The sequence below is a fragment of the Saccharothrix sp. NPDC042600 genome (assembly GCF_040647305.1).
Lineage (GTDB): Bacteria > Actinomycetota > Actinomycetes > Mycobacteriales > Pseudonocardiaceae > Actinosynnema > Actinosynnema mutabilis.
In genome coordinates, this window is record NZ_JBEZBW010000005.1 from 56,507 (window position 1) to 165,676 (window position 109,170).

At 72.2% G+C, this 109,170-nt stretch carries 107 protein-coding genes, 5 tRNA genes and 1 other RNA gene (1 of these 113 running past the window's edge); 72 read left to right on the plus strand and 41 right to left on the minus strand.

Features of this window, described 5'->3' with window-relative positions:
- The 5 genes in view from AB0A74_RS05810 to AB0A74_RS05830 are tightly spaced (each overlapping or abutting the next) and all read left to right on the plus strand, a layout consistent with a single transcriptional unit that may run on beyond the window.
- Nucleotides 1-73, plus strand: partial view of an acyl carrier protein gene (locus AB0A74_RS05810; RefSeq protein ID WP_309110159.1) — the final stretch only. 167 nt of this gene lie to the left of the window's left edge; the window shows 73 of its 240 coding nt (coding positions 168-240); its start codon lies beyond the left edge, outside the window; the stop codon is at nt 71-73.
- Nucleotides 66-800: an SDR family oxidoreductase gene (locus tag AB0A74_RS05815; RefSeq protein WP_358247738.1), complete on the plus strand. Its 735-nt coding sequence runs from the start codon at nt 66-68 to the stop codon at nt 798-800. The genes AB0A74_RS05810 and AB0A74_RS05815 overlap by 8 nt, the downstream gene beginning before the upstream one ends.
- Nucleotides 797-2,170, plus strand: a complete 1,374-nt coding sequence (locus AB0A74_RS05820) for an AMP-binding protein (RefSeq protein ID WP_358247739.1) — start codon at nt 797-799, stop codon at nt 2,168-2,170. Before AB0A74_RS05815 ends, AB0A74_RS05820 begins: the two co-directional genes overlap by 4 nt.
- Nucleotides 2,167-3,213 carry an acyl-protein synthetase gene (locus AB0A74_RS05825; RefSeq protein ID WP_358247740.1) on the plus strand — a complete coding sequence of 349 codons (1,047 nt, stop codon included), beginning with the start codon at nt 2,167-2,169 and terminating at the stop codon, nt 3,211-3,213. The genes AB0A74_RS05820 and AB0A74_RS05825 overlap by 4 nt, the downstream gene beginning before the upstream one ends.
- Nucleotides 3,210-4,430, plus strand: coding sequence for an acyl-CoA reductase (locus AB0A74_RS05830; RefSeq protein ID WP_358247741.1), 1,221 nt, complete (start codon nt 3,210-3,212; stop codon nt 4,428-4,430). Before AB0A74_RS05825 ends, AB0A74_RS05830 begins: the two co-directional genes overlap by 4 nt.
- A gap of 42 nt (nt 4,431-4,472) precedes the next feature.
- On the opposite strand, the gene AB0A74_RS05835 is transcribed toward AB0A74_RS05830, so the two are convergent.
- From AB0A74_RS05835 to AB0A74_RS05845, 3 genes are read right to left on the minus strand one after another with little or no spacing between them, the layout of a single operon-like run.
- Entirely contained in the window at nt 4,473-5,570 is a 1,098-nt protein-coding gene (locus AB0A74_RS05835) for a UDP-N-acetylglucosamine 2-epimerase (protein WP_358247742.1), read from the minus strand.
- Between the two features lie 36 nt (nt 5,571-5,606).
- Entirely contained in the window at nt 5,607-6,773 is a 1,167-nt protein-coding gene (gene lhgO / locus AB0A74_RS05840) for an L-2-hydroxyglutarate oxidase (RefSeq protein ID WP_358247743.1), read from the minus strand.
- A gap of 31 nt (nt 6,774-6,804) precedes the next feature.
- Nucleotides 6,805-7,668 (minus strand): LLM class flavin-dependent oxidoreductase, encoded by an 864-nt coding sequence (locus tag AB0A74_RS05845; protein ID WP_358247744.1) that lies wholly within the window; start codon nt 7,666-7,668, stop codon nt 6,805-6,807.
- Between the two features lie 61 nt (nt 7,669-7,729).
- Here AB0A74_RS05845 and AB0A74_RS05850 point away from each other — a divergent pair, with 61 nt between their 5' ends.
- The 11 genes from AB0A74_RS05850 (at nt 7,730) to AB0A74_RS05900 (ending at nt 21,708) form a co-directional block, all read left to right on the plus strand.
- A complete protein-coding gene (locus AB0A74_RS05850; RefSeq protein WP_358247745.1) occupies nt 7,730-8,542 on the plus strand; it encodes an HAD family hydrolase in 813 nt (270 codons plus the stop codon).
- Between the two features lie 143 nt (nt 8,543-8,685).
- A complete protein-coding gene (locus tag AB0A74_RS05855; RefSeq protein ID WP_358247746.1) occupies nt 8,686-9,783 on the plus strand; it encodes a DegT/DnrJ/EryC1/StrS family aminotransferase in 1,098 nt (365 codons plus the stop codon).
- Complete coding sequence (locus AB0A74_RS05860) at nt 9,780-10,742, plus strand: Gfo/Idh/MocA family oxidoreductase (RefSeq protein WP_358247747.1); 963 nt, start codon at nt 9,780-9,782, stop codon at nt 10,740-10,742. The genes AB0A74_RS05855 and AB0A74_RS05860 overlap by 4 nt, the downstream gene beginning before the upstream one ends.
- Nucleotides 10,743-10,769: 27 nt before the next feature.
- The gene (locus AB0A74_RS05865; protein WP_358247748.1) at nt 10,770-12,713 is read left to right on the plus strand and encodes a DUF6541 family protein; all 1,944 of its coding nucleotides are present in this window, start codon (nt 10,770-10,772) and stop codon (nt 12,711-12,713) included.
- Between the two features lie 140 nt (nt 12,714-12,853).
- Nucleotides 12,854-14,968, plus strand: a complete 2,115-nt coding sequence (locus AB0A74_RS05870; protein ID WP_358247749.1) for a DUF6541 family protein — start codon at nt 12,854-12,856, stop codon at nt 14,966-14,968.
- A gap of 26 nt (nt 14,969-14,994) precedes the next feature.
- Entirely contained in the window at nt 14,995-15,999 is a 1,005-nt protein-coding gene (locus AB0A74_RS05875; protein ID WP_358247750.1) for a glycosyltransferase, read from the plus strand.
- Complete coding sequence (locus AB0A74_RS05880; RefSeq protein WP_358247751.1) at nt 15,996-17,258, plus strand: hypothetical protein; 1,263 nt, start codon at nt 15,996-15,998, stop codon at nt 17,256-17,258. The genes AB0A74_RS05875 and AB0A74_RS05880 overlap by 4 nt, the downstream gene beginning before the upstream one ends.
- 9 nt (nt 17,259-17,267) lie before the next feature.
- Nucleotides 17,268-18,008 carry a glycosyltransferase family 2 protein gene (locus AB0A74_RS05885; protein ID WP_358247752.1) on the plus strand — a complete coding sequence of 247 codons (741 nt, stop codon included), beginning with the start codon at nt 17,268-17,270 and terminating at the stop codon, nt 18,006-18,008.
- A 13-nt stretch (nt 18,009-18,021) separates the two neighbouring features.
- Nucleotides 18,022-18,402, plus strand: coding sequence for a DUF2304 family protein (locus tag AB0A74_RS05890; RefSeq protein WP_358247753.1), 381 nt, complete (start codon nt 18,022-18,024; stop codon nt 18,400-18,402).
- A gap of 80 nt (nt 18,403-18,482) precedes the next feature.
- Entirely contained in the window at nt 18,483-19,667 is a 1,185-nt protein-coding gene (glf, locus tag AB0A74_RS05895) for a UDP-galactopyranose mutase (protein WP_358247754.1), read from the plus strand.
- 151 nt (nt 19,668-19,818) lie between these two features.
- The gene (locus AB0A74_RS05900) at nt 19,819-21,708 is read left to right on the plus strand and encodes a glycosyltransferase (RefSeq protein ID WP_358247755.1); all 1,890 of its coding nucleotides are present in this window, start codon (nt 19,819-19,821) and stop codon (nt 21,706-21,708) included.
- 195 nt (nt 21,709-21,903) lie between these two features.
- Here AB0A74_RS05900 and AB0A74_RS05905 read toward each other — a convergent pair whose 3' ends face one another.
- The 5 genes from AB0A74_RS05905 to AB0A74_RS05925 form a co-directional block, all read right to left on the minus strand.
- Nucleotides 21,904-22,119 (minus strand): hypothetical protein, encoded by a 216-nt coding sequence (locus AB0A74_RS05905; protein WP_358247756.1) that lies wholly within the window; start codon nt 22,117-22,119, stop codon nt 21,904-21,906.
- Nucleotides 22,120-22,195: 76 nt separating this feature from the next.
- Nucleotides 22,196-23,110: a glycosyltransferase family 2 protein gene (locus tag AB0A74_RS05910; protein WP_358247757.1), complete on the minus strand. Its 915-nt coding sequence runs from the start codon at nt 23,108-23,110 to the stop codon at nt 22,196-22,198.
- Complete coding sequence (locus AB0A74_RS05915) at nt 23,100-23,915, minus strand: ABC transporter ATP-binding protein (RefSeq protein WP_358247758.1); 816 nt, start codon at nt 23,913-23,915, stop codon at nt 23,100-23,102. The genes AB0A74_RS05910 and AB0A74_RS05915 overlap by 11 nt, the downstream gene beginning before the upstream one ends.
- 15 nt (nt 23,916-23,930) lie before the next feature.
- Nucleotides 23,931-24,842: an ABC transporter permease gene (locus AB0A74_RS05920; RefSeq protein WP_358247759.1), complete on the minus strand. Its 912-nt coding sequence runs from the start codon at nt 24,840-24,842 to the stop codon at nt 23,931-23,933.
- A 107-nt stretch (nt 24,843-24,949) separates the two neighbouring features.
- The gene (locus AB0A74_RS05925) at nt 24,950-25,477 is read right to left on the minus strand and encodes a bacterial proteasome activator family protein (protein WP_358247760.1); all 528 of its coding nucleotides are present in this window, start codon (nt 25,475-25,477) and stop codon (nt 24,950-24,952) included.
- A 116-nt stretch (nt 25,478-25,593) separates the two neighbouring features.
- On the opposite strand from AB0A74_RS05925, the gene AB0A74_RS05930 reads away from it, so the two are divergent.
- Together AB0A74_RS05930 and AB0A74_RS05935 are read left to right on the plus strand one after the other, a co-directional pair.
- Entirely contained in the window at nt 25,594-26,793 is a 1,200-nt protein-coding gene (locus tag AB0A74_RS05930) for a cysteine desulfurase-like protein (protein WP_343935711.1), read from the plus strand.
- A gap of 11 nt (nt 26,794-26,804) precedes the next feature.
- Entirely contained in the window at nt 26,805-27,446 is a 642-nt protein-coding gene (locus AB0A74_RS05935) for a class I SAM-dependent methyltransferase (RefSeq protein ID WP_358247761.1), read from the plus strand.
- A gap of 4 nt (nt 27,447-27,450) precedes the next feature.
- Here the strand turns inward: AB0A74_RS05935 and AB0A74_RS05940 are convergent, their stop codons facing one another.
- Nucleotides 27,451-28,416 carry an NAD(P)H-quinone oxidoreductase gene (locus tag AB0A74_RS05940; protein WP_358247762.1) on the minus strand — a complete coding sequence of 322 codons (966 nt, stop codon included), beginning with the start codon at nt 28,414-28,416 and terminating at the stop codon, nt 27,451-27,453.
- 56 nt (nt 28,417-28,472) lie between these two features.
- Between AB0A74_RS05940 and AB0A74_RS05945 the strand changes: the two genes are divergently transcribed.
- Entirely contained in the window at nt 28,473-29,105 is a 633-nt protein-coding gene (locus AB0A74_RS05945) for a GNAT family protein (RefSeq protein WP_358247763.1), read from the plus strand.
- 79 nt (nt 29,106-29,184) lie between these two features.
- On the plus strand, nt 29,185-30,726 hold the full coding sequence (locus AB0A74_RS05950; protein ID WP_358247764.1) for a M28 family metallopeptidase: 1,542 nt from the start codon (nt 29,185-29,187) through the stop codon (nt 30,724-30,726).
- 4 nt (nt 30,727-30,730) lie between these two features.
- On the opposite strand, the gene AB0A74_RS05955 is transcribed toward AB0A74_RS05950, so the two are convergent.
- The 3 genes from AB0A74_RS05955 to AB0A74_RS05965 form a co-directional block, all read right to left on the minus strand.
- On the minus strand, nt 30,731-31,408 hold the full coding sequence (locus AB0A74_RS05955) for a hypothetical protein (protein ID WP_358247765.1): 678 nt from the start codon (nt 31,406-31,408) through the stop codon (nt 30,731-30,733).
- A 235-nt stretch (nt 31,409-31,643) separates the two neighbouring features.
- Nucleotides 31,644-31,728 (minus strand) — tRNA-Ser (locus AB0A74_RS05960).
- Nucleotides 31,729-31,752: 24 nt separating this feature from the next.
- Nucleotides 31,753-32,223 carry a MarR family transcriptional regulator gene (locus AB0A74_RS05965; protein WP_358247766.1) on the minus strand — a complete coding sequence of 157 codons (471 nt, stop codon included), beginning with the start codon at nt 32,221-32,223 and terminating at the stop codon, nt 31,753-31,755.
- 135 nt (nt 32,224-32,358) lie between these two features.
- On the opposite strand from AB0A74_RS05965, the gene AB0A74_RS05970 reads away from it, so the two are divergent.
- Both AB0A74_RS05970 and AB0A74_RS05975 read left to right on the plus strand, forming a co-directional pair.
- Nucleotides 32,359-34,080, plus strand: a complete 1,722-nt coding sequence (locus AB0A74_RS05970) for a bifunctional metallophosphatase/5'-nucleotidase (protein ID WP_358247767.1) — start codon at nt 32,359-32,361, stop codon at nt 34,078-34,080.
- A gap of 605 nt (nt 34,081-34,685) precedes the next feature.
- Entirely contained in the window at nt 34,686-35,588 is a 903-nt protein-coding gene (locus tag AB0A74_RS05975; protein ID WP_343935704.1) for a neutral zinc metallopeptidase, read from the plus strand.
- A gap of 52 nt (nt 35,589-35,640) precedes the next feature.
- Here AB0A74_RS05975 and AB0A74_RS05980 read toward each other — a convergent pair whose 3' ends face one another.
- Entirely contained in the window at nt 35,641-36,072 is a 432-nt protein-coding gene (locus AB0A74_RS05980) for a MarR family transcriptional regulator (RefSeq protein ID WP_358247768.1), read from the minus strand.
- A gap of 83 nt (nt 36,073-36,155) precedes the next feature.
- Here AB0A74_RS05980 and AB0A74_RS05985 point away from each other — a divergent pair, with 83 nt between their 5' ends.
- Complete coding sequence (locus AB0A74_RS05985) at nt 36,156-37,100, plus strand: SMP-30/gluconolactonase/LRE family protein (protein WP_358247769.1); 945 nt, start codon at nt 36,156-36,158, stop codon at nt 37,098-37,100.
- A 113-nt stretch (nt 37,101-37,213) separates the two neighbouring features.
- Nucleotides 37,214-37,966 (plus strand): sulfite exporter TauE/SafE family protein, encoded by a 753-nt coding sequence (locus tag AB0A74_RS05990; RefSeq protein WP_358247770.1) that lies wholly within the window; start codon nt 37,214-37,216, stop codon nt 37,964-37,966.
- Here the strand turns inward: AB0A74_RS05990 and hisC are convergent.
- On the minus strand, nt 37,963-39,030 hold the full coding sequence (gene hisC / locus AB0A74_RS05995; RefSeq protein WP_358247771.1) for a histidinol-phosphate transaminase: 1,068 nt from the start codon (nt 39,028-39,030) through the stop codon (nt 37,963-37,965). The genes AB0A74_RS05990 and hisC overlap by 4 nt on opposite strands.
- A 118-nt stretch (nt 39,031-39,148) precedes the next feature.
- Here hisC and AB0A74_RS06000 point away from each other — a divergent pair, with 118 nt between their 5' ends.
- From AB0A74_RS06000 to AB0A74_RS06030, 7 genes are all read left to right on the plus strand, one after another.
- Nucleotides 39,149-39,832, plus strand: coding sequence for a dienelactone hydrolase family protein (locus AB0A74_RS06000; protein WP_358247772.1), 684 nt, complete (start codon nt 39,149-39,151; stop codon nt 39,830-39,832).
- A 149-nt stretch (nt 39,833-39,981) separates the two neighbouring features.
- The gene (locus AB0A74_RS06005) at nt 39,982-40,965 is read left to right on the plus strand and encodes a hypothetical protein (RefSeq protein ID WP_358247773.1); all 984 of its coding nucleotides are present in this window, start codon (nt 39,982-39,984) and stop codon (nt 40,963-40,965) included.
- The gene (locus tag AB0A74_RS06010; RefSeq protein WP_358247774.1) at nt 40,962-42,224 is read left to right on the plus strand and encodes a hypothetical protein; all 1,263 of its coding nucleotides are present in this window, start codon (nt 40,962-40,964) and stop codon (nt 42,222-42,224) included. Before AB0A74_RS06005 ends, AB0A74_RS06010 begins: the two co-directional genes overlap by 4 nt.
- On the plus strand, nt 42,221-42,985 hold the full coding sequence (locus AB0A74_RS06015) for an ESX secretion-associated protein EspG (RefSeq protein WP_358247775.1): 765 nt from the start codon (nt 42,221-42,223) through the stop codon (nt 42,983-42,985). The genes AB0A74_RS06010 and AB0A74_RS06015 overlap by 4 nt, the downstream gene beginning before the upstream one ends.
- 59 nt (nt 42,986-43,044) lie before the next feature.
- Entirely contained in the window at nt 43,045-45,018 is a 1,974-nt protein-coding gene (locus tag AB0A74_RS06020) for an acetoacetate--CoA ligase (protein ID WP_358247776.1), read from the plus strand.
- A gap of 152 nt (nt 45,019-45,170) precedes the next feature.
- Nucleotides 45,171-45,260 (plus strand) — tRNA-Ser (locus tag AB0A74_RS06025).
- 39 nt (nt 45,261-45,299) lie between these two features.
- Nucleotides 45,300-45,372, plus strand: a tRNA-Arg gene (locus AB0A74_RS06030).
- 412 nt (nt 45,373-45,784) lie between these two features.
- On the opposite strand, the gene AB0A74_RS06035 is transcribed toward AB0A74_RS06030, so the two are convergent.
- The 3 genes from AB0A74_RS06035 to AB0A74_RS06045 are packed head-to-tail and all read right to left on the minus strand — an operon-like array spanning nt 45,785 to nt 47,322.
- Nucleotides 45,785-46,093, minus strand: a complete 309-nt coding sequence (locus AB0A74_RS06035) for a type VII secretion target (RefSeq protein ID WP_358247777.1) — start codon at nt 46,091-46,093, stop codon at nt 45,785-45,787.
- A 6-nt stretch (nt 46,094-46,099) separates the two neighbouring features.
- Nucleotides 46,100-47,002: an amidase domain-containing protein gene (locus AB0A74_RS06040; RefSeq protein ID WP_358247778.1), complete on the minus strand. Its 903-nt coding sequence runs from the start codon at nt 47,000-47,002 to the stop codon at nt 46,100-46,102.
- A 2-nt stretch (nt 47,003-47,004) separates the two neighbouring features.
- Nucleotides 47,005-47,322, minus strand: a complete 318-nt coding sequence (locus AB0A74_RS06045) for a hypothetical protein (protein ID WP_358247779.1) — start codon at nt 47,320-47,322, stop codon at nt 47,005-47,007.
- Between the two features lie 353 nt (nt 47,323-47,675).
- Between AB0A74_RS06045 and AB0A74_RS06050 the strand changes: the two genes are divergently transcribed.
- A complete protein-coding gene (locus AB0A74_RS06050; protein WP_358247780.1) occupies nt 47,676-48,731 on the plus strand; it encodes a serine hydrolase domain-containing protein in 1,056 nt (351 codons plus the stop codon).
- 64 nt (nt 48,732-48,795) lie between these two features.
- On the opposite strand, the gene AB0A74_RS06055 is transcribed toward AB0A74_RS06050, so the two are convergent.
- A complete protein-coding gene (locus AB0A74_RS06055; RefSeq protein ID WP_358247781.1) occupies nt 48,796-49,455 on the minus strand; it encodes a hypothetical protein in 660 nt (219 codons plus the stop codon).
- Between the two features lie 197 nt (nt 49,456-49,652).
- Between AB0A74_RS06055 and AB0A74_RS06060 the strand changes: the two genes are divergently transcribed.
- From AB0A74_RS06060 to AB0A74_RS06070, 3 genes are read left to right on the plus strand one after another with little or no spacing between them, the layout of a single operon-like run.
- Complete coding sequence (locus AB0A74_RS06060) at nt 49,653-50,063, plus strand: hypothetical protein (protein ID WP_358247782.1); 411 nt, start codon at nt 49,653-49,655, stop codon at nt 50,061-50,063.
- A 60-nt stretch (nt 50,064-50,123) separates the two neighbouring features.
- Nucleotides 50,124-50,282, plus strand: coding sequence for a helix-turn-helix transcriptional regulator (locus tag AB0A74_RS06065; RefSeq protein ID WP_358247864.1), 159 nt, complete (start codon nt 50,124-50,126; stop codon nt 50,280-50,282).
- Nucleotides 50,283-50,287: 5 nt separating this feature from the next.
- Nucleotides 50,288-51,259, plus strand: coding sequence for an NAD(P)-dependent alcohol dehydrogenase (locus AB0A74_RS06070; RefSeq protein WP_358247783.1), 972 nt, complete (start codon nt 50,288-50,290; stop codon nt 51,257-51,259).
- Here AB0A74_RS06070 and AB0A74_RS06075 read toward each other — a convergent pair.
- Nucleotides 51,225-52,040 carry a serine hydrolase domain-containing protein gene (locus tag AB0A74_RS06075; RefSeq protein WP_358247784.1) on the minus strand — a complete coding sequence of 272 codons (816 nt, stop codon included), beginning with the start codon at nt 52,038-52,040 and terminating at the stop codon, nt 51,225-51,227. The genes AB0A74_RS06070 and AB0A74_RS06075 overlap by 35 nt on opposite strands.
- Nucleotides 52,041-52,057: 17 nt before the next feature.
- Here AB0A74_RS06075 and AB0A74_RS06080 point away from each other — a divergent pair, with 17 nt between their 5' ends.
- A complete protein-coding gene (locus AB0A74_RS06080) occupies nt 52,058-52,942 on the plus strand; it encodes a ribonuclease Z (RefSeq protein WP_358247785.1) in 885 nt (294 codons plus the stop codon).
- Nucleotides 52,943-53,021: 79 nt separating this feature from the next.
- Here the strand turns inward: AB0A74_RS06080 and AB0A74_RS06085 are convergent, their stop codons facing one another.
- Nucleotides 53,022-53,852 carry an NAD-dependent epimerase/dehydratase family protein gene (locus AB0A74_RS06085; RefSeq protein WP_358247786.1) on the minus strand — a complete coding sequence of 277 codons (831 nt, stop codon included), beginning with the start codon at nt 53,850-53,852 and terminating at the stop codon, nt 53,022-53,024.
- A 145-nt stretch (nt 53,853-53,997) separates the two neighbouring features.
- Here AB0A74_RS06085 and AB0A74_RS06090 point away from each other — a divergent pair, with 145 nt between their 5' ends.
- A complete protein-coding gene (locus AB0A74_RS06090; protein ID WP_343935685.1) occupies nt 53,998-54,210 on the plus strand; it encodes a hypothetical protein in 213 nt (70 codons plus the stop codon).
- A gap of 150 nt (nt 54,211-54,360) precedes the next feature.
- Nucleotides 54,361-55,794, plus strand: a complete 1,434-nt coding sequence (locus AB0A74_RS06095; RefSeq protein WP_358247787.1) for a hypothetical protein — start codon at nt 54,361-54,363, stop codon at nt 55,792-55,794.
- 28 nt (nt 55,795-55,822) lie between these two features.
- Here AB0A74_RS06095 and AB0A74_RS06100 read toward each other — a convergent pair whose 3' ends face one another.
- A complete protein-coding gene (locus tag AB0A74_RS06100; RefSeq protein WP_358247788.1) occupies nt 55,823-56,575 on the minus strand; it encodes a hypothetical protein in 753 nt (250 codons plus the stop codon).
- Between the two features lie 125 nt (nt 56,576-56,700).
- Here AB0A74_RS06100 and AB0A74_RS06105 point away from each other — a divergent pair, with 125 nt between their 5' ends.
- Entirely contained in the window at nt 56,701-57,912 is a 1,212-nt protein-coding gene (locus AB0A74_RS06105) for a DNA cytosine methyltransferase (protein ID WP_343935682.1), read from the plus strand.
- Between the two features lie 382 nt (nt 57,913-58,294).
- Nucleotides 58,295-59,521, plus strand: a complete 1,227-nt coding sequence (locus tag AB0A74_RS06110; protein ID WP_358247790.1) for a thioester domain-containing protein — start codon at nt 58,295-58,297, stop codon at nt 59,519-59,521.
- A gap of 184 nt (nt 59,522-59,705) precedes the next feature.
- Here the strand turns inward: AB0A74_RS06110 and AB0A74_RS06115 are convergent, their stop codons facing one another.
- Entirely contained in the window at nt 59,706-61,016 is a 1,311-nt protein-coding gene (locus tag AB0A74_RS06115; RefSeq protein ID WP_358247791.1) for a BNR-4 repeat-containing protein, read from the minus strand.
- Between the two features lie 141 nt (nt 61,017-61,157).
- Here AB0A74_RS06115 and AB0A74_RS06120 point away from each other — a divergent pair, with 141 nt between their 5' ends.
- Nucleotides 61,158-61,331 (plus strand): antitoxin, encoded by a 174-nt coding sequence (locus AB0A74_RS06120; RefSeq protein ID WP_358247792.1) that lies wholly within the window; start codon nt 61,158-61,160, stop codon nt 61,329-61,331.
- Entirely contained in the window at nt 61,328-61,951 is a 624-nt protein-coding gene (locus AB0A74_RS06125) for a putative glycolipid-binding domain-containing protein (RefSeq protein ID WP_358247793.1), read from the plus strand. The genes AB0A74_RS06120 and AB0A74_RS06125 overlap by 4 nt, the downstream gene beginning before the upstream one ends.
- A gap of 12 nt (nt 61,952-61,963) precedes the next feature.
- Here the strand turns inward: AB0A74_RS06125 and AB0A74_RS06130 are convergent, their stop codons facing one another.
- The 4 genes from AB0A74_RS06130 to AB0A74_RS06145 are packed head-to-tail and all read right to left on the minus strand — an operon-like array spanning nt 61,964 to nt 67,776.
- Nucleotides 61,964-63,145 carry a thiolase family protein gene (locus AB0A74_RS06130; protein WP_358247794.1) on the minus strand — a complete coding sequence of 394 codons (1,182 nt, stop codon included), beginning with the start codon at nt 63,143-63,145 and terminating at the stop codon, nt 61,964-61,966.
- Between the two features lie 48 nt (nt 63,146-63,193).
- A complete protein-coding gene (locus AB0A74_RS06135; RefSeq protein ID WP_358247795.1) occupies nt 63,194-64,993 on the minus strand; it encodes a fibronectin type III domain-containing protein in 1,800 nt (599 codons plus the stop codon).
- 56 nt (nt 64,994-65,049) lie between these two features.
- On the minus strand, nt 65,050-66,810 hold the full coding sequence (locus AB0A74_RS06140) for a fibronectin type III domain-containing protein (protein WP_358247796.1): 1,761 nt from the start codon (nt 66,808-66,810) through the stop codon (nt 65,050-65,052).
- 9 nt (nt 66,811-66,819) lie between these two features.
- Nucleotides 66,820-67,776, minus strand: coding sequence for a prephenate dehydrogenase (locus AB0A74_RS06145; RefSeq protein ID WP_358247797.1), 957 nt, complete (start codon nt 67,774-67,776; stop codon nt 66,820-66,822).
- 91 nt (nt 67,777-67,867) lie between these two features.
- Between AB0A74_RS06145 and AB0A74_RS06150 the strand changes: the two genes are divergently transcribed.
- Entirely contained in the window at nt 67,868-68,632 is a 765-nt protein-coding gene (locus tag AB0A74_RS06150) for a GrpB family protein (protein ID WP_358247798.1), read from the plus strand.
- A gap of 302 nt (nt 68,633-68,934) precedes the next feature.
- On the opposite strand, the gene AB0A74_RS06155 is transcribed toward AB0A74_RS06150, so the two are convergent.
- Nucleotides 68,935-70,170 (minus strand): M20 family metallopeptidase, encoded by a 1,236-nt coding sequence (locus AB0A74_RS06155; RefSeq protein ID WP_358247799.1) that lies wholly within the window; start codon nt 70,168-70,170, stop codon nt 68,935-68,937.
- An 89-nt stretch (nt 70,171-70,259) separates the two neighbouring features.
- Between AB0A74_RS06155 and AB0A74_RS06160 the strand changes: the two genes are divergently transcribed.
- The 5 genes from AB0A74_RS06160 (at nt 70,260) to AB0A74_RS06180 (ending at nt 74,822) form a co-directional block, all read left to right on the plus strand.
- The gene (locus AB0A74_RS06160; RefSeq protein ID WP_343935673.1) at nt 70,260-70,748 is read left to right on the plus strand and encodes a tRNA adenosine deaminase-associated protein; all 489 of its coding nucleotides are present in this window, start codon (nt 70,260-70,262) and stop codon (nt 70,746-70,748) included.
- Nucleotides 70,745-71,194 (plus strand): nucleoside deaminase, encoded by a 450-nt coding sequence (locus tag AB0A74_RS06165; protein ID WP_358247800.1) that lies wholly within the window; start codon nt 70,745-70,747, stop codon nt 71,192-71,194. Before AB0A74_RS06160 ends, AB0A74_RS06165 begins: the two co-directional genes overlap by 4 nt.
- Before the next feature lie 99 nt (nt 71,195-71,293).
- Entirely contained in the window at nt 71,294-71,854 is a 561-nt protein-coding gene (locus AB0A74_RS06170) for an RNA polymerase sigma factor (RefSeq protein WP_343935671.1), read from the plus strand.
- A gap of 78 nt (nt 71,855-71,932) precedes the next feature.
- Nucleotides 71,933-72,017 (plus strand) — tRNA-Ser (locus AB0A74_RS06175).
- A 414-nt stretch (nt 72,018-72,431) separates the two neighbouring features.
- Entirely contained in the window at nt 72,432-74,822 is a 2,391-nt protein-coding gene (locus AB0A74_RS06180; RefSeq protein WP_358247865.1) for an endonuclease/exonuclease/phosphatase family protein, read from the plus strand.
- Between the two features lie 55 nt (nt 74,823-74,877).
- Here the strand turns inward: AB0A74_RS06180 and AB0A74_RS06185 are convergent.
- Nucleotides 74,878-74,962: transfer RNA gene (locus AB0A74_RS06185), tRNA-Ser, on the minus strand.
- Nucleotides 74,963-75,169: 207 nt separating this feature from the next.
- Between AB0A74_RS06185 and ffs the strand changes: the two genes are divergently transcribed.
- From ffs to AB0A74_RS06210, 5 genes are all read left to right on the plus strand, one after another.
- Nucleotides 75,170-75,264, plus strand: an RNA gene (gene ffs, locus AB0A74_RS06190) — signal recognition particle sRNA small type.
- A gap of 31 nt (nt 75,265-75,295) precedes the next feature.
- The gene (locus AB0A74_RS06195; RefSeq protein ID WP_358247801.1) at nt 75,296-77,362 is read left to right on the plus strand and encodes a DNA polymerase III subunit gamma and tau; all 2,067 of its coding nucleotides are present in this window, start codon (nt 75,296-75,298) and stop codon (nt 77,360-77,362) included.
- A 46-nt stretch (nt 77,363-77,408) separates the two neighbouring features.
- Nucleotides 77,409-77,747 carry a YbaB/EbfC family nucleoid-associated protein gene (locus tag AB0A74_RS06200; RefSeq protein ID WP_343935664.1) on the plus strand — a complete coding sequence of 113 codons (339 nt, stop codon included), beginning with the start codon at nt 77,409-77,411 and terminating at the stop codon, nt 77,745-77,747.
- Complete coding sequence (recR, locus tag AB0A74_RS06205; protein ID WP_358247802.1) at nt 77,747-78,340, plus strand: recombination mediator RecR; 594 nt, start codon at nt 77,747-77,749, stop codon at nt 78,338-78,340. The genes AB0A74_RS06200 and recR overlap by 1 nt, the downstream gene beginning before the upstream one ends.
- Nucleotides 78,337-78,810: a hypothetical protein gene (locus AB0A74_RS06210; RefSeq protein ID WP_358247803.1), complete on the plus strand. Its 474-nt coding sequence runs from the start codon at nt 78,337-78,339 to the stop codon at nt 78,808-78,810. Before recR ends, AB0A74_RS06210 begins: the two co-directional genes overlap by 4 nt.
- Before the next feature lie 60 nt (nt 78,811-78,870).
- Here AB0A74_RS06210 and AB0A74_RS06215 read toward each other — a convergent pair whose 3' ends face one another.
- Nucleotides 78,871-82,125: a tetratricopeptide repeat protein gene (locus tag AB0A74_RS06215; RefSeq protein WP_358247804.1), complete on the minus strand. Its 3,255-nt coding sequence runs from the start codon at nt 82,123-82,125 to the stop codon at nt 78,871-78,873.
- A 230-nt stretch (nt 82,126-82,355) separates the two neighbouring features.
- Here AB0A74_RS06215 and AB0A74_RS06220 point away from each other — a divergent pair, with 230 nt between their 5' ends.
- From AB0A74_RS06220 to AB0A74_RS06240, 5 genes are all read left to right on the plus strand, one after another.
- Nucleotides 82,356-84,035: an ABC transporter substrate-binding protein gene (locus AB0A74_RS06220; RefSeq protein ID WP_358247805.1), complete on the plus strand. Its 1,680-nt coding sequence runs from the start codon at nt 82,356-82,358 to the stop codon at nt 84,033-84,035.
- A gap of 73 nt (nt 84,036-84,108) precedes the next feature.
- Nucleotides 84,109-85,113, plus strand: coding sequence for an ABC transporter permease (locus AB0A74_RS06225; RefSeq protein WP_343935659.1), 1,005 nt, complete (start codon nt 84,109-84,111; stop codon nt 85,111-85,113).
- Nucleotides 85,110-86,036 (plus strand): ABC transporter permease, encoded by a 927-nt coding sequence (locus tag AB0A74_RS06230; RefSeq protein WP_358247806.1) that lies wholly within the window; start codon nt 85,110-85,112, stop codon nt 86,034-86,036. Before AB0A74_RS06225 ends, AB0A74_RS06230 begins: the two co-directional genes overlap by 4 nt.
- 6 nt (nt 86,037-86,042) lie before the next feature.
- Nucleotides 86,043-87,041: an ABC transporter ATP-binding protein gene (locus AB0A74_RS06235; RefSeq protein ID WP_358247807.1), complete on the plus strand. Its 999-nt coding sequence runs from the start codon at nt 86,043-86,045 to the stop codon at nt 87,039-87,041.
- Nucleotides 87,038-88,180, plus strand: coding sequence for an oligopeptide/dipeptide ABC transporter ATP-binding protein (locus tag AB0A74_RS06240; RefSeq protein ID WP_358247808.1), 1,143 nt, complete (start codon nt 87,038-87,040; stop codon nt 88,178-88,180). Before AB0A74_RS06235 ends, AB0A74_RS06240 begins: the two co-directional genes overlap by 4 nt.
- A gap of 173 nt (nt 88,181-88,353) precedes the next feature.
- Here the strand turns inward: AB0A74_RS06240 and AB0A74_RS06245 are convergent, their stop codons facing one another.
- Nucleotides 88,354-88,917 carry a TIGR03086 family metal-binding protein gene (locus AB0A74_RS06245; RefSeq protein ID WP_358247809.1) on the minus strand — a complete coding sequence of 188 codons (564 nt, stop codon included), beginning with the start codon at nt 88,915-88,917 and terminating at the stop codon, nt 88,354-88,356.
- 80 nt (nt 88,918-88,997) lie between these two features.
- On the opposite strand from AB0A74_RS06245, the gene AB0A74_RS06250 reads away from it, so the two are divergent.
- Nucleotides 88,998-89,591, plus strand: coding sequence for a TetR/AcrR family transcriptional regulator (locus AB0A74_RS06250; protein ID WP_358247810.1), 594 nt, complete (start codon nt 88,998-89,000; stop codon nt 89,589-89,591).
- Here the strand turns inward: AB0A74_RS06250 and AB0A74_RS06255 are convergent, their stop codons facing one another.
- Complete coding sequence (locus tag AB0A74_RS06255) at nt 89,592-90,152, minus strand: DedA family protein (RefSeq protein ID WP_358247811.1); 561 nt, start codon at nt 90,150-90,152, stop codon at nt 89,592-89,594.
- Nucleotides 90,153-90,235: 83 nt separating this feature from the next.
- A complete protein-coding gene (gene leuA / locus AB0A74_RS06260; protein ID WP_358247812.1) occupies nt 90,236-92,029 on the minus strand; it encodes a 2-isopropylmalate synthase in 1,794 nt (597 codons plus the stop codon).
- A gap of 270 nt (nt 92,030-92,299) precedes the next feature.
- On the opposite strand from leuA, the gene AB0A74_RS06265 reads away from it, so the two are divergent.
- Together AB0A74_RS06265 and AB0A74_RS06270 are read left to right on the plus strand one after the other, a co-directional pair.
- Entirely contained in the window at nt 92,300-92,599 is a 300-nt protein-coding gene (locus AB0A74_RS06265; RefSeq protein WP_121223641.1) for a hypothetical protein, read from the plus strand.
- A 19-nt stretch (nt 92,600-92,618) separates the two neighbouring features.
- A complete protein-coding gene (locus AB0A74_RS06270) occupies nt 92,619-92,930 on the plus strand; it encodes a hypothetical protein (RefSeq protein WP_358247813.1) in 312 nt (103 codons plus the stop codon).
- Here the strand turns inward: AB0A74_RS06270 and AB0A74_RS06275 are convergent.
- Complete coding sequence (locus AB0A74_RS06275; RefSeq protein ID WP_358247814.1) at nt 92,895-93,491, minus strand: nitroreductase family protein; 597 nt, start codon at nt 93,489-93,491, stop codon at nt 92,895-92,897. The two genes, AB0A74_RS06270 and AB0A74_RS06275, sit on opposite strands and share 36 nt — an antisense overlap.
- Nucleotides 93,491-94,690, minus strand: coding sequence for a hypothetical protein (locus AB0A74_RS06280; RefSeq protein WP_358247815.1), 1,200 nt, complete (start codon nt 94,688-94,690; stop codon nt 93,491-93,493). Before AB0A74_RS06280 ends, AB0A74_RS06275 begins: the two co-directional genes overlap by 1 nt.
- A gap of 144 nt (nt 94,691-94,834) precedes the next feature.
- Here AB0A74_RS06280 and AB0A74_RS06285 point away from each other — a divergent pair, with 144 nt between their 5' ends.
- The 3 genes from AB0A74_RS06285 (at nt 94,835) to AB0A74_RS06295 (ending at nt 98,726) form a co-directional block, all read left to right on the plus strand.
- Nucleotides 94,835-96,100, plus strand: a complete 1,266-nt coding sequence (locus tag AB0A74_RS06285) for an aspartate kinase (protein WP_121223638.1) — start codon at nt 94,835-94,837, stop codon at nt 96,098-96,100.
- On the plus strand, nt 96,097-97,158 hold the full coding sequence (locus AB0A74_RS06290; protein ID WP_358247816.1) for an aspartate-semialdehyde dehydrogenase: 1,062 nt from the start codon (nt 96,097-96,099) through the stop codon (nt 97,156-97,158). The genes AB0A74_RS06285 and AB0A74_RS06290 overlap by 4 nt, the downstream gene beginning before the upstream one ends.
- Nucleotides 97,159-97,298: 140 nt before the next feature.
- Nucleotides 97,299-98,726: a gluconokinase gene (locus tag AB0A74_RS06295; protein ID WP_358247817.1), complete on the plus strand. Its 1,428-nt coding sequence runs from the start codon at nt 97,299-97,301 to the stop codon at nt 98,724-98,726.
- Here the strand turns inward: AB0A74_RS06295 and AB0A74_RS06300 are convergent.
- Complete coding sequence (locus tag AB0A74_RS06300; RefSeq protein WP_358247818.1) at nt 98,709-99,869, minus strand: MFS transporter; 1,161 nt, start codon at nt 99,867-99,869, stop codon at nt 98,709-98,711. The two genes, AB0A74_RS06295 and AB0A74_RS06300, sit on opposite strands and share 18 nt — an antisense overlap.
- An 85-nt stretch (nt 99,870-99,954) precedes the next feature.
- Between AB0A74_RS06300 and AB0A74_RS06305 the strand changes: the two genes are divergently transcribed.
- Entirely contained in the window at nt 99,955-100,389 is a 435-nt protein-coding gene (locus AB0A74_RS06305) for a Fur family transcriptional regulator (RefSeq protein ID WP_358247819.1), read from the plus strand.
- 135 nt (nt 100,390-100,524) lie between these two features.
- Here the strand turns inward: AB0A74_RS06305 and AB0A74_RS06310 are convergent, their stop codons facing one another.
- Nucleotides 100,525-100,728, minus strand: coding sequence for a hypothetical protein (locus AB0A74_RS06310; protein ID WP_358247820.1), 204 nt, complete (start codon nt 100,726-100,728; stop codon nt 100,525-100,527).
- A gap of 56 nt (nt 100,729-100,784) precedes the next feature.
- On the opposite strand from AB0A74_RS06310, the gene AB0A74_RS06315 reads away from it, so the two are divergent.
- Genes AB0A74_RS06315 through AB0A74_RS06325 form a run of 3 tightly spaced genes read left to right on the plus strand, consistent with a single transcriptional unit; the run spans nt 100,785 to nt 102,048 of the window.
- Complete coding sequence (locus AB0A74_RS06315; RefSeq protein WP_358247821.1) at nt 100,785-101,075, plus strand: YbaB/EbfC family nucleoid-associated protein; 291 nt, start codon at nt 100,785-100,787, stop codon at nt 101,073-101,075.
- Nucleotides 101,076-101,086: 11 nt separating this feature from the next.
- Nucleotides 101,087-101,395: a hypothetical protein gene (locus AB0A74_RS06320; RefSeq protein WP_358247822.1), complete on the plus strand. Its 309-nt coding sequence runs from the start codon at nt 101,087-101,089 to the stop codon at nt 101,393-101,395.
- Complete coding sequence (locus AB0A74_RS06325; RefSeq protein WP_358247823.1) at nt 101,392-102,048, plus strand: hypothetical protein; 657 nt, start codon at nt 101,392-101,394, stop codon at nt 102,046-102,048. The genes AB0A74_RS06320 and AB0A74_RS06325 overlap by 4 nt, the downstream gene beginning before the upstream one ends.
- A 47-nt stretch (nt 102,049-102,095) precedes the next feature.
- Here AB0A74_RS06325 and AB0A74_RS06330 read toward each other — a convergent pair whose 3' ends face one another.
- Entirely contained in the window at nt 102,096-103,163 is a 1,068-nt protein-coding gene (locus AB0A74_RS06330) for an alpha/beta hydrolase (protein WP_358247824.1), read from the minus strand.
- 77 nt (nt 103,164-103,240) lie between these two features.
- On the opposite strand from AB0A74_RS06330, the gene AB0A74_RS06335 reads away from it, so the two are divergent.
- The 3 genes from AB0A74_RS06335 to AB0A74_RS06345 all read left to right on the plus strand — a co-directional run bounded on the left by AB0A74_RS06335 (nt 103,241) and on the right by AB0A74_RS06345 (nt 104,839).
- A complete protein-coding gene (locus AB0A74_RS06335) occupies nt 103,241-103,801 on the plus strand; it encodes an NAD(P)H-dependent oxidoreductase (protein WP_343935639.1) in 561 nt (186 codons plus the stop codon).
- Nucleotides 103,802-103,928: 127 nt separating this feature from the next.
- Nucleotides 103,929-104,351 (plus strand): organic hydroperoxide resistance protein, encoded by a 423-nt coding sequence (locus tag AB0A74_RS06340; RefSeq protein ID WP_343935638.1) that lies wholly within the window; start codon nt 103,929-103,931, stop codon nt 104,349-104,351.
- An 11-nt stretch (nt 104,352-104,362) separates the two neighbouring features.
- The gene (locus AB0A74_RS06345) at nt 104,363-104,839 is read left to right on the plus strand and encodes a DNA starvation/stationary phase protection protein (protein ID WP_358247825.1); all 477 of its coding nucleotides are present in this window, start codon (nt 104,363-104,365) and stop codon (nt 104,837-104,839) included.
- 317 nt (nt 104,840-105,156) lie between these two features.
- On the opposite strand, the gene AB0A74_RS06350 is transcribed toward AB0A74_RS06345, so the two are convergent.
- The 3 genes from AB0A74_RS06350 to AB0A74_RS06360 are packed head-to-tail and all read right to left on the minus strand — an operon-like array spanning nt 105,157 to nt 108,003.
- Nucleotides 105,157-106,965, minus strand: coding sequence for a prolyl oligopeptidase family serine peptidase (locus AB0A74_RS06350; RefSeq protein ID WP_358247826.1), 1,809 nt, complete (start codon nt 106,963-106,965; stop codon nt 105,157-105,159).
- Complete coding sequence (locus AB0A74_RS06355) at nt 106,962-107,759, minus strand: methyltransferase domain-containing protein (RefSeq protein ID WP_358247827.1); 798 nt, start codon at nt 107,757-107,759, stop codon at nt 106,962-106,964. Before AB0A74_RS06355 ends, AB0A74_RS06350 begins: the two co-directional genes overlap by 4 nt.
- On the minus strand, nt 107,752-108,003 hold the full coding sequence (locus AB0A74_RS06360) for a hypothetical protein (RefSeq protein ID WP_358247828.1): 252 nt from the start codon (nt 108,001-108,003) through the stop codon (nt 107,752-107,754). Before AB0A74_RS06360 ends, AB0A74_RS06355 begins: the two co-directional genes overlap by 8 nt.
- Nucleotides 108,004-108,288: 285 nt before the next feature.
- Here AB0A74_RS06360 and AB0A74_RS06365 point away from each other — a divergent pair, with 285 nt between their 5' ends.
- Nucleotides 108,289-108,681 (plus strand): serine/threonine kinase, encoded by a 393-nt coding sequence (locus AB0A74_RS06365; RefSeq protein WP_358247829.1) that lies wholly within the window; start codon nt 108,289-108,291, stop codon nt 108,679-108,681.
- A 201-nt stretch (nt 108,682-108,882) separates the two neighbouring features.
- Here AB0A74_RS06365 and AB0A74_RS06370 read toward each other — a convergent pair.
- Nucleotides 108,883-109,170, minus strand: a 288-nt coding sequence (locus tag AB0A74_RS06370; protein WP_358247830.1) for a tetratricopeptide repeat protein, incomplete at its 5' end; no start/stop codon positions are given.

Here is a 109,170-nt window from a genome sequence, read left to right on the forward strand (position 1 = left end):
CGAGCAGGTCATCGACATGAGCAGCTTCAAGGTCGCGGTCGACATGCTGCGGGGCTTCGGCGTCGGTGAGTAGCCTCGACGGGAAGGTCGCGGTCGTCACCGGCGGCACGCGCGGCATCGGCCACGCCACCGCCGCCGCGCTGGCCGGGGCGGGCGCGACCGTGGTGATCACCGGCCGCGACGGCGAGACCGCCGCGAAGCGCGCCGCCGAGCTGGGCGCGAACGTGTCCGGCGTGGCGCTGGACGTCACCGACTCCGCGGCGGTGAAGGACGTCTTCAAGGCGGTCGCCAAGGAGCACGGCCGGATCGACGTGCTGGTCGCGAGCGCCGGCGTGCTCGAAGGCGGCCTCATCGGCATGCTGACCGACGACCACATCGGCCGCACCCTCACCACCAACGTCGCCGGGTCGCTGGCGTGCGTGCAGGCGGCGGCGCGGGTGATGATGCGCAAGCGGTCCGGCGCGATCGTCCTGCTCGGGTCGGTTGTCGGCGAGCGCGGCAACGCGGGCCAGACGGTGTACGCGGCGTCCAAGGCGGCGCTGTCCGCCGTGGCGAAGTCGGCGGCCAAGGAGCTCGGCCGGCACGGCATCCGGGTCAACGCGGTCGCGCCCGGCGTGATCCGCACCGATCTCATCGCCGAGCAGTCCGAGGACGTGCTGGCCAAGGTGCAGGCGGACACCGCGCTGGGCCGGCTGGGCACGCCCGAGGAGGTGGCCGCGGTGATCCGGTTCCTGGTGGGCGACGAGGCGTCGTTCGTCACCGGGCAGGTGCTGGGCATCGACGGGGGTCTGGTGCTGTGACGCTGGTGCACGCCGGGGCCCGGCTGCGTGACGCCGCGACCGGTGAGCTGGTCGGCGGCGCGGACCTGGCCGCGCGGGTGGCGGCGGAGGCCGCGGCCCTGCGCGACCTGCCCCCCGGCGTGCTGTTCCTGCGCGTCGGCGTGGACCTGCCCAGCGTGCTGCGGTACCTGGGCGCGCTGGAGGCCGGGCGCGCGGTGGCGCTGCTGGACCCGGGGCAGGACCACGCGGTGCTGGCGGAGCTGGTCGCGCGGTTCCGGCCGGCGGCCGTGCCGGGGTCGGTCGCCGAGCCGTTGGACGGCTACTCGGCGGACGGCGTGCGGCTGTCCCCGGACGGCGTCGCGCCGCACCCCGACCTCGCCGTGCTGCTGCCCACGAGCGGGTCCACGGGCAACCCCAAGTTCGTGAAGCTGTCCCGGGAGGCGCTGCGCGCCAACGCGGTCGCCATCGCCGACGTGCTGGGCATCGGGCCCGACGAGGTCGCGCCCACGAGCCTGCCGCTGCACTACAGCTACGGCATGTCCGTGCTGAACAGCCACCTGGTGCGCGGGGCGACCGTGCTGCTGGAGGGCTCCGGCGTGGTGGCGCGGCCGTTCTGGGACGCCGTCGAGCGCTACGGGGCCACGTCCCTGGCCGGCGTGCCCTACCACTACGAGATGCTGCGGCGGCTGCGGTTCGACCCGGCGAAGTACCCGTCGCTGCGCACGCTGACCCAGGCCGGCGGCAAGTTGCGCACCGAGCTGGTCGCCGAGTTCGACGCGAAGATGCGCGCCGCGGGCGGGCGGATGTTCGTCATGTACGGGCAGACCGAGGCCGCGCCGCGGATGGCCACCGTGCCCGCCGAGCGGCTGGCGGACAAGCTCGGGTCGGCCGGTCCGGCGCTGCCCGGCGGGTCGTTCGCCATCCGGCTGGACTCCGGTGCGGAGACCACCGACCCGGACGTGGTCGGCGAGGTCGTCTACCGCGGGCCGAACGTGATGATGGGGTACGCCTCCGCCGAGGACGAGCTGGCGGCGGGCGACGAGCGGGGCGGCGTGCTGGCCACCGGCGACCTGGGGTACCTCGACGCCGACGGCTACCTGTTCATCACCGGGCGGCTCAAGCGCATCGGCAAGGTGTTCGGCAACCGGGTCAACCTCGACGACCTGGAGCAGCTGGTGAAGCACCTCGGGCCGGCCGCCGCCGTGCCCGCGGGCGACAAGGTCGTGCTGTTCCTGGACGGCGGCACCCGCGAGACGTGCAAGGCCGCCGCCAAGGCGCTGGCGGAGTCGCTGCACCTGCACGTGACCGGCTTCGACGTGCGGCCGGCGGACGGGTTCCCGCTGCTGCCCAGCGGCAAGATCGACTACCGGTCGTTGGAGGAACGGGTATGAGCGTGTTCGCGCTGTCCCAGGCCGAGAAGGAGGCCGCGCTGCTGGCGCAGCTCACCGAGCTGACCGCCCACCACCGCGCGCACTCCCCGGAGTACGACCGGATCCTGTCCGCGCTGGGCGCGCCCACGACGTTCGGGTCCGTGGCGGACCTGCCGTGGCTGCCGGTCCGGATGTTCAAGACCCACGACCTCAAGAGCATCCCGGACGACGAGGTGTTCAAGGTCCTGACGTCCTCGGGCACCACCGGCGCCGGCGCGTCGCGGATCTACCTGGACAAGGAAGCCGCCGCCGTGCAGCCCCGGCAGCTCGGCGCGACGCTGCGCGAAGTCCTCGGCGGCAAACGACTGCCGATGCTGATGGTGGACACGATCAGCATCATCAAGAACCGCCGGTCGTTCTCCGCGCGCGGCGCGGGCGTGCTCGGCATGGCGAACTTCGGCCGGTCGCACGTGTACGCGCTGGACGAGCACGACCAGCCCGACGTCGAGGCCGTGAAGGGGTTCCTGGAGAGGCACGGCGGCGAGCCGTTCCTGATCTTCGGGTTCACCTTCATGGTGTGGCAGTACCTCTACGAGGTCGCGCGCGAGCACAAGCTCGACCTGTCCAACGGCATCCTCGTCCACTCCGGCGGCTGGAAGAAGCTGATCGACATCGCGGTGGACAACGCCGAGTTCCGGCGGCGGTTCGCCGAGGACACCGGGCTGACCCGGATCCACAACTACTACGGGATGATCGAGCAGATCGGCACCGTGTTCCTGGAGGGTCCGTCCGGGAACTCGTTGTACTGCCCCGATTTCGCCGACGTGATCATCCGCGACCCGGACACCTGGGAGGAGCGGCCGGTGGGCGAGCCCGGTGTGATCGAGGTGGTGTCCACGCTGCCGCGCTCCTACCCCGGGCACGTGCTGCTGACCGAGGACCTCGGCGTGGTGCACGGGATCGACGACGGCGACTGGCCCGGCAAGCGGTTCTCGGTGCTGGGGCGGCTGCCGCGGGCCGAGGCGCGCGGGTGCTCCGACACGTTCGCGGGGGCGGCGGCATGAGGCGGCGCTTCCCGGCCGGCCCGGACACGACCGTAGCCGCCTTGCTGGAGGACCTGTCGGCCCCCGTCGAGGGCGGCCCGCTGCGCGTGGGCGACGAGCGGATCGTCGACTTCCTGGTGTCGTTCGCGCGCAAGCTGCTGGCCCCGGCCACGGCCCGCCGCTTCCCGGAGCTGGCGTCCCTGGGCTTCTTCCTGCGGCGCGGCGAGATCGCCAAGGTGCTCGGGTCGCTGTCCCGGTCCGACGCGCTGCGCTTCCCGCGCGGCCTGGTCTTCCACGTGCCGCCGGCGAACGTGGACACGATCTTCGTCTACTCGTGGGCGTTGTCGGCGCTGGCGGGCAACCGCAACGTCGTCCGCATCTCGCCCCGCTCGGCCGGTGCCGCCGAGACGGTCGTGGCCGCGCTGAACGAGGCCCTGGCCGACGCCCACCCGGCGGTGGCGCGGACCCAGGTGATGGTCACCTACGACCGCGACGACGCGGTGACCGCCGCCCTGTCCGCGGCCTGCGACCTGCGCGTGATCTGGGGCGGCGACCGCGCCGTGACGGAGGTCCGCCGCCACCCCCTCGCGTCGCACGCGCGGGACCTGACCTTCCCGGACCGGGCGTCCTTCGCGGTGGCGTCGGTGGCGGGCTGGCAGGCGGCGGGCCCCGAGCGGCGGCGGGACGCGGCGGTCGGCTTCTACAACGACTCGTACTGGTTCGACCAGGCGGCGTGCGCGTCGCCGAGGGCCTTGTTCTGGGTCGGTGACGAGGCGGCCGCGGCCACCGCGTCGGCCGAGTTCCTGGCGCTGCTGAGCGAGGTCGTGACCGCCAAGGGGTTCGTGGTCGAACCGGCGATGGCGGTCCAGAAGCGGGTGTCGGCCTACGGCGTCGCGGCCGACGGGCACGCGCGGGCCATCCACTTCGAGGGCAACGCGGTGGCCACGGTCGAGCTGACCGCGCCGTCGGACGTCCCGCGCGAGTGGCTGGGCGCCGGCACCTTCCCGCTGGCCACCCTGCCCACCCTGGACGCCCTGGTCCCGATGGTGGAGCGCAAGGACCAGACCCTGTCGGTCTTCGGCTTCACCGAGCCCGAGCTGCGCGCCCTGGCCGAGCGGCTGGCGGGCCGGGGCATCGACCGGATCGTCCCGTTCGGCTCGGCGCTGACCTTCTCCGAGCTGTGGGACGGTTACGACCTGCTCGGCGAGTTCACCCGCCTGGTCACCGTCAAGCCGTGAGCAGCCCGCCCCGCCCCGGCGGCGCGGGCTGCCCGCGACGGGTCAGCAGTAGCCGAGCTGCGACAGGGTGTCCACGACGATGCGGCTCGGGTGGAACCGGTCCATCCGCGACGGCAGGCGGTAGGACTCGTAGTCGTCCAGGAACGCCTGGAGCTTGCCGCCGTCCATGCCGGTCAGCAGCAGCGTGGTGCCCGCGCCGTGGTTGTCCTCGGTGCGCTCGCGGTGGATCGCGCACGGCACGCCGAGGTAGTTGCACTCCGCCTGCAGGCCGCCCGAGTCGGTCACCACGAACTTCGCCCGCGCCATGATCGGCAGGAACGCCAGGTAGCGCAGCTTCGGCTTGATGATCAGCCGCTCGCCGTCGAACAGGTGGCCCAGGCCGTACTGCTTGATCCGGTCCTGCTCCGGCGGGCCCGCCAGGTACAGGATCGGCATCCGCTCGCTGGCCTTCTTCAGCAGCTCCAGCGCCTCGCGGTACTTGTCCGCCCGCGACACCAGCTCGAAGCGGTGCAGGGTGGCCAAGCCGAACTCCGGCGGCAGGTCGAACGTCGGCTCGGCGTCGATGGCCAGGCGCATCGCGTCGATGGCGGTGTTCGCACCCGTGTTGACGACCGCGCCACGCGCGTTGCGGAGGTTGTCGACCTCCTTGGCCGTGGGCGCGAAGTGCAGGTCCACGATCTTGGCGGCCAGCTTGCGGTTGAGCTCCTCCGGCAGCGGCGACAGCAGGCTGCCGGACCGCGCGCCCGCCTCCACGTGCGCCACGCGGGCCTTGAGGATGCGTTTGCCGATCAGCGCGCCGTACGGGGTGGTGAAGGTGTCGCCGTGCACGATGACCAGCGGTGGGCGGCCGTCGTCGGTCAGGATCGAGCGGAGTTCGGTGCGGCGGCGCCACGCTTCGCGCAGGACCGTGGCCGCCCAGCCGGGGACCTGGGCCGGGCGCTCGATGTGCACCGCCTGCTCCTTCGGCACCAGCCACACGGCGGGCTCCGGCAGCCGCAGGTCGTCCAGCGTCTCGGCGACGTGGTCGACGTGCTGCGCGGTGAACCAGATCTGCGGCTTCGTGCCCCGCTCCGCGATCGCGTGGAAGACCGGAGCGATCTTGATCAGTTCCGCGGTGGTGCCGAGGATGAAGGAGATCACGGCGGGACAGAGTACCGGTGGCCCCCGAACGAGGGACTAGCGCGTCAGGTCCGCCACGTGCTTCGCGATCTCCAGCGACCCGGTCGCGGCCGGGGACGGGGCGTTGAGGACGTGCACCTGGTCCGGCGCGGTCTCGACCAGGAAGTCGTCCACGAGGGAGCCGTCCGGCAGCATCGCCTGCGCCCGCACGCCGGCCGCCGCGGGCACCAGGTCGTCCTCCCGCACCGCGGGCACCAGGCGGGCCAGGCTCGCCGCGAACCGCTTGCGCGAGAACGACCGCAGCACCTCCTCCAACCCGGTTCGGGCGTACTTGCGGGCCAGCCTCCACGTGCCCGGGAACTTCGCCACCTCGGCCACGTCCCGGCCGGAGAAGTCGCGCCACCGGTAGCCCTCGCGGCGCAGCGCGAGCACCGCGTTCGGCCCGCAGTGCACGCTGCCGTCGAGCATCCGGGTCAGGTGGACGCCCAGGAACGGCAGCGTCGGGTCCGGCACCGGGTAGATCAGGCCACGCACCAGCGACGTCCGGCGCAGCTCGAAGTACTCGCCGCGGAACGGCACGATCCGCGCGGCCGGCGCGAGGCCCGCCATGCGGGCGATCCGGTCGCTGTGCAGGCCGGCGCAGTTGACCAGCACGTCCGCCCGCACCACCCCGGACGGCGTGGCCACCTCGACCCCGCCGCGCGCCCCGGGCCGGATCGCCAGCGCCGGGGACGAGAGCCGCAGGTCCTGGCCCTCCAACCGGCGCACCAGGGCCGCGCACACGGCCGGGAAGTCGATGATCCCGGTGCTCTCCACCCGCAGCGCCTCGACGCACGCCACCTCGGGCTCGTGGTCGCGCGCCTCGGCGGCGGAGATCAGCTTCGCGGGCACCCCGTTGGCCTCCGCGCGCTCGGCCAGGGCGTGCAGGCGGGGCAGTTCGTCGCGGGACGTGGCGACGACGAGCTTGCCGCACACCTCCACCGGCACGTCGTTGCGGCGCGCGAACTCGATCATCGACCGGTTGCCCGCCACGGACATCCGCGCCTTCAGCGACCCCGGCTTGTAGTACAGGCCGGCGTGCACGACGTTGCTGTTGTGCCCGGTCTGGTGGGCCGCCCAGCGGTCCTCCTTCTCCAGGACCGTGACCCGGTCACCCCGGGAGACCAGCTCGTTCGCCACTGCCAGACCGACGATCCCGCCGCCGATGACCACGATGTGCCGCACGGGCGGTGCATCGGCCCGGTGGGACACGGCGTTACCCCAGCGCCGGCAGCACGTCGGCGGCGAGCTCCTCCAGGACGCTCTCCCGCCCGGCGAACACGCCGTCGTGCCGCGGCCAGTGCACGACCACGTCGGTGAACCCCAGCGCCTCGGCCCGCCCGACGGCGTCCTGGAACGTCGCCACGCTGGTCAGCGAGTACACGGGGGCGGAGTCGAGGCTGAGGTACCGGTCGACGCGCCGGCCGTGCTCGTGCTGCACCTCGGTGAACCGCCGCGCCAGCTCGGCCACCCCGCGCCACCACGCGTCGAGGTCGTCCGCGGGCGTGCCCGACGTCACCCAGCCCTGCCCGAACCGGGCCGCGACGGCCATCGCCTTCGGCCCGTTGGCGGCGACCAGGAACGGCGGCCGGGGACGTTGCACCGCGCCGGGGTGGCTGCGCGCGTCCACCGCGGAGAAGTGCGCGCCCTCGTAGGTCGTCCGGTCGCGGCTGAGCAGCTTGTCCAGCAGCTCGACGAACTCGCCGAACCGCTCCGCCCGCTTCGCCGGGGCGGGCTGCCCGAGCGCGAGGTGGTCGTACCCGTCACCGCCGCCCGCGCCGATGCCGACGGTGAGCCGGCCGTCGGAGATGTCGTCCAGCGCCAGCAGCTCGCGCGCGAACGGCACCGGGTGCCGGAACGTGGGGCTCGCCACGAACGTGCCCAGGCGGATGCGCTCGGTGACCATCGCGGCGGCCGTCAACGTCGGCACCGCGCCGAACCACGGCCCGTCCACCAGCGTGCGCCACGCCAGGTGGTCGTAGGTCCAGGCGTGGTGGAAGCCGTACTCCTCGGCGGCCCTCCACTTGGGTTCGGCGAACCACCAGCGGTGCTCGGGGAGGATGACGATGCCGGTGCGCACCGTCGTACGGTAGCCAGGTGTTCGCCCACGGGTCATGGCGGGACCAGGCATCATCGGTGATGTGGAAAGACCTGGACTCGTGGCCTCGGACGTCGATGGAACCCTGCTCAGCCCCCTGCACGGGGTGACCGGGCGCACGGCGGCGGCGGTGCGCCGCGTGCTCGCGGCGGGGGTGCCGTTCGTGCTCGCCACGGGTCGCCCGCCGCGCTGGGTGCCCGAGATCGCGCAGCAGGCGGACCTGGACGGTTACGCGGTGTGCGCGAACGGCGCCGTGCTCTACCACCTCGGTCAGGACCGGGTGCTGTGGCAGCGGACGCTGGACCCGGTGCTGGTCGGCGACGTGATGGGCGAGCTGGACCGGGTGCTGCCCGGCGTGGCGTTCGCCGTCGAGCGCACCGGCCGGACGGCGTTCGACGACACCGTGCCGCAGTTCATCGCCGAGGACAGCTACACCCACCCGTGGCCGGAGGGCCCGGAACCCAACGGCGACCGGACGGGCATGCTGACCACGCCGGTGGTCAAGCTCCTGTGCCGGCACCGCGACATGACCAGCGCGGAGATGGCCGAGGCCGCCGCGCAGGTGCTCGACGGGCAGGTCGACGTGACGTTCTCCACGACGATGGGCCTGATCGAGCTGTCCGCGCCGGGCGTGACGAAGGTGACCGGCCTGGCCGACGTGGCCGAGCGGCTCGGGGTGGCGGCGGCGGACGTGGTCGCGTTCGGCGACATGCCCAACGACGTGGAGATGTTGACCTGGGCGGGCCACGGGGTCGCGATGGCGAACGCCCACCCGGACGCGCTGGCCGCCGCGGACGAGATCACCGCGCCCAACTCGGAGGACGGCGTGGCTCTGGTCCTGGAGCGCTGGTTCTAAAGATTCACGCCACGGTGACAACGCCGTCACAGCGGGGTCGGCAACCCTCGCCGAGTGGCGGGCGTCCTTAGAGGTAGCGTGATGCCCCGCGTTGCCGGCCGTAGGCACCGTAGCCAGGCGTTCGAAGGCGGAGAGACTGCTGCATGATCCCCATCACTGTCGTTGACGTGGCCGCGGCCGAAGACCTCGTGCTGCAGGTGCTGCGATCCGGGGCGATCGCCCAGGGGCCGATGGTCAAGCGGTTCGAGGACGCCTTCAGCGGCGTCGCCGGCGTGCCGCACGCGGTGGCCGTGAACAACGGCACGACCGCGCTCGTCGCCTCCCTCCAGGTGCTGGACCTCCAGCCCGGCGACGAGGTCGTGACCTCGCCGTTCACCTTCGTCGCCACCCTCAACGCGATCCTGGAGGCCGGCGCCACCGCCCGGTTCGCCGACATCTCCGACGAGGACTTCAACCTCGACCCGGCCGCGGTGGAGGCGGCGGTCACGCCGCGCACCAAGGTCCTCATGCCCGTCCACCTCTACGGGCAGATGGCCGACATGGGCCGCCTCGTGCCGATCGCGGAGGCCCGCGGCCTCGCGCTGGTCGAGGACGCCGCGCAGGCCGTCGGCGCGACCTTCGAGGGCCGCCCGGCGGGCAGCTACGGCCTGGGCTGCTTCTCCCTCTACGCCACCAAGAACATCACCACGGCCGAGGGCGGCGTGATCACCACCGCCGACGACACCCTCGCCGACCGCCTCCGCGTCCTGCGCAACCAGGGCATGCGGCAGCGCTACCAGTACGAGGTCGCGGGCCACAACTACCGCATGACCGACGTGCACGCCGCGATCGGCATCCCGCAGCTGGAGCAGCTCGCCACCATCACCGAGGCCCGCCGGCGCAACGCCGAGGCGCTCACCAAGGGCCTCGACGGCATCAAGGGCCTGCGCACCCCGCGCGTCCTGCCCGGCCGCACCCACGTGTGGCACCAGTACACCGTGCTGGTCACCGACGACGCCCCGATCAGCCGCGACGAGTTCGCCGCCAAGCTGACCGAGAAGGGCATCGGCAACGGCACGTACTACCCGAAGACCGTCTTCGACTACGACTGCTACCGGGACAACCCGAACGTCGTCGCGAGCGACGTGCCGGTCGCCGAGCGGGTCGCGCGCCAGGCGCTGTCGCTGCCGGTGCACCCGAAGCTGACCGACGCCGAGCTGGACACGATCATCGGCGCGGTGCGCGAGGTGCTGGGCGCATGACACCGAAGGTCGCCCTCGTCGGCGTGGGCTCGATGGGTTCCCTGCACGCCCGCGTCACCAGCCAGAACGAGCGCTGCGAGCTGGCCCGCGTGGTGGACCCGCGCGAGGACGTCGGCAAGCGGGTCGCCGACACCTACGGCGCCCGGTGGACGCCGGAGATCGGCGACCTGTCCGACGTGGACGCCGTGATCGTCGCGTCCGCCACGGAGACGCACTACGAGCTGGCCCTGGAGGTCCTGAACCAGGGCAAGCCGCTGCTGGTGGAGAAGCCGGTGTGCGCGGACCTCGCCGAGACCGAGGAGGTGCTGGCGCTCTCCGAGAAGCTGGGCCTGCCGGTCATGTGCGGCCTGCTGGAGCGCTACAACCCGGCGGTCATGACGGCGCTGGAGCTGATCACCGAGCCGGTGTACGTCTCCGCGGTCCGGCACTCGCCGTACGCGCCGCGCATCCGCACCGGTGTCGCCTGGGACCTCCTCGTGCACGACGTCGACCTCGCGATCCGCTGCATGGGCGGCGCGGAGCCGCACGGCTTCTCCGCGGGCGTCGGCCAGTTCCACCCCGACTCCGTGCCCGGCGCGGAGGACGTGGTGAACACCCTGCTCACCTTCCCGACCGGCGCGATCGCGTCGGTGTCGGCCAGCCGCATCGGGCAGCGCAAGATCCGCTCGCTGTCCATCACCGAGCTGGACCGGCTGATCGAGGTGGACCTGCTCACCCGCAACATCACGATCTACCACCACGTCTCGCAGGACGCGGCCACGCCCGACGGCCGCGGCTACCGCCAGCAGGCGATCATCGAGATCCCCGAACTGGTCACCGCCCGCGAACCGCTGGCGACCCAGCTCGACCGGTTCCTCGACCTGGTCGACGGCCGCCTCGACGCCGACGCCGAGCGCGCGTCCATCCTGCCCTCCCACCGCGCGGTGGCCGCCGTGCGCGCGCAGTCGACCGCCGGCTGACGGTCCCGGACCCGGGGAAAGACCCACATGAGCGCATTGGTTGTCCTGGCCTACTGGGTGCCGGGACTGGTGATCGGTCTCGCGCTGCGGCTGAGAGGGTGGACGCTGGCCGCCGCGGCGCCGGTGCTGACCTTCGGCGGCGTCGGCCTCGGCACCTACGCCCTGGGCCGCACCGGCGTCCCGTGGAACCTGCTCACGGTCGCCCTGTGGTTCCTGGTGCTGGCCGTCGTGGTCGGCGTGCCGACCTGGCTGGTGGCGCGCCGCCGGGCGAAGGCGCTCGACGCGGCGGTCGAGACCGAGCCGGGTGACGCGCCGGTGGTCGCTCCCGCCAAGCGACCGTTGCGGGACAACATCGTCGTGCTCGTGGGCGTGGTGGCCGGCATGGCGGTCGGCGCGCTGACGTTCCTCAAGGGCATCAAGAGCCTGAACACGGTCAACCAGGACTGGGACGCCCCGTTCCACGGCAACGCCATCCGGTGGATCGCCGAGCACGAGGCGTCGCTGCCCTCGGCGCTGGGCCAGATCGCGAACCTGCCCGGCAAGGCGGACTACTTCTACCCCAACACCTACCACGCGCTGCTCGCCCCGCTGCTGGACAAGGTGGTGGCGATGCCGGAGCTGCTGAACCTGGCGGCCCTGTCGATGGTGCTGGCGTGGCCGCTGGGCGTGGCCGCGATGGCGCTGGCGTGGCGGGTCCCGCCGCTGGCCGCCGCGACCGCCGCCGCCGTGTCGACGTGGTTCAGCGCGTTCCCGTACGACTCGCTGTGGCGCGGCCCGCTGTGGCCGTACGTGGCGGGTGTGGCGCTGGTGCCGGCGACGCTCGCGTTGGCGCGCAAGATCTTCACCGAGCGCGGCCTGGGCGGGCCGATCGCCGTGGCGCTGGCCATGGCGGGCCTGGTCGGCCTGCACACCAGCCTCGCGTTCGTGATGGCCGTGTACGCGCTGCTGCTGCTCGTGGCGCTGGTGGTCCGGCTGGAGCCGGTGGACTGGCAGGTCGCCCGGGTCCCGCTGCTGGTGACCGCCGTGCTCGCGGTCTTGGCGGCGCTGCCGCTGGCGTTGCCCGCGTTCGCCAACGCGGCGGGCGTGACCAGCGCCGGGTGGCCGGAGTTCGCGTCGCCGTCCGACGCGTTCGGGCAGGTGCTGCTGTGGTCGCCGACCCAGGGGTTCCCGCTGTGGTTCCTGGGCGGAGCGGCCCTGGTGGGCATCGTCCTGATGATGCTGCACAAGCGGCTGCTGTGGGTCGTGGGTGCGTGGGTCGTCCTCGGCGGCCTGTACGCGGCGTGCGCGTCCATCAACAGCAAGCTGGTGGACACCCTGACCGGCCCGTTCTACAACGACGCCTGGCGGTTCGCGGCGCTGCTGCCGCTGGCCGGCGCGCTGGCCGTGGGCGAGCTGGTGTGGACGGTCGCGACCCGGATCGGCGCGAAGTCCGAGGCCCGGCTGGGCGCGCGGGCCGGGTTCGTCGTGCCGGTGGCGGTGGGCCTGGTCGGCGTGCTCGCGCTGGCCGTGCTGACCAAGGGCGCTTACCTGGGCCGCAACACCCAGCGCCTGGGCTGGTCCAACCACGACTTCTCGACGGTCACCTCCGGCGAGCGCCAGGCGTACCAGTGGCTGAAGGAGCACGCCGACGGCAAGCCGGTGGCCAACGACATCGGCGACGGCTCGGTGTGGATGTACGCGCTGGCCGGGGTCAAGCCGGTCGAGTGGACGTTCTACGGCGCCGGCGAGGACAGCACCGCGGGCGCGATCTCGTACCACCTCCAGGAGATCGAGACCAACCCCAGGGTCCAGAAGGCGGTCAAGGACCTCGGCGTGCGGTACGTGGTCGTGGGTCGCGGGACCGTGCGGCCGGAGATGCCGCGCTCGCCGGGGCTGAAGGACCTCGACTCGTTCCCGTTGGCGCGGAAGGTGTACTCGAACCCGGACGCGGCGGTCTACGAGCTGGTGGAACCGGGGGACCAGCGGCCCTGACGCGGCCCGCGGGACGTTTTACGGGACGGTAACGTCACGGCAAGCACCGCCCGACGATCCGCCGACAACATCATCGCTGCCCTGCCCCCGAGATCCTTCGAGGACCCGATGATGGCCGAGACGACCCGCCTGCGAGTTCCATGACCGCCCGCGACGTCGGGGCGGTCCTGGTGGCGCTGCTCGTCGTGGGACTGCCCGGGACCGGGCTGCTGTCGGCCGCCGGGGTGCGCAGGCCGCTGTGGTTCGCCGCGCTGGCGGTGCCGGGGTCGGCGGCGGTCGCCACGGTGGTGGCGATCGGGAGCGCCTTGACCGGCCTGCCCCACGGCCCGCTGCCGCTCGCCGTGGTGACGGCCCTGCTGCTCGCCGTCGGCGCCGTCCGGCTGCGCGCGGCGGCTGTCGCACGGCGTCGGCAACCCGGCGCTGTCCGACTGCGCCGGTTCGGCGTCGGGTGGCGGCGTGGCCCCGGTGGCGGTCGCCTCGGCTTGGCGCGGGCGGCCGGGCCGCTGTTGGCGCTGGTGGCGGTCGGGGTCAGCGGCATCACGTGGTTGTTCGGGCTGCGCCGGCTGTCCACGGTCAACCAGGAGCACGACATGGTCGTGCACCACGTCCTCACCGCCTACATCGAGCGCACCGGACGCGGCGCGCCCTGGCAGGTGCTGCCCGCCGACGTGCTCACCGGCGCGGACGTCACCTTCTACCCGGCCGGCCTGCACCTGCTGATGGCCCCGGTCGCCACGCTGGTCGGGGACACCGTCGTCGGCGTCAACGCGGTCACCGTCGTCGTCCTCGGGTTCGCCTGGGCCGTCTCGGTCGCCGCGCTCGGGTACGTCGCCGGCCGCCGGGCCCGCCTCGGGCGCGTCCCGGCGGGGCTCGCGGCCGGGTTCGCGGCACTGGTCGCGGTCGGGCTGTACCGGCCGGTGTTCTCGCTGGTCCACGAGGGCGGCATCCTGCCCAACGCGGCGGCCCTGGTCCTGACGCCGGGGGTGCTGGCGGCGCTGCTGTCGGTGCCCCGCCGGGGGTGGGGTCCGGTGGTGGCGCTCGGCGTGGCGTGCGCGGGTCTGGTGGCGATCCACCCGAGCGCGGTCGCCACGGTCGGCGTGAGCCTGGTGGCGTGGTTGGCGGGCGAGGCGCTGACCGGTCGCCGGGTCGTGCGCGAACTGCCCCGGCTGCCGGTCGTCGGCGTGGTGGCGCTGGTGGTGGCCGCGCCGGTGCTGGCGCGGGCGCTGGGCGTCGCGGACGGACCGACCAACTTCCGCCCCGACACCCCCGCCCTGCCGTTCGCGACGGCGGTGGAGAACGCCCTGCTGCTGCCCTACGGCGGGTTCGTGCCCCACCTGTTCGGCGAACCGCAACTCGCGGCGGCGCTGGTGACGCTGCTCGGCGCGGTGGCGGTCGTGGTGTTCCGGCGCGGGTTCGGCGTGCTCGCCGCGTGGCTGGCGTGGGTGGTCGTGGAGGTGCTGTTCGCGACCAGCCCCGCCACCGGCCCGGACGCCCTGGTCACCGGCTTCTTCTACCACGCCCACCTGCGGGTCTGGTCGCACATCAGCCTGTTCGCGCCGGTCCTGGCCGGGTTGGGGACGGCGCTGGTGGCGTCGGCACTCGCACTGCGCCTCGCGCGCCGGCCCGCGGCGGCCGGCTCGGCGGCGAGTGAGGCGGTGGTCGGCTCGGCGGCGGGTGGCTCGGTGGGGCGGCGTTGGGCCGTGCGGTGGGCGGTCGTGGTGCTGATGGGTGTCGCTGCCGCCGCGTACCTCGTGTGGCCGGCCGCCGGTTACGCGCGGGTGGACGCGAACTACCTGGCCGGCCGGTTCGCCCGCCCGGACTTCGTGCGCGTCGGCCCCGACGACCGGGCCGCCGGCGAGTGGCTGGCCGCCCGCGTCCGGCCGGGGGAGCGCATCCTCAACTCCGCCAACGACGGCTCCACGTTCCTCTACGTCGAGCACGGCCTGCCGGTGGTCAACGTCAGCACGCTCGGCGCGCCCCGCACCCCGTACACCTACGGCCTGCTGCGGTCGTTCAACACCTACCCGACGGACCCCGGCGTGCGGCGGGAGCTGCGCGACCTCAACGTGCGCTGGGTGTACGTGGACTCGGCGGCTCCCCGCATCGGGGCGTCCGGCGCGCCGGAGGGGTGGGTCGGCGGCCCCTTGTTCTCGACCGCCCCGGGCCTGGAGCGGCTCGCCGGGCTGCCCGGCCTGACCCCGGTGTTCCGGTCCGGCACCGTGTCGGTCTACGAGGTGGACCCGGCGACGCCCTGAGCGCCGCCCGCTGGATACTGTGGGGCGTGACGAGCCGGAGCGAAGTCCCCAGCCTCAGCGTTGTCATCCCCGTCTTCAACGAGCCCGACTGGATCGGCCGGTCCGTCGGCGCGCTGCGGACCGCGCTGGACAACGCCGGGTGGGACGCCGAGATCATCGTCGTCGACGACGGCAGCACCGACGACACGCCCGCCAAGCTGGCCCAGCTGCCCGTCACGGTCGTCAGCCAGGCCAACGGCGGCCGGTTCGCCGCGCGGCTCGCGGGCATCCACAAGGCCTCCGGCGAGCTGGTGCTGCTGCTGGACAGCCGGGTCGTGCTCGGCGCGGACTCCCTGGTGTACCTGCGCGACCAGCTCCTCGCGCACCCCGAGCGGACGGTGTGGAACGGGCACGTCGAGTCCGACGACCCGCGCAACCCGTACGGCGCGTTCATGGCGGGCCTGGTGGCGGTGGCGTGGCGGCGGTACGTGGGCAACCCGCGCCTGACGTCGTTCACCGCCGAGGACTTCGACCTCTACCCCAAGGGCACCGGCCTGTTCCTGGCCCCGCGCCGGCTGCTGGAGCAGGCGGCGGTGTCGTTCTCCTCGCTCTACGACGACGTGCGCATGGCCAGCGACGACACCCGCATGCTGCGGTTCGTCGCCGAGCAGGGCCCGATCCACATCTCGCCCGGCTTCCACGCGCTCTACCACAGCCGCGACGCGCTGCCGAAGTTCGTCAAGCACGCCTACTTCCGGGGCAGCACGTTCGTCGACGGCTACCTCGACTCGCCCGGCCCGGTGCGCAACGCGGCGTTCGCCGCCGCGGGCGTCGGCGTCGCGGGCCTGGTGCTGGCGGCGCGCCGCCCGAAGACCGCGGTGGCGCTGACCGCCGCCGGGTCGGTCGCGGCCGGCGCCGTCGTGCGCAAGCTGGGTGGGAGCAAGGAGCAGGCCACGGCCGTGGCGAAGCTGCTCCCGCTGTTCGCCGCGTGCTTCGGCGCGGGCGCGGCGCGGGGCCTGCTGATGGCGCTGCGCAAGCGGCTCGGGCGGTGAGCGCCGCGCCCGCGGCGGGCCGGTCCCTGGGGACCGTCGGCATCGCGACGCTGGTCGCCGCGGGCCTCGGGTACCCGCTGCTGATCGTCGCCGGCCGGGTGCTGTCCGAGGCCGACGCCGAGGTGTTCCTGGTGTTCTGGGGACTGCTGTTCGGCGCGGGGTCGGCGTTGTCGCCGGTCGAGCAGGAGGTGTCCCGGCAGGCCGCCCTGGCCGACGTCGAGGGCCGGCGGACCGGGTTCGCGGCCGTCCAGGTCATGGCGGTGTGCGCGATCGGCGTGGCGGTGCTGGGGCTGGTGGTCCTGCTGCCGCCGGTCAGCTCCCGGCTGTTCGGCGACGCGGGCCTGGTGGCCGTGGTCACGGCCGCCGGCGCACTGGGGTTCGCCGCCCAGTTCGGCGTGCGCGGGTTGCTGATGGGGCACCGGCGGATCAGCCCGTACAGCCGGCTGGTCGTGGCCGAGGCGCTGGTCCGGGCGGTGCTGCTGGGCGGGTTCGTGGTGGCCGGGTGGAACGACCTGCTGCCGTTGACCGTCGCCGTGGCGGTCGGGTCGTTCGCGTGGCTGGTGTTCGCGCGCGGCGCGTGGACGTCGGTGGACGTGCGCGAGGGCCGCGAGCCGTGGGGCGTGGTCGTGCGGCGGATGGTCCTGCTGGTGGCCGGCGCGGGCCTGACCGCGAGCGTGCTCACCGGGTACCCGGCGATCGTCAAGCTGTTCAAGTCGCCGACCGACGCGGACACGCTGTCCGCCCTGTTCTTCGCGCTGACCGTGGCGCGGCTGCCGTTGCTGCTGCTCTCGCCGGTGCAGGCGATGGCGGTGCCGGCCGTGGTGCGGCTGTCCGTGGACGAGGACGGCCGCCGGCGGCTGCGCGGGCTGCTGGCCAAGGGCGCCGCGGTGGCGGTGGCGGTGGCGGCGGTCGGCGCGGTGCTCGGCGCGCTGGTCGGGCCGTGGGCGGTGCGACTGCTGTTCGGCCCGGCGTACGTGGTCGAGCCGTGGGCGGTGGCCGGGCTGGTGTGGTCGTCGCTCGTGCTGGGCGCGGTGATGCTGCTCGCGGCCGTCCTCGTGGCCCGCAAGCAGAGCGGCGCCGTGCTGGCGCTGTGGGCGGTCGTGGCCGCGTTGAGCGTGCTCGTGCTGTGGCTGTCGCCGGGCGGGATCGTGGTCCGGGCGGTGCTCGGGCTGGTCGTCGCGCCCACGGTGGGGCTCGCGGTCGGGGCGTGGCTCGTCCTACGGGAACGCGCCGACGGGCCGGTTGGACCGGGTCGTTAGGCTTCCCCCGTGTCTGACTCGGTCGACCTGCGTCGAGTGCTGGTCGTTCTCCCGGCGCTGAACGAAGAGAACAACATCGACAAGATCATCGCCGAGGTGCTGGCCGAGCTGCCCGACGTCGGCGTGCTGGTGGTGGACGACGGCTCCACCGACCGCACCGCCGCCCGGGCGCGGGAAGCCGGCGCGCAGGTCGCGCGGCTGGCGGTGAACCTCGGCGTCGGCGGCGCCATGCGCACCGGCTTCCGCTACGCCGTCCGGCACGGGTACGACGTCGTCGTCCAGGTCGACGCCGACGGCCAGCACAACCCGGCCGAGGTCCCCGAGCTGCTGCGCGTCCTGGGCGAGGCCGACCTGGTCATCGGCGCCCGGTTCGCGGGCAAGGGCGACTACAAGGCCCGCGGCCCGCGCCGCTGGGCGATGAAGGTCTTCTCGCTGGTCCTGTCCTGGATCTCCGGCCAGAAGCTGACCGACGTGACGTCCGGTTTCAAGGCCGCCGGCCCCCGCGCGGTGTCGCTGTTCGCCCGCCACTACCCGGCGGAGTACCTGGGCGACACCCTGGAGTCCCTGGTCATGGCGGTCCGGGCGGGCCTGCAGATCCGCCAGGTCCCCGTGGCGATGCGGATGCGCGCCGCCGGCACCCCGAGCACGTCCCCCGTCAAGTCCGCGGTGTACCTGCTGCGCGCCTCCCTGGCGCTGCTGTTGGCACTGATGCGCCGCAAGCCCGTCAAGGGCTCGCACGAAGCCGCCTGAGGAGGTCGCTCCCATGTCCGAGTTCCGGTTGCTCAGCATCGCGGTGGCGGTGTTCGTGCTGGTCGTGGTCATCGAGATGATGCGCCGCCGCAAGCTCCGCGAGAAGTACGCCGGCATGTGGCTGGTGGTGGGCGCCGGCGTGGTCGTGTTCGGCGCGATCCCGGGGCTGCCGTCCTGGCTCGCCGGCCTGACCGGCATCCAGCTCGCGGCGAACTTCCTGTTCGCGGTGGCCTTCGTGGTGCTGCTGTTCGTGGTGCTCCAGCTGAGCAGCGAGGTGGGCCACCTGGAGGAAGAGGTGCGCACCACGGTCGAGGAGATCGCTCTGCTCCGGTGCGAGCTGGAAGACGTGCAGCGCGGCCTGGAGAAGAAGCTCGAAGAGTCCGGTCGGGCCTGACCCGCCTCCCGGTGGGGTCCACCGGGGGTGAGCCAGGGTGGCGGCGGTCACAGTCGGTCGCTGCCGTAGCCTTGGGTGCCGTGAGCTTCGCAGGATATGACCTGATCGTGGTCGGTTCCGGCTTCTACGGCCTGACCGTCGCCGAGCGTGCCGCCAGCCAGTTGGACAAGCGCGTGCTGGTCCTGGAACGGCGTGAGCACATCGGCGGCAACGCCTACTCCGAGGCCGAACCGGAGACGGGGATCGAGGTGCACCGCTACGGCGCGCACCTGTTCCACACCTCCAACAAGCGGGTGTGGGACTACGTCAACCAGTTCACCGAGTTCACCGGCTACCAGCACCGGGTCTTCGCGATGCACAAGGGCGTCGCCTACCAGTTCCCGATGGGCCTGGGCCTGATCACCCAGTTCCTCGGCCGGTACCTGACCCCCGACGAGGCCCGCGCCTGGGTCGCCGAGCAGGCCTCCGAGATCGACTCCAAGGACGCCACGAACCTGGAGGAGAAGGCGATCTCGCTGATCGGCCGCCCCCTCTACGAGGCGTTCGTGCGCGACTACACCGCGAAGCAGTGGCAGACCGACCCGAAGGAGCTGCCGGCGGCGGTCATCAGCCGGCTCCCGGTCCGGTACACGTTCGACAACCGGTACTTCAACGACACGTACGAGGGCCTCCCCAAGGACGGCTACACGGCGTGGCTGAAGAACATGGCGGACCACCCCAACATCGAGGTCCGCCTCAACGTCGACTTCTTCGACGTGAAGGACCAGGTCCCCGAGGGCACCCCGGTCGTCTACACCGGCCCCGTGGACCGGTACTTCGACTACTCCGAGGGCCGGCTGGGCTGGCGCACCCTGGACTTCGAGCAGGAGGTGCTGCCGACCGGCGACTTCCAGGGCACCCCGGTGATGAACTACAACGACGCGGACGTGCCGTTCACCCGCATCCACGAGTTCCGGCACTTCCACCCGGAGCGCGAGTACCCGACCGACAAGACGGTCATCGTGCGCGAGTTCTCCCGGTTCGCCAAGGAGGACGACGAGCCGTACTACCCGATCAACACCGCCGAGGACCGGGGCAAGCTGGAGCGCTACCGCGAGCTGGCCAAGCGGGAGGCGGCCGAGCGCAACGTCCTGTTCGGCGGCCGGCTGGGCACGTACAAGTACCTCGACATGCACATGGCGATCGGGGCGGCGCTCACCGCGTTCGACAACAAGATCGCCCCGCACCTGACCGACGGCGCCCCGCTGGACGGCAGCCTGGACTGAGCTGCCCGGCCGGCAGTCCGGACCGGGCTGCGGACGGCAGCCTGGGCTGAGCTGTGCCTGGTGGCGCGGTATGGTCGCGATTGACCGCGCCACCCATCCTTCCGCCCCCAACATCCCGAACCGTGTCGCTGGTTCGTCGGAGGAACAGCACGTGACCGAGCACAGTACCCGTGGCGGCATCGACCCGAGCACGGTGCTCCAGCGGATCATCCTGCCCCGGGACGAAGACCCGCTGGACGTCCGCCCGCTCTACCTGGACGAGCCGGAGAACGTGCACTCGCACGTCTCCTCCCGCCGCGAGGTCACCGTGCCCGCGTCGGCCAAGGTGTCGTTCGCCTCGTACTTCAACGCGTTCCCGGCCAGCTACTGGAAGCGCTGGACGGTCGTCGAGGAAGTCGTGCTGCGCATGCGGCTGCGCGGCGAGGGCCGCATCGACGTGTACCGGTCGAAGCCCAACGGCGACCCCATCCACCTGGACGGGCGGGCCGTGCGGTCCGCGCAGGACTGGGTGGACGTCGAGTTCCGGATCGGGCTCAAGCCGTTCGAGGACGGCGGCTGGATCTGGTTCGACGTGTTCACCGACGACCACACGCTGGAGATCGGCGAGGCGGCCTGGACCACGGACCGCGCGCTGCCCCCGCAGAAGGTCGCCATCGGCATGACCACCATGCGCCCGGTGGACGCCATCATCGCGCTGCGCGCGCTGGGCGAGGACCACGCCGTCCTGGACGTCGTGCAGAAGGTCTTCGTCGCCGACCAGGGCGCGGTGAAGGTGCGCGACACCGAGGGCTACGCCGAGGCCGTGCGGCTGCTCGGCGACAAGCTGGAGGTCATCGAGCAGGACAACCTGGGCGGGTCCGGCGGGTTCACCCGCGGCCTGTACGAGGCGATCGAGCACACCGACGTCGACCAGATCATGCTCATGGACGACGACATCCGGCTGGAGCCGGACGCGGTGCTGCGCTCCAACGCGTTCGCCCGCGCGGCGGCGCAGCCGGTCATCGTCGGCAGCCACATGCTCAACCTCCAGGCCCGCGCCCGCCTGCACAGCATGGGCGAGGTCGTGGACCTGGGCACGTGCTTCTGGCGCGCCGCGCCGGGCGCGGTGACCGACCACGACTTCGGCAGCCAGTCGCTGCGCGAGACCGAAGAGCTGCACCTGCGCATCAACTCCACCTACAACGGGTGGTGGATGTGCCTGTTCCCGCGCGAGGTCGTGCAGCGCACCGGCTACCCGCTGCCGCTGTTCATCAAGTGGGACGACGCCGAGTACTCGCTGCGCGCCCTGGAGAACGGCTACCCGACGGTGTCGCTGCCGGGCTCGGCGGTCTGGCACATGCCGTGGACCGACAAGAACGACGCGACCGACTGGCAGGCGTACTTCCACACCCGCAACCGCCTGGTCATGGCCGCGCTGCACAGCCCGTACGACGTGCGGTCGACGCTGGCCAAGCAGGGCATCAAGCTGACCCTGCGGCACCTCCTGTCGATGGAGTACTCGACGGTGGCCGTGCAGCAGAAGGCGATCGAGGACTTCCTGGCCGGCCCGTCGCGCCTGTTCGACTCGCTGCGCACGGCGCTGCCGGAGATCCAGGCCCTGCGGCGCGGCTACGCGGACGCCCAGGTCCTGCCGTCGGCCCGCGAGTTCCCGCCGCCCACGTTCGACATGGTGCGCGCGGAGGCCATGCTGACCCCGCCGACCAACCCGGCCGTGAAGGCCCGGGAGGCGGCGAAGGCCCTGGTCCACAACCTGCGCTCGCCGGAGCCCGCCACCACGGAGCGCCCGCAGATCAACGTGCCGTCGGCGGACGCCCGCTGGTTCCTGCTGGGCAACCTGGACAGCGCGACCGTGTCCAACGCCGACGGCAGCGGCGTGGCGTTCCGCAAGCGGGACCCGAAGGAGTTCAAGAAGCTGATGGCGCGGGCCGTGCGGAACTACCGCCGGTTGAGCCAGGAGTGGCCGCGGATGAAGCAGGTCTACCGGGACGCGTTGCCGGAGTTGACCTCGGTCGAGGCCTGGCGCAAGGTGTTCGAGAACTGATTTTGGTTGGTGCGCTGCGCGGTGGCCTTTCGGGGTCGCCGCGCAGTTTTTGTGGTCTACGAACGAGCAACGCGCTGCGCGCTCTCAAGACAAAAGCGCCTCGCCGGCGGGCAGGCCGCCGGGGAGGAAAAGCCCAAAAGCGGGGCGCTGCGCGCCGAAGGGTGGGCGCGTTGTGCGCGTTTTGAGCGGGTGGGGCTAGGCGAAGTGGGCGGCTACCACGTGGCTGAAGTTGATCACGAAGTCGTGGCCGTCGGCGGTGGGGATCGGTTGGGTGTGGCCGTTGCGGACCACCTGGATCAGGCGGGGGCCCAGGTCGTCTGCGGTTTCGCGGGTCACCCTGATCGAGATCGGGTTCGGGTTCGCGGCCAGGTGGAGGACCAGGGATGGGTTCTTACGCGCTTCAGTAGTCATGCGCCACAGCCCACCAGTGTGATCACCGTTGGGCAAGGCGGGTTCGCCGGCAGCGATTCCGCCGCGAGCGGACGGGTTACTTGCGGAAGAACTTCTCCTGGCGGCCCTGGCGGACCAGGCGGATCCATTCCACGAAGGCCTTCGGGTCCTTGCGGACGCCGATGAAGTACAGGCCGAAGCGGAAGAACTCCAGCATGCCCAGTTTGCGCATGCCGGGCTGGGACAGCAGGTAGCCGCGGTTGCGGTAGGTGTAGTACCGCTTGACCGGGTTCTCCGGGTCCTGCGCGTGGAACTTGCCGCCCAGCATCGGCTTGAACTCGTCCGAGCCGTCCGGGTGCAGGTAGGTCACCTTCAGGCTGGTGCCGAAGGGCAGACCCGTGCGGACCAGGCGGCGGTGGATCTCGACCTCGTCGCCGCGGAAGAACAGGCGGTAGTCCGGGACGCCGATGACGTCCACCGTCGAGGCGCGGAACAGCGCGCCGTTGAACAGCGACGCGATGCCGGGCAGGAAGTCCACGCCCAGGTCGGCCGTGCGGCGCTTCCAGGTCAGGCCGCGGCGCAGCGGGAACGCCAGCTTGTCCGGGTGCTCGATGTTGGACACGACCGGGGACACCGCGGCGAGCCCGCGGCGGTCGGCCTCCTCCAGCAGGACCTCCAGGACGCGGTCGTCGGCGGGACGGCCGTCGTCGTCGGCCAGCCACAGCCAGTCCGCGCCCAGCGCGAGGGCGTGCAGCATGCCCAGCGCGAAACCGCCGGCGCCGCCCAGGTTGCGGTGCGACGCCAGGTAGGTCGTCGGGATCGGGCACTGCTCGACCAGGTCGTCCACGGGCTGGTCGGGGCCGTTGTCGACGACCACCAGGTGGTCCAGCGGTCTGGTCTGGGCGGCCAGGACCTTCAGCGACTGCGCGAGCAGCTCGCGGCGGTGCCGGGTCACCACGACCCCGACCACGGAACCCTTCGGCAACGCGCTGTCCACTTCTCTACTCGCCACCGTTCCCGCTCAGCACCGGCGACTGGCCGATCCGTTCCAGGGTCTCCGGGCTGAGGTGCTCGTAGGGGTCGCGGCCCTTGTACGACTTGACCACCTCGCGCAGCGACCCGTGCATCTTGACGCGGCCCTCGTCCATCCAGATCGCGGTGTTGCACAGCTCCACGAGCATGTCGTCCGAGTGGTTCGCGAACACCAGGATGCCCGACCGCTTCACGAGGTCGTTCAGCCGGTCCCGGGCCTTCTCCAGGAACGCGGCGTCGACCGCGCCGATGCCCTCGTCCAGCAGCAGGATCTCCGGGTCGATGGACGTCACCACGCCCAGCGCCAGCCGGACCCGCATGCCGGTCGAGTACGTCCGCAGCGGCATCGACAGGTAGTCGCCCAGCTCGGTGAACTCGGCGATGTCGTCGACCCGCTTCTCCATCTCCTTGCGGGTCATGCCGAGGAACAGGCCGCGGATCATGATGTTCTCGTAGCCGGAGATCTCCGGGTCCATGCCGACGCCCAGGTCGAACACGGGGGCGATCTTGCCCTGGATGCGGGAGCTGCCGCGGGTCGGCTCGTAGATGCCCGCGAGCAGGCGCAGCAGGGTGGACTTGCCCGCGCCGTTGTGGCCGACCAGGCCCACGCGGTCGCCGTGCCGCAGCGAGATGTTGATGTCGTGCAGCGCTTCGATGATCGGGACGCGGCCCTCGGAGCCGATCTTGCCGCCGACCTTGCCCAGGGCGAGCTTCTTCAGCGACCTCGACTTGGCGTCGAAGATCGGGAAGTCCACCGAGGCGTTCCAGACGTCGATGCTGACCATAGGTGACGGCCTCACTCAGACCCAGTAGGAGACGCGGGCACGGTAGTTGCGCAGCGCGACCAGCGCCAGTGCCCAGCCGACGACGGTGAACGCGCCCACGACCACCCAGTGGTGCCAATCCTGCACCTGGCCGAGCAGCGGGGCACGCACGATCTCCAGGAAGTGGTACAGGGGGTTGAACTCGGCGATCAGGATCTTCCAGCCGCCCTCGCCGTCGGTGAACTTGTTGAGCACGCCCACGTGCCACACGATCGGCGTCATGAAGAAGATCAGGTTGATGAAGCTGTGGATCACCGGCGGGATGTCGCGGAACCGCGTGCTGATGATGCCGAACAGGATCGCGACCCACACCGCGTTGACCACCAGCAGCGCGAACGCCGGGATCGCGAGCAGGATCGTCCACGAGATGCCCGGGTGGGTGACGACGTCGCCCTCCATCTTGTACTGCTCGGTCAGCGCCGGGAAGAACACCGCCAGCACCACCACGTAGACCGCCAGGTTGTGCAGGAAGAACAGCACCTGGCGCCACACCATGCGCAACACGTGCACGGTCATCGGCGCGGGCAGGTGCTTGATCAGCCCCTCGTTGGCGATGAAGACCTCGGTGCCCTCGGTCACCACGCCCAGGATGAAGTTCCAGACGATGAAGCCGACCGTCACGTACGGGAGGAACGTGGGCAGTTGCTGGCCGAGCAGGGTCGAGTACAGCAGGCCCAGCGCCAGGGCCGTGGTGCCCATGGAGATCGTGATCCACAGGGGCCCGATCACGGACCGCCGGTAGCGCTGCTTGATGTCCTGCCAGCCGAGGTGGCCCCACAGCTCGCGCTGCCGCCACGCGTCGCGCACGTCCCCGAACGCCCGCGCGAACGTGCGGGAGTCGGGTGCGGGGGGGACGACAGGTCGGTCGACCGTACTCGTGTGTTGCACGAGTGTTGAGACTACCGGCGGCAGGTAGGCCGACCTGCCGCCGGGCTGTCACGGTGCGGTCACCGCGCCTCGCGACCGCGTCGCCTGTTCGAGTGTCCGGCCGGTGACTACAGGTACTGGCCGCCGCGCACGTGGCCACCTTCGGGCGACTCGGCCGACGGCCCGGCGGGCAGCGCCCGGCCGCGCATCTGCTCCAACTGCACCCGGGCGGCCATCTGCTGGGCGAACAGGGCCGTCTGGATGCCGTGGAACAGGCCCTCCAACCAGCCCACGAGCTGGGCCTGGGCGATCCGCAGCTCCGCGTCCGACGGGGTACCGTCCTCGGTGAACGGCAGCGACAGGCGCTCCAGCTCGTCCCGCAGCTCGGGCGCGAGCCCGTCCTCCAGCTCGTCGATGGACCGCTTGTGGATCTCCTTGAGCCGCTGCCGGCTGGCCTCGTCCAGGGGAGCGGCCCGCACCTCCTCCAACAGCTGCTTGATCATCGTGCCGATCCGCATCACCTTGGCCGGCTGTTCGACCAGGTCGGTGACGTCCTGGCCGCCGTCCTCGCCCGCGGGCACCCGCGCGGCCCCCACCGGGGTCCCGTCCGGCCCGACCACCACCACGTGCCGCTCGCTGTCCGCTGCCTCAGTCATGTGCTCAATACTGGACCGATCGGGTGGCCCGCGGTGAACCGGGTGCGAGGTGCATCCGGCACGTCCCCGTACCCGCCCGTGCATCGCACGCTCCGCAATCCAATAGTCTCGCGGGCATGGCGTTCGACGTCGCACGAGTCCGTGGGCTGTTCCCCGCGCTCGGCGACGGCTGGGTTCACTTGGACGCGCCCGCGGGGATGCAGGTCCCCGAGCAGGTGGCCACGGCCGTCTCCACCGCGCTGCGCGCACCGGTCTCCGGGCCGGGCGGCATCTTCCCCGCCTCCCAACGCGCCGAGGCCATCGTGGACGCGGCCCGGCGCGCCGTCGCCGACCTGGTCGGGGCGGACCCCGCCGGCGTGGTGCTGGGACCGAGTTCGGCCGTGCTGCTCCAGCGGCTGGCCGACGCCTTGTCCGAGGGCTGGTTCCTGGGCGACGAGGTCGTGGTCTCGCGCCTGGACCACCCGGCCAACATCGCGCCCTGGCAGCGGGCCGCGCAGCGCACCGGCAGCGTGGTGCGGTGGGCCGAGGTGGACATCGAGACCTGCGAGCTGCCCGCCTGGCAGTACGACGAGCTGGTCACCGACAAGTGCAAGCTGGTCGCGGTGACCGCCGCCTCCGGGTCCGTGGGCTCCCGCCCGGACCTGGCCAAGATCGCCCAGGCGGCCCGCCGCACGGACGCCCTGGTCGTCGTGGACGCCTCCTCCGCCGCCCCGTTCGTGCCGCTGGACATCACGTCGATGGACGCCGACGTGGTGGCGGTCTCCGCCAACGCCTGGGGCGGGCCGCCGGTGGGCGCGCTGGTGTTCCGCGACCCGTCGCGGCTGGACCTGCTGCCGTCGGTCGCGGTCGAGCCCGGCGCGCGGGGTCCCGAACGCTTGGAGCTGGGCCCGCACGCCTACCCGCTGCTGGCCGGTCTGGTGGCATCGGTCGAGTACCTGGCCGGTCTGGACGACGCCGCGGTGGGCCCGCGCCGGGAGCGCCTGCTCACGTCGCTGTCCTCGGTGAAGGCGTACCAGGCGGGTCTTCTGGCTAATCTCATCAACGAACTGCGATCGCTCCGTCACGTCATGGTGATCGGCGACGCCATGCGCCGGGTCCCGGCGCTGGCGTTCACGGTCGCCGGCGTGAAGTCGACCGAGGGCGTCGAGCACCTGGCCGAACGCGGCGTCTGCGCGTTCGCGGACTCCGGGCAGCACGGCGTGTTCTCGGTCCTGGGGGTGGGCGAGGTCGGCGGGGCGATCCGCGTGGGCCTGGCGCACTACACGAACGCGGTCGAGGTGGACGAACTCGTGCGGGCGGTCGCCGAGCTGGGGTAGCCGGAGGTGTGGTGGACGACGCGTTGTCCCGGGAACTGGCCGACCTCGCCGCACTGCACCGCCTCAGCCCGCTGATGAGCGAGTACCTGCCCACCACCCCGCACGAGCTGCGCCCGGCCGCGCTGGCGGCGGTGGTGGACGAGGTGCTGCTCGGCTCCCGCACGGTCCTGGTCGAGTGCGGCTGCGGCGCGTCCTCGGTCCTCCTGGCCCGCCTGCTGGCCCGGCGCGGCTTCGGGCACCTGCTGTCCATCGAGCACGACGAGCGCACGGCGGCCTTCGTCGCCAGCCAACTGCGCCGGGAGGGCCTGGGGCACGTGGCGCGGGTCGTGCAGGCGCCCCTGACCCCGCACCCGGCCGCCCTGGGCAGCGCGCAGTGGTACCACCCGCGGCTGGTGCACGACGAGGTGTCGGCGTTCGTCGAGCGGTACGGGCTGGTGGACCTGCTCCTGGTGGACGGCCCGCTCCTGGGCGACGCCCGCTACCCGGCGCTGCCCGTGTTCCGCGGGGTGCTGGCGCCGGGCGCGGCCGTGCTGGTGGACGACGCCGAACGCCCGGGCGAGCAGACCGTGCTGGTGCGCTGGGCGGAGGAGTTCGCCCTGCGCTTCCGCACCACCCCGCGCACGTTCCTGGCCACCGGCGTCGCCCTGGAGTGACGCGTCAGAACTCCAGGACGACCTTGCCGAAGACGCTGCCGCCCTCCAGCGCGCGGTGCGCCTCGGCGGCGTCCCGGATCGGCAGGACGCGGTCCACCACGGGCTTGACCTGCCCGGACGCGATGAGCGGCCACAGGCGGTCGCGGACGTCGGCGACGATGCGGCCCTTGCCGTGCGGGCCGTCCACCGGGCGGAACCGGAGGCCGGTGCCGGTGATCGACCCGCGCTTGGACAGCAGCTTGCCGAGGTTCAGCTCGCCCTTCACGCCGCCCTGCATGCCGATCACGACGATCCGGCCGTCCGGATTGAGGGCGTCCACGTTGCGGCCCAGGTAGGCGGCGCCCATGTTGTCCAGGATCACGTCCGCCCGGACCTCGGCGACGAAGTCCTGGGTCTTGTAGTTCACGGTGATGTCGGCGCCCAGCTCGCGGCAGCGTTCCAGGCGCTCGTCGGACCCGGCGGTGACGGCCACCCGGGCGCCGAGGGCCTTGGCGACCTGGACGGCGTGCGTGCCGATGCCGCCGGCGCCGCCGTGGACCAGGAACGTCTCGCCCTCGGCCAGGCGGGCGACCATGACGACGTTCGACCACACCGTGCACGCCACCTCGGGCAGGGACGCGGCGGTGACCAGGTCCACGCCGTCCGGCAGCGGCAGGAGCTGCGCGGCCGGCACGGCGACCTTCGAGCCGTAGCCGCCGCCGGCGAGCAGCGCGCACACCCGGTCGCCGACCCGCCAACCGGTGACCCCCTCGCCCAGCGCGGCGACCGTGCCCGAGCACTCCAGGCCGAGCACGTCGGACGCGCCCGGCGGCGGCGGGTAGTGCCCCTGCCGTTGCAGCAGGTCGGCCCGGTTGACCGCGGTGGCGGCGACGTCCAGCAGCACCTCGCCCGGTCCGGCGACCGGGTCCGGGACCTCGGCCCACTCCAGCACGTCCGGCCCGCCTGGTTCACGAATGGTGATCGCGCGCATGCCTGCAAGGTAATCCGCTGGCCCCGGCCGTGCCGCGACCGCCACCATCGACCGGCATGGACGCTTGGCCCTACCGACACCTGGCACTGCGCACACCCCGCCTCGACCTGCGCCCCGACGACGACGAGGGGCTGGGCGAACTCGTGGAGCTGGTCCTCGACGGCATTCACCCGCCCGAGCAGATGCCGTTCGGCGTCGAGTGGACCGACGCGCCGCGCGACCGCCTCGGGATCAACGCCCTGCAGTACCACTGGGCGGTGCGGTCCGAGCAGCGCCCGGGCCGGTGGGCGGTCAACTTCCTGGTGCGGCTGGACGGGCGCGTGGTGGGCGAGCAGACGCTGGTGGGGCACGACTTCGCGGTCACCGGCGAGGTGTCCACCGGCTCGTGGCTCGGCCGGCGCCACCAGGGGCAGGGGCTCGGCACCGAGATGCGGGCGGCCGTGTTGCTGTTCGCGTTCGACCACCTCGGCGCGCGCACGGCCCGGTCCAGCGCGTTCGTGGACAACCCGGCGTCGCTGGCCGTGAGCCGCAAGCTCGGCTACCGGCCGGACGGCTCCCTGGTGCAGGTCCGCCGCGGCGCCCGCGCCGAGCAGACCCGCCTGGTGCTGGACCGCGAGGGCTTCCGCCGGCCCGACTGGGAACTGTCGGTGACGGGGGTCACAGACTGCCTGTGGTTGCTCACGGGCTGAGAACCCGCCGAGTGACGGATTGACCTCGCGTCGTCACCGGGCGAGGGTCTGCCAATCCGAGTGAAGGGGAAACTCGCTCATGTCAGGTAGAACCCGGATGCGCCGCGCGGCCATCGCCGCGGCGTCCGCGTCCCTCGTCTTCGTGGCCGCCCCGGCCGTCGACGCGGCACCCTCGACGTCGGCCCTGGACGGTCCCGCTCTCGCCCACAAGCTCACCAAGAGCGTGACGTTGGAAGGGGTCAACCGCCACCTGATCGCCTTCCAGCGCATCGCCGACCGCAACGGCGGCAACCGGGCGGCGGGCACCACCGGTTACGACGCCAGCGTCGAGTACGTCGCGGGCAAGCTGCGCGGCGCGGGCTTCGACGTCACCACGCCCGAGTTCACCTACCAGGTGCAGGTCACGGACGCGGCGGTGGCCAAGGCGGGCACGAACACCTACGAGAACATCCCGCTGACGTTCTCCCCGCAGACCCCGGTCGGCGGGCTGACCGGCCCGCTGCGCGTCGTGGCCGAGGACGGCTCGCCGGGCTGCGAGGCGACCGACTTCGCGGGCCAGGACTTCACCGGGGCCATCGCCCTGATCCGGCGCGGCACCTGCTCGTTCGACATCAAGCACCGCAACGCCGCCGCGGCGGGCGCCATCGCGGTGATCGTCTCGAACAACGTGGACGGCAAGCTGTCCGGCGTGACGCTGGGCTCGCCGGGCGTCGTCCCGACCGGCGGCGTGTCGAAGGCCGACGGCACCGCGCTGGTGGCGTTCGCGGGCCAGCCGGTGACGGTGGACCTGCGCTACCACTCCGAGAACCGCGTCTCCCGCAACGTGATCGCCCAGACCAAGACCGGTCGCACCGACAACGTCGTGTTCGCCGGCGCGCACCTGGACAGCGTCGCCGCCGGCCCCGGCATCAACGACAACGGCTCCGGCTCGGCGGGCCTGCTGGAGACCGCGCTGAAGCTGGGCGGTTCCCCGAAGGTCAAGAACGCGGTGCGCTTCGGCTGGTGGGGCGCCGAGGAGCTGGGCCTGCTCGGCTCGATCGCCTACGTGAAGTCGCTGACGTTCGAGCAGCAGCTCGACATCGCGCTGTACCTGAACTTCGACATGATCGGCTCGCCGAACGCGGGCTACTTCGTCTACGACGGCGACAACTCCGACGGCGTCGGCGCGGGCCCCGGCCCGTACGGCTCCGGCCAGATCGAGAAGGCGTTCGTCGACTACCTGACCGTGGAGAAGCGGATCCAGGTCGAGGGCACCGACTTCACCGGCCGGTCGGACTACGGCGAGTTCATCCGCCAGGGCATCCCGGCGGGCGGCCTGTTCACCGGCGCCGAGGTGCTCAAGACCGAGGCGCAGGTGGCGAAGTGGGGCGGCAAGGCGGGCGTCGCCTACGACCCGAACTACCACCAGGTCGGCGACACCCTGGGCAACATCGACCGCGTCGCCCTGGACCGCAACTCCGACGCCCTGGCCTGGGTGACCGCGGTGTACGCGATCAGCACGGAAGACGTGAACGGCGTCCCGTCCCGCGCGGCCCGCGCCACCGTGCGAGCCGAAGCGGCCCGCACGCTGTCCCTCGACGAGCACCACGAGGAACACCACACGCACGACGCGACCGAGTGATCGACTAGGTGCAGTGGAGGACGGGCCGAACCCTCAACGGGGCGTTCGGCCCGTTCCACATCATCCACACCAGCTCACGCGCCTCCGGGGACCACATGGGGTTGATGTACCCCCAGTACCCGGAGAGCCCTCTAAGCACGGCATCGGGGTGCGGCGCACCATCTCTCGGCTCCTCGTCCCACTCAACCCGGGACAGGACGTCAAGCAGCACCTTGACCCCGAGGTCCCGCGCCCGTGGCACTTGGGTGGTCACCGCCATCAGGTAAGGCAACGCGGGTGCCAGCACCGCGTACACGGCCCGGGAATGCTGATGCGCCACAGCGTTGACGAACCGGTCGTGAGCCCCTTGCTCTCCTCCGGCCAACGCCCGCAAGGCCCCCGGCACGTCATGCCCTCGCCAGTTGACGGCATCCACGGCGGCCCAGAAGACGTCGGTCATCTCGCCATCCCGAACCCACCGCCGCCGGACCGCCTCGCGCTTCAGCGCCTTCTCCAGCCATCCGAGGAACGCGGGCAGGTTCCGATCGACGGTGAAGCAGTCCCGCTCCGTACCGACCACGTCGGCCGTCAGATGCCCGAACGAGCGCCCCAGGGCGTTGAAGTACGCCTGCCCTTCTCGCATCTCGGGGTCCCGCAGGAACGGTTCGAGGGCATCGAGGTACTCACCCATCAGGTCGTCCACGAGCCCTCCGACAACTCCGCGGCGAACCGCCCCAACTCCTCCTCCGAGGCCCTTTCCACGAACCCGGGAGCGCACCCATCCCGAGCAACCCCTCGGGGTCCCACCGACTCACCACTTCGAGCGCGTGGGCGTACGCATCCTGAAAAGGCACCACGAGAGTGTCGGGCACCACACGCCCGGATCCGAACAGGGGTGTCGAGGTCCACACAGGACCATCGACACCCCTTCCCAACTGCGGAAGCGGAGGGATTTGAACCCCCGGACGGTTGCCCGTCTCCCGCTTTCAAGGCGGGTGCATTCGGCCGCTCTGCCACGCTTCCCCGTAGGTGCCGCGGGCCCAGAGGTTACCCGTCCAGGCCGCGCAGGTGCGTGATGACCCGGTCGAAGACCTTCGCCAGCACCTCCTGCTCCTCCCGTGACAGCAGGTCGATCATGTGTTCCCGGACACCCTCGACGTGCGTCGGCGCCGAGCCCTCCAGGGTCTTCATGCCCTTGTCGGTCAGCTCCGCGAAGACGCCCCGGCCGTCCTCCGGGCACTCGCGCCGGACCAGCAGGCCCTCGCGCTCCATGCGGGCCACCTGGTGGGAGACGCGGCTCTTGGACGAGGCCACCTCGTCCGCGAGCTGGGACATCCGCATCCGGAGGCCCCGCTGCTCGGACAGCCGCACCAGCACCTCGTAGTCGGCCAGCGACACACCGTGGCGGTCCTGGAGTTCTCGGTGCAGGCGGTCGGACAGCATGGACGCGCCCACCACGTAGTTCCGCCAGGCGCGCATCTCACCGTCGTCGAGCCACCGGGGCTCCTGCTCAGTCACCCCACCAGGCTATGCCCGCGCAACTCCGTTAACGGACGATCCACGCAAGTGTCTGGTGCGCGTCAGGTTCGGGAGGCAAACTCCCTGACCTTGGTGCGCCCTCCTACCGGGGCGCCGTCAGGGAGGAACCCCCTTATGACCTCGTTCAGACGGACCACGGCCGCGCTCGCGCTGGCCGCCGTGTCCGGGCTGGCCGTCACCCTCGCGCAGGCACCCGCCCAGGCCGACGACAAGGCCTCGCGCACGGTGGACGTCCGCCTGATCGGCATCAACGACCTGCACGGCAACATCGAGCCGCCGTCCGGCTCGTCCGGTCGGGTCACGCTGTCCGACGGCTCCCAGGTCACCGCGGGCGGCGCCGCGTACAACGCCACGCACATCAAGAACCTTCAGGCGCAGGTGCGCAACTCGGTCATCGTCGGCCAGGGCGACCTGATCGGCGCGTCGCCGATCGTGTCCGCGCTGTTCCACGACGAGCCGACCATCGAGATCCTCAACTCGGTCGGCATGCACGCCACCGCCGCGGGCAACCACGAGTTCGACGAGGGCTACCAGGAACTGCTGCGCATGCAGCGCGGCGGCTGCCACCCGGTCGACGGCTGCGACTTCCGCGCCACCTACGAGGGCGCCGACTTCCCGATCCTGGGCGCGAACGTCACGCTGGCCGAGAACGGCCGGCCCGCGCTGCCCCCGTTCTGGGTGGAGTTCCGCGACGGCATGCCGATCGGCTTCATCGGCATGCCGCTGAAGGACGTGCCGATCCTCGTCGACCCGAACGGCATCAAGGAGCTGCGGTTCGGCGACGAGATCGCCGCCGCCAACCGCTACGCCAACCTGCTCAACTGGCTCGGCGTGAAGTCGATCGTCCTGCTCATCCACCAGGGCGACAACACCCAGGGCGGCGGCCCGGACGACTGCCGCCTGGGCGCCACCAAGGGTCCCGGCCAGGTCATCGCCGAGAGCGTGTCCCCGAAGATCGACGCGATCTTCTCCGGCCACAGCCACCAGCACTACAACTGCACGGTCAACGACCCGGACGGCAACCCGCGCCCGTTCATCGAGGGCCTGGCGTTCGGCCGCGAGCTGTCCGTGGTCGACCTGAAGATCGACAAGCGCACCCGCGACGTCATCCGCTCCGAGACCAAGGCGCGCAACCACATCGTGACCCGCGACGTGGCGGCCGACCCGGAGGTCCAGGCGATCATCGACCTGGCCAAGGAGAAGTCGGGCCCGATCGCCAACGAGCCGGTCGCCACGATCGGCGGCGACATCGTGCGCGCCGCGACCCCGGCCGGCGAACAGCCGCTGGGCCTGCTGATCGCCGACTCGCAGCTGGCGGCCACCAGGGGCAACGGCGCGGTCCTCGCGCTGATGAACCCGGGCGGCGTCCGCGCCGACCTCACCTACGCCACCTCGCCCGCCGGCGAGGGCCCGGGCGTGGTGACCTACGGCGAGGCGTTCACCGTGCAGCCGTTCGGCAACATCCTCCAGACGGTCACGCTGACCGGCACGCAGATCAAGGCGGCGCTGGAGCAGCAGTGGCAGGTCGTCAACGGCGCGACGCGGCAGATCGTGCTCCAGCCGTCGGCCGGCCTGACCTACACGTGGTCGGCGTCCGCGCCGATCGGCTCCAAGGTGTCGAACGTCGTCCTGAACGGCGCCCCGCTGGACCCGGCCGCGAGCTACCGGGTCACCATCAACTCGTTCCTCCAGGGCGGCGGTGACGGCTTCTCCGTCTTCACCGGCGGCACCGACATCACCGGCGGCGGCATCGACCTCGACGGTTTCATCGCCTACCTCAAGGCGAACGCCGGCATCACCGCTCCGGCGACCGGTCGCATCACGAACGTGGCCTGACGACACGCGCTGTGAGCGGGTCCGCACAGGCCCGCTCACAGCGCGCGACAACCGTCCCACTGAGACGGATGAGGATCGTTTCACCAGTTCAGGGCGGCCGTGAACGGTTGAATAACGGGCCGATCAAGCGCATCCTTGGGGTGGACCTGCCGCGAGGTGTTCCCCAGCGAAGAGCCTCCGCCGGCACGCCCGGAAGGGGTAGGTGGTGCGGTGCAGAAAAGTCCTCGCTGTGACGATCCGCGTTCGGCCGCAACCCCGCGGGTGGGATGGTGCAGATCGTCCCGGTCGCGATCGTGAGCGGTTCCCACGAGGTTTCGAGCGCGCGGCGCTTCCGGCGTGATGGGCGCGTACGACGCTGTTGACCCCGGTGCGAATCCTGGTGCCGTCTCGCACGTCGGCACCGGCCGAGGTCCACGCCACCTCGCGACGACCGCGGAGGACGTCACTCCACAAGGGAAGAAACCCGGGTGCGGTGCCGGCGACGTCGGGCTCCGCACCCGGGCGCGTGCGCCAACCGTTCACCGACACGGTGTCCGCGCCGCCGTTCGCGGGTACCCGAGTGCGGCTATCGTGATCCCGCCCCGGGTGCGCGGTTGGAGGACAGCGTGCAGTTCAACGAGGACGCCGAGCTCGACACGTCACAGGTCACCGACCAGCGGGGCGTCGGCGGACGCGTCGCCCTGGGTGGCGGCGGGCTCGGGATCGTGGGCCTGATCATCTACTTCGTGCTGTCCCAGCTGGGTGGCGGCGTGCAGCTGCCCACCGGCTCGGGCTTCTCCGACGTGGGCCGCGACCAGCAGGTCGGCTCCGAGGCCATCAAGGAGAAGTGCAAGACCGGTGCCGACGCGAACCGCGAGGCCGACTGCCGCGCGGTGGCGTTCATCAACTCGATCCAGAGCTTCTGGACCGACCAGTTCGCCCGGTCCGGCAACACCTACCAGCCGGCCCAGACGAACTTCTTCTCCGGCGGTGTGCAGACCCGTTGCGGCAACGCGTCCTCGGCGGTGGGCCCGTTCTACTGCCCGGCCGACGCGCAGGTCTACATCGACCTGAACTTCTTCCAGGAGCTGCAGCAGAAGTTCGGCGCGACCGGCGGGCCGTTCGTGGAGGCCTACGTCCTGGCCCACGAGTACGGCCACCACGTGCAGAACCTCCTGGGCACGTCCGACCGCGTGCGCACGCGCAGCGGCCCGAAGTCCGACGCCGTCCGCCTGGAGCTGCAGGCCGACTGCTACGCGGGGGCCTGGGCCAACCACGCCACCACGATCCCCACCGCGTCCGGCAAGCCGCTGATCACGGGCGTGACGCAGGAGGACATCGCGGCGGCCCTGGACGCGGCGGCCCGGATCGGCGACGACTTCATCCAGCGCGAACTGGGCGGCGGCCGGATCGACACGACCCAGTTCACGCACGGCACGTCCGCCCAGCGCCAGAAGTGGTACACGCTGGGCTACGAGACCGGCGACCCGGCCCGCTGCGGCACGTTCGACACCGAGAACCTGGGCTGACACCGGGAACCGGGCTGAACACCGGGAACCGGGGCTGACCGCCGCGCCCTGTTCAGTCCCCGCCGAGGGCGGTCACCGCGCGGGCGAGCAGGGACCGCAGCGTCGCGCGCTCCTGCTCGCTGAACTCGTCGGCCAACCGCCGCTCCACCGCGGACGCCCGCACGTCGGCCGTCTCGAACGTGGTCCGCCCGGCCTCGGTCAGCCGGGTCTCCAGCACGTTGCGGTGCACCTCGTGCGGCACCCGGGCGATCAGACCGGCCGCCTCCAGGTTGCGCAGGATGGTCGTCATCGTCTGCGGCGTGACCCGGCACTTCCGGGCCAGCTCGGCCGCCGACACACCGGGGTTCTCGCTGAGCACCAACAGCGTCGCGTACTGCGCCACGGTCAGGCCCGCAGGGCGCACCGCCTGCTGCTTCGCCTGCATGAGCGCGTGTTCCGCGTGCTTGATGTCGCCGCCCAGGCGCTCCTCGAACGGCATGCCCATGGGCCCATCGTAGTAACCCGTTGACGGCTATCAGACCTCTGATCTAACTTCGCTCCCGTACTTACCTACGAGGACGGAGCATAATGCGTCTCCTGATTGCCTTGGTCGCGACCCTCCTGCTGGTCGCCGCACCGGCGCAGGCCACCCCGAGGACGCACGTCGTCATCGGGCACTCGGCCGCACTCCACCCGGAAGGGATCACCTGGGACCCGGTCCGCCGCACGTTCCTGGTCGGCTCGATCCGGCACGGCACCGTCGAGGTCGTCTACCGCGACGGCACCACGAAGACGCTGGTCCGCGACCCGCGCATGGTGTCCACGTTCGGCATCCACGCGGTCGGCGCCAAGCTCTACGTCACCTTCGCCGACATCGGCCTGGGCACCCGCTCCACCCCCGACACCACCTACAGGTCGTCCGGCCTGGCCGTCTACGACCTGGTCACCGGTCGCCTGCTGCACTTCGTCGACCTCGCGCTCGGCGAGGGCAGGCACGGCGCGAACGACGTCGCGGTGGACCGCCGCGGCAACGCCTACGTCACCGACCCCGCCTCCGACACGATCTACCGCGTGGACCCGCGGGGCCGCGCCTCGGTCCTGCACCGCGACCCGCGCTTCGGCAGCACGACCATCGGCCTCAACGGCATCGTCTGGCACCCGTCCGGCTACCTCGTCGCCGGCCGCTACGACACCGGCACGTTCTTCAAGATCCCCGTCGACAACCCGGCGGCGTTCACGGAGATCACCACCGACACCACCCTGGTCGGCGCCGACGGCCTGGCCCTGCGCCCCGACGGCACCCTCGCGGTGGTGACCAACAGCCTCGGCGCCCCCGGCGCCAACGCCGTCACCGTCCTCCGCTCCACCGACAACTGGCGCACCGCCCACACCACCCACCGCACCACCCCGTGGCCCGACGACGCCCCGACCACGATCACCCACTCCCCGCACGGCAGCTACGCCGTGGACGGCGACCTCGACGCCCTCCTCACCGGCACGACGTCCGACACCTTCACCCTCCGCAAGCTGTGACGGCACCGGGGCGTGGTCCGCACGGGCCGCGTCCCGTCTGTCGTGCGGGCCACACCGCGGGCGGCCGTTCGGAGTGTTAGCGTCGCTAATCAAATCGTCGAGTGGGGGTGGACGTGACGACGTTGGAAGCGGTCCTCGTCGTCCTCGCCGGGGTGTTCGCGGGTGGCATCAACACCGTTGTCGGGTCGGGCACGTTGGTGACCTTCCCCGTGCTGCTGGCCGTCGGGTACCCGCCCGTCACCGCGAACGTGTCCAACAGCCTCGGGCTCGTCCCCGGGTCGCTGAGCGGCGCGTTCGGGTACCGCAAGGAGCTCACCGGGCAGGGCGACCGGGTCAAGCGGCTGCTGCCGGCCTCGGTGCTCGGCGCGGTCGTGGGCGCGGTGCTGCTGGTCACCCTGCCGGAGAACGCGTTCTCGGCGATCGTGCCCGTCCTCATCGCCATCGCGCTCGTCCTGGTCGTCCTGCAACCCTGGCTCAACCGCAAGCTCGCCGAACGTGAACGGCACGAGCACGGCGGCCTGTCGCTGTGGGTCGGCGTGTTCCTCGCCGGCATCTACGGCGGTTACTTCGGGGCCGCGCAGGGCGTCCTGGTGATGGGGCTCATGGGGGTGCTCATGAACGAGCACCTCCAGCGCATGAACGCCCTCAAGAACGTGCTGACGGCCTTCGTGAACCTGGTCGCCGGCGTCCTGTTCATCTTCATCGCCGACGTGGCGTGGCTCGCCGTCGCGCTGCTCGCGGTCGGGTCCGTCGTCGGGGGTCAGATCGGCGCGAAGGTCGGCCGCCGACTCCCACCGACCGCGCTGCGGGCGGTCATCGTGCTGGTGGGAGTGGCGGCCATCGTCCAACTGCTGGTGAAGGACTAGCCCTCGAACGACTTCGCGGCGGCCAGGAAGGCGTCGTTCTCCTCCGGCTCGCCGATCGTCACCCGCACGCCGTCACCGACGAACGCGCGCACGATCACCTTGTGCGCCAAGCAGTGCTCGTTGAACGCGGCGGTGCGCTCGCCCAGCGGCAGCCACACGAAGTTCGCCTGCGTCACCGGCACCTCGAACCCGGCCGCGATCAGCTCCGAGCGCACCCGCGCCCGCTCGCCGACGATCGCCCGGCACCGCGCCATCAGCTCGTCCTCGGCGTCCAGCGACGCGATCGCCGCCACCTGCGCCAACGCGTTCACGCTGAACGGCACGTAGACCTTGCGCAGCGTCTCGGCCACCGCCGGCGAGGCCACCGCGTACCCCACGCGCAGCCCGGCCAGGCCGTAGGCCTTGGAGAACGTCCGCAGCACGGCCACGTTGTCCCGGCCCGCCGCCCACTGCCGCTTGGCCAGCTCGACGCCGTCCGGGATCGCGTCGTCGTCCACGAACTCCCGGTAGGCCTCGTCGATCACGACCAGGGCGTCCCGCGGCACCCGCTCGATGAACCGCTCGATGTCCTCGGTGCGCAGCGCGGTGCCCGTGGGGTTGTTGGGGTTGCACACGAACACCAGCCGGGTCTTCGGCGTGATCGCGGCGGCCATGGCGTCGAGGTCCAGGCCGTGGCCCTCGGTCAGCGGCACGCGCACGGCCTGCGCGCCCACGACCTGGGTGATGATCGGGTAGGCCTCGAAGGACCGCCACGGGAACACCACCTCGTCGGCCTCCGTGCAGGTGGCCTGCACCACCTGCTGGCACAGCGTCACGGAACCGCAGCCGACGGCCACGTGCTCCGGAGCCACGCCGAGTTTCTGACCCAGGCGCGCCACGAGGTCGGTGGCGGCGGTGTCGGGGTAGCGGTTCACGGCGGTGGCCGCGTCCGCGATCGCCCGCACCACGCTGGGCAGCGGTCCGGCCGACACCTCGTTGCTCGCCAGCTTGATCGCGCCGGGGATGGTTTTGCCGGGCACGTAACTGGGTAGCGCGGAGAGGTCTGCGCGGGTTCGCACGGTCATCCGAGGGCTCCTTCCGGTTCTGACCAGGACGTTAGCCGCTCAAGACCCGGATGGGGCATACCGGCCGTCTGGTTGCTCACGTTGACTGCGGTTCACCTCCACGTGGAAGGGTTGCCCCATGACACCTACCCGCACCGAGACGCTCTCGCTCACCGACGGCCGCACGCTGCGGCTGACCGTCGCCGAGCCGGAGAACGTCGTCCGCGGCGGCATCGTCGTGCTGCACGAGGCGCGCGGCGTGACCGACACCGTCCGGGGACTGGTGAGCAGCCTGGCCGGCGAGGGGTGGCTCGCGGTCGCCCCGCACCTCTACCACGGGGCCGAGGACGAGCCGGCGGACGCGGACGAGCGGGCAGGCAGGCTGTCCGGCGAGTCGGTGCTGGCCGACACGGACGTGGCGTTCGTCTGGCTCGGGCAGCGCGGCGTGAGCGCCGACCGCCAGGGCGTGATGGGCTTCGACCTGGGCGGATCGGTCGCGATGGTGGTTGCGGGAAGCCGAAGCATCGGCGCCGCGGTGACCGTCGGCGGCGGCGGCATCCTCGCGCCGCTGGCCGAGGGGCTGCCGTCGCTGGTGGAGGTCGCGGAGGAGCTGACCTGCCCGTGGCTGGGGCTCTACGGCGACGACGACGCGGAGATCCCGTTCACGGACGTGGAGAAGCTCCGCGACGCCGCCGCGGCGGCCCCGGTGGCGACCGACGTGGTCCGCTTCCGGCACACCAGCCACCGCTTCGACACCACCCCGACGGCCAGCGCGGAAGCCTGGCAGCGGGCGCTCAACTGGTTCGACTCCCACCTGCGATGACGGCTCCTTATAAGAGTCTTTACAGCGGCTTGGAACCGGACGTGCTTCCCGGTACATCTAAGGAGTGCGTCCGGAACGCCGAGGCGGGCGCGGTGGCTGGGTAACGCGCGGCGCGGCTACGGCGAAGTGCGCAGTGCAGGGGGTAACTGATGAGCGACGGGAACACCGTTCCACTGACACATCCCGCACCACCGGTGAACGCGCCGTACCCGGTGCCGGACACGTCCACGACGCAGGTGATCACGCCGGCCGACCTGCCGCAGACCGCGGTGGGTCCCTTCGGCGCGCCCGTCGACGGGGCGACGGTGACGTTGAGCGCGCCGGCGCTGTCCGAGCAGCCGTCCTACGCGCCGGCCCCACCGTTCGTGCCGCCGCCCGCCGACGCGCCGACCCAGGTGACGACACCGCCGATCATCGACTCGCCGACCCAGGTGACGACGCCGCCGATCGCCGACGCGCCGACCTACGTGACGCCGCCGCCCGTCGCGCCGGCCCCCGCGACCCCGCAGGCTCCCGCCGACGCGCCGACCACGTCGACGGGTGCCCAGCCCGGCCCGGCCCCCGCGACCACGCCGACCGAGGCCACCCCGACCGTGACCACGCCGGCCGCGACCACCCCGACCGCGACCACCCCGACCGCGACCACGCCGGCCGCGACCACCCCGACGGGCACCGACCAGTCGGCGACCCAGGTGATCAAGCCGGAGACGCTCGCCGCCGCCAACCCGACCTTCGCCGACTCCGCCCAGACCGACCTCCAGAAGGCCACCACCGCCCTGGACGCGGTCGACAAGGGCGAGGTCAAGCTCGACCTGGACAAGCAGGCCGTGCAGGACCTGGTCAAGCTGATCACCCAGGCCCGCGACCTGGTCGACGGCGTGCACCGCACGGCCGTGGACAACCTCGACGTGGAGCTCAAGTTCGGCAACAACTGGGTCGGCGAGGCGATCAGCCGCCGGCTGCGCGAGGTGGCCGTCGGCGACGACCAGTCGGCCGTCGCCGTCATCGGCGACTTCCTGAACGTGCTGTTCGAGGTCGAGAAGACCATCCGCGACGCCGCCCGCAACCTGGAGGACGCGGACGACGAGGCCGCCGACGCGTTCGGCAAGGCCGGGGAGGTCAAGGGCCCGTGAGCGACCACAAGAACGGCAACAACGGCGACAACGGCAACAACAACGGTCAGCACAACGGCCACGACAAGCCCAGCGACCTCGGCCAGAAGGTCGACTGGATGACCTACTCGCACGAGGCCCTCTACAAGATGATCCACGAGGGCGTCGACCTGAAGGCCGCCGGTTCCGCGCAGGCCGACTGGACCGCCGTCGGCAAGCAGCTCGCCGACGTGCACGAGCTGCTCGCGCGCGCCATCGCCCAGTCCCAGCAGGCGTGGTCCGGCGAGTCGGCCGACCGCGCCCGGGAGGCGCTGGAGTCGGTGGAGAAGTGGGCGCTGAACACCAGCGACCACGCCGAGAACGTCGCCAAGTGCATCGGCGACGAGATCCAGCACGTCCAGACCGCGCGCGAGATGATGCCCGCGCCGGTCCCCGCGCCGCCGCTGCCCGACCCGGCCGTCCCGCCGGCCACCGGCGCCCCGACGCCGGTCGCCCCGACGCCCGTGCGCTCGCCGCTGGTCTCGGCCCGCCGCCCGCTGGTGGACGGCGGCTACGAGGACCGCCTGCCCATCGACAGCCTGCGCGAGCCGGTCGAGCCGGTGCCCGCGCCCACCGCGCCGACCAGCCCGTTCACCGGCATCGACCGGGTCGGCGCGCCCGCCGTGGACTCCGTGCTGACCGCCGACGCCTCGCACCGCCAGGCCGCCGAGGTCATGGCGATGTTCCAGCAGAACTCGTACCTGGTGGACCGGACCGTCCCGTCGTTCGTGCCGCCGCCCAACCCGGTGGCCGCGCCGACCACGCCGCCGGTGGCCCCGCCGACCGGTCCGGGCACGCCCCCGCCGGACACCTCCGGCGGCGGGCACGTCGTCGGAGGCCGGCCCCAGCCGCAGCCCGGCCGCGAGCACACCGCCCCCCAGCAGGGCCGCGGGTCCGGCGGGCGCGGCGGCTACGCGCCCGGCCGCATGCCCATGCCCGTCATGGGCGGCGCGGCCGGTGGCGGTGGCGGCGGCCCGCTGGGCAGCCCCGCGGCGAACCCCGGCTTCGTCGGCGACCGGACCGGCACCGCCCACCCGGGCAGCGTGACCAGCCAGTTCTCGTCGTCCAAGGCGGTCACCCCGCAGTCGGGCATGATCGGCGCGGCGCCGATGGCCGCCCCGCCGCCGGTCGCGGGCGGCTCCGCCGGGTCCAACGAGCGCAACCGGCCCGGGTACCTGGAGGAAGAGGACAACGTGTTCGGCGTCGACCGCAAGGCCGCACCCCCGGTGATCGGCCTGTGACCGACAGAGTCTTCCGGTTGAGCACCCTGGAGTTCTTCCTGCTCTGGCAGGCGGTCCACCGCGAGGCTCACCCGGTCCCGCTCGGCACCCGGCACTACGGCCACACCCAGCAGGAACGCGCGCGGCTCGTGGAGGCCACGTCCCGCGAGCTGTTCGCGCGCGGCCTGGGCACCGTGCAGCGGCCCGACGAGGAGCTGTACGGGGTCCTGCGCGGCCTCGCGGAGTTCGAGATCGGCCTGGAGGTCGTGTTCACCCGCGGGGGTGACCAGGCGCGCGGCCTGGCCACCGCCGCGTGGCACGGCGCGTTCGCGGGCCGGGTCGGCGAGCAGGTCCAGGTGACCGGGTTCCGGCCGACCGCGCTGGCCGCCACCACCGTCGGCACCCTCCCGCCCGCGCCGCCCGGCTCGGGCCGCTCGGTCAACGTCCGCTGGGACGACTACCTGGCGGCGGGCCGCGCCGGCGAGCAGGACGGCACCGAGGGCTTCCTGGACGTGCTGCGCCGCGCCGGCCTGCGCGAACCCGAGGCGAACACGCTCATGCGCGCCGTCACCACCCGCCGCGGCGGCGGCCAGGTCGGCGTGATCGCCCGCAACCGCAACGGCTACCTGCACCCGACCGGCGACACCGTGTCGTGGCTGGACACCGCCGACGGCCGGTACCTGGTCCGCCGCGACGGCACGTGGCTCGTCGTCGCGCCCGTGGACGCCGCGCGCCTCGCCTCGGCCGTGGAACACCTGGTGGCGGGCGCCAGCCGCAACTGAACCGGTGTGTGGTTGGCGACTGTGGTTCCGGGCGCTCCGATGAGCTAGGAACTTCAGGTATGACCGACATGCGTGCCGGCACCGCCGCCGGCGAGGCAGAGCTGCTGTGGCGTCCCGACCCCGACCGGGTCGCGGACAGCCGCATGGCCGCGTTCCGCACCTGGCTCGCCGACGTGAAGGGCCTCTCCTTCGCCGACTACTCGGAGCTCTACGAGTGGTCCGTCACCGACCTGGAGGCGTTCTGGGGCGCTCTCGCCGAGTTCTTCGAGGTGGCGTTCCACAGCGCGCCCACGGCCGTCCTGGGCGCCCGGGCGATGCCCGGCGCGGAGTGGTTCCCCGGCGCGACCCTGAACTACGCCGAGCACGCGTTGCGGCACGACACCGACGACCTCGCCGTGATCTTCCACCGCGAGGACGGGCTGGCGTCCCAGCTGACCTACCGCGAGCTGCGCCGCCGGGTGGCCGCTGTGCGCGCCGGGTTCGTGGAGCTGGGCGTGGGCCGGGGCGACCGCGTGGTGGCCCTGGTGCCCAACTCGCCGGAGGCCCTGATCGCGTTCCTGGCGGCGGCGTCGCTGGGCGCGGTGTGGTCGTCGTGCTCGCCGGACTTCGGCGCGCGGGCGATCGCCGACCGGTTCACCCAGATCGAGCCGACCGTGCTGGTCGCCGTGGACGGGTACCGGTACAACGGGCGCGGGTTCGACGTGCGGCCGACGGTGGAGAAGCTGCGGGCGGAGATCCCGTCCCTGCGCGCCACCGTGCTGGTCGACTACCTGGGCGGCACCCTGCCCGGGACGGTCGCGTGGGACGCGCTGCTCCGCGAGCACGCCGACGCCGACCTGGCGTTCGAGCCGGTGCCGTTCGACCACCCGCTGTGGGTGCTGTACTCGTCCGGCACGACCGGCCTGCCCAAGGGCATCGTCCAGGGGCACGGCGGGATCGTGCTGGAGCACCTGAAGATGCTGGCGCTGCACAGCGACCTCGGTCCGGGCGACCGGTTCTTCTGGTTCACCACGACCGGCTGGATGATGTGGAACTTCCTGGTGTCCGGCCTGCTGGTGGGCACCACGATCGTGCTGTTCGACGGCAGCCCCGCGCACCCGGACCTGTCGGTCCTGTGGCACCTGGCCGAACAGCACCGGGTGACGTACTTCGGCACGTCCGCCCCGTACATCCAGTCGTGCCTCAAGGAGGACCTGAAGCCCGCGGCCCGCTACGACCTCACGGGCCTGAAGGTGGTCGGCTCCACCGGCGCGCCGCTGACGCCCGAGGGCTTCCGCTGGATCGCCGACGCGGTCGGGCGGGACGTCCAGATCGCCTCGGTGTCCGGCGGCACGGACCTGTGCACCGCGTTCGTCGCCGCCGCGCCGGACCTGCCGGTGTGGCTGGGCGAGCTGTCGTGCCGGGCGCTGGGCGCGGCCGTGCGGGCGTACGACGAGGCCGGGACCGAGGTGGTCGACCAGGTGGGTGAACTGGTGATCACCGAGCCGATGCCGTCCATGCCGGTGTTCTTCTGGGGCGACGAGGACGGGTCGAGGCTGCGCGAGGCGTACTTCGACACGTACCCGGGCGTGTGGCGGCACGGCGACTGGATCCGCGTCACACCGCGGGGTTCGGCGGTCATCTACGGCCGCAGCGACTCCACCCTCAACCGCGGTGGCGTCCGGATGGGGACCAGCGAGTTCTACCGGGTCGTCGAGGGCGTCGAGGGCGTGCTGGACTCGCTGGTGATCGACACGTCCGGTGCGGGGCAGACGGACGGCGAACTGCTGTGCTTCCTGGTCCTGGCCCCCGGCGTCGACCTGTCGGCCGTCGAACCGCTCCTGAAGAGCGAACTGCGCACGAACCTGTCCCCACGCCACGTCCCGAACCGCTTCATCGCCGTGGAAGAGGTCCCGAGGACCCTGAACGGCAAGAAGTGCGAGGTCCCGGTGAAGAAGATCCTGGCCGGAACCCCGCCGGAGAAGGCCGTGAGCAGGGACGCCCTGCGCAATCCGGACGCGCTGACCCCGTTCCTGGCGCTGGCGTCGGAATGATCGAGGGAGACGTACGCCACAAGTGCGCCTCCTGAACCCCCGGTGAACGCCCCCTCCACACCCCCTGACCAGCGCGGACGGGTGTAGGAGGGGGGCGTTTTGCTAGTAGGGCACCGGCATGTGTAACCTATGCGTCGTACCGCAGGGCTCCGGGAGGCTTCGCCTAGTCTGGTCTATGGCGCCGCACTGCTAATGCGGTTTGGGTTTACCGCCCATCCCGGGTTCAAATCCCGGAGCCTCCGCAACACCCGACCCCGGTCGGGTGACAACTGAAGAACGATGCGCTCGTAGCTCAACGGATAGAGCATCTGACTACGGATCAGAAGGTTACAGGTTCGAATCCTGTCGAGCGCGCTCCTCAAGAACCGCCGCGAGAACCTCGCGGCGGTTTCTTGTTTCGTCCCCTACCCGCCGCAAACCCGCGCGACGGGCTGTGCGTCCTGGTACACGTCCCACACCGTCCACCCGGCAGAGACCAACGACACAACGGCGCCCAGCGCGAGGACGACGACAAGCACCACACCAAGAGGGCGAACCGCCGCCCTCCCCACCAGAGCCACCCCCACGACAGCCACGACCGCAGCCGCGACACCACTCCACGCGTAGACGTACGAACTGGCCGGCACCGGCAGGGAGCCGTCACACAGGTGCGCCGTGCGCTGGTTAAACGCCGCTAGCACCGCGTGCGCCTGCGCACTGAGCAGCACGCTCCCCACAGCGGCAAGAACCGCCACACCGGCCCAAGGTCTCCACCTGACCCCGGTGGTCATTCCGCCTCCCAATGCAGGTCGTCAAGCGCCTCGGCCACCCGACGTTCGACGTCCTCGTAGTCCTTCGCGGATTCGCGCAGCTTCTCGGCCGCCTCGGCCGTCCGCTCGATGACACCGACGAGGTGATCGGACCAAGCCTGCCGGCACTCGGCGAGCGCCCCGGACGAGAGCCAGCCCGGGTTGGCCGACGCGGCGGTCGAGCTGGGTTCGAGTGAGTTGACGACGTTCTCACGCGCGCTCGCGACCGCGTCGTCCACGTCGTCGGCTGCTTGGCGCAGTGCGCCGGGGTTGACGTTGATGCTCATCGAACGTCACCTCTCCGCCGGGTCGACGCGCACGACGATGAACTGCTGCTCGCCCAAGCCCTGCTCGATGTGCCTCTCCCGACCTTGCAGGCTGAGGTTCACCTTGTTGTCCGAATGCTGGGTGTAGTGGACGACACCATCGGGTGTGACGGAGGTGACGACCGCGGTGTGGTGGATGTCGCCGGTCTTCGGATCGTCGCTGGTGCCCTCTTGTTTGAGGAAGATGAGGTCGCCCGGCCGGGCCTCGTTGAGCGGCACCTCATGACTCATGGTTTCGGTGGTCAGGTATTCGTGCAGTTGGTTCGCACCGGCCCAGCTGTGGGTGGGGCGACCGAGCTTCCACATCGAGTCGTCGGTCCAGTCGCTGTTCTCCTCCATCCCAGCGTGCTTCATGGCCACAGAGGCGAATTGGGTGCAGTTGTTGTCGTACTTGTCGATGGACGTGTCGTTCCAGTGCTCGAGGCTGAACCTGACCATCTCCACGCGGTCGAGCGGACCGGGGCCCCGCAACCTCTGCTTCACGTCCTCGGGTACGCCCTCGAGGTCGGCGAGTTCGACGGGCACCGCGAGTTCGAGTTCGCGGCGCTGGGCGTCCGAGAGCGCATCCCACCAGGCGGCCACCGTCGTCGGGTCCTGGCCATGGGGCATCGAGAAGTGGAGCATCGTGATCTCGGCCTGCGAGGCCACCGCCTGGAACTCGTCCAACGCGCGCTTCGCATCGGTGACCGAGGTCGCACCCGTCAGCCTGGCAAGTTGTTTCGCGGCCAGGTCGTCGGCTTGTGTCGCGCCCTCAACGGCGTCGCGGATCATCCGGTCCACGACGGGTTTGTGCTCCATCGCCTCGGTGTAGCCGTTGTCGCCCTGGGAGTCGGGATGGTCGTAGGGCGAAGTGGTCCCATCGTCGTTCACCCTCAGGTTGTGCCTGCCATGTCGGCCGCGCCGGCAAGTTGCCGTTGCGCGACCTCAACCGCCTGGGCGAGACCTTCAAGCACCATCGCGACACTGCGCATCAGGTCCGACGCGCAGTCGTATTGCGTGGCGAGCTCACCCAGCACCTTCCCGGCTGCCTCTCCCACCTTGTCTTGCCAGTGCTCGTCCAGCTTGTCCTTGCCCTGGTCACGGATGTCCTTGCCGGCGTACACCGCCTGGTCCGCGAAGTTTCGCCACCCTTTGGCGGCGTCTTCCCAAGCGGCCCAGTCGGCGTCGCGCAACTGCACCATGCTGACCACAAGTCCCCCCTGCGGTACTCGACGTTGATCACTCAACGTGTTCCTGCGGTGACTATAGGGAACTTTTCGTGCGCGGAAGAGGCGTTCGGCAACGCAGATGTGGTGAAGCGTGACCGGCTCGGTCAGAGCAAAGGGGTGGTGCCTGCACCACCACGGGTCGGGCGCTGTCGAGATGTTCGACGCCCGCCCTCCTTCTTAGGTTCGACCTCGACAATCTCGAAGCGTTGAGGGGGACCGGAATGCGGTGGATCGGTGTCGTCGCGGCTGTCGCGGCTGTCGCGGTGGCTGTGGGGTTGGGTGGGCAGGCGGGTGCGGCTCCTGGTGGGGCCGGGGTGGCTGGGGTTCGGCAGGCCATGGACGAGGTCGTGGCGGCCGGTGGGGTCGGTGTGGTGGTTCGGGTCAGTGATCGGCGGGGCGAGTGGAGTGGTAGTGCCGGGGCTCGGGCGTTGGGGAGTTCGGTGAAGCCGTTGCCCGGCGGGCGGTTCCGGGCCGGGAGCATCACCAAGACGTTCGTGGCGACCGTGGTGTTGCAGCTCGTGGGTGAGGGGAAGGTCCGGCTGGACGAACCGGTCGCCGACCACCTGCCCCGGTTCGGGCTCGACCGCCGCATCACGGTCCGCATGCTGTTGCAGCACACCAGCGGCCTCTTCAACTACACCGGCGACGTGAAGGCCGACGGCACGCCCGACCCCGGCCTCCCCCTGTGGGGCCGCGAGTACGTCGAGAACCTGTTCCGCACCTACGAAGCCGACGACCTCGTCCGCACCGCCCTCGCCAAGCCCGCGCGGTTCGAGCCGGGCGCCCGCTACGCCTACTCCAACACCAACTACGCCCTCCTCGGCCTGCTCGTCGAGAAGGTCACCGGCACCGGGTACGCCACCCAGGTCGAACGGCGCATCCTCAAGCCCCTCGGCCTGCACGACACCACCCTGCCCGGCACGCGCACCGGAATCCCCGGCCCGCACGCCCACGGCTACATGGCCTTCCCCGAGAACGGCCGGCTCCAGGTCGTCGACATCACCCGGATGAACCCGTCCTGGGCGGGCGCGGCGGGCGAGATCATCTCGACCACCGGGGACCTCGACGCGTTCCTCACCGCCCTGCTCGGCGGCCGGCTCCTGCGGCCCGACCTGCTGGCGCAGATGCGCACCTCCCTGCCGACGCCGGTGCCCGGCGAGCGGATCGGGCTCGGCCTGTTCCGCAACGACTTCGCCCCCGGCTGCACCGCCTTCGGCCACACCGGCGGCACCCAGAGCGCGACCTCGTACATGTACGGCACGGCCGACGGCACCCGTCGCGTCGAGTTCTCGATCACCCACGGCGCGATCGACCCGTTCGACCCGGCGACGCGACAGCGGTTCGAGGCCGCCCACAAGAAGCTCGCGGCCACCGCGCTCTGCGGCGAGTAAGCACGAAAGCGAGAACCGCCGCGAGGGCGTCGCGGCGGTTCTCGTGCGCAGGGTCGGAACCCGCTCAGGGGCGCTGCCAGATCTGGTACGGCAGGCCCTTCTTGCCGTTGACCACGATCCGGATGTACGGGTTGTTCATCTTGATGCAGCCGTACTTGATGATGCAGTTCTCCACCTTGCCCTGCATCGTGGACGCGTAGTGCGGCGTGTTCTTACCGCTCTGCGTGTTGCTCACCAAGCCACGGTCGTAGTTGAAGCCGTCGTTGTTCTTGATGTAGTGCCGGCGCTCCTTGATCGTCACCTTGCCGCTCGCCGACCAGCAGTAGTGCAGCACCTTGTGCCACTCGAACGCCTTCGCGCCCAACACGGTCCTGTAGGAGATGTAGCGGTCCGCGCGGTGGCAGCCGGACTTGCCGGCCTTCCCGGCCGTCGCGGTGGACACCTCGTGGACCTTCGTCTTGGCCGGGTCGACGACCTGGCGCGCCACGTCGCGGTTCTTCGCCAGCGCCTTGCGGTCGGCGTCGGTGAGCTTGCCGGTGCGGGCGAGGTTGTCCAGCGCGCTCACGGTCTCCGCGCCCAGGCTCGCGCGGTCGGCCTGCGTCGCGGCGACGGGGACGATCTCGGGGGCCCGGTCGGACGCGCTCAGCGCCACCGCTCCCAGCACGCCGGCGACGGCCAGCGCCAGGGCCGACTTCTTGCCGAACCTCTTGAGCAGGGTGATCAAAGCCTTCTCCTCGGTAGGGGTGACGAGCGGAGGTCGCTCGACTCGAAGGCAATCCGTGCGAACCGGTGTCCGACAAGCGGCTCCGACGCTCCCGGACTGTCCCGGACGACCGAGCCGTGTCAAACATGCTTGACACCATGTCGCCCCTGCTTGACACTGACTCGTGTCAGGTTTTCTTTACATCCACGGGGGTCGGCGTGTCGTACGAAGAGCGCGGGACATGGGTGTACCTGCTGGTCACCGTCGGGACGTGGGCCGCGTACGCGGTCGTCCTGCTCAACCGGGACGGCCCGCTGGCCGACGTCGCCTACAAGGGCGCGCTGCTGTGGGCGATCGGCCTTGCCATCGTCGGGACCGTCGTCGCGCGCATCCTGGTCGAGATCTTCACGCGCGGCGACCAGAAGACCGACGAGCGGGACCGGGACGTCAACCGGCGCGGCGAGTACGTCGCCGGGACCGTGCTCGGGGTCGCCATGGTCGGCCCGCTCGCGCTGACCCTCGCCGAGGCCCGGCACTTCTGGATCGCCAACGCGATGTACGCGGCGTTCGTCCTCGCGGCGGTCGTCGGCAGCGTCGTCAAGCTCGTCGCGTACCGGCGGGGGTTCTGAGTGGGCAAGCCGACGAAGGTCACCAACTCGATCCGGGCGCTGCGGTTCGCGCACGGGGAGATGACGCAGGCGGAGCTGGCCAAGGCCGTCGACGTCACCCGCCAGACCATCATCGCCATCGAGCAGGGCCGGTACTCGCCCTCGCTGGAGATGGCGTTCCAGATCGCGCGCGTGTTCGGCGTGCCGCTGACCGACGTGTTCCAGTACCCGGAGGAGTGAGCCAGGTGAAGGCCGTTGTGCACCAACGCTACGGAGCGCCCGAGGACGTGCTCGTCGTGCGGGACGTCGAGCCGCCCGAGCCGCGCGCCGGGGAGGTGCTGGTCCGGGTCGCGGCGGTGCCCCTGTCCGGCACGGACTGGCACCTCGTCCGCGGCCTGCCGTACGTGGCCCGGTTCGCCACCGGACTGCGAAGACCGCGCGCCCGGTTCTTCGGGCTCGAACTCGCCGGCACGGTCGAGGCCGTCGGCGCCGGGGTCACCGCGTTCGAGCCGGGGGACGAGGTGTTCGGCTGGCACGCCGGCACCTGCGCCGAACTGGTGGCCGTGCCCGCGGACCAGCTCGTCGCCAAGCCCGCGAACCTCACGCCGGACCAGGCCGCCGCCGTCCCGATCTCCGCCTTCACCGCGCTCCAGGCGGTCCGGGCGGCGACCGGCCGGGAGCTGCTGATCTCCGGCGCGTCCGGCGGCGTCGGCACGTACGCGGTCCAGATCGCCAAGGCGCGGGGCGCGGAGGTGACCGGGATCTGCGGGCCGGCCAAGGCGGACCTGGTGCGCGACCTCGGCGCGGACCGCGTTCTCGACCACACCCGCGGCGAGTGGGGCGGCCGGTACGACTCTCTCATCGACGTCTACGGCAACCCGTCCCTCAAGGACTGCGGACGCGTCCTCAAGCCCGGCGGGACGCTCGTCCTGGTCGGCGGCACGGGCGGCAAGTGGTTCATGGGCACCGACCGGTGGTTGCGCGCCCTGCTCGCCGCGCCGTTCCGCCACTTCAAGGTGAAGGTCCTGGTGCACAAGGACAGCCGGGACGACCTCCTCGCCCTCAAGGACCTCATCGAAGCCGGCGACGTGCGTCCGGTGCTGGACCGGGCCTACCCGCTCGACGAGGTCCCGCGCGCCATCGAGGACGTGCGTCGCGGTGTCGTGCGCGGCCAGGCCGTGATCAGCCTCGCAGCTCCGCCAGCACCCCGTCGGTGAACGGCGTCCACGCCGCCACCGCCCACTCGCCGAACGGCCGGTCGGCCAGCGCCACGCACGCCGCGCCGGCGTCCGGGTCGATCCACAGGAACGTGCCGCTCTGACCGAAGTGGCCGGCGGTCCGCGGCGAGCTGGTCGTCCCGGTCCAGTGCGGCGACTTGTCCGCCCGGACCTCGAAACCCAGGCCCCAGGCGTTGTCCTTCTGCATGCCGTAGCCGGGCAGGACACCGCGCAGGCCGGGGAACGCCACGGACACCGCCTCGGCCACCAGCCCGGCGGAGACCAGCTTCGGGGCCTGCACCTCGGCGGCGAAGCGGACCAGGTCGTCCACGGTGGACGTGGCGCCGGCGGCGGGGGAGGCGTCCAAAGTGGACGAGGTCATGCCCAGCGGCGTGAACACGGCCTCCGCCAGGTAGTCCGCGAACGGGATGTCGGTGGCGGCGGCCACGGTGTCCGCCATCAGCTCGAAGCCGGTGTTGGAGTAGATCCGCTTGGCGCCGGGCGCGGCCTGCACCGCGGCGGAGTCGAACGCCAGCCCGGACGTGTGCGCGATCAGGTGGCGCAGCGTCGAACCCTCCGGCCCGGCCGGCTGGTCCCACTCCACCGCCCCCTCCTCCACGGCCACCAGCACCGCGTACGCCGTGAGCAGCTTCGTCACCGAGGCCAGGGGGAAGCGGTGGTCGGTGGGGCCGGTCGCGCCGAGCACCCGCCCGGAGGCGTCGACGACCGCGGCCGCCGCCGTCTCGACCGGCCACCGGGACACCGCGTGCAGACTCTCCATGCCGCAGACTCTGCCATGTGTCACCCCGTGAGCTGGTCGTGCTCGGCACCGCGAGCCAGGTACCCACCCGCACCCGCGCCCACAACGGCTACCTGCTGCGGTGGGACGACGAGGGATTCCTGTTCGACCCCGGCGAGGGCACGCAGCGCCAGATGCTGATGGCCGGCGTGGCCGCGCGGGACGTCACCCGCCTGTGCGTCACGCACTTCCACGGCGACCACTGCCTGGGCGTGCCCGGCGTGGTGCAACGCCTGTCCCTCGACCGCGCGCCGCACCCGGTGCACGCCTACTACCCGGCGTCCGGCGAGGAGTACTTCGGGCGGTTGCGGCACGCGAGCTCGTTCTTCGACACCCTGGACCTGCGCGAGGTGCCGGTGGACGGTCCGGGCGTGGTCGCGGAGGGCCCGTTCGGCGTCCTGGAGGCCCGGCGGCTGGACCACGTGATCGAGACCTACGGCTACCGCCTGGTCGAACCGGACGGCCGGCGCATGGTCCCCGAGCTGCTGGCGGCGCGCGGCATCAGCGGCCCGGCCGTGCGGGCGCTGGAACCGCCGCTGCTGGACGAGGTCAGCGTGCGGCGGCCGGGGCAGCGGTTCGCGTTCGTCATGGACACGCGGCTGTGCGACGGGGTGTACGAGCTGGCGGACGGCGCGGACCTGCTGGTGATCGAGTCGACGTTCCTGCACGCGGACGAGCGGCTGGCGGTCGACTACGGCCACCTGACCGCGCGGCAGGCGGCGCGGGTGGCGGCCGAGTGCGGGGTGCGCAAGCTGGTGCTGACGCACTTCTCGCAGCGCTACACCGACCCGGGGGCGTTCCGGGCGGAGGCGGCGGAGCTGTTCGACGGCGAGTTGGTGGTCGCCGCCGACCTGGACCGGGTACCGGTGCCCAAACGACGCTGACCACCCGCCACCCAATCAACCGCCACCCGCGCCCTGCCCCCGCTGCCCGACCCGTTCGCCCCCCGGCCGCGCGCCCGGGTCAGTGGCGGCGTTCGGCGGCCCACTGGTCGGCGACGATCTCCGCCAAGCCCGACTCGCGCGGCTCCCAGCCCAGGCCGCGCAGCCTCGCCGTGTCGGCCCGCAGCTCGCGCGTCTCGCCGGGGTGGGCGGGGCGGCGGACGACCTCGACCGGGTGCCCGGTGACCCGTTCGACCGCCGCCACCACCTCGGTCACGCTCGCCGGGGTCGCCCCGACGTTGTAGGCCGCGCACCGACCCGGCTCGGCGGTCTCCAGGGCCACCACGAACGCCCGGGCCGCGTCGCGGACGTGGACGAAGTCGCGCACCGCCATCCCGTCCCCGAAGACCTCCAGCGACGGCAACCGGCCCGCCGCCACCCCGCACGCCCGCGTCACCAGCCGCGTGTCGTCCCGGTCGCCGCCGCCGGCGATGTTGAACAACCTCAGCACCGCCCCCGCGACCCCGGTCCGCGCGGACCACGTGACGGCGTCCTCGGCGGCGGCTTTCGTGGCCGCGTAAGGGTTCGTCGGCATCCGCGGGTGGTCCTCGGCCAGCACCGGGCCGCACGGCGTCCCGTACACCCCCGCCGTGGACGCCAGGACGAACCGGGGCGCGCCCGCGCGGAGCAGCCGCAGCGTGCCGGTCACGTTGACGTCGTAGTAGTCGAGGGGATTGTTGAACGATTCCCTGATCCGCACGAGCGCCGCCAGGTGCACCACCCCGTCGCACGCCGGCACCTCGGCGGAGCGGACGTCGCCCGCGAACGGCACCACTTCGTGCCCGGCCCCGGTGAGCTGTTCGACAACGGAACGACCCAGGTAACCCCGGCTGCCGGTGACCAGAACACGCATGCCGGACATCCCAACACGATCACCCGGTCGGCGACGCACAGGCCCGCAACCACCCGGTCGGGTGTCAGCGAACCGGTGGAAATTGACCCTAAAGGTGTTGTTGGCGGCGGCCGATACAACCCAAGTGAGTTACCCGCACCCAGCCATGCACACGAGCATCGAGGGCGTTCTCGCGGAACACGCCGTGCACGAGGCCAAGCGGCAGCGCTTCCTGGAGACCGCCGCGGCGATCGTCGCCGCCGCACCGCCGTCGCTCGACGACACGCTGCTCGGCCTCCTCCTCCAGGTGCCCCAGACCGACCACCGCAAGGCCTTCCTGATCCAGGTTGACCAGGTGCTTCGCGCCGCCGCTCGATGATCTCGCGCGGCGGGTTCCACCGCCATCGGCAAGTTTCATCCGGTCGTTGCCAGACCGTGCTAGGCCGATCCACTCGCGGACCTCTACAGTGCGTGACACCCGGCGCTCGCCGGTTGTCTCGTCTGCTTCTCATAAAGCGAGTTCTCGGCGATGGATCATGTCCTTTCCGCGCTCCACGCGCGCCTCGGCACCTTGTTCGGCGACCGGCTGGTCGTGCTCGCGGGCGGTACTCGGCTGAGTACGCGCGCCGGTGAGCTGCACCAGCTGGGCGCCCGCCATACGCTCGTGCTCTCGACGGACGACCACGCGCCGCTGCACGACTCCGAGGTGGCCCGCTGGGTGCCGCTGGGCATCGCGGGCGGGTTCGTCGCCGTCGAGCAGAACCGCCTGACCAAGCTGCTCACCTCGCCCAACCGCCGCGTCCGCGAGGTCCTGGAGGACTTCGACCCGACCGGCGACGCGCTGGTGATCAGCACCCCCTACGTGCACACGCCCGAGTTCGCTGGCCGGCCCGTGCTCAACGCGCGCCGCCCCGAATGGGTGGACCTGGAGAACAAGACCACGATCGACGCGCTGTGGGACGAGCTGTCCGCGCCGCGCGCCCCGGCCGTGGTGCTGGACCTCGACTTCGAGGGCCTGTGGGACGCCACGCTCAAGCTCGACCGCGGCGCGGGCGTCGTCTGGTCCGGCGACGGCCCGGCGATCAACGGCGGCGCGAACTTCGTGCGCCGCGTCCGCAACCGCGAGGAGGCCCTGGACGCGTTCCAGGTGCTCGCGCCCAAGTGCGAGTTCGTGCGGGTGATGCCGTTCCTGGAGGGCATCCCGGTCAGCGTGCACGGCATCGTCTTCCCGGACGGCACCGCCGTGCTGCGCCCGATCGAGATGGTCGTCCCGCGCCGCGCGGGCCAAGCCCGGTTCCTCTACGCGGGCTGCGCGTCGTACTACGACCCGCCCACCCGCATCCGCGAGGAGATGCGCAACCTGGCTCGCCGCGTCGGCGAGCGCCTGCGCGAGACGGTCGACTACCGCGGCACGTTCACCCTCGACGGCATCGCCACCGCCGACGGCTTCCTGCCCACCGAGATCAACACCCGGTACGGCGGCGCGATGGTGTGCTTCGAGGACGCCCTGCCGCAGTTGCCGCTGGCGCTGGTGCAGGTCGCCCTGGTCGCCGGGCACGACCTGGGCGTGTCGTCCATCGAGTTCGAGGAGCTGCTGGTCGGGGCGGCGGACGCGTTCCGGCACGGCTCGGTCGGCGCGAACGTGCGCGCGCTCAACCCGACCGAGACGGTGGAACGCCCGATCGTGTTCACCGAGTGGTCGTGCCGCTTCGCCCACCCCGACGAGACCCCGCACGGCTACCTGCGGCTGCGCCCGTCGCCGCTGGGGGCCCGGCTGGAGCTGGACTTCGTCGCCGACCAGCTCAACCCGGGCCGGCCGGTGGTGGCGCTGACGGTGGCCGCCTTCGCCCTGGCCGACCAGGAGTGGGGCACCGCCCTGGGCCCGCTGGAGCCGGCCGTCCCGGTCGCGGTCGAGGACGAGGTCCTGGCCCCGGTGGTCGAGCTGGGCGCGGTCACGGCCTAGGCGCCCGTCGGACCCCTCGGCGGACGGGTCAGCCGTAGGCCGCGCGGAACGCGTACCGGAAGCCCATCAGCTGCGCCGTCACGGCGGGCGGCTGGTGGGCCGGGTACGCGCCGCTCTCGTAGCGGGCCAGTTCCCCGGGGTCGCCCTGCGCGAGGGCGTAGGCCCACGTGTCGTCCGTGCCCTCGTCCAGCAGCAGGTGCAGGGCCACGCACGCCGCCTCCACCAGCAACTGCGGGTGGGTGCCGGCGAACGCGATGCCCTGCGCCACGTCCACGACGTGCTTGGGCACCACCTCGGGCACCGCGACGGCCAGGGCGAGCGCGCACGCCACCTCCGCACCGGCCAGCGCGTCGAACACCTTCGGCGCGCCCTTCGCGACGGCGTACCGCGTCTGGGTGATCCAGTCCGGCGGCAGGCGCGGCAGCTCGCGGCGCACCGGGTTCCAGTGGCGGCGGGTCCGCTTGCCGTCGTCGGTGAACCCGGCACCCGCCAGGGCCATCGCGGCCAGCAGGAACACCACCCGGTCCCGCGCCGCGCCGGGCACCTTGTAGTTGGCCGCCAGCTCGACCAGGAACGGCACGGCGTGGAAGCTCGCCTCCGACACCGTGTCGTCGTCCAACAGCCGGCTCTCCAGCTCGCCCACCGCCTCAAGATCACCCTCGGCGGTGCGGCGCAGCAGGTCATCGACACCGCGGCCGTGGTCCAATTCGGACCACGGCACTTTGTCCAAGCCGCGCAACGGGTCTGGTCGTTGCCAGGCGGGTGGCAGCGCTGCATCCAATTGCCGCTCCTTCGTCGCGGAGGCTCGGCCGCCGGCCTCGCGTGCGGGGCAAGCTACGTGATCCACCCGGCCGGCACCCGGCAACCGCGCACGGGGGATTTGGTGTCGCGCCGTAGGATCGCCGGGTGCGCGGACCCAGCTACAAGGTCGTCGACCTGTTCTCCGGCGCGGGCGGGATGAGCCTCGGGTTCCAAGCGCACCGCGACTTCACCGTGGTCGGCGCGGCCGACGCGCAGATCGGCAAGCCGTCGTCGCGGCTGGGCTCGTTGCGCTGCAACGGGACCTACCGCGAGAACATCGGCGTGGACCCGCTCCAGGTGGACCTCGGCCGGCTCGACCCCGCCGTGCTGCGGCAGGTCTGGAACCTGCGCCGGGGCGAGCTGGACGTGCTGGTCGCCTGCCCGCCGTGCTCCGGCTTCACCCGCATCTCGCCCGCCAACCACCTGCGCGACGACCCGCGCAACTCGCTGGTCGGCCGGGTCGCGGCGTACGTGGCGGAGTTCCGGCCGCGGGTCATGCTGCTGGAGAACGCCCGTGAGCTGGTCAAGGGCAAGCAGCGCCACCACCTGGACGGCCTGGTCGACCAGCTCGTCGAACTCGGGTACGAAGTCGACGCGAGCTGCCACATGCTGTCCCGCTTCGGGCTGCCGCAGCTGCGCGAGCGCGCGATGGTCGTCGCCGTGGACACCGGCGTCCCGCTGCGCACCATGGAGGACCTCTGGTCGGGCTGGGAGGTCCGGCCCGGCGCGGTGACCGTCCGGCGCGCGATCGGCAAGTTGCCGCCGGTCGAGGCGGGCGTGGCGGACCCCGAGGACGCGATGCACGTGTCGCCGTCGTTCCGCAGCGCGAAGTCCCTCGAACGCATGATGGCGATCCCGGCCGACGGCGGCTCGTGGGGCGACCTGGTCGGGTCGCCCGCCGAGGAGCTGCTGAACCCGGCGCAGCGCAAGATCATCGACGACGGCAAGTGGGGGTCCCACCCGGACGTCTACGGGCGCATGTGGTGGGACGAGCCGGCGCGGACCATCAAGCGCGAGTGCGGGCACGTCGGCAACGGCCGGTACGCGCACCCCGTGCAGCACCGGCTGTGCACGGTCCGGGAGATGGCGCTGTTGCAGGGGTTCCCGCGCAAGTTCCGGTTCGACGTGTCCATCATCGGCAACGCTTACCGCCACTTGGGCGATGCCGTTCCCCCGTTGGTGTCATACCAGCTCGCGGCGTTGTGCAAGTGGATCCTGAGTGGACAGCCGCCGACCGCGAAGGACCTGTGCCTGCCCGGGACCTCGTTGCGCGTGGGGGACATCCGGCCGATCGGCGCGGCCGAACTGGTCGCCTAGATCACTTTTCGGCAACGGACCGGCGTCGGTTTGTTCCTACGGGTTTCCGCGTCGGTGGTCCACACCAGTCCTGACCTGCGGTGATCTGTTCCGCGTGTACTGGTCGAGACCTTTCGCCGGTAGGCGAAACGGCCGTCCGGCCCAAGCGTGGGCCCTCTGTCGATCGTCCCTTGTGGACTGTCCACTCGCGTTTTGGCTGCTCGTAGCCACTGCTACACAGAGTGTCACCCACACCTGTTCGGGGGTAACCCGATCGGATAGTGTTCCGCCGATTCCTGTCGATTCGGTGTCGGAGCCCCTGCCAGGCGGTCCCCCGAAGACGACTCGAAGCCCGCCGCCTCGAACCACACCAACGGGCTACTCGCGAGCCTCAAGGAGACACATGGCACCCCGGTTGACCCTGAAGCGCGTAGGGGCTGCGGTCCTTGGCGCCTCTCTGTTCGCTCTGACCACCGCGCTCCCCGCCGTCGCCGAAGCGGTCGAGGTGAAGCCGCACCCGTCCGCCGACATCCAGGGCATGGGCGTGCACCTGCAGAAGAAGAAGGCGGACGGCAAGCTTGAGGACTACGAGGGCGGAAAGCCGGTCAACACCGAGCTGATCGGCCTCCTGATCAAGGAGGGCGGCGAGAAGGACACCGCTGTCGCCTACTGCGTCGAGCTGCCCACCGGCTTGGAAGACGGCACCCCGCTGATCGAGGCCCCGTGGGGCGACCACCCCAACCCGGACTCCACGTTCCCCGAGAACGCGGCCCAGGTGAACTGGATCCTCCACCACAGCTACCCGAAGCTGCCCTACAAGGACGTGGCGAAGGAGCTGGGCGCCGAGGGTGCCAAGGAGAGCTCGGTGATCGCGGCCACGCAGGCCGCCATCTGGCACTTCACCGACGGTGTCGTGCTCAAGGAGAGCGACCCGACGGTCGAGCCGGACGACGTCGACGCCGACGTGCTCGCCATGTACAAGAAGCTCACGGAGAACAACCCGGGCCTCGACCAGGAGCCCAACCCGACGCTGAAGATCGACCCGAAGGAGCTGGAGGGCAAGGCCGGCACGCTGATCGGCCCGTTCGTCATCAGCACCACGACGGTCAAGGGCACCATCGAGGCGAACCTGCCGACCGGCGTCACGTTCACCGACAAGGACGGCAAGGAGCTCGCCGTCGCCGCGAACGGTGACTTCCGCGCCGCCTCCCAGGTCAACATCGCCGAGGTCTACGTCAAGGTCGCCGAGGGCGTCGCTCCGGGCGAGGTCGAGTTCACCGTCCGCGCCACCGCGGAGCTGCAGCACGGCCGCCTGTTCGTGGGCAAGGACGGCAAGAAGACGCAGTCGCTGGTGATCGCCAAGCCGACCCCGGCGTCGGTCAAGGACACCGCGAAGGTCAAGTGGGTCGAGAACGTCAAGCCGACCACGCCGTCGGAGACCACGACGACGACCACCACCACGACCACGGCCCCGACGACCACCACCACCCCGGCCCCGGCCGCCGGTGGCGGTGACGACGACCTGGCCTCGACCGGTGCGTCCATCTTCGTGCCGCTGCTGATCGGCCTCGGCCTGCTCGGCGCCGGCGCCGCCGCGCTGATCATCGTGCGTCGCAAGAAGACCGCCTGATAGGCGACAGCTCGACGAACGGCCCCCTCGGGACTCCCGAGGGGGCCGTTCCGCGTTCGGACCAGACCGGGGTTCCGGCCGGTCGGCGGTTCCGGTCGGGTCGGTGGTTGCGGTCGGGTCGGTGGTTCCGATCAGGCCGGCGGTCCGGGTCGGGTCGGTGGTTCCGGTCGCGTCCAGGGTCGGGTCAGCGGGTGAGGCCGGCTACGTAGATGTCGCCGTCGGCCACGGCCACGTCCCGGGCGCTCGACGCGCCGGACATGAGCAGGCGTGCCGGGTCGCGGAAGCCGGTGATCAGTTCGATGCGCTGCACCGGCTTCGGCGTCGGGATCACCGCGCCCGCCGTCCACCGCCCGTCGCGCACCAGGAACGTCCGCACGCCCGGCGCGCCGTCCTGGGTGGTCGCGTAGACGCGCCAGGTCGTGCCGCCGTGCAGTGGCTCCATCTCACGCGGGCGCAGGCCGCGCGCCACCTCCCGGGTCTCCCACCGGCTCCCGGTCCAGCGGGACAGGAAGTTGTGCAGTGGTCCGCCGTCGGCGTCGCCGGTGAACCACAGCACGAACGGCCGCCCCGCCGTCGCGCCCACCAGTTGGACGTAGTCCGGCGACTTCACCCCGCCGGGCACGGTCAGCGGTGTCTCGGCGACCTTCAGGTGCGTCTCCTGGTCGGCGTCGTCCACCTGCGTGCCCAGGTCGCGGCCGGCCGCCGAGTAGAAGTGCCGGTTCCGCGGGTCGAACCACGTGTAGTACACGTTCCGGTGGTACCGGTCGTGCCTGTGGCCCTCCGGCCCGCCGCCGGCCAGCGTGTAGACGATCCGCACCCGCCCGTTCGGCTCCGGGCGCAGCTGGCCGACGTAGACCTCGTTCATGTTGTCCGCCCGGCTGGTCGAGCCGATCACGAACGGGTGGCCGGTCAGCTCCCGCGACGTGCGCCAGGTCCGGCCGCTGTCGTGGGAGACGACGTACTGCATCGGCCGGGTGTCGGTGGGGACGCCCGGGTCGAGGTCGTGCGACGTCTCGCGGAAGAACACGTACACCGCCCCGTCCGGGGTGACGAACGGCATCGGGTACGTGGCCGCGTCCCGCGAGATCACGCGCTCGGTCCAGGTGCCCTCGATCGAGTGCGGGCGCGGCGAGCGGGACATGACCAGTTCGACGTTGTGCATGCCGCGGAACACGAGCAGGTGCCCGTCGGGCGCCTGGACCATCGTCGGGTAGTTGTGCGCGTCCGAGCCCCCGTCGCCGACCCGCACCGGCGCGGACCACGTGCCGGTGCGGTGGTCGTAGGACTGGACGTGGTTGTCCTCGAACCGCCCCGACCACGAGATGAAGGTCTTGCGGGCGACCGGGTCGTGCACCCCGCCCGCGACGGGGCGGCGGTCGCTGCGGGCGGCGACCGAGGTGGCGGGGGTCTGGACGGTGAAGCCGTCCGCGCCGGCGTGCGCGGGGGCCACCGGGATCAACGTGAGCGCTGCCAACAGGCTCAACAGCCGTGACATGGCCGTTACCTCCTGGTCCACGGCCACGGGACGTGGCCGACCAGGCGGCGGCGAGCCATCTTCGCACGCCGGCGGTAGCGTTTGCCGCTGGGGACGCCGGGGCGATTCGGGTAGCCTGCGTCAGGAGTGCGAAGGAGCACGATGAACTTCGACGAGATCAAGAACAAGGCGTCCGAGCTGCTTGAGGAGAACCACGAGAAGGTGGACCAGGGCATCGACGCCGCGGCCGACTTCATCGCGGGCAGGTTCGGTCACGAGGAGCAGGTCAAGCAGGTGGCCGAGAAGGCCAAGGACATCCTTCCGGGTGGAGAGTGAACTCGTTCAACACGGCTGAGCGGGTCACCCAGACCGGGGAGGCCCGCTCTCCTTCCGCGCAGATCGTGACCTGGCAGGGGTACGACGTGCCCCGGCTCGAACAGGTCCGCTTCCTGCTGTCGGAGCGCAAGCTGCGGGCGTCCGGCCGGATCGTGACGGCGGGGCCGGAGGAGCAGTTCAGCGGCTCGTTCGAGGTCAGCGTCGGCGAGACCGGCAACGTGACCCGGCTGCTGCTGCGCACCGCCACCGTGTCCGAGGAGCGCCAGATCTCGGTGTCCCGGTCCTCGGAGGGCGTCTGGCTGGTCGACCACGGCCAGGGCGCCGAGCGGGCCGACTTCGACGGGGCGGTGGACGTGGACGTGCAGTCCGCGGTGCTGTTCAACGCCATCCCCGTGCGGCGGCTCAACCTCCAGACCGAGCCCGGCGAGCACGAGCTGCCCGTGGTCTACGTGACGCTGCCCGACCTGTCCGTGCGGCTGGTGCGCCAGAAGTACCGGACCGTGTCCGTGGGCGACGAGCACTCCGTGGTGTCGTTCGAGAGCGGCGACTTCCGCCAGGACATCACCGTGGACCGCACCGGCCTGGTCGTCGACTACCCGGGCATCGCCTACCGCATCTGACGCGCCGGCGGGTCAGGCGCGCACCGCGATGGCCATGCCCTGGCCCACGCCCACGCAGGCCGCCGCGATGCCGGTGCCGCCGCCGCGGGCCCGCAGGTGGCGGCACAGGTCAACCACCACGCGGGGCAGGGACGCTCCCAGCGGGTGCCCGTAGGCGATCGCGCCGCCGTGCACGTTGACCTTCTCCCGCGCCACCTCCGGCAGGTGGTGCAGCACGGACAGCGCCATCGCCGCGAACGCCTCGTTGATCTCCCACAGGTCCACGTCCTCGGCCGCCATCCCCAGCCGCGCGAGCAGCTTCCGGATCGCGGTCACCGGGGTCAGCGTGAACCGGTGCGGCTCGTCGGCCGTCACCGCGCTGCCCAGGAACTCCGCGAGCGGCGTCACGCCCAGGTCGGCGGCCACCCGCTCGGTGCCCATCAGCACCGCCACCGCGCCGTCGCTCAACGGCGACGAGTTGCCCGCCGTCACCGGCCCGCCCTCGGAGAACGCCGACGCGAGCCGGCCCAGCTTCTCCAGCGACGTCTCCGGCCGCACCGACTCGTCCCGCCGCACCGCCGACCCGTCCCGCAGCTGCACCGCGAACGCGAACCCGTCGTGCACGCCCGCGTCCCACGCCGCCGACGCCCGCCGGTGCGACCGCAGCGCGTAGGTGTCCATCTGCTCGCGGGTGATCCCCAGCGACACGGCCACGTCCTCCGCCGCCCGCCCGAGCGGCACCGTCCACTCCGCCCGCATCCGCGGGTTCACCAGCCGCCAGCCCAGCGCCGTGGACACCGGCTCCAGCCGGTCGGCGAACGGCTTGTCCGGCCGCGGCACCACGAACGGGGCCCGGGTCATGCCCTCCACCCCGCCCGCGACCAGCAGGTCCGCGTCCCCCAGCGCCAACGCCCGCGCCGCCTGCACGACCGCCTCGCCGCCGGACGCGCACAGCCGGTTCACCGCGACCCCCGGCACGGTCGGCGGCAACCCGGCCAGCAGCGCCGCCATCCGGCCGATGTTCCGGTTCTCCTCGCCCGCCCCGTTCGTGTTGCCGTACAGCACGTCGTCCACACGCGCCGGGTCCACCTGGTGGCGGCGCAGCAGCTCGGTGATCGGCAGGGCGGCCAGGTCGTCCACGCGCACCCCGGCCAGCCCGCCGCGGTAGCGGCCGAACGGCGTGCGCGCGGCGTCGAGGATCAGCGGGCGCTGCATGGCCCCATCTTGACACCGGAACCGGGGGGCCGGCAGCTCACGCACCGGTCACGCGGTCACCAGGAACGGCACGAAAGCCGAGGTCGGACGCGTGTCGGCGGACGTGCTGAACAGCCGCACCTCGATCATGTGCGGGCCCGCCGACAGCCCGCTGGTGTCCAGCGCGAGCCGGTAGGTCCCGGCGACCCCCGGCCCGCCCAGGTTCGTCGGCACCGCCGCCACCCGCTCCTCGTCCAGCCGCACCGTGAACCCGGCCAGCCCCGCGAGGCCCGTGCCGCGCTGACCGGGCCGCCCCACCAGGGTCAGGTCGAACACCAGCCGCCCGCGGTGCACCGTCGCGCCCTCCGGCACCGGCTTGCCGCTCGCGTCGAGGATCGTCCCGTCGATCCGGGCCAGGTCCAGCTCCACCTCGGGCAACGGCGCGGTCCCCGCGGGCGACGTGGCCGGCGCGCCCGGCGCGGGCGTCAGCTCCAGGTCCACGTGGGTGGCCTGGACGCGCAGCGGCGTGAGGACGTTCGCCCGCAGCCGGCCGTCGTCGAGCAGCAACGCGTCCGCCGGCACGTCGGCCACCACCGGGTACCCGACGCCCGCCCGCCACGGCGCGCCCGGCACGGCGGGGCGCAGCGGCACCCGCGTGCCGCCCACGGCCAGCGTGAACTCCGGCGCGGTCGGCGAACCGTCGGTGTGCAGGAGCGCCATCCGGAGTTGCCCGCCGACCACCCCGGTGATCGGCGACCCGGTCAGCGGACCCGAGTCCGCCACCACGGCCACCTGGACCGGCGGACCCGCCAGCACCGGCGGCGCACCGGTCGGCGCCCCGTCGAACGCCACCAGCCCCACGTGCACGCGCTGCCCGGTCGGCCCGGCCACCGACACCAGCGCGGTCGCCTCCCGCCACCGCGGCACGACCGGGCTGGTCGCCACCACGTCGCCGTCGAGCAGCACCCGCGTCCCGTCGCGGCGCAGCACCAGCTCCCACCGGTGGGTCAGCGCGTGGTGCAGCGGCGGCACCTCCCGCACGACCGTGGACGGCGCGCCCTCGGGCGTGACCACCTCGGCGGTGGTCCGGCCGTTGCCGGACGCCACCCGCAGCCGGACCGCGTCGGGCGGCAGGCCGTCGCCCATGACCGTGCTGACCGGCCCCGGCACGAGGTCGAGGAACAGCTCGCCGTCCGCGCCCGGCGCGTCGGTCTCCACCACGAACCGGCCCAGCTCGTCCGCGTCCCGCAGCACGAACGGCGCCCGCGACCGCAGCGACGTCGGCGCCGCCGCGCACGTGCTGCTGATCACCAGCCGGCCGGCGTCGGACCCGGCGCGGGCACACGTGCCCCGCGTCGCGAGCCGCCACCGCGCCGGGTCGGGCGCGTCGGGCCGGTCGAACGCGTCGGCGAAGGCGTAGTCGCCGACCTGCACCGTCTTCGGCGTGCCCGTCACGCGCAGCGGCTCGGACCGCTGCCCGAACGCGTCCACCGCCCGGACGTCCACCGTGTACTCGGTCCCGTCGTCCAGCCCGGTCAGCTCGGTCGCCGGCTGCGCGACGAGCCTGGTCTGCTCGGGCTTGCCGTCCCGGCCCCAGCGGACCTCATACCCCGGCGCGTCCCCGGTCCACAGCACCTGGAGGCGGCGCGGACCGGGCACCACCCGCGGGGCGCGCGGCGACCCGGGCGCGGCCCCCGGCGTCGGCACCAGCACGCCCGGCGCGGCGAACGGCGCGAGCGACGTGGGCGGCGGCTGGGACGTCGAGGTCGCGGTCGCCTGCTCGCCGACGCCGTTGGTCCGCAGCACCGCCACCACCCCGCCGAACAGCACGACACCTGCGGCGATGACGGCGATCCGGCGACGGTCCATGCGGTCAAGCTATGTCGCGCGGTGATCGCGGTCACGGGCCGTTGCGCACCCGATATCTACAGGGGCCGGATCTCGAACGAGTACTCCGCCGACCGGGTCCGGCCCCGCTCGTCCACCGGGAGCACCCGCACGGCCACCCGGTGGCTGCCGGTCGGCACCCGGTCGAGGTCCACCAGGAACTCCAGCCGCCCGCCCGCCGACCCGTTGGTGGGCAGCACGACGACACCCTCGCCGTCGAGGTCCACCTCGACGCCCTTGACCGCCGCCACCTCGCCCGGCGTCCCGTCCAGCTCGACCACCACCCGCGCCTTGCCGCCGCGCGGGAACGCGCCACCCGGCCCGCTCTCGTGCACGACGACCACCACCGCCTCCGGCACCTCCGGCGTCGCCGGCCCCTGGTCGGCCATCCGGGGCAACGGCCGGCGCGCCGTGGCCCGCCCGTCGGACACCAGCAGGTGCGCGTCGAGCACGAAGAACGCCTCCGGCGCCCGCAGCCGCACCTCGACCTCCCGGTCCGGCAGGGGCTGCGGGAAGTCGGCGTACACGAACTGGGCGGCCATCGGCCCGGTCCCGCCGAACGGCACGGAGACGGCGGGCGCGGACCGGTCCCCGAACTCGACGGTGACCGGCAGGGCCGCGCCGCCGCGCTGCCGCGCCACCCGCGCGACCACCCGCACCCCGCTCGCGCCCTCCAGCCGGTTCGGCGCCACGGCGCCCAGCGGGACCAGCACGTCCTCGACGAGCCGCGGCGTGCCCAGCCGCACCAGCGACACCGGCACCGGGCTCTCCGGCGCGCCACCCACGCCGAACGTGTCCACCCGCGTGCCGCGCGCGTCCCGGAACGCCAGCCGGGGGTGCGCGGTCGTCCACGGCACCGCGACCGGCGCGGTGGCCAGCGCCTCGCCGTCCCGCAACGCCACCACGGCGTCCGGCAGCACCCGCAGCTCCCACCGGTGCCGCACGCCGGGCGTGGGCGGCGGGGCGGTGCCGACGACCGGGACGACCTTCGTGGTCGGGGTGAGCCCGTCGCCGAAGTCGAACGTCGCGCCGTGCCGGGCGAGGGTCAGCACCACCGAGCCCGGCGGGTACGGCTTGGTCAGGTGCCCGAGGTCCTGGAACGGCTCGGGCAGCAGCGCCAGCAGCACCCGGCCGTCGGCGGCCGTCGGCCCGTCGGTGGTGACGACGACCCGGCCCACCGCGCCGTCCGCCGCCGGCACGCCCAGCCGCAGCGGCACGTTCGACTGCAGGTCGAGCAGGTCGCAGGCGACCTCCAGGCGGCGGCCGTTGAGCGGGCGCAGCCCCAGGCACTCGCCGCCGCCGTCCACGACCCGCCACCGGCGCGGGCTCAACGCCTCCGGCCCGTCGAACCGGTCGATCGGCTGGACCAGCCCGTCGGCCCACGCCGGGTCGTGCACCAGGCGCGGCACGGCCTTGGCGACCACCGGCTCGGACCGGTCGCCGAGCGGCCCGACCGCCCGCACCTCCACGGCGACCTCGCCGTCCGGGTCGAGGCCGGTCAGCTCGGTCTCGGTGCCCCGCACCAGGCGCGTGCGGCCGGCCCAGCGGACCTCGAACCCGCCGTGGGGCAGGCCGTCGGTCGGCGTCCACGTGGCGCGCAGGCTGGTCGCGTCCAGCGCGGTGAGCTTGAGGTCGGCGGGCCGGCGCAGCGGTTGCGTGTCGGCGACGTGCTCCACCCGCTCGTCCAGGAACCGCGCGAACTCCCGCGGCGGCGGCGGTGCGGACTCGTTGCGCAGCACGACCACCGCGCCCGCCACGAGCACGAGACCGCCGAGCCAGACGAGGACATTGCGCCGCACCCGTCGAGCCTATGAGGTGCGCGCGAGCGCGGTGCTGCCGTTCAGCCCAACGATCCGCCCGCCGCGCGACCCCAGCGCGCGCAGGGCCGCCAGCGCCTGCGGCGAGGTGAGGTCGATGGTCAGGTCGGTCAACTCGGCGGTCCGCCCCTGCACCAGCGCCCGCCGCGCCGCGTGCCCGGCGTCGATCGTCTTGGCCAGGCCACCGGTGGACGCGAGCGACCCGCGCGCCGCCCCCAACCGGCCCAGGGCGTCGTCCACGGCGTCCAGCAGGGCGGACCGGTTGCCCTCGCACATCGCGCGGACCAGCTCGGGCCGGCTGCCCGCGACCCGCGTGCCGTCCCCGAACGAGCCCGCCGCCAGGGCCAGGGCCAGCGGCCCGCCGTCCGCGCCGACGCTGGCCAGCACCGCCGCGAGGACGTGGGGGAGGTGGGAGATCCGGGCCACGGCCGCGTCGTGCTCGGCGGCGGTGGTGGGGACGACGTGCGCCCCGGCGGCCAGCGCCAGCTCCAGCACGTCGGTCAGCACGTCGAGGTCGGAGCCGTCCTCGGCGGTGACCACCCAGGCGGCGTCCCGGAAGAGCTCGGCGGTGCCCGCGCCCCACCCGGAGGCGGACGTGCCCGCCATCGGGTGCCCGCCGACGTACCGGGCGGTCGGAGCCACCCGCGCGACCAGCTCGGCGACCGGCCCCTTGACGCTCACGACGTCGGTCAGCCGAACCCCGTCGGGGAGCAGTCGCACCACGTCCTCCACCGCCGGCAGCGGCACGGCGACGACCACCAGGGCGTCCCGCTCCCGCGCCCGCCGCAGGGCGTCCTCGGTGTCCAGCACCTCGAAGCCGTCCCCGCGCGCGGCGTCGGCGTCCGCCGCCGAGGCCGTGGCGCCCCACACCACCCGCCCGGCAGCGGCGGCGGCCCGCAGCACCGAGCCACCGATCAACCCCAGTCCGACCACGCACACGTCACGCACGCGCCACATCCTGCCGGCGCACCCCGACATCTCCCGCGAACTGCGCAACCGGTGAGTGCCCCGGCACGTCTCCCGGACCGTGCGGATCGACGTGATCAGGGGCCCCGAGGCCGAGTCCGTGGCGGCGGAACTCCGCGCCCACGACACCGAGGGCCTGCTCACGGTGTCAGTGGTGGACCGCCCGGGCCCGGCGGCCCTGGTGATCGGCGAGGAGGTGCCCGCCGCGCCGGACGTGACCGACCTGTGGACCCACCGCGTGCAGCCCTTCGCCCGCCGCCTGGCCGGTCTGGACGGTGGTCGTTCGGCCCCGGCCGTCCTGCACCCCCACGACCCGACCCTGCCGCACCTGGCTTCGATCCTCCTGACCCGCCTGTCCCGGGCCCTGCGCCACCGGGACGACGGCCGCTGGACCTACGACCACATCGGCTCGACCGCCGTGCCGGACCTGCGGGCGAAGCGCTTCATCGACCTCCAGATCGGCGCCACGGCCCTCCCCGACGCCGAGGTGGACGAGGTGCTGACCACCGCGGGCTTCCTCCCGGCGCGCGGCTCCCGCCCCGACTCCCCGGGAGTGCACGACGACCTGCCGCTGGACGGCGGCGGCGCGCCGGAGGTCTACCGCAAGCGCCTCTACCTCCGCCCCGACCCGGCCGCCCCGACGATCCTGCACGTCCGCCTGCTCACTTCCCCGTGGTGCAGGGCGACGACGGACTTCCGCGACCGCCTGAGGGCGGACCCCGCCACCCGCCGCGCTTATGAGGAGCTGAAGGACCAAGCAGCCCGCGACCACGCCGGCGACCCGGACTACGACGACTACACGCGCGCCAAATCGACCTTCATCACCAGCCACCGCTGAGCCGGGAACCGCCTAGGGCCTGTCCTCGAAGTGGGTGTGACAGCGCTCGGCGGGGTGGGGTCGGCGGCGCCGGCTTGGTGGGGCGGGCTCGGCGGGGCGGGCCCGGCGGCGGGGGCTCGGCGGGGCGGGCCCGGCGGGTGCGGTTGGCGGCGGGCTCGGCGGGGCGGAGTCGGCGGTGGGGCTCGGCGGGGTGGAGTCGGCGGTGGGCTCGGCGGCGCGTGGTGCGCGGGTGAGTTGGTGATCAGTGGGGGTGCGCCGGCCCGTGGGGCGCGGGGGTGGAGGTTGCCGCGCCCCACGGGTGGTCAGCGCAGCGCGTCCAGGGCGAAGGCGGTGTAGACGACCACGCCGTGTTCCATCGCCGCCTCGTCGAACAGGACTCGGCTTGAGTGGTTCGGCTCGGCTTGGGACAGGTCCACGCCTCGCGGGCAGGCGCCCAGGAAGGCGATCGCGCCCGGCACTCGTTGGAGCACGTACGAGAAGTCCTCCGCGCCCATCAGCGGGTCGTCCATCGGGGCCGACCAGCGGGAGCCCAGGGCCGCCGCGGTCACCTCACCCACGCGCGGGCCCACCTCGTCGTCGTTCACCGTCACCGGGTAGCCGGGCACGATCTCCACCTTCGCCGTGCAGCCGTGCGCGGCGGCGACGTGCTCGCAGACCTTCGGCAGTTCCCGCAGCACGAACGCCCTGGTCTCCTCGGACAGCGTTCGCACGGTGCCCTCGACCAGGGCCGTCTCCGGGATGATGTTCGTGGTCGTGCCCGCCTTGATGTGGCCGACCGTCACCACCGCCGGGTGGTGCACGCTCACCCGCCGCGCCACCAGCGTCTGCAGCGCCCCGACCAGGGCGGCGGCGGCCGGGACCGGGTCGAGCGCGTCGTGCGGCATGCCGCCGTGGCCGCCGCGGCCGGTGAACGTCACGTGGAACGTGTCGGCCGAGGCCATCGTCGGCCCGGGCCGCGACACCACGACGCCGGACTGCAGCGTCGAGGTGATGTGCAGCGCGAACGCCTTCTCCACCGGCGCGCCCGCCGCGTCGAGCACGCCCTCGTCGAGCATGTGCCGGGCACCGTGGTGCCCTTCCTCGCCGGGCTGGAACATGAACACGACCTGCCCGGACAGCGCCTCCCGCCGCGAGCTGAGCAGCCGCGCCGCCGACGCGAGCATCGCCACGTGGGTGTCGTGCCCGCAGGCGTGCATCGAACCGTCCACTTCGGACGCGTACGACAGCCCGGTGTCCTCCTGCAGCGGCAACGCGTCCATGTCGCCGCGCAGCAGCACCGACGGCCCCGGTTGCGCGCCGCGCAGCACCGCGACCACCGACGACGTGGACTTGCCGGTCGTGATCTCCAACGGCAACCCGGACAACGCGTGCAGGATCGCCGCCTGCGTCGCGGGCAGGTCGAGGCCCTGCTCCGGGTGCCGGTGCACCTGCCTGCGCAGCGCTACCGTCCTGGGCTGGAGCGCGCGTGCGGCCTCCGAGAGCCCGGTGAACCGGGGCTCGGAAGTGGTCGTCTGTGCGTTCGGCAGAGTTGTGCTCATCCCTCGATAGTGGCACCGGACGGTCCCCGACGCCCGGAGCCGAGGCCCCCGTGCTACCGGGTGCGGTCCGGTGGCCCTACGGTGTGCACATGGCACACCAGGAGCCGGTCAACGGCTTCGCTGTCGCGGTGGTCCGGGAGGACGGCCGCTGGCGGTGCAGCAGGATGGACAGCTCCGCGCTGTCCGAGCTCGACGCGGCCATCACCGAGCTGCGCCAACTGCGCTCCACAGGTGCCGTCTTCGGACTGCTCGCGGTGGACGACGAGTTCTTCATCGTCCTGCGGCCGGTGCCGGGCGGGGTGTCGCTCCTGCTCTCCGACGCCGCCGCGGCCCTGGACTACGACATCGCCGCCGACGTGCTGGACCTCCTGCGGGTGGACCCGCCCGACGAGGAGGACGACGAGCTGTGGCCCGAGGGTGACCTCGCGATCCTCGCCGACCTCGGGATGCCGCAGCACGAGCTGCAGGTGATCGTGGACGAGGTGGACCTGTACCCCGACGAGCAGTTGCAGATGATCGCGCAGCGCTGCGGGTTCGGCGACGAGTTCACCAAGCTGCTGGACACCATCCAGGCGTGAGCGACGAAGACCTGGTCCGGTCCGCCCTGGAGGTCGCCCGGCTGGCCCCGCGCACCGGTGACGTGCCGATCGGCGCGGTCGTCTACGACCCCGACGGCGTGGAGCTGGCCCGGGCCTGCAACGCCCGCGAGGCCCTCGGCGACCCCACCGCGCACGCGGAGGTGCTGGCGCTGCGGGCGGCGGCGGCCGTGTTCGGCGACGGCTGGCGGCTGGTCGGCTGCACCCTGGCGGTGACGGTGGAGCCGTGCACGATGTGCGCCGGCGCCCTGGTGCTCTCGCGGGTGGCCCGGGTGGTGTTCGGGGCCTGGGAGCCGCGGACCGGGGCCGTCGGCTCGCTGTGGGACGTGGTCCGCGACCGCCGCCTCAACCACCGGCCCGAGGTGGTGGGCGGGGTCCTGGCGGACGAGTGCGCGGCGCTGATGGAGTCGTTCTTCGCCGACATGTGATCGCGGTCACCGGGCCGCGAGCCGGGCGGGGCGGAAATAGCCCGCACGGGGGAAGCCGTTGATCGGCGGGCCGCAGTGCGCGCTGCGACGATCGGTTGCGTGTCGGTAGACAGCGTGGACGCCGTGTTGGCGGGTGGGGTCGCCCGGGGCGACCTCGCCGCGTTCGAGGTGCTGGTCCGCCGGTACCAGGGGCGGGTGCTGGGGTTCGCCGTCCGCCTGCTGGGCGACCGGGCCGAGGCGGAGGACGTGACCCAGGAGGTGTTCGCCACGGCGTGGCGGCGGCTCGACTCGCTCGCCGAGCCGGCCGCCGTGCGGACCTGGTTGTTCCGGGTGGCCTACCGGGAGTGCCTCGGGGTGCTGCGGCGGCGGAGGACCGATCCGGTGGGGGAGCTGCCGGACTTCGGGGTCACGCCGGTCGGGTCGGGCCAGGTGCCCCGCGACCCGTCCGCGGTGGCGGAGGTGGTGGCCGCCGTGGCGGCCCTGCGGCTGGCGCTGCGCCGGCTGCCCGAGCCGCAGCGGGCGGCCTGGCTGCTGGCCGAGGTGGACGGGCTCTCCTACGCCCAGATCGCGCTGGTGGTGGGGGCCAGCGAGGAGTCGGTGCGCGGTCGGCTCGCGCGGGCCCGGGTGCGCCTGGCGGAGGTCATGAAGGTGTGGCGGTGACCAGCCGCGACGACCTCCCGACGACGCCGGCGACCCCCCGGTGACGGGCGGGTGCCCCGGTCTTGTATTGTTCTCGGCGGTGGCGTGTCCGAGCGGCCGAAGGAGCACGCCTCGAAAGCGTGTGAGGTGCAAGCCTCCGTGGGTTCAAATCCCACCGCCACCGCTCTCGACGGGGCCCGGTTCGCGATCATCGCGGAACGGGCCCCGTCGGCTTTTGCGCTCTGGTCTTGTCAAGGTGCGACCTTCGGGGGCACCGCGCCGCCTCGTCAGGCGGGCGGCGCCCCGTCGTGTGCGTCGCGCCCCGCCGGCGCTGGGAGGGCCACCGGCTTGGCACGTGATCGAGCTTACCCCATGTTCGAACACACGTTCGAGTGAAGACGGGCAATCCGCCCTGTGGGTGATCACACCCCGACCCATGTCGCCAGCGTGTGCCCGTGGAGGGTCAACAGTTAGTGACGCCTTCTACCGAAGTTCATCCGATCCGGGGAGGATGCGCGGACCCGCCAACTTTTCTCCGGAGGATCCGTTGAGACCCACCCCGCTCCGCGTCGGGTTAGCGGTCACCGCCGCCTCGGCCGTGTCCCTGGCCCTGGTCGCGCCCGCCACCGCGGCGCCCAGCCCCGATGCGCTCATCGCCGAGGTGTACGGCGGTGGCGGCAACTCGGGCGCCACGCTGACCCGCGACTTCGTCGAGCTGGCCAACCGCGGCGACAGCCCGGTCGCCCTCGCCGGGTGGAGCGTCCAGTACCTGCCCGGCAGCGCGAGCGCGGGCAGCCAGTGGCAGGCCACGCCGCTCACCGGCGCCGTCGAGCCCGGCAAGCGCTTCCTGGTCGCCCAGGCGCAGGGCTCCGGCGGCACGGTGCCGCTGCCGGCCCCGGACGTCACCGGCGCCATCGCGATGTCCGCCACCGGCGGCACGGTCGCGCTCGTGACCGGCACCGAGCCGCTCACCTGCAAGACCGCCGCCGACTGCGCGGCCGACGCCCGCGTCCGCGACCTGGTCGGCTACGGCTCGGCCACGGTGGTCCGCGAGACCACCCCGACGGCGAACCTGAGCAACACCACGTCCGCCGCCCGCCCCACCCCGACCGACACCGACGACAACGCGGCCGACTTCACGATCGGCGCGCCCACCCCGGTGAACTCCAAGGGCCAGGGCGCCGGCGACCCGGACCCCGGGCCGCAGCCCGGTGACAAGCGGATCCGGGACGTCCAGGGCACCACCCGCCTCTCGCCGCTGACCGGCGCGAAGGTCGCGGGCGTCCCCGGCGTCGTCACGGCCACCCGCGCCACCGGCGACCGCGGCTTCTGGATCCAGGACACCGCCCCGGACGCCGACCCGCGCACCAGCGAGGGCGTGTTCGTCTACACCGCGGGCCTCGCGCCGACCGTCGAGCCGGGCGACTTTGTCCTGGTCAGCGGCACCGTCGCGGAGTACCGGCCGGGCGGCGACAACGCGTCCAACGCCAACCAGACGCTCACCGAGATCACCGGCGCGACGGTCACCGTGCTGTCCAAGGGCAACGCCCTGCCGGCCCCGGTCGTGCTGACCCCGCCGGACGGGTTCACCCCCACCGCGGGCGGCGGCAGCATTGAAACGTTGCCGCTGGAGCCCTCCAAGTACGGCCAGGACTACTACGAGTCCCTCGAAGGCATGTACGTCCAGGTCGACGACGCTCGCGTGGTCGGCCCGACGAACAGCTTCAGCGAGACGTGGATCACCACCCGGCCCGACCAGAACCCGACCCCGCGCGGCGGCACCGTCTACCTCGGCTACGACCAGCCCAACAGCGGCCGGATCAAGGTCAAGGCGGGCAGCGCCACCCCGAAGGCGTCCAACGTGGGCGACGTGTGGCGCGGCGCGACGGTCGGCAACGTCGAGTACACCAACTTCGGCGGCTACACCCTGGCCACCAAGTCGGTCGGTGAGCACGTGTCCGGCGGCATCCAGCCGGAGGCCACCGACGCGGCGCGCCAGTACGAGCTGTCCGTGGCCACCTACAACGTGGAGAACCTGGCCGCGACCAACCCGCAGGCCAAGTTCGACCGGCTCGCGGCGGCGGTCGTGGACAACCTCGCCTCGCCGGACGTCGTCGTGCTGGAGGAGATCCAGGACAACAACGGCGCCACCGACGACGGCACGGTCGCGGCGGACCAGACGTTCGCCAAGTTCACCGAGGCGATCGTCGCGGCGGGCGGCCCGCGCTACGACTGGCGGCAGATCGACCCGCAGAACAAGACCGACGGCGGCGAGCCGGGCGGCAACATCCGGGTGGCGTTCCTGTTCAACCCGGCGCGGGTGTCCTTCGTGGACCGCACGGGCGGCGACGCGACGACCCCGGTGTCCGTGGTCCGCGAGCACGGCCGCGCCGCGCTGTCGGTGTCGCCGGGCCGCATCGACCCGACGAACCCGGCCTGGGCGAACAGCCGCAAGCCGCTCGCGGGCGAGTTCAAGTTCCGCGGTCGCACGGTGTTCGTGGTGGGCAACCACTTCAACTCCAAGGGCGGCGACCAGGCCCTGCACGGCCGGTACCAGGAGCCCAACCGGTCCTCCGAGGTGCAGCGGCTCAAGCAGGCCGCGGCGCTGCGGGCGTTCGTGGACCAGGTGAAGGCGGTCGACCGGGGTGCCAACGTGGTGCTCGCGGGTGACATCAACGACTACCAGTTCTCGCCGACGGTGAAGACGCTGACGGCGGACGGCACGGTCGTGGACCTGATCTCCACGCTGCCCGAGGCCGAGCGGTACAGCTACGTCTTCGACGGCAACTCGCAGACGCTGGACCACATCCTGATCAGCTCGAACATCACGCGGTACCGCTACGACGTGGTGCACATCAACGCCGAGTTCGCCGACCAGGCCAGTGACCACGACCCGCAGGTCGTCAAGCTGCGCCCGAGCACGGGGAACCCTCAGGTGGACCGCATGGTGTACCTGCTGGAGGACCTCGCGGAGTGCGTGCGGGGCTGACCCGGCGACAACGCGAAACGGCCCCGCCCGGAAATCCGGGCGGGGCCGCTTTCTGCGGAGGATACGGGATTTGAACCCGTGAGGGGGTTAACCCAACACGATTTCCAATCGTGCGCACTAGGCCGCTATGCGAATCCTCCGCCGAGGAGTCTAACGGAGGCACCTTCCGGTCCCCAAAACGGGTGGTCATCGCGTCCTTGGGGCTGCTCGACGGGCACGGCGGCCGGCGCGTTCGACGGCGGCGTCCGACGGGGCCCGGCACGCGGGTGCGGACAGCGTCGTGGTGGCCGCGCCGGTCCGCGCGGGGTGGTGGTGGAAACGCTCCGCTGACCCTCGGCTACACTTGCCGTGGACCTCGTGCGGCGCACATCCCATGAACCTCCCCAGGGCCGGAAGGCAGCAAGGATAAGTGGGCTCTGGCGGGTGCACGGGGTCCCCTTCTTCTGTCGGACCCCTTCGGTAGGGTCTGCGGCGTGGCGCTCGCCCTCTACCGCAAGTACCGACCGGCCACCTTCGCCGAGGTGGTCGGGCAGGAGCACGTCACCGACCCGCTGCGCACGGCGCTGGCCGCCGGTCGGGTCAACCACGCCTACCTGTTCTCCGGTCCCCGCGGCTGCGGCAAGACGTCTTCGGCACGGATCCTCGCGCGGTCGCTGAACTGCGTGAACGGGCCGACGCCCGACCCGTGCGGCGAGTGCAACTCGTGCATCGGCCTCGCGCCCAACGGCGCGGGCAGCGTGGACGTGGTGGAGCTGGACGCCGCGTCCCACGGCGGTGTGGACGACGCCCGCGAGCTGCGCGACAAGGCTTTCTACGCGCCGGCGGAGTCGCGCTACCGGGTGTTCATCATCGACGAGGCCCACATGGTCACGACGCAGGGCTTCAACGCCCTGCTCAAGATCGTGGAGGAGCCGCCGGAGCACCTGATCTTCATCTTCGCGACCACCGAGCCGGACAAGGTGCTGCCCACCATCCGGTCGAGGACGCACCACTACCCGTTCCGGTTGATCCCGCCGTCGGCGATGCGCGCGCTGCTGGAGCGCAACTGCGCGGCCGAGGGCGTGGCGGTCGAGCCGTCGGTGTTCCCGCTGGTCATCCGGGCGGGCGGGGGTTCGGCGCGGGACACGCAGTCGGTCATGGACCAGCTGCTGTCCGGCGCGGGCCCCGAAGGGGTGAAGTACGACCGGGCGATCGCGTTGCTCGGCGTGACGGACGTGGCGTTGATCGACGACGTCGTGGACGGCCTGGCCGAGGAGGACGGCGCGAAGGTGTTCGGCACGATCGACCGGTTGGTCGACGCCGGGCACGACCCGCGCCGGTTCGCCTCCGACCTGCTGGACCGGTTGCGCGACCTGGTGCTGCTGCACGCGGTGCCGGACGCGGGCGAGCGCGGGCTGGTCAACGTGCCGGACGACGTGCTGGCCAAGATGCTGGCGCAGCGGGACGCGACCCGGCCGGCGACGGTCACGCGGTGGGCCGAGGTGCTGCACCAGGGGCTGACGGACATGCGCGGGTCCACCGCGCCGCGGTTGCTGCTGGAGCTGGTGTCGGCGCGGATGCTGCTGCCGTCGGCGAGCGACGCCGAGTCGGCGGTGCTGCAACGGGTCGAGCGCCTGGAGAAGCACGGCCCGCCGGCGGGTGCGGTGCAGGCCGGGGCCGCGGTGCCGACTGGTGCTGCGCCTGTGGCGACCGGGGCTGTCGCGGGTGGTGTGCCGGCTGAGGGTGGGCGGACGTTCCAGAGGCCTTCGCGGCGGTCCGAGCCGCCGACCGCACCCGTTCAGCAGGCCGCACCAGTTCAGCAGCCGGCACCGGTTCAGCAGGCAGCGCTCGTTGAGCAGGCCGCGCCGAGCCGGCCCGAGCCGCCGACCGCGCCCATCCAGCAGGTCCCGCCGAGTGCGCCCGCGGCGCCGGCCGCACCCGCGCAAGCCGCCGCGCCCGCACCCGCCCCCGCCGCACCGGCGTCAGCCGCGGGCGGGGTCGACGTCGGCGAGGTGCGCAGGCGGTGGGCCGAGTTGTGCTCGATCGTCAAGGGGCTCGCGGGGCCCAGCGCGAGTGCCCTGCTGACCAGCGGTGCGACGGTCGCCGAGGTGGACAGCGGTTCCGTCACGATCACCCACTCCTCCGCGCCCCTGGCCCGGCGGCTGGCCGAGCCGCGGACCGTGGACGCCATCGCCAGCGCGTTCAGCCAGGTGTTCGGCGGGTCGTGGCAGGTCCGGTGCGTGCACGGCGCGCCCAACCAGGCCGCCGCCCCGCGTCCGACGCCCCAGCGCGAGCAGCGGCCCGCGCCCACCCGGCCCAGCCAGGCCGCTCGGGCGCAGGAGCTCCGGCAGCCGCCGAGCCGGTCCGCGCCGGTGGACGACGTGCCGCCGCCGCCCGAGCCGCCGGAGCCCGACGAACCCCTCCCGCCGGAGCCGGTGGACGAGGAGGAGATGCTCGCCGAGGCCGCCCGGCCCGGTGACGCCGGTGATCAGCTCGACCCCGAGCAGGTCGTGCTCAAGCTGCTCGCCGACGAGTTGGGCGCGCGACCGCTGAAGAGCTGAGCGCGCGACTACGCTGGTGGCAAACCCCAGAGGAGAGGAACCCGCGGTGCAACCCGGTGGGCCGAACATGCAGCAGATCCTCCAGCAGGCGCAGAAGATGCAGCAGCAACTCGCCGCCGCACAGCAGGAGTTGGCCGAGGCCGAGGTGACCGGCACCGCGGGCGGCGGGCTGGTGACCGCCGTCGTGTCCGGTGGCGGCGAGCTGAAGAGCCTGAACATCGACCCCAAGGTGGTCGACCCGGAGGACGTGGAGACGCTGTCCGACCTGGTCGTGGCCGCCGTCCGCGACGCCAACCGCGCCGCGCAGGAGCTGGCCGCGCAGAAGATGGGGCCGCTGGCCTCCGGCATGGGCGGCTTGGACAGCCTCGGCGGGCTGTTCGGCTGATGTACGAGGGGCCCGTCCAGGACTTGATCGACGAACTCGGCCGCCTGCCGGGCGTCGGTCCCAAGAGCGCGCAGCGCATCGCCTTCCACCTCCTCGGGGCGGACCCGGCCGACATCTCCCGGCTCCAGGACGCCCTCCAGAAGGTCAAGGACGGCGTGGTGTTCTGCGAGGTGTGCGGCAACGTCTCCGCCGAGGCGACGTGCCGCATCTGCCGCGACCCGCGCCGCGACCTGAGCCTGATCTGCGTGGTCGAGGAGCCGAAGGACGTGCTGGCCGTCGAGCGGACCCGCGAGTTCAAGGGCCGCTACCACGTGCTGGGCGGCGCGCTGGACCCGTTGTCCGGGGTGGGTCCCGACCAGTTGCGCATCCGGCAGCTGCTGACCCGGATCGGCACCGAGGTCAACGAGATCATCATCGCCACCGACCCGAACACCGAGGGCGAGGCGACCGCCACCTACCTGGTGCGGATGCTGCGCGACTTCCCCGGCCTGACCGTGACGCGCCTGGCGTCGGGGCTGCCGATGGGCGGTGACTTGGAGTTCGCCGACGAGCTCACGCTCGGCCGGGCCCTGTCCGGCCGGCGCAGCATGTGAGGCTCGTCGCCGTCGACGGCCCCTCGGGGTCGGGCAAGTCGACCTTCGCGGCCACGCTCGGCGGGGTCGTGGTGCCGACCGACCACTTCGCGACCTGGGACGACCCGGTGTCGTGGTGGCCGCGCCTGGTCGCCGACGTGCTGGAACCGCTGTGGGCGGGCCGCCCGGCCCGCTACCGGCGCATGGACTGGAGCGAGGGCCGGCCGCGCCTCGGCGAGTGGGTCACGGTCGAGCCGCCCGACCTGCTCGTCATCGAGGGCGTGTCGGCGGCCCGGCGGTCCATCGCGCCGAAGCTGGACGAGGCGGTCTGGGTCGAGCTGCCCGACGCGCGGGAACGGCTCGAACGGGCCGTCGCGCGGGACGGCGAGGCCGGTCGGGGGCACCTGGAGCGCTGGCAGGCCTTCGAACGGGGCTGGTTCGCGGTGGACGGCACCAAGGACCGCGCCGACCGGATCGTCCTCACCGGCTGAGCACCCACCGGCTGAGCACCCACCGGCTGAACACCCACCGGCTGAGCGATCACCCGGCACTCACCGGCTGAGCGCCGCCCGCACGACCTCGGCGTCCGGGCTGCCGATGGCGGTGAACCACTCCAGCGCCATCGTCCACAGCCCCCGCGCCTCGTCGGGGGACCCCGCCGCCGCGTAGGCGTCCCCCGCCACGTGCGCCGCGCGGGCCTGGACGTACCGCTGCCCGGTCGCCCGGCTGCGGTCCAGCGCCCGGTGGGCCAGGTCCAGCGCCTGCGGCACGTCGCCCTGGTCCAGCCGCACCCGGGCCAGCAACGCCAGCACGTCCACCTCGGCCAGCTTCAGGCGGTACCGGACGGCGCTGTCCAGGGCCTGCTGGGCCGAGTACCGGGCCTCGTCCAGCCGGCCCGCCGCCCGGTGCGCCACGGCCAACCCGCGCCGGGCCGCGCAGATGCCCCACGGGTAGCCGTTCTCCTCGGCGATCCGCAGCGCCTCGGTGTGCAGCTCCACGGCCTCCGCGTGCCGCCCGTCGCCGTGCAGGGCCTCGCCGAGGGCGTTCTTGGTGTCGCACGCCCCCTTCAGGTTGTCCAGCTGCTCGGCCATCTCCAGCGCCTTGGACGCCTCCTCGATGGCCTCCGCGTACCGGCCGCGCATGTTCAGCGTGTGCGCCAGGCCCTCGTGCGGGATGTGCACGAACCCCCGCGCGCCGGACCGCTCGTACAGGTCCACCGCCCGCCGGTACAGCTCCGCCGCCCGCTCCGGCTGGCCCTGGAACAGGTGCACCTCGGCCAGCGCCCGGTGGCTGTCGGCCTGGGTGATCCACACGCCCAGCCGGTTGCCGACGTCGAGCGACCCCTCGAACGACGACACCGCCCGGTCGAGCTGCCCGAGCTGCAGGTACACCCCGCCCAGGTTGATCAGGGCCACGCCCTCCTGCTGCAGCGCGCCGATCTCGCGGGTGATCACCAGCGCCCGCTCCAGGCAGTCCGCGGCCTGCTCCAGCTCGCCGGTGTCGATGTAGACGCCGCCCAGGTTGATCAGCACCGCCGCCTCGGCCGCCGGCGCGGCCCCGGCCCGCCGCTGGATCGGGATGGCGCGGCGGAAGCAGTCCACGGCCACCCGGTGCTGCCCGATCGTCCAGTACAGCGTGCCCAGCGAGGACAGCATCGCCACCTCGCCCACCGGGTCGCCGATCGCCTGCGCCACCGACAGCCCGGCCTTCGTGACCGCCAGCCACTCCGCGGGCAGGCCCTGGCCGTAGAAGTACCGGCGCAACGCGTCCGCGAGCTGCCAGCAGTCCCGGTCCGGCTCCCGGTCGACCGCGTGCAGCACCATGGCCACCAGGTTCGCCCGTTCGGTGTCCAGCCAGGCCAGCGCCTCGGCCGCCGTGGCGAACACGCGCGGCGTCACGCCCACCACCACCGACTCGCGCGGCAGCCGCAGCATGCTGGACTTCGCCGCGTCGGTCGCGTTGTCCACCGACCGGATCGACCAGTCCAGCAGCCGCCGCTGGGCCTGCGCGCGCTCGGCCGGGTCGTCCTCGAACGCCAGCCGCTCGGCCGCGTAGTCGCGCAGCAGGTCGTGGAACTGGTAGCGGCCCGGCGCGTGGTTGTCCACCAGGTTGGCCGTGGCCAGCCGGTCCAGCCGGCGGCGCGCGTCCTGCGTGGTCAGGCCGCCCAGCGCGGCGGCGATGTCCGGCGTGATGTCCCCCGGCGCGAGGCTGAGCAGCCGGAACAGCGACGCCAGCTCCGGTTTCAACGCCGTGTAGGACAGGTCGAACGCCGCGTGCACGGCCGCCCGCTCGTCACCCTCGACGGCCAGCGCCGCGAGCCGGTTGCCCGCCCGCAGCTCCTCCACGTAGGAGGCGATGGTGGTCTCCGGCCGGGACAGCAGGTTGGCCGCGGCGATCCGCAGCGCCAGCGGCAGGTGCGCGCACAGCTCGGCCAGCTGTTCGGCGGCCTCGGACTGCTCCGCCACGACGTCGTCGCCGAGCATGCCCGCGAGCAGCGACCGCGCCTCCTGCCGGTCCAGCACGTCCAGCCGCACGTTGGACGCCGCGTGGCTCACCGCCAGCCCGCGCAGCGTGTCGCGGCTGGTCACCAGCACCGCGCAGCCCGGCGACCCGGGCAGCAGCGGCCGGATCTGCTCGGCGTTGGCCGCGTTGTCCAGCACCAGGAGCACCTGTTGGTCGGTCAGCCGCGACCGGAACATCGCCTCCTGCTCGTCCTGGTCCAGCGGCACCGACTCCGGCGGCACGCCCTGCGCCCGCAGGAAGCGCGGCAGCACGTCCACCGCGCTCAGCGGCGGGCCCGGGGCGTACCCGCGCAGGTTCACGTAGAGCTGGCCGTCCGGGAAGTACTTGCGCATCTTGTGCGCCGCGTGCACGGCCAACGCCGTCTTGCCCACCCCGGGCGGGCCGGCCAGCGTCACCACCGGCACGCCCTGTGCCGTCCGCAACAACGCCTCGATCAGGTGAACCGCCTGCTCACGGCCCACGAAGTCGCCGATGTCCGCGGGTAGCTGCGACGGCACCACGCGGTCCCGCCGCGCCGGCGCGGCCGACCCGGACGCCTCCAGCGACCCGCCGAGCACCTGTTGGTGCACGCGCCGCAGCTCGTCACCGGGGTCGATGCCCAGCTGGTCGGCCAACAGGTCGCTGACCCGCTTGTACGCGTGCAGCGCGTCGGCCTGCCGCCCCGACCGGTACAGCGCGGTCATCAGCTGCGACCACAGCCGCTCGCGCAGCGGGTGCTCGCTGGTCAGCCGGGACAGCTCGGGGATCAGCTCGGCGTGGCGACCCAGCTCCAGCTCGACCTCGACCCGCCGCTCCTCGACGTGCAGCCGCCGCTCGCCCAGCCGGGGCACCTCGTCGCGGTGCAGCACCTCCGACGGCACGTCCACCATCGCCGGCCCCCGCCACAGCCCGAGCGCCGCGGTGAAGATCGCCGACGCCGGCTCCAGCCGGCCCGCGAGCCGCTCCTGCTCGCCCTCCTCGACCATCTGTTCGAACCGGACGACGTCGATCGTGCGTTCGTCGACGTCGATCAGGTAACCGTCGGGCACGGTCCGGATCGGCACCGCCGGACCCAGGACCTGCCGCAGGCGCATCACGTAGGTCTGGAGGGTGCCGCGGGCACGGGCCGGCGGTTCGGCGCCCCACACGTGCTCGGCCAGCTCGTCCACCGACACGCCGGCGCCGGCGCGCATCAGCAGCGACACCAGCAGCGCCCGCTGCCGACCTGCGCGGACGACCACGTGCTCGCCGTCGACCAGCACCTGCAACGGCCCGAGGACGCGGAACTCGACCTGAGGGCCCACCCGTCCCGACCTCCCCTCCCGCGCACGGGTTTCTGTTGTCCGTTGTACAGCGTAGGAGAGCGTTTGAAGGATCGGTCGTCGTCACGTTGGGTCAGCGAACCTGCGCCGGAAGTACGAGAATGCCGATCCACGTGGCCGGATCGTGACCTGCCTTACTGCGGAAGGGTTGCGCACAACGGTTAGGGTCCGACACCACACCGAGAGATCCCGGATTTCCCAAGGGGTGTTTGATGGTCCATTCCCGAACGGCTCGGCGCCGCTGGACGGCCGCGATCGGCCTGACCGGCGCCGCCGTCCTCGCACTGTCCGCCTGCGCGCAATCCGAGCGTGGTGGAGACTCCGGGTCCGGCAAGACCGGCGGGACGATGGTCTTCGGGGCCGCAGGCGAGCCCAAGAACTTCGACCCGATCTTCAACGACGACGGTGAGAGCTTCCGCCCGATCCGCCAGATGTACGACACGCTCATCACCTACAAGCGTGGTTCGGCGGACTTGGCGCCCGGCCTCGCGGAGAAGTGGGAGCCGAGCCCGGACGGCAAGTCGTGGACGTTCACACTGCGGAAAAATGTGAAATTCCACGACGGCACTCCGTTCAATGCGGCCGCGGTCTGCTTCAACTTCGACCGCTGGTTCAACATGAAGGGCGCCGCCGCCCAGAGCCAGATGATCTACTACGGCGACGTGTTCGGCGGCTTCGCCAAGAACGAGGGCGACGCGGCCGGCGAGCCGCTCTACAAGTCCTGCGAGGCCAAGGACGAGGGCACCGCGGTCCTGAACCTCAACGCCTACAAGGGCGCGTTCCCGGCCGCCTTCGGCCTCACGTCGTTCTCCATCTCCAGCCCCGACGCGCTGAAGAAGTACGACGCCGACGCCGTGCAGCAGTCGGGCGACTCGTTCACCTACCCGGCCTACGCGACCGAGCACCCGACCGGCACCGGCGCGTTCAAGTTCGAGAAGTTCGACAAGGCCAACAAGACCATCACCCTGGTCCGCAACGACGACTACTGGGGTGACAAGGCCAAGCTCGACAAGCTGATCTTCAAGATCATCCCGGACGAGAACGCCCGCAAGCAGGAGCTCAAGGCCGGCACGATCGACGGCTACGACTACCCGAGCCCGGCGGACTACAACACCCTGAAGTCCGACGGCTTCAACGTCACGCCGCGCCCGGCGTTCAACATCCTGTACCTGGGCATCAACGGCGCGAACACCCCGGCCCTGAAGGACCTGCGGGTGCGCCAGGCCATCGCCTACGCCGTGAACCGCGAGCAGCTGGTCAAGACCAAGCTCCCGGCCGGCGCCGAGGTGGCCACCCAGTTCCACCCGAAGACGGTGGCGGGCTACGCCGACGACGTGCAGAAGTACCCGTACGACGTCAACAAGGCCAAGGAGCTGCTGGCCCAGGCCGGCGCCACCGGCCTGACCCTGAAGTTCTTCGTGCCGACCGAGGTCAGCCGCCCGTACATGCCGAACCCGACCGAGATCGCGGCCGTGATCACGGACGACCTGAAGGCCGCGGGCATCAACGTCGAGATCGTGTCCCGCCCGTGGAACGGCGGCTACAAGGACGACGTCCAGAAGGCCGGCAAGCACGACCTGCACCTGCTGGGCTGGACCGGTGACTACAACGACGCCGGCAACTTCATCGGCACGTTCTTCGGTCGCGCCAAGGCCGAGTTCGGCTTCGACGACAAGAACCTGTTCGACGCCCTGGCCGCGGCCGACGCGGTCGTCGACCAGACCAAGCACGCGGACGCCTACAAGCAGGTCAACCGCGACATCATGAGCAAGTACCTGCCCGCGGTGCCCGTTTCCCACTCCCCGCCGGCGATCGTCGTGAGCAGCAAGATCTCGGGCCTGGTGCCCAGCCCGCTCACCGACGAGCGCTTCGACACGGTGAGCAAGGGCTGATCCGACTGGTCAGTGCAGGTGGTGGCGCTCGTGACCCGGGCGCCACCACCTTGCTGTCCAAGGGGTTTCCATCATGCTGCGATTCATAGTCCGTCGCCTGCTCCAGGCGATCCCGACGCTGCTGATCCTCTCCCTGCTGGTGTTCGCGTGGCTCCGGTCGCTGCCCGGCGGGCCGTCCGGCGCGCTGCTCGGCGACAAGGCGACCCCGGAGAAGATCGAGGCGCTGAACAAGGTGCTCGGGCTCGACCAGCCCCTGATCATCCAGTACTTCAAGTTCCTCGGGCGCACCCTGACCGGGGACTTCGGCAGCTCGCTGATCAGCGGCGAGCCGGTGATGACCGAGATCGGCCGGGCGCTGCCCGCGACGATCGAGCTGTCCATCGCGGCGCTGCTGTTCGCCGTCGTGCTGGGCATCCCGCTCGGCTACCTCGCGGCGAGCTACCGCGGTCGCTTCCTCGACAACCTCACGGTGATCGGCACCCTGGTCGGCGTCGCCGTCCCGGTGTTCTTCCTCGGCATCCTGCTCAAGCAGGTCTTCGCCCAGGAGTTGGCGCTGTTCCCGCCGTCGGGCCGGCAGGACGTCACGATCGACCCGACGCACGTCACGAACTTCGCCGTGCTGGACGGCCTGCTCACCCAGGAGTGGGACGCCTCCATCGACGCCCTGTGGCACCTGGTGCTCCCCGCCATCGCGCTGAGCAGCATCCCGCTCGCCGTGATCGTCCGGATCACCCGCGCGTCCGTGCTGGACGTGCTCAACGAGGACTTCGTGCGCACCGCCAACGCGAAGGGCCTCCAGGCGACGATCGTGCGGCGCAGGCACGTGCTGCGCAACGCGATGCTGCCGGTGTCCACGACGATCGGCCTCCAGACGGGCCTGCTGCTCGGCGGCGCGGTGCTGACCGAGCGCGTGTTCGTGTGGGGCGGGCTCGGGTCGCTGCTGGCCCAGGGCATCGAGCGCCGCGACTACCCCCGCCTGCAGGCGCTGCTGCTGCTCGCGGCCGTGGTCTACGTGCTGGTGAACCTGCTGGTGGACATCTCGTACGCCATCATCGACCCGAGGGTGCGGACATCATGACCACACTGCTGAACCGCAAGAAGCAGAAGGTCGACGCCCTCGCCGAGTCGGCGGGCACGAGCCTCGCGGCGGACGCGCTCAAGCGCATGTCGCGCAGCCCGGTCGCCATCCTGGGCGCGGTGATCGTGCTGGTGTTCCTGGTGCTGTCGGTGATCGCGCCGTTCATCGTGCCGAAGGACCCCTACCAGCGGTACCCGGAGCTGCTCGACCAGTTGCGCCCGGACAACATCCCGGGCGCGATGCCCGGGTTCGTGCTGGGCAGCGACGAGCTGGGTCGCGACTTCTTCAGCCGGCTGCTCGTCGGCGCGCAGCAGTCGCTCGTCGTCGGTGTCGGCGCCACGCTCATCGGCCTGGTGCTCGGCATGGTCATCGGCGGCGCGGCGGGCGCGTTCGGCGGCTGGGTGGACTCGTGGCTGATGCGGTTCACCGACATCATGCTGTCGATCCCGAGCCTGCTGCTGGCCATCTCCATCGCGGCGCTGGCCAGCCGGGGCAGCCAGACCACCGTCATCATCGCGGTCGCCGTGACCACGGTGCCCATCTTCGCCCGCCTGCTGCGCGGCGCGATGCTGGCGCAGCGGCACAGCGACCACGTGCTGGCGGCGACGGCGCTGGGCGTGAAGCGCAAGACGATCGTGTTCCGGCACATGCTGCCCAACTCGCTGGGCCCGGTGATCGTGCAGGCCACGCTCACCCTGGCCACGGCGATCATCGAGGCCGCGTCGCTGTCGTTCCTCGGCCTGGGCGACCCCGACCCGGCGCGCGCGGAGTGGGGCCTGATGCTGGGCAACTCCCAGCGCTACATCGACGTGAAGCCGGAGCTGGCCTACTACCCGGCGATCGCGATCATCATCGTGGCGCTGGGCTTCACGCTGCTCGGCGAGTCGCTGCGCGAGGCTCTCGACCCGAAGAACCGGAGGTGATCCGCTGTGGCCTTGCTCGAAGTGCGTGACCTGCGCGTGGTGTTCCAGCGCCGGGGCACCGAACCGTTCAGCGCCGTGGACGGCGTCTCCTTCGACGTCGACCCGGGGCAGACCGTGGGCCTGGTCGGCGAGTCCGGCTGCGGCAAGTCGGTCACCTCGCTCGCGATCATGGGCCTGCTGCCCGCGCGCGGCAACAAGGTGACCGGGTCGGTGCGGTTCGAGGGCACCGACCTGCTGAAGCTGTCCAACCGGGAGATGCGGGACCGGCGCGGCCGGGACCTGGGCATGGTGTTCCAGGACCCGCTGTCGTCGCTGAACCCGGTGATCCCGATCGGCCTCCAGGTCACCGAGGTGCTGGAACGGCACCGCGACATGCCGCGCAAGAAGGCGATGGTCGAGGCGGCCGAGCTGCTGGACAAGGTCGGCATCCCCGACCCGACCCGGCGGCTCTCGGAGTACCCGCACCAGCTCTCCGGCGGGATGCGGCAGCGCGCGCTGATCGCGATCGCGCTGGCGTGCCGGCCGCGGCTGCTCATCGCCGACGAGCCGACCACCGCGCTCGACGTGACCATCCAGGCGCAGATCCTGGCCCTGCTCAAGGAGCTCGTGCAGGACACCGGGACCGCGCTGATCATGATCACGCACGACCTGGGCGTCGTGGCCGGGCTGTGCGACGAGGTGAACGTCCTCTACGGCGGTCGCGTCGTGGAACGGGCGGAGCGGCACGAGCTGTTCGCCGAGCCGCGCCACCCGTACACGCACGGCCTGCTGGCCTCCATCCCGCGCCTGGACGCGGCGCGCGGCGAGAAGCTCGTGCCGATCAAGGGCTCGGTGGCGGACAACATCCCCTGGGACAGCGCTTGCGCGTTCGCGCCGCGCTGCCCGAACGCGCTGGACGTGTGCCGTCAGGTGACGCCCGCGCTGGAGCAGGAGGACCGGCGGTCGCTGCGCTGCCACAACCCGGTGCTGCCGGGAACGCCCGCCGCACAGGAGGTGCCCGCATGACCGCCGCAGTCGAGCCGACGGCCGCCGACGCGCCCGTGGGGGGGTCGCTGGTCTCGGTGCAGGACCTGAAGGTCCACTTCCCGATCAAGCGCGGTCTGATCGTGGACCGCACGGTCGGCCACGTCTACGCCGTGGACGGCGTGGACCTGGAGATCCGGCGCGGCGAGACCTACGGCCTGGTCGGCGAGTCCGGCTGCGGCAAGTCCACGCTCGGGCGCGGCATGCTGCGGCTGGTGGAGCCCACCGGCGGCAAGGTCGTGTTCGACGGCACGGACTTGGTGGAGCTCAAGGGCGAGTCGCTGCGCAAGATGCGGCGGCGGATCCAGATGGTCTTCCAGGACCCGATGTCGTCGCTGGACCCGCGGCAGTCGGTGGAGTCGATCCTGGTCGAGGGCCTGCGGGCGCACGGCCTGGACAAGGGCCGCGAGGCGACCGGCAAGCGCTTGCGCGAGCTGCTCGCGGCGGTGGGCCTGCCCTCGACCTCGCTGCGGAAGTACCCGCACGAGTTCTCCGGCGGCCAGCGGCAGCGCATCGGCATCGCCCGCGCGCTGGCGGTGGAGCCCGACCTGATCATCGCCGACGAGCCGGTGTCCGCGCTGGACGTGTCGGTGCAGGCGCAGGTGGTCAACCTCCTGGAGGAGCTGCAGGAGCAGTTCGGCCTGACCTACCTGGTCATCGCGCACGACCTGGCCGTGGTGCGGCACATCTCCGACCGGGTGGGCGTGATGTACCTGGGCGGGATCGTGGAGGAGGCGTCCTCGGACGACCTCTACGCCGAGCCGCTGCACCCGTACACGAAGGCGCTGCTCTCGGCGATCCCGGTGCCCGACCCGGAGGTCGAGGACCGGCGCGAGCGGATCCTGCTCACCGGTGACCTGCCGTCGCCGGCGAACCCGCCGAACGGCTGCCGGTTCCACACCCGGTGCCCGTGGAAGCAGGAGACGAAGTGCGCCACCGACCGGCCCGTGCTGCGCGAGGTGCGGCCTGGGCACAAGGTGGCGTGCCACTGGGCGGAGGACATCCAGGCCGGTCGCATCCGGCCGCACGAGGTGGAGACCGTGCTGGTGGAGGAGGGCGGGATCTCGCCCGACGTGCCGCTGATCGGGCCGTCCTCGGTGACCGAGGTGCTCAACCCGTAGGACGCGAGGCCGCGTCGGCTTGTCGCGTCGCCTTTCCCGCCGATCAGCTTTTCCGATCGGCGGGAAACGCGGCGCGACGAGCCGACTGCCAGGCGGCCTCGCCGCCGCGACGCCAGTCGCGGTCATCAGACACAGCGGGGGTGCGTCCCCCAGGACCGCACCCCCGCTCTTCTTCACGCCCGCCAGTCCGGCTTGCGGCCCAAGAGCCCGACCAGCCGGTCCGTGAGCGGTGCTTCCGCCGGCACGTCGACCGGCAGTCCGAAGGCCGCGCCCGGTCCCCGGACGTCCGGTGTGGACGGGTAGCGGCCGGCCATCTTGAAGGCGGCGAGCGCCATCTCGTCGTCCAGCGTCGAGTCGAACCCGACCGCCTTCGCCAGGTCCCAGGCGTGGACCAGGTTGTCCACGAAGTGCCCGGCGACCAGGCTGCGGCCCGGCTGGGGGCCATAACCGGGGAACACGCTGGGCCGGTCGAGGAAGCCGTCGACGCGGAACGCCTCGGTGGCCCGGTCGGCGGCGGCGAGGTAGGACTCCAGCAGGTCGTCGCTCGCCTGGGGCGCGGTGTCGGTCTCCCGCGCGGCGGCATCGAACTTGAGGGTGCTGTCCACCTGGTGTTGCAGCAGGTCGCGGACGGTCCAGCCGGCGCACGGCGTGGGCAGGTCGAAGTGGTGCGGCTCCAGCTCGCGGTAGAGCGAGGCGTTGAGGTCGAGTGCGGCGCGGTTGAGGTCGAGCAGGTCCATCGGTCCCCCTCCGGGAATTTGTACGAACGATCGTACAGTTAGTTTGGGTTGTGCCGTCAAGGGCGGCTAGCGTGGGCGGCGTGAAGGTCGACGGACGGGTGGAGCGCGGCGAGCAGACCCGCAGGCAGATCCTGCGGCGGGCGGCGGAGATCGCGTCGGTCGAGGGGCTGGAGGGCCTCTCGATCGGGCGGCTGGCGACCGAGCTGGAGGTCAGCAAGAGCGGCGTGTTCGCCCACTTCGGGTCCAAGGAGGAGCTGCAGCTGGCCACCGTCCGGGCCGCGGCGAAGATCTTCGTGGACGAGGTGGTGACGCCGGCCCTGGACCTGCCGCCGGGCGTGGCGCGGCTGGAACTGCTGCTGGAGGGGTGGCTGGCCTACTCGGAGCGCCGCACGTTCCCCGGCGGGTGCTTCTTCTACGCGGTGCAGGCGGAGTTCGACGCCCGGCCCGGCCGGGTGCGCGACGCGGTCGCCGAGTACGGGCGGAGCTGGAACGCGCTGGTCCGGGAGACGGTCGAGGGCGTGCCGGAACTGGCGGTGGACGCGGGGCAGGTGGCGTTCGAGCTGGTCGCGTTCCTGGAGATGGCCAACGCGCAGTCCGTCCTGCACGACGACCCGGCCGCCTACGCCCGCGCCCGCGCCGCCGTCCGCTCCCGCCTGGACCGCGTGGTCGGGTGATCAGGCCGCGGCGGCGGTCTCGACCACCCGGCGCTGGGCGGCCTTCACGGCCATGCCGACCGGGATGCTGATCAGCACCGCCGTGCCCCACGACAGGGCGAGCGCGAGCAGCGGGTCGTCGATCACCCGTCCGCCGAAGTAGCCGATCAACGCCGTGTACCCGCTCCACAGGGTGGCCCCGACCAGGGCGACCGGCGCGAACCGCCGGCTCGGCCACCGCAACGACCCCGCCAGCAACGCCCCGACCAGCCCGCCACCGGGCACCCACCGCACCGCCACCAGGATCGGCTCACCCCGCGCGGCCAGCCGCGCCGCCGTCCACTCCACCACCGCCCGCGACCCCGGCCGCCGGCTGAACCGGCGCAGCGCGCGCATCCCGGCGCTGCGGCCGAGCGAGTAGTTGACCAGGTCGGCGACGAAGCACCCCAGCGCCGCCACCGCGATCACCCCGGTCAACGACAGCTCGCCGGACGCGGCCAGCACGGCGCAACCGATGAGCACGGCCTCGGTCGGCGCCAACGGCACGGCGGCGACCACGAACAGCACCACGAGGGCGGTCATGATCGGAGAACGCTAGCCGGACCGGGTTAACTCCGAGGGTCGCCCGACCTTCAGCGAAGGCTCAGGCGACCCCCGGAACAGCGTCAGCGGTGGGCCCGGTTCAGGGCCGAGACGACCGCGCGCAGCGACGCCGACACCGTGGACGAGTCGATGCCCACGCCCCACAGGACCCGGTCGCCCACCGCGCACTCCAGGTAGGCCGCCGCCCGGGCGTCGTCACCGGAGGACATGGCGTGCTCGAAGTAGTCCAGCACCCGCACGTCGTAGCCGACCGAGGCCAGCGCGTCGACGAACGCGGCGATCGGGCCGTTGCCCGAACCGGTGACCTCCTGGGTCTCGCCGTCCACCACGACCACGGCCTTGATCGTCTCGTGGCCGCTGCCGTCGCCGGACACCTTCTGCCGCAGCAGCTTCAGCGGCGCGGTCGGGTCCAGGTACTCCTGGGAGAACGCGTCCCACATGTCCTTGGGCGAGATCTCGCCGCCCTGGGTGTCGGTGACCTCCTGGATGACCCGGGAGAACTCCACCTGCAGCCGCCGCGGCAGGTCCAGGTGGTGCTCGGTCTTCATCAGGTAGGCCACGCCGCCCTTGCCGGACTGCGAGTTGACCCGGATGACGGCCTCGTAGTTGCGGCCCACGTCCTTCGGGTCGATCGGCAGGTACGGGACCTCCCACGGGAACTCGTCCACGTGCTGCCCGGCCGCCTTGGCCGCGTCCTCCAGGGCCTCGAAGCCCTTCTTGATGGCGTCCTGGTGGGAGCCGGAGAACGCGGTGAACACCAGGTCGCCGCCGTACGGGTGGCGCTCGGGCACCGGCAGCTGGTTGCAGTACTCGACCGTGCGGCGGACCTCGTCGATGTCGGAGAAGTCCAGCTGCGGGTCCACGCCCTGGCTGAACATGTTCATGCCCAGCGTCACCAGGCACACGTTGCCGGTGCGCTCGCCGTTGCCGAACAGGCAGCCCTCGATGCGGTCCGCGCCGGCCAGGTAGCCCAGCTCGGCGGCGGCCACGCCGGTGCCCCGGTCGTTGTGCGGGTGCAGCGACAGGATGATCGACTCACGGCGGGCCAGGTTGCGCGACATCCACTCGATCGAGTCGGCGTACACGTTGGGCGTGGCCATCTCGACGGTCGCGGGCAGGTTGACGATCAGCGGCTTCTCCGGCGTCGGCTGGATGACCGCGGAGACCGCGTCGCACACCTCCAGCGCGTAGGACAGCTCGGTGCCGGTGTAGGACTCGGGGGAGTACTCGTAGCGGAAGTCCGTCTCCGGGTACTTCTTCGCCTCCTCCAGCGCGAACGCCGCCGCGTCGGTGGCGATCTTCTTGATGCCCTCGCGGTCGGACTTGAACACCACGCGCCGCTGGAGGATCGACGTGGAGTTGTAGAAGTGGACGATCGCCTTGTGCGCGCCGCGCAGCGACTCGAACGTCCGCTCGATCAGCTCGGGCCGGCACTGGGTCAGCACCTGGATGGTGACGTCCGGCGGGATCGCCCCGTCCTCGATGATCTCGCGGACGAAGTCGAAGTCGGTCTGCGAGGCGGCCGGGAAGCCGACCTCGATCTCCTTGAAGCCCATCCGCACCAGCAGGTCGAACATCTTGCGCTTGCGGGCGGGCGACATCGGGTCGATCAGGGCCTGGTTGCCGTCGCGCAGGTCCACCGCGCACCACAGCGGGGCCTTCTCGATGCGCTTGGTCGGCCAGGTGCGGTCCGGTACGTCGACGGTCTCCACCTGCTCGTGGAACGGTCGGTAGCGGTGCACCGGCATCGACGTGCCGCGCTGCGGGTTCCAGGCGGGCTGGTCGGCGGGCGCGGGGCGGGCTGGGGTGCGGATGCGGCTGGTGCCGGACGTGTACGCGTCGGGTGACGTGGTCATGGTGCTCACAGCTCCTGCTGGCCGTTTGAGAGGACGACCGGCGGCGACGCTCGATCCCGCGACGGGGGGCCGGTCTGATCAGACCCCGTCACGGCGGCGAAGCAGGAGGGCACGTGCCACGTCCGACAGGTTAACCACATTCCGCCGCGACCTGGAACCGGATGTCCAAAGTGTGGACGTACCGGACGGTTCGCAGGCGTGGGGGCGTCCGAGCAGGTGGTCCGGGTTAGCGGGTGTTTATCACTCGTTCGTGTGAGGTATTCGAACGTCATGTCCAGATGGCGAACCTCAACGCGCAGCGGCAGCTTCACCGCTGCCCGAGTGATCAGCGGCGTGGGCGCTGTCTTCGCTCTCATCGAGGTCCTCTACATCCTGATGATCCTCTTCGGGGCGAACCAGGCCAACGCGTTCTTCCGCTTCATCCAGCAGCTCGCCGAGCCGCTGGCGCTGTTCTTCCCAGGGTTGTTCCAGCTCGGCAACCCCAACCTGGACGTCATCGTGAACTACGGTCTCGCGGCGGTGTTCTGGCTGGTGGTGACCGGCATCCTGGCGCGTGTCGTAGCGCGCTAGAGCATGCGACACTCCCGCCATGGCTGAGCACACAGCGTCGGATGTCCGGACGCGGATCGTGTCGGTCGTGGCGGGAGTCGTCGGCTGGGCGGGGCTGCTCATCGCGGTCGTCCTGGTCGCGCACGTGCTGCTGACCGTGGGCGGGGCGAACCCCGGCAACTCGATCACCACGACGGTCGCGAGCTGGGCCGAACGGTTCGCGCTGGGTTTCCGCGACCTGTTCACGCCCGAAGACGCCAAGCTCCGCGTGCTGGTCAACTACGGCATCGCGGCCGTGTTCTGGCTCATCGTGCGGTCACTGGTCGTCAAGCTCGTCCGCCGGCTCGGCTGAGTACAGCGGCACGCCCCACTCGCCGGTGAACACCGTCTCGGTGAGCGGCCTGCGCTTCCGCACCCGCCGCTCCCGCGTGCGCAAGTCTTCCGGCAGGTCCGAGTCGTCGCCGAGCACTCCGATGGCCACCACGACCACGGGGACCACGTCCTCCGGGAGTCCGAAGGCGTCGCGCACGGCCTCCTTCGAGAACCCGCCCATCTGGTGCGTGACCAGGCCGTTAGCCACCGCCTGGAGGCTCAGGTTCGCCACCGCCAGACCCACGCCGTACTCGGTGTTGGGCATCGGCCCGCGATCGTCCCCGGTCAGCCTGCACGCGACCACCAGCACCGACGCGCGCCCCGCCCACACCTGGTTGCCCGGGCGCAACGCCGCGAAGATGCGCGTGAAGCCCGGGTCGCCCCGGAACCCGACGACGAACCGCGCCGGCTGGGTGTTGCCGTGCGACGGGGCCCACCGGGCGGCCTCCAGCAACGGCCGCAGGTCGGACGCGGTCAGGGACGCGGAGGGATCGAAGGCGCGGGGGCTCCAGCGCTGCGCGATCAACGGGTTGAGGTCCATCAGATCGCATACTGCCAAGCCGTGATGGCGTAAGCGCCGAACCAGGCGCTGAACACCGTGATCCCCACCAGCACCGCCACCACCGTGGACGTCCGCCGCCGCGCCATCGCCAGCGCCACCGGCACGAGCAGCGTGAACGCGGGCAGCAACAACCTGGCCTTGGAGTTCATCAGGCCGTTCGACCCCAGGTCCATCGCGAGCACCGCGGCCCCGTAGACCACCAGCGGCCACTCCAGCCCGCGCCGGAGCCCGAGCACCACCAGGGCGATCGCCACGACGAGGAACCACACCGTGGCCAGCTCCAGCACCGACCGCGGCTCACCCAGGATGAGCAGGGCGAACTTCCAGGTGGCCGCCCCGCCGTCGAACCGGGAGTCCCACCCGCGCTGCTGCACGGCGAACCACCCGTCCCACTGGCCGGTGCGCACCGCCACGTACGCCAGGTACCCGAGCAGCCCGAGCGGGGCGACCAGGCCGCCCACCCACGGCCGCCACGAGTCTCGCCGCCGCACGATCTCGACCAGAGCCGCCAGGCACACCGCGAGGATCAGCGCCGCCGCCGTCGGCCGCACCAGGCCGGCGCACGCGCAGCACAGCCCGGCCAGGACCCACCGCCGTTCGACCACGCCCACCAGCGACCACGCGGCCAACGCGCAGAACGTCGCCTCGGAGTACGTCATCGACAGCACGACCGCCATCGGCGACGCCGCGAACAGCACCACCAGGATGAGACCCGCCCGGTAGGACCCGCCGAACACCCGCGACCCGAGCCGCTGCAACCCGTACGCGCAGAACACCCCGCTGACCAGGCTCACCGCGAACGCCGCGCCGACCGGCTCGACGCCCGGCAGCCCGTCCACCCACCGCACCAGCGCCGGGTAGCCGGGGAAGAACGCCAGCGGCGTCTCGGCGCTGCGCCGCCCGAACGCGTCCACCAGGAACGGCGGCACGCTGCCGTAGCCGCCCTCGGCGATCCCCAGGAACCACTGCCCGTCCCACGACGTGAGCGCGCGGGTGACGTCCTTGTTCCACCGGTCCGCCATCAGCGCCAGCACCAGCAGCCCGAACTCCCGCACCACCAGGTACGCGACGGCCGGGGCCAGCGCCAGGGTGACCCGGTGTCTGGCCGCCCGCGCCAGCCGGTCACGCGCGCTCGGCGCGTCCTCGGGCTCCACGCGAACCGCCTCCAGGGTCGACACAGCAGGAGAGGGTAGTGCCCGTCACGGTGCCCGCTGTCCACTCCTTGGGCCAGGTAGTCTGCCTGCAAGCTGGGGTTTCACGCCCGCGTAACCGGCTGCGTGGAACTCCCCTCGCCCGTTGTCGGCTCGGAGGGAGAAGGATCAGTGGCGCTCGTCGTCCAGAAGTACGGCGGTTCCTCGGTCGAGAGCGCCGAGCGGATCAAACGGGTGGCCGAGCGCATCGTCGCGACCCGGAAGGCGGGCAACGACGTCGTCGTCGCGGTCTCCGCCATGGGTGACACGACCGACGAGCTGCTCGACCTCGCGCGCCAGGTGTCCCCGGTGCCGCCCGCCCGCGAGATGGACATGCTGCTCACGTCCGGTGAGCGCATCTCCATGTCGTTGCTGGCGATGGCGATCCACTCGCTGGGCGCGCAGGCGCGGTCCTACACCGGCTCGCAGGCCGGCGTGATCACCACGTCCGTGCACGGCAAGGCGCGCATCATCGACGTGACGCCCAGCCGCATCCAGGACGCGCTGTCCGAGGGCGCCATCGCGATCGTCGCGGGCTTCCAGGGCGTGAGCCAGGACAGCAAGGAGATCACCACGCTGGGCCGCGGCGGCACCGACACCACCGCGGTGGCCTTGGCGGCGGCGCTGAAGGCCGACGTCTGCGAGATCTACACCGACGTGGACGGCGTGTTCACCGCCGACCCGCGCATCGTGCCGAACGCCAAGCGGCTGGAGACCATCACCTACGAGGAGATGCTCGAAATGGCGGCGTGCGGGGCCAAGGTGCTCATGCTCCGCTGCGTCGAGTACGCCCGCCGCTACGGCGTCCCGGTGCACGTCCGATCTTCGTTCAGCAACAAGCCCGGGACCATCGTGTCCGGGTCAGTGGAGGACCTTCCCGTGGAACAGGCGATGATCACCGGCGTCGCGCACGACCGGTCGGAGGCCAAGGTCACCGTGACGGCGGTGCCGGACCACCCCGGCGTCGCGGCCCGCATCTTCCGCGTCGTGGCCGAGGCGGAACTCGACATCGACATGGTCGTGCAGAACGTGTCCCAGGCCGTGTCCGGCCGCACCGACGTGACCTTCACGCTGTCCAAGGACGACGGCCCGCGGGCCGTGGCGGCGCTGAACAAGGCGCGCGAGGAGATCGGCTTCGAGCAGGTCCTCTACGACGACCACGTGGGCAAGGTGTCGCTGATCGGCGCGGGCATGCGCTCGCACCCCGGCGTGACCGCCACGTTCTGCGAGGCGCTCGCGTCGGCGGGCGTGAACATCGAGATCATCTCCACTTCGGAGATCCGCATCTCCGTGATCTGCCGGGACACCCAGCTCGACGACGCGGTCCGTGCGCTGCACGACGCGTTCGAGCTGGGCGGGGACGAAGAGGCCGTGGTGTACGCCGGGAGTGGACGATGAGCCCTGTTCTTGCCCTCGTGGGGGCCACGGGTGCCGTGGGCACCGTCATGATCGACATCATCAACGGCCGGCCGTCCGTGCCGTGGGGCGAGATCCGGCTGATCGCGTCCGCGCGCTCGGCGGGCAAGAAGATCACCGTGCGCGGCGAGGAGCTGACCGTCGTCGCGCTGTCCCCGGAGGCGTTCGACGGCGTCGACGTCGCGATGTTCGACGTGCCGGACGAGGTGTCCGCGGAGTGGGCCCCGATCGCGGCGGCGCGCGGTGCCGTGGCGGTGGACAACTCGGGCGCGTTCCGCATGGACCCCGAGGTGCCGCTGGTGGTGCCGGAGGTCAACGCGGACAAGATCTCCGAGCGCCCCAAGGGGATCATCGCGAACCCGAACTGCACGACCCTGTCGATGATGGCCGCGCTGGGCGCGCTGCACCGGGAGTTCGGGCTGCGCGAGCTGGTCGTGGCGTCCTACCAGGCGGCGTCCGGCGGCGGCCAGGCGGCGATCGACCGCCTGTACGGCGAACTGGAGGCGTTGGCGGGCAAGGAGGTCGGCGTCCGTGCCGGTGACGTGCGGGAGGCGCTGGAGGCCGCCGGCCTGCCGGTGTCGGACTCGCCGTTCCCGGCCCCGCTGGCGCTGAACGTGGTGCCGTGGGCGGGCTCGCTGAAGGACGAGGGCTGGACCAGCGAGGAGCTGAAGGTCCGCAACGAGTCCCGCAAGATCCTGGGCATCGCGGACCTGAAGGTGTCGGCGACCTGCGTGCGCGTCCCGGTCGTGACGACGCACTCCCTGGCGGTCCACGCGACGTTCGCCCGCGAGGTGACCGTCGAGCAGGCGCACAAGATCTTCGCGGCGCAGCCGTCGATCGTGCTCGTGGACGACCCGACGGCGAAGAAGTTCCCGACGCCGGCCGACGTGGTGGGCGAGGACCCGACCTACGTGGGCCGGGTGCGCCAGGCGCTGGACTTCCCGAACACGCTGGACTTCTTCGTGTGCGGCGACAACCTCCGCAAGGGCGCGGCGCTCAACACCTACGAGATCGCCGAGGAACTGGCCAACCGGCTCTGACCGCCGCCGAACGGGCGGGACGCCCCGAGGGGGCGGCCCGCCCGTTCGCGTCGGAGGTGTCGGCCGTCCGGTGGGCGACTTCGCGATCGGACCCGGCCGACGACGGCACGGCGGGAGTGGTCACCGGTAGGTTCGCCGTCATGGCGGACGTGGTGCTCGCGATCGACCTGGGAACTACGGCGACCAAGGTGATCGCGGTCGAGCGGGACGCGGGTGTGGTGGCATCGGCGGAGCACGGGTACCCGATGCGCACCACGCCCTCCGGGGAGGCGACGCACGACCCGGAAGAGGTGTGGGGCGCGGCCGTTCGCGCGTTGCGGGAGGTCGCGTCCGCCGGGCACACCGTGCGCGCCCTGTCGTTGACGGGCGCGATGCACACGCTGGTGGGGCTGGGGCCCGACCTCAACCCGGTCACGCCGTCGTTGAGCTGGGCGGACAACCGGGCCGTCGCCGAGGTCGCCCGGTTGCGCGGCACGCTCGACGGGATCGCCCTGCACCGCGCCACCGGCACCCCGATCCACACCATGTCCCCGCTGGTGAAGCTCGCCTGGTTCGCCGGGCAGGGCTTCACGGCCGCCAGGTGGTGCGGGCTCAAGGACTTCGTCACCCACCGGCTCACCGGCGTCCTCGCGACCGAGCACTCCTCCGCCTCCGCCACCGGCCTGCTCGACCTGGCCACGCTGTCCTGGCACCCCGAGGCGCTGGTCTTCGCGGGCGTGACCGCCGCCGAGCTGCCCGACCTGCACGCGCCGACCGACTCCCTCCCGCTGACCTTCGAGGTCCCCGGCCTCCCGCTCGGCACCCCCGTCGTCCTCGGCGGCGGGGACGGGCCGATGGCGAACCTGGGTGTCGGCGCGGTCGTGCCCGGGGTGGCGGCGGTGTCGCTGGGGACCAGCGGCGCGCTGCGGGTGGTCCGCGACCGGCCGGCCGTGGACCAGGACGGGCGGGTGTTCTGCTACGCCATCGGCGGCGGGCTGTGGGTGCTGGGCGGCGCCGTCAGCAACGGCGGCGTGGTCGCGCGGTGGGCGGCGGACACCTTCGGCCGGGACCTGCCCGCGTTGCTGGACGAGGCTTCCCGCGTGCCGCCCGGCGCGGCCGGCATCACCGCCCTGCCCTACCTGCTCGGCGAACGCGCCCCGTGGTGGGACCCGGACGCCTCCTCCGCCCTGATCGGGGTGCGGCGCGAGCACGGTCCGGCGGAGATCACCCGCGCCCTGGTCGAGGGCGTGGCGCAGCAACTCGCGCTGGTGCTCGACGCCGTGCGCTCGGTCGCCGGGGTGGACGCCGTCCGGGCGACGGGTGGCGCGTTCCGCGGCGACCTCTGGGCGACCGTCCTGGCCGGGACCCTGGGCCTGCCGTTGGAGATCGCGGAGGACAGCGAGGGCTCGGGCGTCGGCGCGGCGCTGCTCGCCTGGCACGCGCTGGGCGACCTGCCCGACCTGACCGAGGCGGCCCGGCTGATCAAGCCGACCAAGCGGGTCACGGTCGGGCCCGAGGTGGTCGAGCACTACGCCCGGACCCGGCCCCTGGTCGCCAGGCTCTACCGCGCCCTACACGAGCTGCGCTGACCGCTCCCGGCCCAGCACCAGCGCGGCCGCCGCGATCGCCACCGCGCCGACACCCGCCACGAAGAAGCCCCAGCCCGGCGCGGAGTGGTCGATCACCCAGCCGGTCAGGGGCGCGCCCAGCGCCGCGCCCAGCGTGAACGCCGAACCCTGCAACCCCAGCGCCTCGCCGCGCGCGTTGCCCGGCGTCAGCTCGGCGATCGCGTCACCGGTGCCGGCGATCGTCGGCGCGCACAGGAAGTTCGTCGGCACCAGGGCGAGTACCAGCGCCCACACCGACCCGGTGAACAGCCCGACCGGCACCGCCAGCAGGCCCATCGCGCCCATCATCACCCACACCGGCGGCGCGTCGCGCACCCCGCCGTAGACGAAGCCGCCGACCAGCGAGCCGACGCACATCACGACGACCACCGCGCCGATCCAGTCGGTCAGGCCCAGGTCGCGCATGGCCGCGACGACCGCCACCTCCACGCCGGACAGCACGAACGTCGCGCCGCCCGCGCTGATCAGCACGCCCACCAGCCGCCGGGTCAGCCACTGCCGCCGCGGCACCCGCTCGCCGGCGGTCGAGCTGACCGGTGGGTCCACCGCGGCCAGGACCAGGCCGAACAGCACCAGCAGCGCGCCGATCGTCCACATGGCGACCCGGCTGTCCCAGTGCGTGGTGAGGAACACGCCCAGCGCCGGGCCCGCCATGAACGCCACCTCGACGGCCATCGAGTCCAGCGCCAGCGCGGTGCGCCGACCGGACTCGCCGACCAGGGCGGTGGTGATCTGCCGGCCCAGCGACATCACCGGCATGGTCGCGATGCCCGCCAGGAAGCACGTCACCAGCAGCGCCCCGAACGGCAGCGCGGGCGCCACGAACCAGAACACGCCCTCGACGACCAGCGACAGCGACAGCATCGCGCGCAGGCCGCGCCGGTCGGTGAGCCGGCCCATCAGCGGTGACCCGAGGGCGATGCCGATGGTGGACATGGCCCCGACCAGGCCCGCCGCGCCGTACCCTCGGTCGAGGCCGAGCAGGACGTGCATGGTGATCGTCATGCCCGCCGCCGTGGCCGGTATCCGCGCGAACAGCATCAGGACCAGGAAGGACGGGACCCGGGGCGTGCGCAGGACGGCCAGGTAGGGGGCGAGGTTCACCGGTACATCTTCACCCGAATGGGCAATGCCTTTAACAACTCGTTTTCTTGACTGACTCCAGAAAACGTGGTGCAGTGGAGGAGCCATGACCCCAGGACCACGTGAGCTGCTCAAGGACGCCGGGCTGCGCGTCACCGCGCCCCGGATCGCGGTGCTGGAGTGGCTCGCCGCACACCCGCACGCCACGGCCGAGCAGGTCGCGGCGGGCGTGCGGGCCCGGTTGGGCACAGTGTCCACGCAGGCCGTCTACGACGTGCTGCACGCGTGCTCGCGCACCGGCCTGCTGCGCCGCATCGAGCCCGCCGGCAGCCCCGCGCGCTACGAGACGCGAACCGGTGACAACCACCACCACCTCGTGTGCAGGCGGTGCGGTCGGACCGAGGACGTCGACTGCGTCCACGGCGCCGCGCCGTGCCTGCGCCCCGCCGGCCCGTCCGGCTTCGCCGTCGAGGAGGCCGAGGTCCTGTTCTGGGGGCTGTGCCCGGACTGCCAGTCGACCGCGAAGGAGTTCCCCCGGTGACCGAACCGCGTCACACGGGCATCCCGGTGGCCGGCGAGAGCTTCGCGCCCGCGGTGTCGGGCATTGCGACCGCCGTGTCGGGCGGGTAGGACGTCTCCCCCGGGGGAGGGGCCGGTGCGTCGGTCCCTCCCCGTCCTATTCGCGCTTCCACGGGTAGCGCGGCGCGACGATCTCGAACGAGTCCACCAGCCACGTCGCCCGCGACTCGGGCGCTTCGTCGTCCCGGCGCGGGGTGGCCGACCGGCCCGTGGCGCGCACCCAGCGGGGCTCGACCTCGGGCAGCCGGGCCGCGGGTGGCGCGTCGCCCAGCCGTACCCGGACCCAGAACCCCGATTCCACGCGACCGAGACTACGGTGATCCACAAGTCGGTCGGGTGGCTGGGGGACGGGGACTGATGAGCTCGCTGGAGGACATGGCCGCGCGCGCGGACCGGCGCGACCAGGCGCGGGACGCCCTCAAGCGCGACCTCGCCGGCCGGGTCGTCCCGGGGCGGGACGGCGGCGGGCTGGTGGAAGTGGCCGTCGACACAACCGGCAAAGTCGTCGAGGTCGCCGTGAACGCATCGCTCGTCGCGCGCGTCGATCCCAAGGTGCTGGCGAACGCGATCTTGGAGGCCGCGACCACCGCCCAGCGCGCCGCCCGCGACCTCGTCGCGGAACGGCGGTCCTACTACTTGGGTTCCTGAAGGGGGAGCAGGTGTTCACAGCCGACACCGGGCGCATGCGCGCCGCGGCGAAGAGGTTCCGGCAGGCGGGTGACCGCGTGGAGGTCGCGTCGGGCGCCCTGGCCGGCACGGACGTGCCCGGCGGCGCGTTCGGCGAGTCCGGCCCCGGCCCGCGCACGGCGGCCGTCCTGGACGCTTTCGTCGCCCGCCGCACCGAGGGGCTGCGCCGCCGCCGGCACGGCCTCGCCGACATCGCCGACCGCATCGAGCGCGACGCCGACAACTACGACGACACCGACAACGCGAACTCGGCCGACATCACCCGGGCGGGTGCGCGGTGAGCCACCCCGCGATCAAGGCCGCGGTGGACGCGTGCGCCGACCTCGACGCCGCCGCCGGCAAGGTCGGCGCGGACAGCCCCGTGCACGCCCTGACCCTGGTCGACTACCAGCCCACCGAGGTGCGGGCGTACCAGGAGAAGCTCGTCGCCGCGCGCGGTGAGCTGGACCAGGCCATCGCCGAAGCCGAAGCGGCCCGCGCGGAGCAGGGCGAGGCGTCCTCCGGCGAGGCGGCCGACGAAGCCGCCGCCGCGACCGACCGCGACCTGGCCGAACTGCGCGCCGAACGCAAGCGCCTGGAGAAGGTGATCACCGAGGTCGGGCAGTTGGCCGCCAAGCTGGACGAACTCGCCGTCGCGACCGGTTCGGCGGCCACCGGCATCGCCCAGCGCCCCGAAGTGGTGGACGCGGTGCAGACGGTGCTCGGCGGGTCGTGGGTGGACGACGTCTACGGGGCCGAGGAGCTGGACCGGGCCGAGGGGGTCGTGCACGCGGCGGTCGGCGAGATCGTGCGGCTGTGCTTGGACAACGAGCGGCAGCGGGACGCCCTGGCCGGCGAGCTGGAGAACACCCTGTCCGCGGCCGAGAGCGGCGGGGGCGGCCAGGTCGGCGGCGGAGCCGAGGCGGGCATGGGAGCCGCGCGGCAGGGCGACTGACGCGACGGGCCGCCCTCACCGCGGGCGAGGGCGGCCCCGACTGTTCTTCAGGCCGTTTCGGGGACGTCCTGGCGGGCGTTCGCCAGGGCCAGGCCCGTGCGCAGCGCGCCCACGGCCTCGGCCACCGCCTCCCGGAACACCCCGCCCACGCCGAGGATGTTCGCGTACCCGTGGAACAGGCCCTCGTGCCGCCGCAGCACCACCGGGACGCCCTGCGCCGCGAGCTTCTCCGCGAACGCCTCGCCCTCGTCGCGCAGCGGGTCGAAGCCCGCCGTCGCCAGGTACGTCGGCGGCAGGCCGCTCAGGTCCTCCGCCAGCAGCACCGACAGCCGCGGGTCGGCGTGGCTCTCGCGCGACGGCGCGTAGTGGTCCAGGAACCAGTCCATCTTCTCGTCGGTCAGGAAGAAGCCCCGGCCGAACAGCTCGCGCGACCGCCGCCGCACCGTCGCGTCCACCGCCGGGTAGAACAGCAGCAGGAACACCGGCTTGGCCACCCGCGCGTGCAACGCGGTCACCGCCGCCAGGTTGCCGCCCGCGCTGTCGCCGCCCAGGGCGATCCGCGCCGGGTCCACCTTCAACCCCGAAGCGTTCGCCACGGCCCACTCGAACGCGGTCTGCGCGTCGTCCGCCGCCGCCGGGAACGGGTGCTCGGGCGCCAGCCGGTAGTCGGCGGACAGCACCCGCACCCCGGCCTCCACGGCCAGGAACCGGCACAGGTTGTCGTGGCTGTCGAGATCACCCGAGACCCACCCGCCACCGTGGTAGAAGACCAGCAGCGGCGAGCCCTCCGCCAGGCCGTGCGGCGTGTAGAAGCGGCCGGGCACGCCGTCCATGTCCACCGCGCGGACCGTCACGCCCTCCACGACCGGACCGCTGACCAGCGCGTTGCTCCGGGTCAGGGCGGTGCGGCTGGCGGCCGGGGTGGTCGTCGTCCACTCCTCGCCGGACAGTTGCTGCAGGCGCAGGATCAGCTGGGCCTCGGGGTGCAGGCGCTGCCCGTCCAACACGATCGGGCGACCGATCACCAGGTCGCGCAGCGGCCGGGGCAGGCTGAACGCGAACCGCAGGACGCCGGCGACCAGACCGGGGGGAACCGACTCGGCGAGCTTCGACATGAGACGCACGTTACTAGCGGGTAGGTCCCGAAGCCAGGAGTGGACCTCCAGCTAGGTGGAGGTGGCAGGATCGGGGCATGACGGTCACGGTGGTGGGCATCGGCGGGTCGCTCCGCCCGAACTCGCAGTCCGAGCGCGCCATGCGCATCGTCCTCGACTCGGCGGCGGACGCGGGCGCCAAGGTCATCGAGGTGGCGGGCCCCGACCTCGTGCTGCCGTTCTACGACCCGGCCGTCCCCGACCGCCCCGCCAACGCCCGCCGCCTGGTCGACGCGCTGCGCGTCGCCGACGGCGTGGTGCTGGTCTCGCCGGGCTACCACGGCACGGTGTCCGGCCTGGTCAAGAACGCCCTCGACTACATCGAGGACCTCCGCGAGGACGAACGCCCCTACCTGCACGGCCGCGCGGTCGGCTGCATCGCCGCCGCGCACGGCTGGCAGGCGGCCGTGACCACCCTCACCGCGCTGCGCTCGATCGTGCACGCCCTGCGCGGCTGGCCGACCCCGCTGGGCGCCGCGATCAACTCCCGCCAGGTCGACTTCGACCTCGAAGGGGGCTGCTCGGATACCACGGTCGCGGACAATTTGCGCACGATCGGGCGACAGGTGGCGGAGTTCGCCGCGTCACAAGTCCGTTAAGCGGTTCTACTGGGCGGGTACTTCTGCGAGGGGCGTGAGCTGCCACACCAGCGGGTGTGGTTCGGCTTCGGCCGGGTGTTGGGGTGATCGGAAGCTCCAACCACCAGCTCAAAGGAGAGCGTTCACCATGCAGGTGCTCTACACGGCGGAAGCGACGGCGGTCGGCGACGGGCGCAACGGCGAGGTCCGGTCCTCGGACGGCGTGATCGACGAGCAGCTCGCCGCTCCGAAGGAGCTCGGCGGCCCCGGCGGCGACAAGACCAACCCGGAGCAGCTGTTCGCGGCCGGTTACGCGGCGTGCTTCCACAGCGCGCTGAAGCTGGTCGCGCGGCACGGCAAGGTCGCGCTCGGCGAGACGACCGTGACCGCCAAGGTGAACCTCGGGCCGAACGGCAACGGCGGCTACCTGCTGGCCGTCGACCTGCACAGCCACCTCCCGGGCGTGACCCAGGACGTGGCCGAGGACCTGGTCGCCAAGGCGCACCAGGTGTGCCCGTACTCCAACGCCACGCGCGGCAACATCGAGGTGGCGCTCACCGCCACCGTGTGAAGGAGGCGTCCATGAGCAAGTCCCCGATCACCAGCCCGCTGTCCGAGTCGGACAAGAAGTCCGTCGGCGCGGTGCTCCAGGCGACGCTGGTCGACCTCATCGACCTGTCCCTGGTCGCCAAGCAGGCGCACTGGAACGTGGTCGGCAAGAACTTCCGCAGCGTGCACCTCCAGCTGGACGAACTGGTGACCACCGCGCGCACCTACACCGACGAGGTGGCCGAACGAGCCGCCGCCCTCGGCATCTCGCCGAACGGCAAGGCGAAGACCGTGGCGTCGGAGTCGGGCGTGCCGGAGTTCCCGGACAACTGGCTCAAGGAGGACCAGGTCGTCGCGGCCGTGGTCAGCGCCCTGGCCAAGCTCATCGAGCGGCTGCGGGCGCGGATCGACGAGACCGACAAGTCCGACCTGGTCACGCAGGACCTGCTGATCGAGATCACGAAGCAGCTCGAACAGGCCCACTGGATGTGGCAGGCCCAACAGGCCTGACCAGCGGAACGAACGCCTCGCGGGACGCCGGACCGGCGCCCGGCGGGGCGTTCCGGCTTTCGGGCGCTTCTAGCGATCGCTGCGCCTTCAAGCGGTCGCGCGGGCGCGTTCTCAAGATCAAAAGATCAGAAGCGGGCTTGGGAGGCTTCCAGCGGGGGAAGGGCTGCGTGTTCCCCACCGCATGACCTGCGGAGCCAACCACACTTCGAGCAGGTCATACGGTGGGGAACACGGAGCCCTTTGTGGCTGGTAGCCCGGCCGCGCGGAGCGCGGCGAAGAGCCGCGCTCCGCGTCGGGTGTGGGGGAGCGTTCCGTCTCTAGAGGACGCGGCGGGCGAAGGCTACTTCGGCTGCCGTTTGGCGGATCGTCTCCGCTACCACCAAAGAACCGTGGCCCGCGTCGTACCGGTACACCTCGTACTCCGCGCCCCTGGCTGCCAGGCGGTCCAGGTAGTTGTCGATTTGGCGGATCGGGCAGCGGGGGTCGTTCTCGCCGGCCAGGACCAGGACCGGGGCGCGGACCGCGTCCACGTAGGTCAGTGGCGAGCACTCGCGGTAGCGGTCGGGGACCTCTTCCGGGGAGCCGCCGAACAGGGCGCGGTCGAAGGCGCGCAGTGGTTCCATTTCGTCCTCGTAGGCCGCCAGGTAGTCGGCCACCGGGACGCCGGCGATGCCCGCCGCCCATCGCTCCGGCTGCGTGCCCAGGGCCAGCAGGGTCAGGTAACCGCCCCACGACGCGCCGTTGACCACGCACTTCGCCGGGTCGGCGAAGCCCGAGGACACCGCCCAGTCGTGGACCGCCGCCACGTCCTCCAGCTCCGTCAGGCCGGGCCGGCCCTCGATCGCGTCGCGCCACTTCGAGCCGTAGCCCGTGGAGCCCCGGTAGTTGACGTGCACCACCGCGAAGCCCGCGTCCAGCCACACCGCCCGGTACGCCGAGAACCGGTCCTCGTCCGCCGCGTGCGGACCGCCGTGCAGGCTGAAGACCGTGGGCAGCGGGCCGTCGCCGGCGCCCTCGGGACGGGCGACCAGGGCATGCACGTCACCGACGAACACGTCCTCCAGCCCGACCGACGGCGGAGCCTTGTGGCCCTGCGGGGACAGCAGCACGCGCTCGTCGCCGTCAACGTCCAGCACGCGCACCACGCCCGGCTGCGCGGCCGAGGACCACGAGTACTCCACGGCACCGTCCGGGCGGACGTTCGCCGACCCGACCGTCCCGTGTGGAGTGTCCAAAGCGGACAGTGTACCGGTGCTCAGGTCGTAGCGGTGCAACGTGTTTCGCGCCTGGAACGTGTGCACCACCAGGAGCGCGGACGCGTCCTCGTACCAGTCGGCGCTGATCTCGCCGGGCAGGTCCACCTCGATCTCGGTCTCGGTGTCCGCCTCGACGTCCCAGATCAGCAGCTCCTCCCGGCCGCGCCGCTCGTGCAGCACCAGCAGGCGGTTGTCGCCGCGCACCGGGCTGAACGCGATCGCGTCCAGGCCCTTGCCGGGGCCGTCCCACTTCTCGGCGACCTTCGTGCCGTCCGGGGTCACCACGCGCAGCGCCGCGTGCCGGTTGTCGCCGTGCTCGGAGTGCGCCAGGGCGATGAGCGTCTCGTCCTTGGACAGCGCCGCCACGCCGCCGTCGTTCTCGTGGGCGTAGACGACCGTCGCCGGACCGCCCGACCGGGACACGTACACCGCGGTCCCGTCGTCGGTGGACGTCCCGACCACCACGACCTCGTGCCCGATCTCCAACCCCGCCGGGTACGCGGCGGGCACGCCCTCGACGGCGGTCTCGACCTGCCCGCCGGGCTTGAACGGCTCACGCACCCACACGCCGAACTCGTCGCCGTCGGTGTCGTCGAACCACCAGATCTGCTCGCCGTCCGGGCTCAGCGCCGCGTGGGACGTGCCGTTCGGGCGGTCGGTGACCTTGCGGTGGGTGTCCGCGCCGCGGTCCCACGCGTAGATCTCCCACACGCCGCTGGAGTTCGACAGGTACAGGCTGCGGTCCGGCGCGTCGTCCGCCCAGCCGGGCAGGCTCACCCGCGGCGCGGTGAACCGGTCGCGCCAGCGGGCCTCGGCCCCGGGGTCGTCGAACAGCGGCTCGGGAACTTCGGCGGTCGGGTGCGTCGTCACCCCTCCGATCCTGCCGGCTGCCGCGCGGTGACCAGGTGGTAGTCCACGAGACCGCGCTCGGCGGCGCGCAACCAGCCGCGGTCCCAGTGGTCGCGGTGCGGGCCCTGCGCGAGCCACCGGTCCAGGCCCGCCCACACGTGCGCGCCGATGCTCTCCGCCCGCACCTCGGCGAACCCGGCCGCGCGCAGGTCGGCGAGGAACCCCTCGACGGTGTGCGGCAGGTCCAGGCCGTTCGCGAACGACTCCAGCAGGTCCGCCAGCTCCGGGCCGGCGCCGGGGGCGGCGAAGAACGTCGTCACCGCGAGCCGCCCGCCGGGCACGAGCACCCGCGCGCACTCCCGCGCGAACCCGGCGAGGTCCTCGAAGTGCTGCGCCGCCTCGACCGACAGCACGCGGTCGAAGGAGTCGTCGGCGAACGGGAGGTCGTCCGCCGCGCCGGTGCCGAAACGGGCGTCCGGCGTGTTCCGCCGGGCCCGCTCGACCTGCTCGGGCACGAGGTCCACGCCGTGGACGAGCCGCGGTCCGCGGGCGAGCACCTGCCGCGCGCCGACGCCCTGGCCGCAGCCGACCTCCAGGACGCGGTCGTGCGCGGTGACGTGGAGGGTGTCCAGGACCGTGTCGTACAGGGCCCGTTGGGCGGCGATGCGCTGCTCGACGGTCAGCTCGCCGTCGAGCGGGACGTCCCGCCAGTACCCGAAGTTGATGAAGCCGCCCGCGAAGACGTGCAGGGTGGCGAGGTCGCGCTCGCCGTAGGTCCGCCGCCGGACCTCGGCCCGGGTCGCCTGATCAGCCATGCTCCCGATGGTGCCGGGTCCGGCGGTCCAGCTCCTCCTCGAAGATCCGGTCCATCGTGCGCGAGGCGCGGGTGAGGGCGGACACGGCGAGCCCGAGCAGCGCGACCGCGAGCCCGGTGACCAGGCCCGCGACGGGTGTCGCGACCACCGCCACGACCGCGGCGGCGCCGAGGCAGACCACCGCCCAGGCGGCGAAGCGCACCCAACCGGTGGAAGTCGGTATCGTCGCGGAGACGGTGCTCATGGGTGACTCCTCTGCAGCATCTGGGGCCGACGCGTTGTCCCACGTTTCGCGTCGATCTCGCCGCCCGTTACGGACCGTGAGTTGAACCGTCAACCTTCACTCGTATGGGTTAACAGAACGTGACCACTGCTCGCGTGTCTTACTACGTTAGGTCATGAAGCGACTACACGGCTCAAGGTTCACTCCATCGTGTGGCGCTACGCGAGCGACCACCCAGCGGCGTAACACGGTCACGGAGCGCTCCGACACCGCAACCGTGACCCCGACCGAAGGGACCCGCCGCCCATGAAGCGCCCGGCCGCCGCCGCGCTCGCCCTGCTCGCCCTGACCGCGTGCACCCCGTCCACCTCCGCCACCCGGCCCGCCGACACGTCCGCGTCGTCCCCCGGGGCGACCGAGACGTCCCCACCCGCCGGCACCACCATCGCCCCACCCACGGCCGCGCCCACGACGAAGACGTGCACCGTGCCGGACGTGGTCGGCATGGTCCACCAGACCGCCCAGGACACCATGCAGGCCGCCGGCCTCTACCGCCTGCGCGAGGAAGACGCCACCGGCCAGGGCCGCGTTCTCGTGATGGACCGCAACTGGACGACGACGGCCCAAAGCGTCCCCGCCGGCTCGGTCGTCGACTGCACGACGGAAGTCCTGCTGTCGGCGAAGAAGATCGGTGAGTAGAGACGACGAAGGGGCTGCCCGATGCTCTCGGACAGCCCCTTCGGCTGGTCGGGGTGACAGGATTTGAACCTGCGACCTCTTCGTCCCGAAGCAAAGATCCAACTTCGTTGACTCACCTGTTCGCGCAGCTCAGCGGCAGTGTGGCGTCCGTTGGCGTCCGGGTGCGTACACCTGTGATCGAGGTCGTTGTCACTCAGTAAGTCACTCATCGCCAGCTATCCCCTGGGGGAATTCGCTGCTGCGTCTCGTATGCGACTGTTCTGCTTCGTCGGTGTGGCCCTGCTGGTCCAGCAGCGCCCCCAGGGGGCCGAGGGCGTTGGTGTGGCCTGCGTCGATGGCGCGTTGGAGGTGTTCGATCGCTTCGTCGGTGTGGCCTTGCCTGGCCAGCAGCAGCCCCAGGGAGCCGAGGGCGAGGGTGTGGCCTGCGTCGATGGCGCGGCGGTAGAGCTGTTCTGCTTCGTCGGTGTGGCCTTGCCTGGCCAGCAGCTC

What these genes read in the sequence shown, in the direction of transcription:
- AB0A74_RS05825 (WP_358247740.1), top strand. Translation starts at nt 2,167, where the DNA reads ATGAGCGTGTTCGCGCTGTCCCAGGCCGAGAAGGAGGCCGCGCTGCTG.
- AB0A74_RS05830 (WP_358247741.1), top strand. Translation starts at nt 3,210, where the DNA reads ATGAGGCGGCGCTTCCCGGCCGGCCCGGACACGACCGTAGCCGCCTTG.
- AB0A74_RS05855 (WP_358247746.1), top strand. Translation starts at nt 8,686, where the DNA reads ATGATCCCCATCACTGTCGTTGACGTGGCCGCGGCCGAAGACCTCGTG.
- AB0A74_RS05860 (WP_358247747.1), top strand. Translation starts at nt 9,780, where the DNA reads ATGACACCGAAGGTCGCCCTCGTCGGCGTGGGCTCGATGGGTTCCCTG.
- AB0A74_RS05865 (WP_358247748.1), top strand. Translation starts at nt 10,770, where the DNA reads ATGAGCGCATTGGTTGTCCTGGCCTACTGGGTGCCGGGACTGGTGATC.
- AB0A74_RS05870 (WP_358247749.1), top strand. Translation starts at nt 12,854, where the DNA reads ATGACCGCCCGCGACGTCGGGGCGGTCCTGGTGGCGCTGCTCGTCGTG.
- AB0A74_RS05890 (WP_358247753.1), top strand. Translation starts at nt 18,022, where the DNA reads ATGTCCGAGTTCCGGTTGCTCAGCATCGCGGTGGCGGTGTTCGTGCTG.
- AB0A74_RS05905 (WP_358247756.1), bottom strand. Translation starts at nt 22,119, where the DNA reads ATGACTACTGAAGCGCGTAAGAACCCATCCCTGGTCCTCCACCTGGCC.
- AB0A74_RS05915 (WP_358247758.1), bottom strand. Translation starts at nt 23,915, where the DNA reads ATGGTCAGCATCGACGTCTGGAACGCCTCGGTGGACTTCCCGATCTTC.
- AB0A74_RS05925 (WP_358247760.1), bottom strand. Translation starts at nt 25,477, where the DNA reads ATGACTGAGGCAGCGGACAGCGAGCGGCACGTGGTGGTGGTCGGGCCG.
- AB0A74_RS05930 (WP_343935711.1), top strand. Translation starts at nt 25,594, where the DNA reads ATGGCGTTCGACGTCGCACGAGTCCGTGGGCTGTTCCCCGCGCTCGGC.
- AB0A74_RS05940 (WP_358247762.1), bottom strand. Translation starts at nt 28,416, where the DNA reads ATGCGCGCGATCACCATTCGTGAACCAGGCGGGCCGGACGTGCTGGAG.
- AB0A74_RS05945 (WP_358247763.1), top strand. Translation starts at nt 28,473, where the DNA reads ATGGACGCTTGGCCCTACCGACACCTGGCACTGCGCACACCCCGCCTC.
- AB0A74_RS05950 (WP_358247764.1), top strand. Translation starts at nt 29,185, where the DNA reads ATGTCAGGTAGAACCCGGATGCGCCGCGCGGCCATCGCCGCGGCGTCC.
- AB0A74_RS05970 (WP_358247767.1), top strand. Translation starts at nt 32,359, where the DNA reads ATGACCTCGTTCAGACGGACCACGGCCGCGCTCGCGCTGGCCGCCGTG.
- AB0A74_RS05980 (WP_358247768.1), bottom strand. Translation starts at nt 36,072, where the DNA reads ATGGGCATGCCGTTCGAGGAGCGCCTGGGCGGCGACATCAAGCACGCG.
- AB0A74_RS05985 (WP_358247769.1), top strand. Translation starts at nt 36,156, where the DNA reads ATGCGTCTCCTGATTGCCTTGGTCGCGACCCTCCTGCTGGTCGCCGCA.
- hisC (WP_358247771.1), bottom strand. Translation starts at nt 39,030, where the DNA reads ATGACCGTGCGAACCCGCGCAGACCTCTCCGCGCTACCCAGTTACGTG.
- AB0A74_RS06000 (WP_358247772.1), top strand. Translation starts at nt 39,149, where the DNA reads ATGACACCTACCCGCACCGAGACGCTCTCGCTCACCGACGGCCGCACG.
- AB0A74_RS06005 (WP_358247773.1), top strand. Translation starts at nt 39,982, where the DNA reads ATGAGCGACGGGAACACCGTTCCACTGACACATCCCGCACCACCGGTG.
- AB0A74_RS06020 (WP_358247776.1), top strand. Translation starts at nt 43,045, where the DNA reads ATGACCGACATGCGTGCCGGCACCGCCGCCGGCGAGGCAGAGCTGCTG.
- AB0A74_RS06035 (WP_358247777.1), bottom strand. Translation starts at nt 46,093, where the DNA reads ATGAGCATCAACGTCAACCCCGGCGCACTGCGCCAAGCAGCCGACGAC.
- AB0A74_RS06050 (WP_358247780.1), top strand. Translation starts at nt 47,676, where the DNA reads ATGGACGAGGTCGTGGCGGCCGGTGGGGTCGGTGTGGTGGTTCGGGTC.
- AB0A74_RS06065 (WP_358247864.1), top strand. Translation starts at nt 50,124, where the DNA reads ATGACGCAGGCGGAGCTGGCCAAGGCCGTCGACGTCACCCGCCAGACC.
- AB0A74_RS06075 (WP_358247784.1), bottom strand. Translation starts at nt 52,040, where the DNA reads ATGGAGAGTCTGCACGCGGTGTCCCGGTGGCCGGTCGAGACGGCGGCG.
- AB0A74_RS06085 (WP_358247786.1), bottom strand. Translation starts at nt 53,852, where the DNA reads ATGCGTGTTCTGGTCACCGGCAGCCGGGGTTACCTGGGTCGTTCCGTT.
- AB0A74_RS06090 (WP_343935685.1), top strand. Translation starts at nt 53,998, where the DNA reads ATGCACACGAGCATCGAGGGCGTTCTCGCGGAACACGCCGTGCACGAG.
- AB0A74_RS06095 (WP_358247787.1), top strand. Translation starts at nt 54,361, where the DNA reads ATGGATCATGTCCTTTCCGCGCTCCACGCGCGCCTCGGCACCTTGTTC.
- AB0A74_RS06110 (WP_358247790.1), top strand. Translation starts at nt 58,295, where the DNA reads ATGGCACCCCGGTTGACCCTGAAGCGCGTAGGGGCTGCGGTCCTTGGC.
- AB0A74_RS06115 (WP_358247791.1), bottom strand. Translation starts at nt 61,016, where the DNA reads ATGTCACGGCTGTTGAGCCTGTTGGCAGCGCTCACGTTGATCCCGGTG.
- AB0A74_RS06120 (WP_358247792.1), top strand. Translation starts at nt 61,158, where the DNA reads ATGAACTTCGACGAGATCAAGAACAAGGCGTCCGAGCTGCTTGAGGAG.
- AB0A74_RS06130 (WP_358247794.1), bottom strand. Translation starts at nt 63,145, where the DNA reads ATGCAGCGCCCGCTGATCCTCGACGCCGCGCGCACGCCGTTCGGCCGC.
- AB0A74_RS06135 (WP_358247795.1), bottom strand. Translation starts at nt 64,993, where the DNA reads ATGGACCGTCGCCGGATCGCCGTCATCGCCGCAGGTGTCGTGCTGTTC.
- AB0A74_RS06155 (WP_358247799.1), bottom strand. Translation starts at nt 70,170, where the DNA reads ATGAGCACAACTCTGCCGAACGCACAGACGACCACTTCCGAGCCCCGG.
- AB0A74_RS06160 (WP_343935673.1), top strand. Translation starts at nt 70,260, where the DNA reads ATGGCACACCAGGAGCCGGTCAACGGCTTCGCTGTCGCGGTGGTCCGG.
- recR (WP_358247802.1), top strand. Translation starts at nt 77,747, where the DNA reads ATGTACGAGGGGCCCGTCCAGGACTTGATCGACGAACTCGGCCGCCTG.
- AB0A74_RS06220 (WP_358247805.1), top strand. Translation starts at nt 82,356, where the DNA reads ATGGTCCATTCCCGAACGGCTCGGCGCCGCTGGACGGCCGCGATCGGC.
- AB0A74_RS06225 (WP_343935659.1), top strand. Translation starts at nt 84,109, where the DNA reads ATGCTGCGATTCATAGTCCGTCGCCTGCTCCAGGCGATCCCGACGCTG.
- AB0A74_RS06230 (WP_358247806.1), top strand. Translation starts at nt 85,110, where the DNA reads ATGACCACACTGCTGAACCGCAAGAAGCAGAAGGTCGACGCCCTCGCC.
- AB0A74_RS06240 (WP_358247808.1), top strand. Translation starts at nt 87,038, where the DNA reads ATGACCGCCGCAGTCGAGCCGACGGCCGCCGACGCGCCCGTGGGGGGG.
- AB0A74_RS06245 (WP_358247809.1), bottom strand. Translation starts at nt 88,917, where the DNA reads ATGGACCTGCTCGACCTCAACCGCGCCGCACTCGACCTCAACGCCTCG.
- AB0A74_RS06255 (WP_358247811.1), bottom strand. Translation starts at nt 90,152, where the DNA reads ATGACCGCCCTCGTGGTGCTGTTCGTGGTCGCCGCCGTGCCGTTGGCG.
- leuA (WP_358247812.1), bottom strand. Translation starts at nt 92,029, where the DNA reads ATGACCACGTCACCCGACGCGTACACGTCCGGCACCAGCCGCATCCGC.
- AB0A74_RS06265 (WP_121223641.1), top strand. Translation starts at nt 92,300, where the DNA reads ATGTCCAGATGGCGAACCTCAACGCGCAGCGGCAGCTTCACCGCTGCC.
- AB0A74_RS06270 (WP_358247813.1), top strand. Translation starts at nt 92,619, where the DNA reads ATGGCTGAGCACACAGCGTCGGATGTCCGGACGCGGATCGTGTCGGTC.
- AB0A74_RS06275 (WP_358247814.1), bottom strand. Translation starts at nt 93,491, where the DNA reads ATGGACCTCAACCCGTTGATCGCGCAGCGCTGGAGCCCCCGCGCCTTC.
- AB0A74_RS06290 (WP_358247816.1), top strand. Translation starts at nt 96,097, where the DNA reads ATGAGCCCTGTTCTTGCCCTCGTGGGGGCCACGGGTGCCGTGGGCACC.
- AB0A74_RS06295 (WP_358247817.1), top strand. Translation starts at nt 97,299, where the DNA reads ATGGCGGACGTGGTGCTCGCGATCGACCTGGGAACTACGGCGACCAAG.
- AB0A74_RS06305 (WP_358247819.1), top strand. Translation starts at nt 99,955, where the DNA reads ATGACCCCAGGACCACGTGAGCTGCTCAAGGACGCCGGGCTGCGCGTC.
- AB0A74_RS06315 (WP_358247821.1), top strand. Translation starts at nt 100,785, where the DNA reads ATGAGCTCGCTGGAGGACATGGCCGCGCGCGCGGACCGGCGCGACCAG.
- AB0A74_RS06330 (WP_358247824.1), bottom strand. Translation starts at nt 103,163, where the DNA reads ATGTCGAAGCTCGCCGAGTCGGTTCCCCCCGGTCTGGTCGCCGGCGTC.
- AB0A74_RS06335 (WP_343935639.1), top strand. Translation starts at nt 103,241, where the DNA reads ATGACGGTCACGGTGGTGGGCATCGGCGGGTCGCTCCGCCCGAACTCG.
- AB0A74_RS06340 (WP_343935638.1), top strand. Translation starts at nt 103,929, where the DNA reads ATGCAGGTGCTCTACACGGCGGAAGCGACGGCGGTCGGCGACGGGCGC.
- AB0A74_RS06345 (WP_358247825.1), top strand. Translation starts at nt 104,363, where the DNA reads ATGAGCAAGTCCCCGATCACCAGCCCGCTGTCCGAGTCGGACAAGAAG.
- AB0A74_RS06355 (WP_358247827.1), bottom strand. Translation starts at nt 107,759, where the DNA reads ATGGCTGATCAGGCGACCCGGGCCGAGGTCCGGCGGCGGACCTACGGC.
- AB0A74_RS06360 (WP_358247828.1), bottom strand. Translation starts at nt 108,003, where the DNA reads ATGAGCACCGTCTCCGCGACGATACCGACTTCCACCGGTTGGGTGCGC.
- AB0A74_RS06365 (WP_358247829.1), top strand. Translation starts at nt 108,289, where the DNA reads ATGAAGCGCCCGGCCGCCGCCGCGCTCGCCCTGCTCGCCCTGACCGCG.